Genomic DNA, 105561 nt, shown 5'->3' with positions numbered 1-105561 from the left:
GCGCCGCGCCGGCCGCGCCGCGGGTCAGGCCACCGCCGAGAACGGTCCGCCGAACCACAGCGCGATCGGCGCGAGCCCCGACAGCACAGCGCTCGCGACGACCACGGCGGTCGACCCGCGAGCCTCCGCACGCCGGCGCGCGACGACACCGAGCACCAGCGCCACGACGACCCCGCCCCACGGGAGGAGCGACAACGCCAGCACGAGGGGCCACAGGAAGAGCGAAGCCCCCGTCCCCGTGACGAGCACCGGCACCCACATGACCGACCAGAGCAACGCCAACGCCGTCCCGGACATGGACAGGATCGCCCCGGCGACGACGAGCGTGGGGGTGGAGTGGGGGCGGACGGCGGGTTCGTGCACGTCCGGATCGTACCGAGCGCGGCGGCTCAGGGGTGCCGGGTGCCGACGCCGGCGAGCACGGCGCGGTAGCCCTCGCGGAACGTCGGGTACCGCGGTGCCCAGCCCGTCGAGCGGAGCAGGGCGTTCGACAGGCGCTTGTCACCGGCACCCTGCCGGCCGGCAGTGCCGGCGCCGGCCTCGGCCCTCGGCGGCACCGCGACCCCGAGCTCGGCGGCGAGGAACGCGTACACGTCGTCGAGCCGAGCCGGTTCGTCGTCGGTCACGAGGTACGTCGGTGCGGGGTCGTCCAGCGTCGCGAGGTGCACCAGGGCCGCAGCCGCATCGTCCCGGTGGATCCGGTTCGTGTGCGGGGACGACCCGTCGGCCGGAGCCGACCGAGCCCCTCCGCCCCGGACCTGGTCGATGAGGCGCTCCCGCCCGGGACCGTACACACCGGACAGTCGAGCGAGCACCGCCCCCGGGGCTCGCTCGCGGAGCAGCGCCTCGGCCTCCAGCAGGACGTCCGCGGTGGGGGAACCGCCGTCCGCGGGGGTGTCCTCGGTGACCGTGCCGCCGTCGTCGACGTCGTAGACCGCGGTCGAGGACACGACGACCAGGCGCGGGCTCGCTCCGGACGCGTCGATGCCGTCCAGGACGTTCCGCAGCCCGTCGACGTACGTCGCGCGGTACTCGTCCACGTCGCGGCTCCCCGCGGCGACGGCCACGACCACCACCGCCGTGCTCGCCGGGATCTCCGGGACCGACCGGCGCAGGTCGACGCTCCGCCCGGTGAGCGGGGCCGGGACCAGCTCGCCCCGCCGCCGGAGTCCGACCACGCGGTGCCCGCCGGCGGCGAAGCGCAGGCCGGTCTCGATCCCGAGGTCGCCGCAGCCGGCGATGACGATGTCCACCGCCCCATCATGCCGAACGCCGGTGGACGATCCGCCGCTCATGCCGAACGCCGGTGGACGATCCGCCGACCATGCCGAACGCCGGTGAACGATCCGGCCCGCTGTCTCGTCGTCAGGGCATGGGACTCCGCACACGAACCAAGGTCATCATCGGCATCGCCTCCGGCGTCGTGGTCGTCGGCGCGGCCGCAGCCATCGCCGGACCGGTCATCTACGCGAACACCGTCAACGGGCAGGCCGCCGCGGCCCCCTCCGTCAGCGCCGCGCCGTCCGGCGGCTCCGGCACCCTCACCGCCGCCGAGGCCGACGGCAGCTGGACCAGCACCGGCGACTCGTTCGCGGGCTACCGCGTGCACGAGAAGCTCCAGGGGCAGGATGTGAACGTGGTCGGACGCACGAAGGACGTCGAGGGCAGCGCCGAGGTCAGCGGCGGCTCCCTCACGAAGGCGACGGTCACGGTCGAGGTCGCGAAGATCAGCACGCCCGAGTCCGCCCGCGACGCCTACTTCCGCGACACCGCACTCCAGACGGACCAGCACCCCACGGCGACGTTCACGTTGACGAAGCCCGTCGACGTGTCCGGCGCGCTCGACGGCTCGACGCAGGACGTCACGCTCACCGGCACGATGGACCTGCACGGCGTCGAGCAGCCCGTCACCGCCGACGCCCAGGTCGCCGTCGCGAAGGACGGCACCGTGCAGGTCGCCGGCAGCATCCCGATCACCTTCGAGGACTACGGCGTCGAAGCACCGTCCCTCGGCTTCGTCACGGTGGACCCGAAGGGGTCCGTCGAGTTCTCCCTCGACCTGGCGAAGTGATGGCCACGGGCCGGTCCGCCGACGAGCTGCTCGCGACGCTCTACCGGGAGCACGGCGACGCGCTCACCCGGTACGTCCGGCACCTGACGCGGGACGGCCACACGGTCGAGGACGTCGTGCAGGAGACGATGGTGCGCGCGTGGCAGCGCCCGGCCGTGCTCGAACGCGCCCCGGACAGCGCTCGGGCGTGGCTCTTCACCGTCGCCCGGAACCTCGTCGTCGACGATGCCCGGTCCGCGCGGAACCGCCGTGAGCACGGCACCGAGTCCCCCGTCGACCGGGTCGAGGCGGACCGCACCGACGCCGTCCTCGACCGCATCGTCGTCGCCGACGCCCTCGCCTCGCTCAGCCCCGACCACCGTCGGGTGGTGGTGGACGCCTACTGGCTCGGACACACGGTCCCCGAGATCGCCCGACGACACGACATCCCCGAGGGCACCGCGAAGTCGCGGCTGCACTACGGGCTGCGGGCCCTCCGGCTCGCACTGCAGGAACGAGGAGTGACGCGATGAGCGACGACCGCTACGCCGAGTGGGACGCCGCCTACGTGCTCGGTTCCCTCCCGCCGGACGAGCGGCTCGAGTACGAGCGGCACCTCGAGACGTGCGACCGCTGTGCGGCCGCCGTCGCCGAGCTGGTCGGTCTCCCGGGCCTGCTGTCCAAGCTGCCGGCCGACCAGGCGGTCGAGATCGCAGACCCGGACGGGAGGCGCGACACCGGCTCCGAGAGCACCCTCGCCTCCGTCGCGCACCGCGTCCGACACCGTCGCCGTCGCCGCCGGCTCTGGGTCGCGGCCACGGCCGCCGCCGCGGTGGTCGCCGCGGTCCTCGGCGGACTCGCGGTCGGCACCGCACGGGTGGACCCGTCCGTCCAGGCCGGCCCGGCCGCGGCGTCGGCGGACCGGTACGCGCTCGTGGGGGAGCGCGGCCTCGACGTCGACCTGTCCGTCAGCGGCGAACCGTGGGGCACCCGCTTCGACTGGGGCTGCTCCTACGGCGGGAAGTCCTGGGCCGCCGACGGGTCCGTGATGTACGACCTCGTGGTCGTGCGCGACGACGGGTCCGTGCAGACCGTGGCGTCGTGGTCGGCCGCGGGCGAGGACGCCCGGGGACTGTCCGCCTCGACCGACGTGCAGCGCGACGACATCGCCAGCGTGCAGGTACGGCTCCGCGGCGACGACCGGGTGCTCGCGGACGTCGATCTCTGACGGATCCCGATCCGGACCAATCCGGCTGGGCGAGGGTGCCGAATCACTGACATCGACCGGGGAACACCCCGGAAGCGCTCACCAGCCGCACATCGCTGGTTCTCCACCCTGCACCAGGGTGTGTTCGGCGCGCACACAGCAGCCGCGCCGAGCGCGACAACAGCAAAGGACTGATCACCATGCGCAAGAGCCTCAAGACCTCCATCACCCTCGCCACCACCGGTGCGCTCGTGCTGGGTGGTGCCGCGTTCGGCATCACCTCGGCGCAGGCCTCGACCCCGTCGGTGCACACCGTGTCGTCGTCCTCGTCGAAGATCCCCGGCCCCGTCGCGTCGGTGCCCGAGGTCCTCGGTGGCGACACCGCCGTGAAGCTCGACTCCGGCTTCACCGACGCCCTGACCGCGCTGAAGCTGACCCCGGGTGTCTCCGGTGACGCCAAGCTCGCCGACGGGTCCGTGTCGTTCCCGATCACGTCCGGTTCGGTGACGTACTGGTCGCCGGACGGTGACTACCGTCCGTACGTGCAGGGTCTGCTGAACCACGACGACTCGGGCCTGACCCTCACCGCCGGTGAGACGACGGTCACGCTGGAGAACTTCGTCGTGAACCCGGGCTCGTCCAAGCTCTACGGTGACGTGCTGGTCAACGGCAAGGTCGCGGTGAACAACGCGTACCTGTTCTCGCTGCACGGTGGCACGCTCAAGCCGCTGCAGCTCGAGGGTGACAACGCGATCCTGACCGGCACCACGGTGCACGTCTCGGGTGACGCCGCAAAGCTGCTCAACAGCACCTTCAAGACCGACGCCGTGAAGTCCGGCCTCCTCGTCGGCACCGCCACCATCACCGCCAAGATCAAGTAACACCCCCGCACGTCGCACCCCCGTCCCGGCCGTCCCGGGGCGGGGGTGTCGTCGTCTCGGTGCTCGTCGTCTCAGTCGGCGCTGTCCGGATCCGATTCGTCGGGGCCGATCGCGGCGTCGACGCGAGCACTGACGGACCGCAGCGTGTCCGCGTCGGTCCCCACGGGCCTCCAGAACAGGTCCTCGAGCGCACCGGTGTGCGCACGGATGCCGGCGAGCACCGCGCGGCGACCGTCCGGGGTCATCTCCACCCAGCTGCCCCGTCCGTCGGTGGGGCAGTCCGCGCGCTCGACGAGGCCGCGCGCCACCATGCGCGTGACCTGGTGGCTGACGCGCGACTTCTCCCAGCCGATGCCGGCCGCGATGTCGCGGACCCGCAACCGGTGGTCTGGCTCGCGGTGCAGTCCGATGAGGATCTCGAACTCGGGGATCGAGATGCCTGCGCCGTGCTGCACGGCCTGGTCGAGCGCTCGGTCGAGGCGTCGCCAGACGTCGTGGTAGGCGTCCCACGTCGCCCAGTCGTGGCCCTCGGCGCCCTCGTTCGACATGGCGTCAGCGTATCGACCTCCGGACGCTTCGACGGCATGATCATCCGCTCGGATGACTCGCCGGTGGCGCACGGCTCGCTCCGAGGTGCGGTCGGTGGCGCAGCATACGATCGGTGCATGCCGAGCGCCCGACTGCAGGACTGCACCGACGACGCCGTCGCCCTCGTGCGGCGGTGGCTGGCGGCGTCCGCGGGGACGAAGCCCGACGCGGGGGCGGTCCGCCTGGCCGAGGCCCTGCGGGACGACCGGGGGCTGGACTTCACGCGCGGTCTCGTCGACAAGGTGATCCGCCCCGAGGACCCGAGCGTCGTGGCCCGCAACCTCGAGCAGGTCAGCCGCGACGTCCCGGACTTCCTGTCCTGGTCCCTGCGCGGCGCGGTGACGCTCGGCGGCGGGTTCGCGACCATGGCTCCGTGGGCCGTGGTGCCCACGGCGCGGAAGATCCTGCGGCGGATGACCGGGCACCTGGTGGTCGACGCCACCGACGCGAAGCTCGGGCCCGCCCTCGCGAAGGTCGGCGGCCCGGGTGTGGTCGTCGACGTGAACCTGCTCGGCGAAGCCGTGCTCGGCAGCGCGGAGAGCGACCGACGGCTGCAGGCGACGATGGACCTGCTGGCGCGTGACGACGTCGACCACGTGTCGATCGGTGTGCGTTCGGTCGTGCCGCAGATGTCCGCGTGGGCGTTCGACCAGACCGTCGAACGGGTGGTGGACCGGCTCGTCCCCCTGTACCGGCTCGCCGCGTCGTCCCCGACCGCGAAGTCCGTCACGCTCGACGCCGGGGACCACCGCGACCTCGACGTCACGCTCGCTGCGTTCCGGACGCTCCTCGACCGCGACGAGTTCCTCGGGCTGGACGCCGGTGTGGTGCTGCAGGCGTACCTGCCCGACGCCGCCGGCGCACTCGATTCCCTGACCGCCTGGGCGCAGCAGCGGCGTGCCCGTGGCGGTGCGCCGATCACGGTCCGACTCGTCAAGGGCGCCTCGCTCGCGACGGAACGGGTCGACGCGATCCTGCACGGGTGGCCCCTCGCCACGTGGGGGTCGAAGCAGGAGACCGACACCGCCCACCTCCGGCTGCTCGACGCCGCCCTCACGCCGGAGCGCATCGACGCGGTCCGGATCGGGGTCGCGAGCCACAACCTCTTCACCCTCGCGACCGCGTGGACCCTCGCCGAGCGCCGCGGCGTCACCGACGGCGTGCACGTCGCGGTGCTGCTCGGGATGGCGTCCGCGTCCGCCGACGCCGTCCGTGCCGACGTCGGACGGGTGGTCGTCTCCACCCCGGTCGTGCACCCCGACCAGTTCGACGCCGCGATCCCGTACCTCGCCCGGCGGCTGCAGGAGAGCGCCAGTCCGGACGGCTTCGTCGCCGCGGCGGGCGACATCGGTCAGGACGAGAGCGTCTTCGAGCGTGAACGCGGCCGGTGGCTCGCGGCGGTCGCAGCCCTCGACGCTCCCGGTCCGGTGCCGGCCACGAACCGGACGCAGGACCGCCGTGCCCCGATCGGCGACCCCGTGCACCGCGACGCCTTCACGAACGCACCCGACACCGACCCGTCGACCGCGGCGAACCGCGAATGGGCGATCGACGTGCTCCGGCGGGTGCCGCGCTCGCAGCTCGGTGCGCAGACGATCCGCGGGTCGAAGGTCGCCGACCGGTCGAAGCTCGAGCGCATCGTCGCCCGGACGGCGCAGGCCGGGGTGAACTGGGGACGGCAGGACCCGTCCGACCGTGCCGAGCTCCTCGACCTCATCGCGCACGAGCTCGAGACGCGGCGTGCCGACCTCATCGAGGTGTCGGCGGCGGAGACGGGCACGACCTTCAGCGAGGCCGACTCCGACGTGAGCGCCGCGATCGACTCCGCCCACCACGCCGCCGACAGCGCCCGGCGGCTGGCCGTGCTCGACGGCGACGGTGCCCGGTACGTGCCGCCGCGCCTCACGGTCGTGGCGCCGACGTGGACGTCGCCCGTCGCGAACCCGGCCGAGGGCGTTTTCGCCGCACTCGCCGCGGGCAGCGGGGTCGTCCTGAAGCCCGCGCCCCAGGCGAAGCGCTCCGGGGCGGTGCTCGCCGACGTGCTCTGGGACGCCGGGGTCCCGCACTCCCTGCTCCAGCTCGTCGACCTCGACGAGGACCAGCTCGGCCGCGACCTCATCGCGCATCCAGCGGTCGACCGGATCGTCCTCACGGGCTCGGCCGACACCGCACGCTCCTTCCGCTGGTGGCGGGCCGGTCTGCCCCTCACCGGTGCGACGAGCGGCAAGAACGCGATCGTCGTCACCCCCAGCGCGGACCTCGACCTCGCCGTGCAGGACATCGTCCGGTCGGCGTTCGGTCGCGCCGGGCAGCAGTGCTCCGCGGCCTCGCTGGTGATCCTCGTGGGGGCGGTCGGCGAGAGCGAGCGCTTCCGCCGACAGCTCGTCGACGCCACCCGCACCCTGCGTGTCGCCTGGCCGGACGACCCGACGGCGCAGGTGGGGCCGCTCATCGCCGAGCCCGAGGGCACGGTGCGCGCCGGGCTCACGGAGCTCGACCCGGGGGAGTCCTGGCTGGTGCAGCCGGTCCCGCTCGACGACTCCGGCCGGCTGTGGTCGCCGGGGATCCGCGACGGTGTCCGGCCCGGCAGCGACTTCCACCAGACCGAGTACCTCGCCCCGGTCCTCGGGATCATGCGTGCCGACACCCTCGACCAGGCGATCGCGATCCAGAACGGCACCGACCACGGGCTCGCCGCCGGCCTCCACTCCCTCGACACCGACGAGGTCGCGGACTGGATCGCCGGGGTCCGCGCGGGCAACCTGTCCGTCAACCGCGGCACCACGGGCGCGATCGTCCACCGGCAGCCGTTCGGCGGGTGGAAGCGCTCGTCGGTCGGCACCGGGACGAAGCCCGGCGGCTCGATGTCCGTCACGACGCTCGGCCGGTGGGAGCCCACGCCGCGGACCGTGCACAAGAGCATCCAGCTGCACGGCCTGCCGCCGCGGGTCACCGCCGTGATCGAGGCGGCCCGCAGCGGCCTGTCGTTCGAGGAGTTCGACCAGGTGCGCGCCGGTGCACTGAACGACGTCCGCGCACGCGAGTCCGAGTTCGGCGTGGCGCACGACCCGGCCGGGCTCGTCGTCGAGCGGAACGTGGTGCGCTGGCGACCGCAGTCCGTCATCGTCCGGCAGGCCGAGGGCGCCTCGTCCGGCGACCTCGTGCGCGTGCTCGCCGCCGCGACCGCCGCCCGGGCCGACCTGCTCGTGAGCACGGCTCGGCCGCTCCCCGGACCGCTCACGCAACTGCTCGCGTCGAGCCGATCGCCGCTGCACGTCGTCGACCACCTGGTCGAGTCGGACGACGAGTTCCTCCGCCGTGCCGCCTCCGGTGACCTGTTCCGGCCGGACTGGTCCTCCGGCGACGAGGTCGAGCAGGACGCGCTCGACGCCGTGCTCGCCCAGGGGCAGGACCGCCCGGCGTACACGGCGTTCGGCGGACCCGGCGCCCGGATCCGGCTCGTGGGCGGTGACCCGCTCGCGCTCGAGGAAGCACTGGGCGCCAGCGTCGACGTGGCCATCCACGACGCCCCCGTGGTCGAGGCCGGGATCATCGAGATGCTGCCCTTCCTGCGCGAACAGACGGTGTCGATCACGGCGCACCGCTTCGGTGACCTCGACCCCGACCTCGCGGAGCTGCATGTCTGACGTCGATCGCACCCTGCACGCCGAAGGGCTGTTCAACGCCCGCGACCTGGGCGGGCTCCCGCTGCGGGACGGCGGGACGACCCCGTCCGGGCACGTGTTCCGGTCCGAGAACGTCGACCGCGTGAGCCCCGTCGGCTGGCAGGCGCTGCGCGACGCGGGGGTCCGCACGGTCGTCGACCTGCGTGCGCCGTGGGAGACCGAGAAGGACACCGGTACCCGGCCGGACTGGGTGACGACCGTCGTCATCGACCACGACGGACTCGACGCGGCTCCCGCGTTCTGGCAGGCGTACTGGGAGACCGGGCTCGTCGGTACACCCCTGTACTACGGCCCGCACCTCGCCGAGCTGCCGGAACGCACCGGCTCCGTCCTGCGTGCGATCGCCCGAGCCGAACCGGGCGGTGTCCTCTTCCACTGCGCGGGCGGACGCGACCGCACCGGGATCATCGCGCTCGTCCTGCTGTCCCTCGCCGGTGTCGAACCCGAGGCGATCGTCGCCGACCACCTCGTCACGGTCGACAACGCCCCGGCGCTGCTCGCCTCGATCGGGGTCCCCTCGAACGAGGCGAAGATCGAGGCGCTGTGCGCCGAGCACGGCACCACGGTCGAGGGGGCGTTCCGCGCGGCCCTCGCCGCGTTCGACGTGGACCGGTTCGTCGAGCGTGCCGGTCTCGACGCGGACGACCTGGAGGCGCTGCGCACCTTCCGCGCGGACGTCGCCTGACCGACGGGGACCGTCCGCGGACGCGCGCGGTGGCGTCCGGCGGGGCTCAGTCCTCGGTGTCGCCGGCTTCCTCGTCCACGACGCCGGTCTCGTCCATCCGGTCACGGAGGTGGTCGGCCATCGCTCCGGCGCCCTCGCCGGCGTGGTCGTGGTCGACCTGCTCGATGAGGCCGTGCAGCTTCTCGTGGTTCGTCGCCTCGGTGGCGCCGTCCATGACGGGCTCGGTCTGTTCGTTGTCGCTCATGGCACGGACGCTACGCCGCGGCTGGTGGGCGTCAGGCGTCGGTGCGCGCATCCTGGCCGACGGAGTGCGGGTCCGTGTCACCGGCCGCCGGTGCCGACCGGTAGTGCAGTTCGACCGCGCCGCCCACGAACGGCGTCGTGCCGACCAGTTCGAACACCGGCGTGGGCGCGGCCACCGGCAGCAGGGGCGCACCGGCGCCGAGCGCGATCGGCATCACGGTGACCCGGAGCTCGTCGAGCAGCCCGGCCTGCTGGTACTGCGCCGCGAGGAGGCCGCCGCCGACGACCCACACGTCGCGTTCGCCCGCCGCTCGCTCGAGGACCGACTGGTGGTCCGCGACCGATCCCGAGACGAAGTGCACCTCGGCGCCGTCCGGCACGGGCAGCTCGCGCGTGGTGAACACCCAGGTCGGCAGGTCCGGGTACGCCCAGGTGTCGTCGTGGGCGAGCAGCCACTCGTACGTGGTCGACCCCATCACGATGGCGCCGACGCCCGCGAAGAAGCGGTCGTAGTGTTCCTGGAACGGCTCGAAGCCGAACTGCAGCAGCCAGTCGAGGTCGTCGCCGGGCGCGGCGACGAACCCGTCCAGCGAGGACGCGACGGAGTAGGTCGTGCTCATGCCCGGGACGCTACCGAGCACCTCCGACAGCACGTCGTCCGCTGCCGACGGCCGCGCACTCGGCGATCACCAGCACCAGGGAGATCCCGAGCTGTCCGAGGGCGAACCGGCGCCGCCGACGGTCCGCGACGGCCAGCGGCACCATCGTCAGGCCGTGGAGGGTGTCCACGACCGCGCTGAGCGTGTGTGCGTCGGGCGTCCCGGCGCGACCGACCAGCCCCGCCTGGGCGAGTTGCCGCGCCGCGAGCACGACGTCCAGCACCGGCTGCCCACCGCCCCGTGCGGCCCGGACCGCGTGCCCGATCCCCACGGCGGCCCGGACGGCCTCGACGCCGGATCCCGACGTCATCGTCGTCGTCCGGCCGCCACCGCCACGGCTCCCGCCGCACCGGCCAGCACCGCGCCGACGATCCCGTTCCCGAGCCGGCGGTGTTCCACCCACCAGGTCTGCGGCGACCAGGCGTGCGCGGTGTCGTCGAACACCCCGTGCGCCCCGTGGTCCCCTGGAACCGGTTCGTAGAGGTTCACGCCGATCGCCGAGCCATCCTTCTCGGGGTCCTGCTGCCCGGACACCAGCGTCTTCGCGGCGTACCAGTCGGCGAACCGCCCGCTGATGCGGTTGCCGAGGATGGTGTAGACCGTCGACTCCCCGACCCAGGTGCGGCGGCGGGGCCGCTCGGCCACGGCAGCGATCGCCCGTGCGCCGACCTCCGGCTGGTAGATCGGTGCGACCGGCTGGGGCTGGTGCGGCAGCTTCGACTTCACCCACTGGAACTGGATGGTGTTGAGCGCGGGCATGTCGACGCGGGAGACCTGCACCTTGCTGCCCTGCTCGAGGAGCTCGGAGACGACCGACTCGGTGAACCCGACGATCGCGTGCTTCGCCCCGCAGTACGCGGCCTGCAGCGGGATGCCCCGGAAGCCGAGGGCCGAACCGACCTGGACGACCTGCCCGCGGTCGCGCGGGACCATCCGGGACAGCGCTGCCCGGGTGCCGTTCACGAAGCCGAGGTAGGTCACGTGCAGTGCGCGCTCGAAGTCCTCGGGTGCGGTGTCCATGAACCGTCCGAACACGCCGACCATCACGCCGTTGACCCAGAGGTCGATCGGCCCGAGCTCCTGTTCGACGCGGTCCGCGGCTGCCTCGACGGCCTCCCGGTCGGACACGTCCGCGACCAGCGCCAGCCCTCGTCGTCCGGCCGCCTCGACCTCGGCGACCGCGGCCTCGACCCCGTCCCGCCCCCGCGCGAGCACGGCGACGTCCCATCCCCGTGCGGCGAGCTCCCGCACCGTCGCCCGTCCCAGTCCTGCGGAACCACCGGTCACCACTGCCACTCGAGTCATGGCTCCCTTGTACTTGCGGTCGACCGTGCACCACTCAGCCGCTGTCCCCCGGCGCGACGAGGGCCGCACCGACCGGCCATGATGGCGGTGTGGACCCAAGAGACGACTCCGTGCCGACCGGGCCGGACACGGATCCGGAGCCGCGCTGGGTCCGACGGACGCCGATCCTCCCTGAACAGTGGTGGGGGCCTCCGGGGGCACAGGTGGTCGGCGCGTTGGCCGTCCTGGCGATCGGCATCTGGCTGCAGCGCGCGGCGCTGCCCGTGGCGATCGTCGTCAGCGTGGTCGTGCTGGCCGGCGCGGTCGTGCTCGCAGCCGTCGGACGGCGGGCGTACTGGTACCCGAGTCGGGCAGCCGCGCGGCGCCTGCACCGCACGCGCGTCGCCGCGTGGGGCGCTGCCGGGGTCTGCCTGGCGGTGTTCGCGCTCGCGGTGGGGGCACAGGTCCTCCTGTTCGGGCTGGGGGCCGTCGAGATCGGCCTCCGGTCCGCGCGACGGTTCGAGCCGACGCGGTTCGAGCTGCGGGGCCGTTCCGTGGCGGTCGCCGGTGTCGCGGTGGCCTCGACCGTGTTCGCGGTCGTGGCGTTGACGGTCCCGGCCGTCGACCAGACGTACTCGTCGCGGTGGGTCGGGTGGAGCATCGTGATCGTCCCGCTCACCGTCATCCTCGCGGTGCTGCACTGGCGGGCTGCATCGAAGGCCACCGACATCGAGTGACTGCTTTGTCCGACTCTCCGGGCCCCAGTCACGATTGTGGATATACATAACAAAATGTAGAATATTGAGATGCACGCAACCCGCTTCGTCCAGCAGCACGAGCGATGGGCGCTCGCTGCCGCGTTCGTCCTCGTCCATGCCATCGTCATCATGCTCGGCATCAAGGAGGGACTCGCCTTCTACGATCTCGAGGTCTACCAACGATGGCTCGGCAGTGCTCACGATCTCGGATCGCTTCCCGCGATCGGTTCGGACTGGGTGTACCCGGTCGTGGCGCTCGTGCCCATGCTCCTGGCGTCGCTCGGCGGTGGTGGGGTGGGCTTCGTCGCGATGTGGCTCGTCGTGGTGGTCGCGCTCCACGCAGCGGTCCTCGTCGCGCTGTGGCGGTTCCGTGTCGTGGGCTACTCACTCGCGTGGGGGTGGCTGCTCGCCCTCGCCCTGCTCGGCCCGATCGCCCTCGGTCGGATCGACGCCGTGACCGCCGCCCTGGGTCTGGTGGGTGTCGCCGTCATCGGGCGGCATCCTGCGATCGCCTCGGCACTCTTCACCGTCGGCGTCTGGGTGAAGGTGTGGCCGGCGGCCCTCCTCGCCGCGCTCGTCATCGCGGACCGTCGGCGGAAGGCCATCGCGATCACTGCCGTGATCGTGTCCACCGTCATCGTGGTCCTCCAGACAGTCCTCGGCGGTGGCCGTCACGTCCTCGGTTTCGCCGGCGTCCAGGTGGAGCGCGGCCTGCAGATCGAGGCGCCGCTCGCCGTCTTCCACATGTGGCAGGGTGCATTCGGAGTGGGGGACGCGACGATCCACCACGACCGCGCAATCGGGACGTGGCAGGTCAGCGGCACCGGGGCCGACTCGCTCGCATCGGCCTCGACGCCGCTCATGCTCGTCATCGTGGTGGCCGCGGTCCTGCTGGCTGCGATCGCTGTGCGCCGACTCGGTTCGGACGCGAGGATCGCGCCCGTCCTCGCCACGGTGGTCGTGTCCGGCCTCCTGTTGACGAACAAGGTCGGGTCACCGCAGTTCACGATCTGGCTCTTCGTGCCGGCCGCGTGGCTCTGCATCACCTGGCTCGGCCGACACCTCGCGGTTCCGGTCGTGTCGATCCTGGTCTGTGCGTTCTCCACCCACGTGGTCGTCTGGGGCTACCGCTTCATCCTCGAGGTGTCACCGTGGATGGTCGGGGTCCTCACCGTCCGGGACGTGTCGATCGCGTGTGTCTGTGCGTGGGGGTTCCTCCAGCTCGGCCGCTTGGCCCGGCGATCGGCTGCGGCCGAGAAGGCCGGTTCCTCGGCGGACCGCAGGTTGACCGCTCACGTCTGAGCAGGGCGTTCCTCAGCGCCCCAGACCGAAGCGCGTCGTGACCCCGGGCGAGTAGAGCACCGAGTCCGGTTCGAGCGAGGCCAGGCCGAACGGGAGTCCGGCCGCACCGATCAGGTCGTCTCGCAGCGACACGACCGAGGCCCGGTGGAGCGGCCACGGCTCGTGCTCGTTCGGCCAGAACCGGGTCCGGCCGGCTCGGTGCACGTGCATGCCCCACCGTGCGGTCAGGAAGGTCTCGAGGGCCGTCGGCTCGGTCACCTCCGCACCGACCCGCACTTCGACGAGGGACCGCAGGTGCGTCCCGTGTCGTCGCATCGCGTACCCGACGCGGCCGTCGCCGTTCCGCGTCTCGGCATCGGCCCACCAGTACGGCAGACCGGTCGCGACGCGCGCGCCGATCGTCGGCAGGAGCTTGCCGGCGTCGAGCGACAGGAACACCACACCGTGCCGCCCTTCGTCGTCGATCGTGTAGACGCGGACGTTCACCTCGACGAAGTCCCCGATCCTCCCCGTCGAGATCGGCGGGAACCGGGTGTCCTCGAACCGGAACGCGATGAGGCCGACCCACGTGGTCGCCCCGTCGTCGGTGCCGTCCGCAGTGAGGGTGTCCGGCCGGGTCCCGGCGGGGAGCAGTGGCGCCACCGCCGAGACGTCGACGCGCCAGTGCACGAAGACGACGTCGAGCCAGTCCTGCGAGATCCAGGGGCGTCCGTTCAGTCCGGGGGCGACGGCCTGGAGGCGCGGTTCGCCCCCGGCGGGCACGGCCGCGGTCACGAGGTGGTCGCCTCCGGGGCGATGTGCCCCGCCACGGGCGCGTCGTCCCACCCCTGCTGCGGGGTGTCGCAGGTCCCGCGGAACACGTACTGCGACGGCCGCTTGCGCTCGCTCGACGTCCAGTCGATCGCGGGACGCCGGCGTTCGGGCGGCAGGTAGCCGATCCGGTAGACGGCCATCAGCTCGAGCGACTCGGGGACGTGGAGCAGTCCCTCGATCTCCTCCCACGCCCCGGGGGTCTCCATCGGGAAGGACACGAACTGGATGCCGAGGCCGAGCTCGGTGGTGGCGAGCCAGATGTTCTCCATCGCCGCACCCATGCTGAACACCGAGTAGAAGCCCGAGAGCTCCTCCTTCCGGTACTCGTGCCGGTCGAGCAGCACGCCGAGCAGCAGCGGCGACCCGGCGACGAGCTTCCGGTTCTCCTCACCGAGGGTGTGCGGCACCCGCAGTGTGTTCATGAGCAGCTGCCCGCGCTTCGTGAACACCTGCTTCGTGAAGGGCTTGAGCGGTCCGGGGAGCTTGTCGAACAGCATGCCGTCACGCCGCTCGTCCATCTCGGCCTGGGAGAACCGGAAGTACGGCTTGTACCGCTCGAAGAACGTCCCCTCGGCCATGGTCCGGGTCATCGACGAGCCGCTGATCTCGGCGACGCGGTCGATCGTGTCGCGCTCCTCGACGAGGACGAACCGCCACGGCTGGCTGTTGAGCTGCGACGGTGCCCGGCCGGCCAGCTCCATGAGCAGCCGTTGGTGCTCGGGCGACACGGGGTCGGGGAGGAACGGTCCGTTGGTGGTCCGCCGGCGTCTGATCGCCTCGAAGAGCTCCACTGCTCACCTCTCTGCTCGGCGGCCCGCGAGCAGCGCCCCCAGGTAGGACGGCGCCGCGGCGACCGCGACTTGCCAGTGTGCTCCGGAGCGCGGGTTCGTGCGTGGTGCGACCGCGAGCGGCACGAGCGCCGGGAGCAGGAAGAGCGCCGATCGGCTTCGCGTCCAGACCGGGGTGGTCGCCGCGACACCGGTCAGCGTGGCGGTCACGACGAACAGGCCGTGGTGGACGACGCGCAGCTTCCTCGTCCGGATGAGCCGCACGGCGACGGCGGTGCCCCAGGCGCAGTTCGCGACGTAGGCGACGCTCGCAGCGGTGACCAGACGGCGGGCCGTGCGCGAACCCGTGGGAGGCGATCCGCGCCTCCCGGCCCACATCCGTCGCATGTGCGGGACGTTACGCGGTCTCGCGACTGACCAGCTTGGAGAGCACGATCGCGGACCGCGTGTGGTCCACCTGGGGTGCCAGGCGGACCTTGTCGAGGGCTTCCTCGAGCGCGGAGAGGTCCTTCGAGCGCATGTGCACGACGGCGTCGGCGCTGCCCGTGACGGTGCCGGCGTCGATGACCTCCGGCACACTGTCGAGCAGGGTGCGGAGCTCGTCGGGGGAGACCGTGCCGCGGCAGTAGAGCTCCACCCAGGCCTCGGTGCCGCGGTCCTCGACGGCGGGGTCGACCTTGATCGTGAAGCCCTGGATCACGCCGTCGCCCACCAGCCGGTCGACGCGACGCTTCACGGCGGAGGCCGAGAGTCCGACCACCGACCCGATGTCGCCGTAGCCGGCGCGGGCGTTCTCCCGGAGTTGATCCAGGATGCGGTGGTCGAGCGAATCCATTGCACCCATGGTACGCGGACTTCTTGCACGCCCGGTGGGTTCTGCGCACGAAACGTGCGTCACCCGAACGGGTGCCACGGCGCTTCGCTCCCGGTACTGCACTTGCCGGACGGTCTGTGTCAGGATCGACGTGGCGTCGACCTGGTCCGCTACGGCGAGTGAGCCTGCATCTCGCCGGAGCACATCTCCTTCGTTCCGTTTCGGTTCCTGGCAGGCTCGGGCCCCGGTCCCTTCTCAGGAGGACTGATGTCGAACACCGCACCCTCGACCACCGATGCACCGGCCCGTACCGCCACCAAGCGGACGATCCTGATGTGCAAGCCGACGCACTACACGGTCAGCTACCGGATCAACCCGTGGATGCACCCCGAGGACCCGACCGACACGTCGAAGGCCGTCGAGCAGTGGCAGTCCCTCGTGGACGTCTACGAGCAGCTCGGCTTCGACATCTCGTACATCGAGCCGATCGAGGGCCTGCCGGACATGGTCTACGCGGCCAACGGCGGGTTCGTGCTCGACGGCGTCGCGTACGGCGCGAAGTTCCAGTACCCCGAGCGTCAGCCCGAGGGTCCGGCGTACATGGACTGGTTCCGCAGCGCGGGCCTGACCGTCGCCGAGCCCGAGGAGACGAACGAGGGCGAGGGCGACTTCCTGCTCATCGGGAACACCATCTTCGCCGGCACGGGCTTCCGCTCGGACAGCACCTCGCACGAGGAGCTCGCGCGGATCTACGGCCGCGAGGTCGTCACCCTGAAGCTCATCAACCCGAACTTCTACCACCTCGACACGGCGATCGCGGTCCTCGACCCGGAGCCCGCCGCGGACGGCACGTCGAACATCGCCTACCTCGAGAGCGCCTTCGACGAGCCGTCGCTGGCGATCCTGCGCGAGCGCTTCCCGGACGCGATCATCGCCACCGAGGAGGACGCCGCGATCCTCGGCCTGAACTCCTACTCCGACGGGTACAACGTCGTGATCGCCTCGCGCGCCACCACGTTCGCGTCGCAGCTCCGCGAGAAGGGCTACAACCCGATCGGCGTCGACCTGTCCGAGCTGCTGCTCGGCGGCGGCGGCGTGAAGTGCTGCACGCTCGACCTGCACCCCGTCGGCACCGGCACCTCGGTCGCGCGATGACGGCCTCGTCGCTCGGTTCGCGGACCGCTGCGGCGCTCGCCGTCGAGGAACGCTCCCTCGCCCACAACTACAGCCCGCTGCCCGTCGTCATCGCATCGGGCGACGGCGCGTGGGTCACGGACGTCGACGGCAAGCGCTACCTGGACGGCCTCGCCGCCTACTCCGCCGTGAACTTCGGTCACGGCAACCCGCGGCTGCTCGACGCCGCGCGGGCGCAGCTCGACCGGGTCACGCTGACCTCGCGCGCGTTCGTGAACGACCAGCTCGGGCCGTTCGCCTCGGCGCTCGCCGCGTTGACCGAGACCGACATGGTCCTGCCGATGAACACCGGTGCCGAGGCGGTGGAGTCCGCGATCAAGGTCTCCCGTGCCTGGGGCTACCGCGTCAAGGGCGTCCCCGCCGAGTGCGCCACGATCATCGTCGCCTCGGGGAACTTCCACGGTCGCACCACGACGATCATCTCGTTCTCGGACGACCCGTCGGCGCACGACGACTTCGGGCCGTTCACGCCCGGTTTCCGCACCGTGCCCTACGGCGATGCCGCTGCCCTGCGCGAGGCGATGGACGAGACCGTCGTCGCGGTGCTGCTCGAGCCGATCCAGGGCGAGGGCGGGGTCGTCATCCCGCCTCCGTCCTACCTGCCGGACGTCCGGGCGATCTGCGACGAGTTCGGCGCACTCCTCGTCGCTGACGAGATCCAGTCCGGGCTCGGTCGCACCGGCCACACCCTCGCCGTGCAGCGCGTCGGGGTCCGCCCGGACCTCATCACGCTCGGCAAGGCGCTCGGCGGCGGGATCGTCCCCGTGTCCGCCGTGGTCGGTCGGCGTGACGTGCTGGGCGTCCTGCGTCCGGGCGAGCACGGGTCGACCTTCGGCGGGAACCCGCTCGCGGCGGCCGTCGGCTCCGAGGTCGTGGCGATGCTCGACGAGGGCACGTTCCAGCAGCGGGCGCTCGAGGGTGAACCGCTGCTCCGCGGGCTGCTCGACGACCTGGTCGGCTCCGGGGTCGTCTCGCACCGGGTCGCCGGGCTCTGGGCGGGGATCGACATCGACCCCGCGCTCGGTACGGGCAAGCAGATCGCGCAGGACCTCGCCGACCGTGGGGTGCTCGTGAAGGACACGCACGGGTCGACGATCCGCTTCGCGCCGCCGCTCGTCGTGACCGACGACGAGGTGCGCCTGGCGATCGGCGCCCTCGCCGAGGTGTTGCGCGCGCGAGCCTGAGCTCCGCGCTCGCTTCTGAACTCCGCGCTCACTTCGTGAGCAGAAATGGTCGGGTGCCCTCGGGCGACCCGACCATTTCTGCTCACCCAACGCGGCGGCGCCGGGCGCAGCGCGCCGCAGCGCGCCGCGGCTCACACCGCCCAGCGCGCCGCCAGCTCGTCCATCAGGGCGTCGAGCCGCTCGTCGACGACCTGCGCGTCGGGGTTCGCCTCGTACCAGGCGATGACCTCGCGCACGCCCTGCCGGTAGGGCGTCCGCGGCCGGTACCACGGCACGAGCGACCGCACCTTGCTGTTGTCGAACACCGAACTGTTCGCCTTGTCGCCGAGGAGCGCCGCACCCCACTCGGGGTCAACGGCGTTGATCGCATCCGCCGGCACGTGCACGATCCGCAGGTCTTCGACGCCTGCTGCCGCGGCGATCTCGTGCGCGATCTGGTTCCAGGTCGGCGCCTCGTCGCTCGTGATCGTGAACGCCTCGCCGATCGCCTCGGCGCGGTCGAGCAGCCCCGTGAACCCGACCGCGAAGTCCCGGCTGTGGGTGATCGTCCACAGCGAGCTGCCGTCGCCCGTGATGATGATCGGCTTGCCGGCCCGCATCCGTGCGACCGCGGTCCAGCCGCCCGTCAGCGGGAGCTTCGTCTCGTCGTAGGTGTGCGACGGCCGGATGATCGTCACCGGGAAGTCCTGCTCCCGGTACGCCGTCATCAGCAGCTCCTCGCACGCGATCTTGTCCCGCGAGTACTGCCAGTACGGGTTCTTCAGTGGCGTCGACTCCGTGATCGGCAGGTGCGTCGCCGGGGTCTGGTACGCCGAGGCGGAACTGATGAACACGTACTGCCTGGTCCGCCCGGCGAAGAAGTCGACGTCGGCCTGCACCTGGTCCGGCGTGAAGGCGATCCAGTTCACGACGACGTCCCAGTGGCGGTCGCCGACCACCTCCGCCAGGGCGCTCCGGTCCGAGACGTCGGCCTGGAGGCGCGTCACACCCTCCGGGATCGGCCTGCCCCCGGTGGTCCCCCGGTTGAGCACGGTGACGTCGAACCCCTGCTCGACGGCTTCGCGGACACAGGAGGCGCTGATCACCCCGCTGCCGCCGATGAACAGCACGCTGGCTCCCGACATGGACGCTCCTTCGCTCCCGGCGGTGCACCACTGCACCGCAACCCTTCCGATCCTGCACCTACCCGTCGGGACGGGCGCGGAGCACGGCTCGGAGCGAGGTGGTGTCCGCCGCCCACACCGCCGCCTGCGCGGCCTGCGCGGCCTGCTACCGTTGTCCACGAAGACCCCGGAACGATCACTGGCCCAGGCCACATCGCCGGGGTTTCGTCTTTGCCCGTCGCTCCTGAAACATCAGCGTACAGTCACCGGCTTGCACGGAGGTCCCGAGGACTACCGTCGCCGACGGAGCCGCACCGACGCGGCCACGACAGGAGTGACACGCACATGGAGTACCGCTACCTCGGCAACTCGGGCCTCAAGGTCTCCGAGATCACCTACGGCAACTGGCTCACCCACGCCTCCCAGGTCGAGAACGACGCGGCGATCGCCTGCGTCCGGGCAGCGCTCGACGTCGGCATCTCGACGTTCGACACCGCCGACGTCTACGCCAACACCGGTGCCGAGACCGTCCTCGGCGAGGCGCTGAAGGGGGAGCGACGCCAGTCCCTCGAGATCGCCACGAAGGTGTTCGGGCCGACCGGACCCAAGGGGCACAACGACACCGGCCTGAGCCGCAAGCACATCCTCGAGTCGATCAACGGTTCGCTCGAGCGGCTGCAGACCGACTACGTCGACCTCTACCAGGCACACCGGTTCGACTACGAGACCCCGCTCGAGGAGACGATGATGGCGTTCGCCGACGTCGTCCGGCAGGGCAAGGCGCTCTACATCGGCGTGAGCGAGTGGACGGCGGAGCAGCTCCGCGCGGGACACGAGATCGCCGACGACCTCGGCGTCCAGCTCATCTCGAACCAGCCGCAGTACTCGGCGCTCTGGCGGGTCATCGAGGGCGAGGTCGTCCCGACGTCCGAGGAGCTCGGCATCTCGCAGATCGTCTGGTCCCCGATCGCGCAGGGTGTGCTGACGGGGAAGTACCAGCCCGGTCAGCCGCTGCCCGAGGGCTCCCGCGCCACCGACGACAAGGGCGGCGCGAAGATGATCGGGCGGTTCATGCGCGACGAGGTGCTGTCCGCCGTGCAGGACCTCAAGCCGATCGCCGACGAGCTGGACCTGTCGATGGCGCAGCTCGCGGTCGCCTGGGTGCTGCAGAACCGGAACGTGGCGTCCGCGATCATCGGCGCCTCGCGCCCGGAGCAGGTGCACGACAACGCCGGCGCTGCCGGGGTGACGATCCCCGCGGAGCTGCTGTCCCGCATCGACGATGCCCTCGGCTCGGTGGTCGAACGCGACCCGGCGAAGACCGAGGAGAGCAGCCCGAAGACGCGCGAGGCGTAGGTGCCCGTCCCAGGAGGCGCGGTGCGGGTCTGACCCGCACCGCGCCTCCTGGACGTGGTCGCGTCCCGACCAACGCAAAAAGGCCCCCTACCGGAGTAGGGGGCCTTTCACCGTGGCTGGACACGGCATCGATCCGTGGACCTTTCGATTTTCAGTCGAACGCTCTACCAACTGAGCTATCCAGCCGTGGCGACCCTGACGGGACTTGAACCCGCGACCTCCGCCGTGACAGGGCGGCACGCTAACCAACTGCGCTACAGGGCCATGTTGTGTTGTGTTGTTCGGTAGTGCTCTGCTTGCTTGCTCACTCTGCGAGGAGTGACCCCAACGGGATTCGAACCCGTGCTGCCGCCGTGAAAGGGCGGTGTCCTAGGCCACTAAACGATAGGGCCGCAAGCGGTGCTTCGCGCTACCGATGGACAAGCATACGGATGCCTCCTGGGATTCACAAATCGAGCCGCTCCACCGCGGAATCCCCGGCGTGTCGCGGTGTCGCCGCCCGGGCGCAGGGCTTCACTCACCGTGGGGCACCAGGCCCCGATTCGTGCTGTCGATGTTCCGATGCGACCATCGTCGTCGGTCCCGTGCCCCTCGTGCGAGGGGGTGTGCGGGTGCGACACCTGTTGTTACTGTTGCGCTTGTTAACAGTGTTACGTGCGTGAGCCTTGCCGCGCTGTTACGAAATCGAGATGTATGTCGACCTCACCATCGCTCTCACTCCGCCCCCGTCCCCGCCGCCGCTTCATCGCCGCCGCGGTCGCCGTCGCGCTGACCGCCGGCACCCTCGCGGCCCTCGCCCCGGTGACCTCGGCCAGTGCGGCGTCGTACCCGAGCTGGTCGGACGTCGAGAAGGCCAAGGCGTCGAAGTCGGCCCAGCAGGCGAAGGTGACGCAGATCAAGGGGCTCATCGCCGACCTCACGGCGAAGGCCTCCGCGGCGCAGAAGTCCGCCGAGGCCGCCGGGACGGCCTACCAGACCGCGCAGACGAAGTACGACGACGCGACGCTGACCCAGAAGAAGCTGCAGTCCCAGGCGGACGACGCCGAGAAGACCGCGACCGCGTCCGAGGCGCAGGCCGGTCAGCTCGCGGCGCAGCTCGGGCGGGCGAGCGCGAACGACGTGACGACCGACATCCTCACGCACCCCACGAAGTCGGGTGACCTGCTGTACGAGCTCGGTGCGATGTCGAAGCTCAGCGAACAGGCCGACGGCATCTACGCGCAGGCGTCCCAGGACCGCGGTGTGGCCCAGGGCCTCGCCGACAAGGCGGACCGCGCCAAGGAGGCCCTCGGCGACCTCGCCGACGAGGCACAGCAGAAGATGCAGGCCGCACAGACCGCGGCCGACCAGGCGCAGTCCTCCGTGGATGCCCAGGCGGACAACAAGGAGCGACTCGAGGCGCAGCTCACCCTGCTCACCACGAGCGAGCAGAACGTCGAGGCGCGCTACAACAAGGGCGTCCAGGTGGAGAAGGCCCGGCTGGCCCGCATCGCGGCAGCGGCAGCGAAGGCCGCGGCGACGAGCCAGGGCGGGACCGGTGGCGGTTCGCCGAACTCGTCCGGCTGGGTCCGCCCGACCGGCGGGTACCAGACGAGCCCGTTCGGCTACCGACTCGACCCGTACACGAAGAACTACGCCCTGCACGCCGGCGTCGACCTCGCTCCCGCCTGCTACGCCCCGATCTACGCGGCGGCGTCCGGCACGGTGACGTTCGCGGCGAACGGCGGCGGCTACGGCAACGAGGTCGTGCTCGACAACGGCGGCGGCATCTCGACCGCGTACGGGCACATCGTCGACGGCGGCACGCTCGTGTCGGTCGGCCAGCACGTCACCGCCGGGCAGCAGATCGCCAAGGTCGGTTCGACCGGGTGGTCGACGGGTTGCCACCTCCACTTCGAGACCCGGGTGAACGGTTCCGCCGTCGACCCGGTCCCCTTCATGGCAGCGCGGGGGATCTCGGTATGACCGTGTGCGCGCCCGAAAGGCCCTGAACGCCGTGAAGCACTCCGCTCGCACCCTGTCCTGTGGGATCGCGGTGGTGGCCGTCCTCGGGATCGGTCTCTCCGTCGTGGTCGCCGGCCCGGCCCAGGCGGCACCGTCCGCCCCGAGCTGGGACGACGTGCGAGCGGCGAAGGCGGACACCGCCGAGGCCCAGTCCACCGTCGACGAGCTGAGCACCCGGCTGCAGACCTTGCAGGACGCTGCCGACAGCGCACAGGTCGCCGAGCTCCAGGCCGGTCAGACGTACGCCCTCGCGTCGTCGCGGCAGCAGGACGCGCAGGCGACCTTGGACGACCTCACCGCGCAGTCGAAGCGGGCGGAGCGGACGGCGGACGCCTCCGCGCAGCAGGTCGCCGGCCTCGTGGTCGAGCTGTCGCGCACCGGCGGCGGGGACCTGTCCGCGGCGATGCTCATCGACTCGCGGGACTCGAAGGACCTGCTCTACCGGGTCGGCACGATGTCGCACCTGTCCGAGCGGTCCGCGACCGTCCTCGCCCAGGCCCAGGCGGACCAGAACACCGTCGACGCGATCGCCGCGCAGCAGTCCGCCGCGACGAAGGCCCTCGCGAAGGCGACGGACACGACGAAGGCCGCCCTCGCCGAGGCGAACGACACCGCGGCGTCGGCGCAGGCACGCGTGCAGCGGGAGCAGGACCAGCAGGACGAGGTGCTGCAGCAGCTCGCGTACCTCAAGGGCACGAGCGTCGCCACCGAGGCCGCCTACTGGACCGCGCAGCAGGCGAAGCGGGCGGAGGCGCAGCTCGCGTCGACCACCGGTGGCTCCGGGGCGACCGCGGCCGCGGGCACCGGCACCGGCTCCGGCTCGGGTGGGGGCGCCGCGAGCAGCACGCCGAGCACGGGCGGCGGCACGAGCACCCAGCCGAGCACCGGCGGCGGCGGCAGCAGCTCAGGCGGCACCAAGCCCAGCACCCCGACCACACCGTCGAAGCCGAGCACCCCGACCACTCCGTCGAAGCCGAGCACCCCGACCACTCCGACCACACCGTCGAAGCCGAGCACGCCCACCACCCCGACGACCCCGACCGCACCGAGCACCCCCTCGAAGGCAGCCGGCGCGATCGCCTACGCCCGCGCACAGATCGGCGACGCGTACCAGTTCGGCGGTGCGGGCCCGAACACGTGGGACTGCTCCGGCCTCGTGATGATGGCGTACAGCTCGCAGGGCATCGCCACCGGTGGGCACAACGTCGTCTGGCAGTACAACTACTTCAAGTCGATCGGGCGCCTCGTGCCGATGTCGCAGCGGCAGCCCGGCGACATCCTCTTCTACTCGTACAACGGCACCGTCAACGAGGCGTACCACGACTCGATCTACACCGGCAACGGCATGATGGTCGAGGCGGCGAACCCGCAGCGCGGCGTGCTCGAGCGCGCGATCTGGACCCCGGGCCAGCTGCTGCCCTACGTCGCACGGCCGAGCGGTTCGCTCTAGCCGCACGCAAGAACGACGAGTGCGCACGAGGGATCGTGCGCACTCGTCGTCAGGCGGTGCAGTCCCGGTCGAGCCGGAACGGGACCGGGAGCGTCAGTGACCGGCGGGCACGTACGCGGCCTGGCCGGCCGTGACGATCGCCTCGGCCTCGGCGGCGTCGCCCCAGCCCTCGGCCTTGACCCACTTGTTCGGCTCGAGGTCCTTGTAGCGCTCGAAGAAGTGCGCGATCTCGGCCTTCGTCTGCTCGTCGACGTCCGAGATGTCCTGGATGTGCGCCCAGCGCGGGTCCTTCGCGGGGACCACGAGGACCTTCGCGTCGTTGCCGGCCTCGTCGCTCATCTTGAAGACGCCGACCGGGCGGACCTTGACGCCCACACCGGGGAACGTCGGGTACTCGAGGAGCAGCAGCGCGTCCACGGGGTCACCGTCGTCGGCCAGGGTCTTCTCGAAGAACCCGTAGTCGGTCGGGTACACGAACGAGGTGAACAGCACGCGGTCGAGGTACACGCGACCGGTCTCGTGGTCCACCTCGTACTTGTTGCGGCTGCCCTTGGGGATCTCGACGACGACGTCGTACGCGGCCATGTTGCGCTCCTGGTCTGATGTGCGGGAAGAAAGCGCGGCTAACGTTACCGGGTGAACACTCCGCGTCCCCGGCTCGACCCTGCGGTCGCCGACACCCGTCGCGCGGTGCGCTCCCTGCTCGCGCAGGCGCTCGACGAGGGCACGGTGCGCCCCGGAGACCTCGTGCTCGTCGCGCTGAGCGGCGGACCGGACTCGCTCGCGCTCGCCGCGGCCACCGCGTTCGAGGCGCCCAAGCAGGACCTGCGAGCCGGGGCAGTGGTCGTCGACCACGCGCTCCAGGCGGGGTCCGAGGCGGTGGCGAGCCGCGCCTCCAGGCAGGCGTCCGAGCTGGGACTCGAACCGGTGACCGTCCGTCGTGTCGCCGTCGGTTCCACGGGCGGTCCCGAAGCGGCGGCTCGGGAGGCGCGGCACGCGTCGATCGCGCTCGTCGCGTCCGACGTCGGGTCACCCCTCGTGCTGTTCGGACACACGCTGGACGACCAGGCCGAGTCCGTGCTGCTCGGCCTCGCCCGCGGGAGCGGGCCGGACTCGCTGTCCGGCATGGCGCCGTTGACGCGGCGCGAGGCGGGGCCGGCCTACGGGCGGCCGCTCCTCGGCGTCCGTCGCCACACGACGCGGCAGGCGTGCGCCGCCGCCGGACTCGCCCCGTGGGACGACCCGCAGAACGCGGACCCGGCCTTCGCGCGCGTCCGCGTCCGGAACGTGCTCCTGCCCGCGCTCGAACGCGAACTCGGCGCCGGCGTGCCCGAGGCCCTCGCCCGCACCGCCGACCAGCTCCGCGAGGACTCGGCCGCGCTCGACCACTTCGCCGAGGAGATGGCCGAGGACCTCGCCGAGCACTCCGAGGCCGGCATCTCGCTGTCCGTGCGGGAGCTCGCGGCGAACCCGCCGGCCCTCCGGCAGCGGCTCGTGCGGCTGGCGGTGGAGAGCGAGTTCGGCGTGACGCTGTCCCGCGTGCAGACGCTCGAGGTGTGCCGCCTGGTCACCGACTGGAGCGGGCAGGGGCCGATCGACCTGCCGGGCGTGCAGGCGTCGCGATCGGGCGACCGTCTGGCCTTCACCGCCGGTTAGGCTGGGGTGGTGGAACTCTCCGACGTCCAGGCAGACCTGTCCGAAGTCCTCTTCACCCCCGAGCAGATCGACGACAAGCTCGCCGAGCTCGCCGCGGTGGTCGACGCCGACTACGCGGGGCGCGACCCACTGCTCGTCGGTGTCCTCAAGGGTGCCGTGATGGTGATGGCGGACTTCTCGCGCCACCTCAAGATGCAGGCGCGCATGGACTGGATGGCGGTGTCGTCGTACGGCTCCGGCACGAAGTCGTCCGGCGTGGTCCGCATCCTCAAGGACCTCGACACCGACCTGCACGGGCGGGACGTCCTCATCGTCGAGGACATCATCGACTCCGGTCTGACGCTGTCGTGGCTCAAGCAGAACCTCGAGTCCCGAGGGGCGGCGAGCGTCGAGATCGTCGCACTGCTGCGCAAGCCCGAGGCGGCCAAGGTCGAGGTCGACGTGAAGTACGTCGGTTTCGACATCCCGGACGCGTTCGTGGTCGGCTACGGGCTGGACTACGACGAGCGCTACCGCAACCTGCGCGGGGTCGGGGTGCTCGCACCGCACGTCTACAGCTGATCCTGGCGGCGGGTGGAGTTCGCCCGCAGAGGACACCCATTCTCGCCACAGAATCGCAGCCGTATGCTGATCAGCACGCAACTTCGGCAGAGAAAGGTGTCGGGCGCTCTGCCCGGATCACATGGACTTCAAGCGCATCCTTCGCGGGCCGTACATCTACGTGCTGATCGCGATCGTGGGGATCTGGATCGGATGGGCTGTCATCAGCCAGTCCGGCACGCAGCAGATCGACACGCAGAAGGGCCTCCAGCAGCTCTCCGACGGCAAGGTCTCCTCCGTGGTGGTGAACTCCACCGAGCAGCGCGTCGACCTCACCCTGAAGGACGGCAACGCGCACGAGCAGTTCTACTACTCGACGCCGCGCGGTGAAGAGGTCATCCAGGCCGTCAACGACGCGAACCTGCCGAAGGGCTACAACGACACCGTCCAGCAGTCGAACTGGTTCCTCTCGCTGCTCGGCATCCTCCTGCCGTTCCTCATCATCGGTGCCCTGTTCTGGTTCCTCCTCGCCAACGCCCAGGGCGGCGGCTCGAAGGTCATGCAGTTCGGCAAGTCCCGGGCGAAGATGAACAACAAGGAGAACCCGCAGGTCAGCTTCGCCGACGTCGCGGGCGCCGACGAGGCGATCGAGGAGCTCCAGGAGATCAAGGAGTTCCTCAAGGAGCCGGCGAAGTTCCAGGCCGTCGGCGCCAAGATCCCGAAGGGCGTGCTGCTGTACGGCCCTCCCGGTACCGGCAAGACGCTGCTCGCCCGAGCCGTCGCCGGTGAGGCGGGCGTCCCGTTCTACTCGATCTCCGGTTCGGACTTCGTCGAGATGTTCGTCGGTGTCGGCGCGAGCCGTGTCCGCGACCTCTTCGAGCAGGCGAAGCAGAACTCGCCCGCCATCGTCTTCATCGACGAGATCGACGCCGTGGGTCGTCACCGTGGCGCCGGCATCGGCGGCGGCAACGACGAGCGCGAGCAGACGCTGAACCAGCTCCTCGTCGAGATGGACGGCTTCGACGGCAAGACCAACGTGATCCTCATCGCGGCGACGAACCGTCCCGACGTCCTCGACCCGGCGCTCCTCCGCCCCGGTCGCTTCGACCGCCAGATCGGCGTCGACGCCCCGGGCCTCGCCGGCCGCCAGCAGATCCTCGAGGTGCACGCGAAGGGCAAGCCGCTCGCCGCGAGCGTCGACCTCGAGCTGCTCGCCCGCAAGACGCCGGGCTTCACCGGCGCCGACCTGGCGAACGTCCTGAACGAGGCCGCGCTCCTGACGGCCCGCTCGAACGCGCAGCTCATCGACAACCGCGCCCTCGACGAAGCCGTCGACCGCGTCATGGCCGGACCGCAGCGCCGCACGCGCATCATGTCCGACCAGGAACGCCTCATCACGGCCTACCACGAGGGCGGTCACGCCCTCGCGGCTGCTGCCATGCGCCACACCGACCCGGTGACGAAGATCACGATCCTCCCGCGCGGCCGCGCCCTCGGCTACACGATGGTGCTCCCGCTCGAGGACAAGTACTCCGTCACCCGCAACGAACTGCTCGACCAGCTCACCTACGCCATGGGTGGTCGCGTCGCCGAGGAGATCGTCTTCCACGACCCGACCACGGGTGCGTCGAACGACATCGAGAAGGCCACCGGCACCGCGCGCAAGATGGTCACCGAGTACGGCATGAGCCGTGCCGTCGGGTCCGTCAAGCTCGGCTCCGGGTCGAGCGAGCCGTTCGTCGGTCGCGACATGAGCGGCGGGACCAGCCGCGACTACTCGGAGAACATCGCCGAGACGGTCGACGCCGAGACCCGTGCCCTGCTCGAGGCCGCGCACGACGAGGCCTACCAGGTGCTCAACGACAACCGCGACATCCTCGACCGTCTGGCCGGCGAGCTCCTCGAGAAGGAGACGCTCGACGCCCCGGAGCTTGTCGAGATCTTCAAGGACGTCCGCAAGCTGCCGGAGCGGCCGCAGTGGCTGTCCAGCGACAAGCGTCCGGTGAGCAACCTGCCCGCCATCGAGGTGCCGGGCAAGGCCGCCTCGACCGCGTCCGAGCAGTCCGACCACGAGTCGTCGAAGCCCCGTCGCCGTCCCTTCGGCAACCCGGGTATCGCCCCCGCGTAGGCCGGCATGACGGACCTGCCGACGAGGCGCTCGCGTCGGCTCGCCGAGGTGAGCCAGGCGCGGGCCGCAGCAGCCGAGCCGCCGACGGTCGCGATCGACCTCCGGGCACCAGCACCGGTGCCGGAGATCGTGACCGGTCGGCGGCGCGACCGTGACCACGGTGCGCCGGCCGACGACCGGACCCGGGTGATGGGGATCCTCAACGTCACGCCGGACTCCTTCAGCGACGGCGGTCTGCACCAGGCGTACGACGCCGCGGTGCAGCACGCCCGGGAACTCGTCGCCGCCGGGGCCGACATCGTCGACGTCGGTGGGGAGTCGACCCGGCCGGGGTCGGAGCGCGTCCCCGTCGAGGTCGAGCAGCAGCGGGTGCTCCCGGTCGTGCAGCAGCTCGTGGCCGAGGGGATCACGGTGAGCGTCGACACGATGAACGCCTCGACCGCCGAGCGTTCGGTGGACCTCGGCGCCGCCATCGTGAACGACGTCTCCGGTGGGCTGGCCGACGACGACATGGCGCGAGTCGTCCGTGACACGGGTGCCGGGTTCGTCGTCATGCACTGGCGTGGGCACAGCGACCGGATGTACCGCAACGCCGAGTACGTGCACGCCGTCGACGAGGTCCGGCGCGAGGTCGAACTCCGCGTCGCCGAGCTCATCGTCGTCGGGGTGCGCCAGGAACAGGTCGTCATCGACCCGGGCCTCGGCTTCGCCAAGCAGGGCGTGCAGAACTGGGAGATCCTGGCGGGCTACGAACGGTTCGCATCGATCGGCCTGCCGGTGCTCGTCGCCGCCTCACGCAAGCGCTTCCTCGACGGGGTCGGCAGCGCTGCCGGCGCTGCCCCGAAGGAGCGCGACCTCGCCACCGCCGCCATCAGCCTGCTCTCCGCCGAGCGCGGGGCGTGGGGTGTGCGCGTGCACGACCCGGCACCGACCCGTGCCGTGCTCGACGTCTGGGACGCCTGGAGGGCAGCTCGATCGTGAGGGACACCATCCGACTGACCGGGGTCCGCGCACGCGGCCACCACGGGGTCTTCGACCACGAGCGCGCCGACGGCCAGGACTTCGTGGTCGACGTCGCCGTCGAGGTCGACGCCCGCGCCGCGTCCGGCTCCGACGACCTCGACGAGACCGTGCACTACGGCGTGCTCGCCGAGCAGGTCGTCGCCGAGATCGAGCGCGACCCGGTCGACCTCATCGAGACCCTCGCCGAGCGCATCGCCGCCGCCGTGCTGACGCACCGTGCGGCCCTGGCGACCGAGGTCACGGTGCACAAGCCGCAGGCGCCCATCACGGTGCCGTTCACCGACGTGTCGATCACGATCCGCCGGACCCGTGGCGGCGTCCGTGCCGCCGGGTCCGACGTCGAGGAAGAAGAGTGAGCCGGGCGGTCGTCGCCCTCGGCGCCAACCTCGGCGACCGGGGGAGCACCCTGCGCGCCGCCGCCGCCGCGATCGTCGCCCTCCCCGGGGTGCGTCCGGTGGCCTCCAGCCGCGAGGTCGAGTCGGTCGCCGTCACGCTCGACGGCCCGGACACGACGAAGCCCCGGTACCGGAACGCCGTCGTGGTCGTCGACACCGACCTCGAGCCGCAGGAACTCCTCGACGCCCTGCACGGCATCGAGGACACCCACGGCCGCACGCGCGAGGTCCGCTGGGGCGACCGGACGCTCGACCTCGACCTCGTGGCGTACGACGACCTGTCCCTCGACACCGTGACACTGACCGTGCCGCACCCGCGCGCCGGCGAGCGGGCGTTCGTGCTCGCGCCGTGGCACGACGCCGACCCGGACGCCGTCCTGCCGGGTGTCGGGCCCGTCGCCGACCTGCTCGAGCGGGTGGGGGACGACACGGAGCGCGTCGACGAGCCGCGCCTCTTCGACGAGCCGACCCGCGCCTCCAGGCCAGAGACGAGCGATTCGTGAAGCCCACCCGCGCCTCCACCCTGCTCAGCGTCGCCGTCGTCGCGGCGGTCGCCGGCTTCGCCCTCGACGCCGTCCTGGCGTCGCGGCAGGCACCGACGCTGTTCCTCGCGACACCCCTCGGCGTCACCCTCGCGTTCATCGGCATCGCCGTGGTCCTGATGGCCCGGCCGGTCCGTCGGCACGCTCGCGACGGCGCGTCCCGGTCGCACCCCGTCGACCCGCTCTACGCGATCCGCGTCGTGGTGCTCGCGAAGGCGTCGAGCATCGCGGGCTCGCTGTTCGGCGGGTTCGGCGCGGGCCTGCTCGTGTACCTCCTGACCCGCTCGGCCTTCCCTTCGCTAGGCTCGGTCCTGCCGAACGCCGTGGCGGTCGGGGGTGGACTCGTGTTGACGGTGTGCGCACTCGTCGCCGAACGCATGTGCATCGCTCCTCCTGGGGACGATGACGACGACGACCTCCCCCGGGGCGGCACGACGCAGGCGCACTGACACCGGGCGGCACGACCCGGCGCACCGCCCAGCACGACCCGACCGCAGGAGGCCCGCGATGCCGCGTGAACGACTCGACGAGCCCGGTCTGGGACTGACCGGCACCACCTGGACCCGGGTGTCGCCCAAGCTCGTCTGGACCGAGCTCGTCACGACGATCGTGATCGGGCTCGTGGTGACCGCCGGCTGCGTCATCATCGGCGTCGTCAGCGGCGGGTTCTCCGGCACTGCGGGCACCGTCTGGACGCTGATCGGGATCGCGGTCGCGATCGTCACCCTCGTGACGGCGATCCTGACGCCGCGACGCGTGCGGGCGATCGGGTACGCCCTCCGTGACGACGACCTCGTCCTCCGGCGCGGCCTGATGTGGCAGCGGTTCACCGCCGTCCCGTACGGCCGCATGCAGCTCGTCGACGTCAACCGCGGACCGCTCGACCGGGTGCTCGGCATGAGCGAGCTGAAGTTCGTCACGGCGGCCGCGTCGACCAACGTCCGGATCCCCGGCATCCCCTTCGCCGACGCCGACGAGCTGCGCGACCGGCTCGTCGAGCTCGCCGAGTCCCGCCGCGCCGGGCTCTAGGAGGGCCGCATGACCTTCCGACCCGGCCCGCCGCCGCCCGCTCCGCCGCACCGGGGCAACGCCGCCGCTGCCGCGCCGCTGACCGACGGCGAGTGGCACCGCATGCACCCGCTGACGCCGCTGCTCAAGGGTGGCATCTTCCTCATCGTGATCCTCGGCTACGTGCTGAACAGCCTGCGGGACCAGCTCGTCGAGTTCTTCATCCCCGGTGGTGGCCCGCAGGACGACGGCGACCCCGTGCGGTACGTCTACGAGCACGGCGTCGTCGGCTGGGTGCTGCTCGGCGTGGCTGTGCTGTTGCTGGTACTCCTTGCGTTGTTCACCCTGTCCTGGCGCATGCACGAGTTCCGGGTGACCGGCGAGATCGTCGAGGTCCGCTCGGGCGTGCTCTTCCGGACGAACCGCAAGGCCCGGCTGGACCGCATCCAGGGCATCAACATCTCGCGGCCGCTCATCCCGCGGATCTTCGGCACCGCCAAGCTCGAGATCGCCCAGGCCGGCAACGACGCGAACGTGCAGCTCGCCTACCTCGGGGTCAAGGCGGCGGACGACCTGCGGCAGCGCATCCTCGTGCTCGCCTCCGGGGCGAAGGACGACGAGCGGCAGCACGACCCGGCCCGGGCGTCGAACGGTGTGCTGCAGGACCGTGTCGACGAGATCTTCTCGCCGGAACTCGACCCCGCCGCGGTCCGCGCGACGCGCATCGTGAAGGTGCACCCCGGTCGGCTCATCGCGTCGATGCTGCTCTCCGGCACGACGGTGTTCATCCTCGCCGCGGTCGCCGCGATGATCGTCAGCGTGGCGCTCACCGGCGAGTACGGGATCCTCTTCGGCCTGTTCCCCGCGGTGATCGGCGCCGGCGGGTACTACGTCCGGAAGTTCTCCCGCTCGCTGCAGTACACGATCGCCGAGACCCGCGACGGCATCCGGATCGGCTTCGGGCTCGTGTCCACCTCGAACGAAACCCTGCCGCCCGGCCGCATCCACGCCGTGAGCGTGGCGCAGCCGCTGCTCTGGCGGCCGTTCGGCTGGTGGGACGTCCGGATCAACCGTGCGACGAACGCCGGCAACGGGGCCTCGAACAACCAGCAGGTCTCGTCGATCGTCCTGCCGGTCGGCACCGCGCGCGACGTCCGCGAGGTCCTCGACATCATCCTCCCCGGCCTCGTCGGCACCGCCGTCGCCGGTCCCGCCGCCTCGCAGGAGCAGCTCCGCGAGGGCTCGGCCGAGGCCGTCGACGTCGTCGACGACAGCCTCACCACCACGGGCGACCGCGGCGGGTTCGTGCACTCCCCGCGCCGGGGCGCCTGGCTCCGCCCGTTCGCGTTCCGCCGCAACGGCTACCGCTTCGTCCCGGGCGCCGTCCTGCTCCGGCTCGGTGCCGTCTGGCGCTCGCTGGTCATCGTGCCGCTGCCGCGCGTGCAGAGCGTCAAGGTCTCGCAGGGGCCGCTCGAGCGTGCACTGCGGCTCGCGTCGGTGCACGTGCAGACCGTGCAGGGCCCGGTCTCCGCGAGCATCGGTGCGCTGGACGCGCGGGACGCGCAGCAGCTGTGGTCGGACACCTCGTCCCGCGCGGTCGAGGCGGCTGCGGCCGACACCTCCCACCGGTGGCGCGAACGGGAGGCGCGGCTCGCCCCCGTCGCGCCGGCCGCGGCCCCGGAGTGGTCACCAGAGCGACGAGTGGACGCGGTGGACCGGGAGCAGTCGTCGCCAGCGCGCGCACCCGGCGGCGCCGAGCCGGTGCGGCCGACCGGCACCGTGCCTCCTGGATCGCCCTGGGGCGACACTCCTCCGCCGGGAGCCGCGCGGTGAGGGCGGGGCGGCTGGGAGTCGGCGTCCTCGGCGCCGGACGGGTCGGACCGGTCCTCGGAGCAGCGCTCGCGAACGCCGAGCACGCCGTCGTCGGCGTGACGGCAGTGTCCGAGGCCGGACGCGACCGCGCCGAGGCGATGCTCCCCGGCGCACCCGTCCTCGAGACGCCGGACCTCGTCGAGCGCAGCGAACTCGTGCTCCTCGCCGTGCCGGACGACCAGCTGGCCGACCTCGTGCAGGGGCTCGCGGACGCCGGGATCTGGCAGCCGGGGCAGCTCGTCGTGCACACCAGCCCGGACCGCGGCGTGGGCATCCTCGCACCGGCGATGGCCGCGGGGGCGATCCCGCTCGCGATCCACCCCGCGATGGCGTTCACGGGCACCAGCGTCGACCTCGTCCGGCTCCGCGACGCGTACTGCGCCGTGACCGCACCGTCGCCCGTGCTCCCCATCGCCCAGGCGCTCGTCGTCGAGATGGGTGCGGAGCCGTTCGTCGTCACCGAGCAGGACCGGCCCGCCTACGCTGACGCCGTCCGCGCCGCGGTGAGCTTCTCGACCGCGATCGTCGACCAGTCCGCCGGCACGCTGTCCGGCATCGGGGTCGAGTACCCGGGCCGGGTCCTCGGAGCGCTGGTCCGCACGGCCGTCGACAACGCGCTCGCGGCGGCCGACGGGCAGGCGACGCTCTAGTCCGGCCGCGCTGTACGATTTCCGGGACCCCCACGACCATCGGAGCCGCACCAGCATGACCGACGAGACCGCACCCGCCACCGAGCCCTCCGCCGCCGAGATCGCCGCGGCGGAGACCAGCGAGCAGCGACAGGTCCGGCTCGACAAGCGGGCGAAGCTCCTCGAGTCGGGGATCGAGGCGTACCCGGCGGGCCTGCCGGTCACCACCACCATCCCCGCGGTCCGTGCGCAGTACGCGCACCTCGACACCGGCGAGGAGACCCAGGACGTCGTCGGGATCGCCGGCCGCATCGTGTTCTCGCGCAACACCGGCAAGCTCTGCTTCGCGTCCCTGCAGTCCGGTGACGGCTCCCGCATCCAGGCGATGGTGTCCCTCGCCGAGGTGGGCGAGGAGTCGCTCGCGCGCTGGAAGGAGTTCGTCGACCTCGGGGACCACGTGTTCGTGCACGGCCGGGTGATCTCCTCGCGGCGGGGCGAGCTGTCGATCATGGTCGACGACTGGCAGATCGCGGCCAAGGCGATCCTGCCGCTGCCGAACCTGCACAACGAACTCAACGAGGAGACGCGGGTCCGCCAGCGCTACCTCGACCTCATCGTGCGCGAGGAGGCCCGGGCCACCGTCCGCGCCCGTGCCGCGGTGATGTCGTCGCTCCGGCAGACCTTCGCTGGTCACGACTACCTCGAGGTCGAGACCCCGATGCTGCAGACCCAGCACGGCGGTGCCTCGGCGCGGCCCTTCGTCACGCACTCGAACGCGTTCGACACCGAGCTGTACCTCCGCATCGCGCCGGAGCTCTTCCTCAAGCGCGCCGTGGTCGGCGGCATCGACCGGGTGTTCGAGGTGAACCGGAACTTCCGCAACGAGGGCGCCGACTCGACGCACTCGCCCGAGTTCGCGATGCTCGAGGCCTACCAGGCGTACGGCGACTACGAGCAGATGGCCGACCTGACGCAGGAGCTCGTGCAGAACGCCGCGCGGGCCGTGACAGGCGGCTCGCTCAAGGTCACCTGGGCGGACGGCACGACGTACGACCTCGGCGGCGAGTGGCCGCGCATCGACATGTACGGGTCGCTGTCCGAGGCCGCCGGTCGCGAGATCACCCCGGAGACGCCGCTGCCCGAGCTGCGGGCACTCGCCGATGCCGAGGGCGTCGAGGTCGCGCACGCCACGCACGGCAAGTACGTCGAAGAGCTCTGGGAGCACTTCGTCATCGACTCGCTCGACCGTCCGACGTTCGTGATGAACTTCCCGGTCGACACCTCGCCGCTGACCCGCGAGCACCGCAGCCGTCCGGGCATCGTCGAGAAGTGGGACCTCTACGTCCGTGGCTTCGAGCTGGCGACGGCGTACTCCGAGCTCGTCGACCCGGTCGTGCAGCGGGAGCGGTTCATCGAGCAGGCGAAGCTCGCCGCGGGCGGCGACCTCGAGGCCATGCGCGTCGACGAGGAGTTCCTGCGGGCACTCGAGCACGCGATGCCGCCGTCGGGCGGCATGGGCATGGGCATCGACCGGCTCCTCATGGCCATCACGGGCCTGGGCATCCGCGAGACGATCCTGTTCCCGTTGGTGAAGTAGGACCCAGCTGACGGCTCCGTTCCGGGGGTTAGGATGCTCGGGTGCCGCATGGAGTCGTGACCGGGATCATCTTCGCCCTGACGCCGACCGTCGTGGTCGGCCTCATCTTCTGGTTCGTGATGCGTGCCATCATGCGGGCCGACCGCACCGAGCGTGCCGCGTACGCCAAGGTCGAGGCCGAGGAGCGTGCCCGCTTCGAGCGTGAGCACGGCGTGCCGGCACCGGCGCCCGCCTCCGCGGAGTAACCCGCTCCCGATCAAGGGGCCGCCCGCGGTCGACGTCACCCGGTGTTCACCGCGCGGTGCGACCCTGGCGTGCATGCGCGCGACCCCGGACGGCAGGGAACCCGAACCCCAGCCCGACCCCGACCTCGCCGACCTCGATCCCGATGACGCCTTCGGGCACCCGGCGGTCGCGGATCCCGCTCGCGACGACACCGTGTGGCCCGACGGCGAGGGCGACGACGACGACATCGACGTCTGAGCGTCCGGACACCGTCACCGGCCGTTCACCCCGACGTCGTCTGCCGGCGTGAGCATCGTCCGCATGTCCATCACGCAGATCATCTCCGGTGGTGTCCTCGCGAACCGCGGGGGCGTCTTCACCGGCCGCAGCCTCGTCGGCGACATCGAGAGCGAGTACGACGAGTTCGACCGAGACGCCGACCTCGAGGTCTCGAAGCGTCGCGAGGGGTGGCTCGAGCCCTCCTGGTGACCCCCGCCCGTTCGGTTTTCGGGGTACGACGACCGGATCGCCACGATCCGGACCGCCGTACCCCTTTTTCGTGTCCACTGGGCGCGGCGGCCCGGGGTACAGGATCGGAAACGAGCAAGAAACACCGATGCAACGCCGGAAACACGGCGACATCCCCTTGATTCTCGACCATGCGGGGGACCAGACTGACGACAGGCTGTACCCCTCGGGGGACGGTATCCATGGTGAAGCACGGAGAAGCCTGAGAATCGATCCGATCGGTTTGTGGGGTACACCTCCGGAACGCTTTACTCGTGACACCCCCAACGAGGTCATCACCCGTCGAACGCAGGGAGTCATCATGACGATCGCAACCGCAGCACCCAAGACGACGACCACCGGCACCACCGCACGTCGCACCAAGAAGACCACCGCAGCGAAGGCTCCGGTCACCGCGGTCGAGACCACCACGCTCGACACCGAGGTCGAGGCCGACGAGCAACTCGCGGGTGTCCGCGGCGCCTCAGTCGACCAGGTGGGTGACTACCTCCGGCACATCGGACGGCTCTCGCTCCTCACCGCCGAGGAAGAAGCCGAGATCGCCCGCCGCATCGAGGTCGGCCTCTTCGCCGGGGAGAAGCTCGCCACCGAGAAGGGCCTCGCGAAGACCCTGCAGCGTGAACTGCGCTGGCTCGTCCGCGACGGTGAGCGCGCCAAGGAGCGCATGATCACCTCGAACCTCCGCCTCGTCGTGAGCATCGCCAAGCGCTACTCGCAGCGCGGCCTGCCCTTCATGGACGTCATCCAGGAAGGCAACCTCGGCCTGGTCCGCGCGGTCGAGAAGTTCGACTTCACGCAGGGCTACAAGTTCTCGACGTACGCCACCTGGTGGATCCGTCAGGCGATCTCCCGCGGTCTCGCCGACAAGGCCCGAACGATCCGCATCCCGGTCCACACGGTCGAGCTGATCAACAAGATCTCCCGAACCGAGCGCGACCTCACCGTCGACCTCGGCCGCGCGCCGATGCCGGACGAGGTCGCGGCCGAGCTGAGCATGAGCGTCGACGAGCTCGTCGACCTCAAGGGCCGCTCGCACGAGCCGGTGTCGATCCACACGGTCGTCGGCGACTCGGACGACAGCGAGCTCGGCGACTTCATCGAGGACGAGGACGCCGCGTCCCCGAACGAGCTGACCGAGACGACGCTGCTCCACCGCGACATCCGCTCGATCGTCGCCGAACTGCCGAGCGACGAGGCGAACGTGATCCGCATGCGCTACGGCCTCGACGACGACAAGCCGATGACGCTCGACGAGATCTCGAAGATCGTCCACACGACCCGCCAGGCGGTCAGCCGTGTGGAGTCCCGCGCCAAGCTGCGGCTCTTCGCCAAGGCGGTCTCGCAGGACATGCAGCTGTACCTGACCGACTAGGTCAGTGGACTTCGGCCGGCACGTGAGTGCCGGCACGGGGAACCGGGTCGTTCTGTGGGAAGACGATCCGGTGGGGTGATGGGACGGCCCGCTCGCGCTTCGGCGTGAGCGGGCCATTCACGTTCCCGGGGTCGGGCAGGGCGCGGTCCGCTACTCCTCGACCTCGCGCCCGAGCTTCTGGCGGAGGTCCTGGGGGATGAGCTCGATGAGCTGGTCCGGCCGCACGGGCAGGTCGAGCAGGCTGAGCTTCACGCGTCCGGTCCGCCCGTGGCGCTCGGCGTCGAGGCGGACCACGCTGCCGGCGTCCTTCCGCAGCCGCACGTCGATCTGCGCACCGGTGGCGACCTCGCCGACGACGAGTCCGTCGACCTCGAGCGCTGCGCTGCGGGTGCCCTCGGCGATGTCGAACCGGTAGCGCTCGCGAGCCGCGAGGACCACGGCACGGTCGATCCCGGCCATCGGTGCGACCGGGGTCACGACGGAGCCGGACAGTGCGGGGGAGAGGACGGGGCCACCGGCGGCGTAGTTGTACGCGGTGGACCCGGCAGGGGTCGCGGCGACGATGGCGTCCGCCCGGTAGTACCCGTACCCGAGCCCGCCGACGCTGAGGTCAGCGGACACCTGCCCGGCGCCGGGACGTCGCACGATCGTGAGGTCGTTGAACGCGAGGTAGTCGGTGCGGGCTCCGCTCCAGAACAGCCGGGCCTCGAGCGCGTGGTGCGGTTCGAGCTGGTAGTCGCCGGCGGACAGCCGCTCGAGCGCGACCTCGAGCTCGGGCGGCTCGATCTCGACGAGGAAGCCCACGTTGCCGTAGTTGACCCCGAGCACCGGCACCGGACGCTTCGCCACGAGCCGCATGGCCCCGAGCATCGTGCCGTCCCCGCCGAGTGCGACGACGAGGTCGACCTCCTCCGTGAAGTCCTCGTCCCCGATCACGTCGACCCCGCCGCCGATGCGCTGGACGTCGGCGCGGCGGGCGACGAGGCGTCCGCGGCCGGAGGCGTTCCAGCGCTGCAGGGTCGCGACGGACTCCTGCACGTTCTTGGTCGGGTGGACGACGAGTCCGACGACGGGCTGCTCCATGGTCGCGATCGTACCGATCGCGCCCGGGATCTCCTCTCGTGGACTGTTCACACATGAGATATTCTGCATGTATGCAGATCGCCACGCTCTCCGTCGCCCTGCCCACACTCCGGCACGGACGCGAGATCGTGCTCCTCGCGGAACAGGAGTCACTGGAGACCGGTTTCGGCTTCCTCGACGCCGAACACCTCCTCGTCGCCGCGGTCACGCTCTGCAGCGGGATGCCCCGCTTCCTCGACGTCCTCGACGCGCACGGCGTCACGCCCGACCGCGTCCGCACCGCGAGCAGTGCCTTCGTCGGTGCCGGGGCACCCGGACCGGTCTCGCCCGACCGGGTCACGTGTACACCGGCCGCGGCGCGGGTGCTGGCCCGTGCCGCACAGCTCGCCGGCCCGGCGGAACGCGTCCGACCGCACCACCTGCTGCTCGCGGTGCTCGACGGCATCGACGATCCGTTCACGGGGGCCGCGCACGACGTCCTCGACGGTCTCGGTGTCGACCCGCGCCGCTTCCGCCGCGCCCTGCGTCGGGCCGCACGACGCGCCTGACGCACCCCGCACCCCGCGCCGACCCGACACCCGGCGCGACCCGCCGCGCGACCCCCGTGAGCACCACCGGGCGCAGGCTCCGGGGCGGACCCGCACCGCGCCTCCCGACCGTCCCCTGTTCACCGGACGCAACGAGGTCACGCCCACGGCGAACAGGGGCAGACCACCCGGGGTGCGCTGGTTACTCTCGATGTACGTCACCGGACTTCCACGAGCCCGGCAAGGGAGAGCACATGTTCGAGAGATTCACCGACCGAGCCCGTCGTGTTGTCGTCCTCGCTCAAGAAGAAGCGAAGATGCTCAACCACAACTACATCGGCACCGAGCACATCCTCCTCGGCCTCATCCACGAGGGCGAGGGCGTCGCCGCCAAGGCGCTGGAGTCGCTCGGCATCTCGCTCGATGCCGTCCGCGAGCAGGTCCAGGACATCATCGGGCAGGGCCAGCAGCAGCCGACCGGGCACATCCCGTTCACGCCGCGCGCCAAGAAGGTGCTCGAGCTGTCCCTGCGCGAGGCGCTGCAGCTCGGCCACAACTACATCGGCACCGAGCACATCCTCCTCGGCCTCATCCGCGAGGGCGAGGGCGTCGCCGCCCAGGTGCTCGTCAAGCTCGGCGCGGACCTCAACCGCGTCCGTCAGCAGGTCATCCAGCTCCTGTCCGGCTACCAGGGCAAGGAAGCGGTCGCCGTCGGCGGCGAGCAGCAGCAGAACGCCCAGCAGGGTTCGCAGGTCCTCGACCAGTTCGGTCGGAACCTCACCCAGGCGGCGCGTGACGGCAAGCTCGACCCGGTCATCGGCCGCGAGAAGGAGATGGAGCGGGTCATGCAGATCCTCTCCCGCCGCTCCAAGAACAACCCCGTCCTGATCGGTGAGCCCGGCGTCGGCAAGACCGCCGTCGTCGAGGGCCTCGCCCAGGCGATCGTCAAGGGCGACGTGCCCGAGACGCTGAAGGACAAGCAGCTCTACTCGCTCGACCTCGGGTCGCTCATCGCCGGGTCCCGCTACCGCGGTGACTTCGAGGAGCGCCTCAAGAAGGTCACGAAGGAGATCCGCACCCGCGGCGACATCATCGTCTTCATCGACGAGATCCACACCCTCGTGGGTGCCGGTGCTGCCGAGGGCGCGATCGACGCCGCTTCCATCCTCAAGCCGCTGCTCGCGCGCGGTGAGCTCCAGACCATCGGTGCCACCACGCTCGACGAGTACCGCAAGCACTTCGAGAAGGACGCCGCACTCGAGCGTCGCTTCCAGCCGGTGCAGGTCAACGAGCCGTCGCTGCCCCACGCGATCAACATCCTCAAGGGTCTCCGCGACAAGTACGAGGCGTTCCACAAGGTGTCCATCACCGACGGCGCGATCGTCGCCGCGGCGAACCTCGCGGACCGCTACGTGCAGGACCGCTTCCTGCCGGACAAGGCGATCGACCTGATCGACGAGGCCGGTGCACGCCTCCGCCTGTCGATCCTGTCGGCGCCGCCGGAGCTCCGCGAGTTCGACGAGAAGATCTCGGCGGTCCGCGGGCAGAAGGAAGCCGCGATCGAGGAGCAGGACTTCGAGAAGGCCGCTTCGCTCCGTGACGAGGAGAAGAAGCTCCTCGGCGAGCGTCTCCGCCTCGAGAAGCAGTGGCGTGCGGGTGACGTCGCCGCGTCCGGCACCGTCGACGAGGGCATCATCGCCGAGGTCCTGGCGCAGGCCACGGGCATCCCGGTGTTCAAGCTCACCGAGGAAGAGACCTCGCGGCTCGTCTTCATGGAGAAGGCACTGCACGAGCGCGTCATCGGTCAGGAAGAGGCCATCTCGGCCCTCTCCAAGACCATCCGACGCACCCGCGCCGGCCTGAAGGACCCGAACCGTCCCTCCGGCTCGTTCATCTTCGCCGGCCCCACGGGCGTCGGGAAGACCGAGCTCGCCAAGGCCCTCGCCGAGTTCCTCTTCGACGACGAGGGTGCGCTGATCTCCCTCGACATGTCGGAGTTCGGCGAGAAGCACACCGTCTCGCGACTCTTCGGTGCCCCTCCCGGGTTCGTCGGGTTCGAGGAAGGCGGCCAGCTCACCGAGAAGGTGCGCCGCAAGCCGTTCTCCGTGGTCCTCTTCGACGAGATCGAGAAGGCCCACCCGGACATCTTCAACTCGCTGCTGCAGGTCCTCGAAGAGGGTCGTCTGACCGATGGTCAGGGCCGCGTGGTCGACTTCAAGAACACCGTCATCATCATGACCACGAACCTCGGTTCGCAGGGCATCGCCGGTGGCCCGGTGGGCTTCCAGGTCGAGGGTGACTCCGGTGTCGGCTACGACCGCATGCGCTCGAAGGTGAACGAGGAGCTCAAGAAGCACTTCAAGCCCGAGTTCCTCAACCGCGTCGACGACACGATCGTGTTCCCGCAGCTCTCGCAGCCCGAGCTGCTGCAGATCGTGGACCTCTTCGTGAAGCGCCTGGCCGACCGCCTGCTCGATCGCGACATGACGGTGGAGCTCACGCTCGCCGCCAAGGAGCAGCTCATCAAGGTCGGGTTCGACCCGGCACTCGGTGCCCGCCCGCTCCGCCGCGCGATGCAGCACGAGGTCGAGGACCAGCTGTCCGAGCACATCCTGCAGGGTGAGCTCACGGCCGGCGACCACGTGAAGGTCGACTTCACCGGTGGCGAGTTCCAGTTCGAGACCGGGCGTCAGCCGGGTCGCGAAGAGGTCCTCGCCGGCGCGGCCGCCGTCGAGGCGACGGACACGCCGCAGGGCGAGATCGAGTCCTAGGACCCGGTCACGGACGTGACGGGAGGCGCGGTGCCAGCTGGCACCGCGCCTCCCGTCACGTCGTGGGTGCGGTCATCCCTGGTGGTCGCGCCCGCGGTGCTTCTCGCGCTTCTCGTGTCGCTTGTGCACGCCGGGCTGCTCGCTCTCGGCCGTGCCGTCCGAGTCGCCGCTCAGTCCGTCCGCCAGGCCGTTGGTCTGGTCGAAGGGGCGTCCGAGTGATTCGTCGTTGAGGTCTGCCACGGAGCGGTGACGCTCGTGGGCTTCGGGTTCGGGTTGATCGTCCATGCGCCGGACGCTACGCGCGGCGCGATGTCGCCCGACCCAGACCCGGGACGGTTCGCGCGTCGCGGTACCACGGGCCCCCGTCCGGGGGTACGGTGGTGACTGCGCGCGAGGGGTTCCCCCCAACACCTCGCACGCAGCGCTCGACCGGTTCCCCCCAACAGGTCGAGACGCGCCGGCCCCGGTCTGTTCGCAGACCGGGGCCGTTGCACGTCGCCGGGGCGCGCGTCGCTCGGCGCGCGTCGCTCGGCGCGCGTCGTGCGTCGTGCGTCGTGCGTCGTGCGTCTCGCGTCTCGCGTCAGAGGGTAGCCGCGAAGTCTCGGATGGCCCGCTCCCAGCGCTCCGGGTCCTCGTTCCACTCGAGCGTGTGCGGCGCGGTCCGGAACGCGACCGCCCGGGTCCCCGGACGCGCGGTCTGCGCGGCGACGTCGGCCTCGGCGACGAGGGCGTCGGCCGCCGAGTGCACGAGCAGGGTCGGGGTCGCCGACGCCTGCCACGCGGTCGTCTGGACGGGAGCAGCGGCGCCGGCCAGCCGTGACAGCACGCCGGTGGTCGCGATCCGTGCCGCGACCGTGCCGACGAACGCGGGGAGGTGCGCGCCCGACACCGCACCGCGGAGCGCCGAGGACACGCTGAGCAGCGGCGAGATCCCGACGAGGCCGTCGACCTCGACCCGGGAGGCGGCGACCGAGCACGCGAGCGCCCCCGCCGACCAGCCCTGCAGCACGACCCGGGTGACCCCGCGGCCCCGGGCTGCCCGGACCGCCGTCACGATGCGGTCGACCGCGCCGGGGTCGAGCGAGCGGAGCGGGAGGTCGGTCGTGTCGACGACCTCGGACGTCGCGCCGAGGGCACGCCAGATCGGGATGCCCCGGAGGACCTGCCGCGGCCCGAGCGACTGCCCGTGCACGTGGACGACGTGCGTGGGCCCGTCGCCGGGGACGTCGGTCGGCTCGTCGCCGGGGACCTCGGTCGGCTCGTCGCCGGGGACGTCCGCGAGGTCGTCGTACAGCAGCGCGTCCCAGCCCCACTCGCCGCCGGCTGCCGGGCCGTCCGTGCGCCGCCGGACCGTGTCCCCGTCGATGTCGAGGACGTCCTGCACGCGGACGTCCTGGCCGTCGCGGGTGATCCGGTACGTCCCGGGCAGTCGGGTGTCGCGGGTGGCCACGAACTCGGCCTCGGTCGGGGTGGCGCTCCGCACGGTGGCGGTCGCCGAGTACGGCGTGGGGAAGAGCAGCCGGCGTGCGACGAACGCGCCCAGCCCGAGCGTCCCGACGGCACCCGCTGCGGTCCCGAGTGCGGCGATGCGTCCACCGGTCATGTGGTCTCCTCCAGTCGTGCGGTGGTGAGCGTCGCGGCGGCCGGGACGTCCTGCCCGGCCTCACGCGCGCGGTCCTCGATCTCGACGGACAGCCGGTGCAGTCGACTCCGCCACTGGCGACGCTGCCAGGCGATCGTGAAGTACAGCCCCCGGTTGCCGGACGCGCCCTCGAGTCGCCGCAGCTCGGGCTCCAGCGTCCGGAAGCGGACCCGGGCGGCCCGCCAGTCGCGGAACTCGCGGGCGGCGTCGGGCAGCACCCCGCCGGCGGCACCGACGGCGAGCAGGACCATCGAGGTGAGGAAGACCGGTGCGTAGACGGTGCCGAGCACCCGGACCGCAGCGTCCAGGCCGAGCACGTGCACGGCGTCGAGCGCGACGGCGATGGCCGCGAGCAGGACCATCACCGCGGCCCCGACGACGAACAGCCAGTACATGCGCCCGAGGCCGTCGCCCTCGCGGAAGCCGCGGAGGACCGCCAGTGCGGACCGGGTGATCACGACGGCGATGTACGTCATCTCGACCGCGGAGTAGAGCGCGGTGGGCAGCTGGTCGCCGTACTCGACCATGAACTGCGACGTGGGCACGGGGGCGTCGATCAGCACGAACAGCACGACCAGTGCGACGAGGACCAGTGCGACGCCGACGAGCCGGCTCGGTCGGAGCAGCCGCGCGGACCGGGCGGCCGCCTCGACCGACTGCGCGAGGGCGAACAGGCCGCACACCATCAGGCAGCGGCCGAGCAGGTCGGCGACGTTCGGCGTGCGGGTCAGCCCGCCGAGGAACGTCACGACGTCGGGCTGGTTGATGCTCAGCCCGACGGCGACGAACGCGCAGCAGACCATGAGCCAGGTGACGCTCGCCGACTGGGTCCGGACGAGGCAGAGCCGGACGACGAGGACGGCCAGGATCAGCCAGACCGGGAGGGATCCCCAGACGTGCAGCGTCACCGGAAGATCCCGCGCGGCGCGGTGTCGGGGTCGAGCAGCCCGATCCGCAGGGCGAGCTGGTCGGCCACGAGCTCGACCGCCTGCTCGTGCGGGGTGTCGAGCGACCGGGTGAACGCCGTCCGTCCGGTGAGCAGCCCCGTGTACGCCTCATGGTCGCAGCCGGGGTCGGCGAGGAACACGTGTGCGAGCTCGTGCAGCACGCAGGCCACCCGGGAGCGCTCGGACAGGTCGGGGCGCGTCTCGAGCAGAGCGTGGTCGGCGCGCTGGATGAGCCGGGCGGAGAGGTCACCGGGCAGTGCGGTCGTGCGGAGCCGGATCGGCTTGCCGAGGGCGGACTCGGCGCGGACGAGCAGCTCCGGCAGCGTCAGTCGCCGGGGGAGTCCGAGTCGCTGCACGCTGCGCCGGGCCTCGGCCTGCTGGCGGCGGGCACCGATCCGGTCGGCGAACGCGCTCACGGCGTCGACCCGGAGTCGTCGAGCCGCCGGACGTGCTCGGTGAAGTCGCGGATCTCGGCCGCGGAGGCGAACTCCCCGAGTCGCCGGGTGGCGAACGCCACGACCTCGCGCTTGCGGAGTTCGAGGACGAGTTCGAGCTGCGCCTGCACCCGCTCCGGGACGTCCGTGTTGCCCGCGGCGTCGGTGAGGTACTCGGACGGCACACCGAAGTAGCCGGCAAGCGCGACGAGCAGACGCTGGTCACGGACGGCCGGTCCGTTGCCCCCGAGCATGTAGCCCCACCGCGGTCGGCTCATCGAGGCGCCCTGCGCCTCGATCTCCGCCACGATCTCCTTGTAGGAGGGGCGCTGCCCGGAGTTGGCCTCGACGACGTCCATCAGGAGCTGCAGCTTGCGTGAGAGCTCGCGTCGGTGTGCGTCGTCGTCGGTGTACTCGATCATGTCTCCCCGCCCTGTACATCTGTCTCAGACATGGTAAAACTGAACCAGCGCGTCGGCCAGCGACACCCACTCTGCCAGGCGCGTGCCCGTTCGTCAGGTCGGCATTTCGTGGGGGGATGCCGAACAGGCGGGTTGCGCCGTGCGGTGGTCGCGAGCCGACGACGGACGGGAGGCGCGGTGCCAGCTGGCACCGCGCCTCCCGTCCCGACCGTGGTCGCGTTCTCGTGCGTCGGCCTGATCAGGCCGGCACGTCGCCCCGCCACCCGGTGTCGGTGGGTGCCGACTCGACGCGCTCCTTGTAGTTCTGCAGGTCCTTCTTGATGGCGTGACCGCCGACGCCGACCGCTGCGCCGAGCTTCTCGAGGAAGCCGGAGGGCTCCCAGTCGATCTGCGCGGTGACGCGGGTCTCGTCGTCGGACAGCTTGTGGAAGGTGACGACGCCGGCGTGATCGGTCTCGCCGTCCTTGACCGTCCACGCGACCCGCTCGTCGGGGTGCTGCTCGGTGATGAGGGCACGGAACTCGCGCTCCTGGCCGGCGACCTTCACGGTCCAGTCGGTGGTCTTGTCGTCGACCTGGACGATCTTCTCGACCTCGTCGAGAAACTCGGGGAACTCCTCGAAGCGGGTCCACTGGCCGTAGGCAGCTGCGACGGGGACGTTCACGTCGACGGTTTCGATGATCTGAGGCATGCCCCGGAAGGTAGGCGGCCACGGCTGGGCGCCGTACAGGGGCCTGTCCCCCGGGGCGCACTAGTGTGAGGGAGATGACTGAGCACGGGAAGCACGCGTTCCACGAACGGGACGAGCACGGCATCCTGGTGCGCCCGGCCCTGGCGTCGGACGTCCCGCACATCCAGCGGCTCATCTCGCCCTACGTCGAACGGCGGATCCTGCTCGGCAAGGAGAACGTCGCGCTCTACGGTTCGATCCAGCAGTTCCGGATCGCCGAAGGCCCCGACGGCGTCCCGATCGGGTGCGGTGCGCTCGCCGTGTTCTGGGACGACATCGCCGAGGTGCGCACGCTCGCCCTCGACGCCGACTGGATCCACAAGCGCGTCGGCCACCGCATGCTCGAAGCACTGGAGCACGACGCCCGAGAACTCGGCGTGGCCCGCATCTTCTGCCTGACGTTCGAGGTCGACTTCTTCACGAAGCACGGGTACCTCGAGATCGGCGAGAGCATCGTCTCACCCGAGGTGTACGCCGAGCTCGTCCGGTCGTCGGACGAAGGGGTCGCGGAGTTCCTCGACCTCGCACGGGTGAAGCCGAACACGCTCGGCAACACCCGCATGCTGAAGATCCTCTGACGCTTTCGCATGCCCTCCGGCGGGGTTCCCTCGTCGGGCTCGCGCCGTTGTCTACCCTGTGCGCATGTCGTCGTTCCGTCACCCCGTCGGGCCCGAGAAGCCGGGCGTCTACTGGCGCCGTCGTGCGATGGTCATCGGGGTGCTGCTGCTGATCGTGGTCGTCGTCGTGCTGATCGTGGTCGGGCGGGGTGGGGCGTCTGCTGACCCGGGTTCTTCTTCCACTTCCGCATCCGCATCGTCTGCCGGGCCGTCGTCGTCGCCGCGTGCCACGCCCTCTGCAGCCGCTTCGCCCTCAGGGTCGGCCGCGGCCTCGTCTTCGGCGCCGGCTTCGGCTTCGGCGTCGGCCAAGGACGGGTCGACGTGTGCCAAGGAGCAGATCGAGCTCACGCCCGTCGTCGACAAGACCTCCTACGGCCCCACCGAGGACCCGAAGATCGCCATGTCGATCAAGAACACCGGGTCGAACTCGTGCCACATGGACCTCGGGTCGTCCCAGCAGGTCCTCACGATCTCGTCCGGCGAGGAGCAGTACTGGTCGTCGAAGGACTGCCAGACCGGCGGGACCAACCAGGACGTCACGATCAAGGCCGGGCAGACCCTGACCACGCCGGCGATCGCCTGGGACCGGACGCGGTCGTCGACGTCGACGTGCGACTCGTCACGGCCGTCGGTCACCGGTGGGGGTGCGAGCTACCACCTGGAGGTGGCGGTGGGGAACATCGAGTCGAAGGCGTCGGTGCAGTTCATCCTCGGGTAGTCCGGTGGTGCTCACCGGCTACGATGAAGGCAAGTGGATTGGGAATGCCCGGTCGGCGTCAACCCCCGGATCTCCGGGGGTTTTCGCTTGTCGCGGGGGTTTTCGCTTGTCCGGGGAGACCTCGAGGCCACGGTCCTCGGTGCTGTAACCGTGTCGTGGAACGGGAACGGGCCCGTCGTCACGAGGACGACGGGCCCGTTCGGGCTGGAGGAGATCAGCCGATGACGGAGATGTTCTCCGCCTGCGGGCCCTTGCGACCCTCGGTGATGTCGAACTCCACCTTCTGGTTCTCCTCGAGCGACTTGTAGCCGTTGCCAGCGATCGCGGAGAAGTGAGCGAAGACGTCAGCGGAGCCGTCGTCCGGGGCGATGAAGCCGAAGCCCTTTTCGTTGTTGAACCACTTGACGGTGCCGGTCGATGCCATGATGGCGTTCCTTACTTTCTTGCCAGTCGACATCTGCAGTCGACTGCCTTGCGATGCGGTATTCGCTACCGCCGATCCACCGACGGATGTCGTCAGATCGATGCGTCCTGCGGGCATGGGGCCGGTAGAACGGGTTCGGGGCCAGGCGGCCGGGGAAGGCCAGTGACCGATGGCGCTCGAGGTGCTGTGCACCGGAAGAACGATGGACTCCCGCCGAAGCGGTTGGTACCAATCTACAGTCTTGTGGCCACAAGGGAAGAGCCGAAGTCGCCGAACGTCCATGAATCTGGTGGACTGGGTCTCGATGGCAGACAAGGAACAGCGTGCCCGGAGCGAACAGCTCGAGGCGGCGCTCGAGAAGCAGGACGTCGCGGCGGTGGCGTTCGCGCTCCGCAACGACATCGTGATCGTCCCCCGGCTGGTCACCGGCAAGAAGGACATGCAGGTGCGGGTGTTCGGGCGTGAGGGCTCGGACAAGCGCATCCTGCTGCTGTTCTCGTCGGCAGACGCGTACACGGCGATGGTGCCGGACGAGAAGGTCCGGCAGGTGATGGTCTACGACGGACCGCGGCTCGAGGAGTTCATCGCGGCGCACCTGGATTCGCTCGAGGGCGTCTTCTTCGACATCGCGGGCCCGCACACGATGCAGGCGACGCCTGAGGACCTGCTGGCGGCGCTCCGGGCCTGACTCGCGCTCGCGTGTGCGTCGTTCGGCGGCGTGTCGCACCGCCCGCTCTGCCGTGATCGGTGCTGCCGTGATCGGTCAGAACGCTCGGTCGAGTTCGCGCTCCCGCTCGTTCGCGGCCAGGGAGAACGCGACCCGCAGTGCTTCGCGGAGGTGCTGAGCGTCCGCGCCGAGCACGGTCGTGAAGCCAAGGCGTGCGGCTTCGCTCGCGCGCTGCTTCGTTCCGGTTGTCGGACGGATCTCGCCCGCGAGGCTGATCTCGCCGACGGCCGCCAACGTGTGCGGGTACGGGCGGTCGCGGGCGGCACTCGCCAGGGCCAGTGCGATGGCGAGGTCGGCGCCGGGCTCGGTGAGCTTCATGCCGCCCACCGTGGAGACGTAGACGTCGGCATCCGACAGCTTCAGACCGGCGCGACGTTCGAGCACCGCGAGCAGCATCGCCACGCGTGAGGAGTCGACGCCGTTCACAACCCGGCGCGGCTGGGGTGCCGAGCTCGGGACGACGAGCGCCTGCACCTCGACCGGGAGCGCCCGACGTCCCTCGAGCGCGACGGTCACGCACGTACCGGACACCGGCGCGCCGTTCTTCGACATGAACAGGCCGCTGGGGTCGGGGACCTCGTGGATGCCGTCGCCGGCCATGTCGAAGCAGCCGACCTCGTCCGTGGGGCCGAAGCGGTTCTTGAGCGCGCGGACGAACCGGAGTGCAGTCTGACGGTCGCCCTCGAAGTGGCACACGACGTCGACGAGGTGTTCGAGCAGGCGGGGTCCGGCGATCGTGCCGTCCTTCGTCACGTGCCCGACGATGAGGACCGGGAGCGCCCGGTCCTTCGCGACGCGGATCAGCGTGGAGGCGACCTCACGCACCTGGGACGTGCCACCGGCGATGCCGTCGATCGAGCTCGACGAGATGGTCTGCACCGAGTCGGCGATGAGGAGGTCCGGCTTGACCTGGTCGATCTGACCGAGGATGACGCCGAGGTCGACCTCGCTCGCCAGGTAGAGGTCGTCGTGCATCGCCCCGGTGCGCTCGGCGCGGAGCCGGACCTGGTCGACGGATTCCTCGGCGCTGACGTAGAGCACGCGCTTGCCGGTCGCCGCCGCTCGTGAAGCGACCTCGAGCAGGAGCGTGGACTTGCCGACGCCGGGCTCGCCGGACAACAGGACCGCCGCACCCGGGACCACTCCGCCGCCGAGGACGCGGTCGAACTCGCCGATGCCGGTCTGCCAGCGCTGGACCGTCGTTCCGCGGGATTCGGTGATGGGCCGTGCCACGCGGTTGCCGGTGACCGCCACCGAGGTGGTGCCCCGGACGCTGGCGGTGGCCGCGGTGGAGTCCTCGACCGTGCCCCAGGACTGGCACTCACCGCAGCGGCCGACCCACTTGATGCTGGTCCAGCCGCACTCGGTGCAGCGGTAGAGGGACTGAGCGCGCGCCATGATCGCCAGGCTAGGCGGTGCCGCCGACATCACCCGCGCGGTCGTCCGGACCGTCGGGGCGCGTGTCGGGTCCGGCGTCGGGCAAGGTGACCGATCCGGTCATGCGCTGCCGGAGGCGGTCGATGCGGCCGGGGCGCTCGGCGTGATCGAGAGCCTCGGCGCCCTCGGTGTCCTGCTCGGCCCGGGCGGTCGCCACCGCTCCGGCTCCGGCGCCGAGGTCCTCGGCTTCACGGGCGGACAGGTAGTGCCGGATCGCCGCGACGACGTCGACCCGAGCATCGACCGCGGGTTCGAACGCGCTCGCCCAGATCTCGTACCCACGGTCGTTCGGGTGGAACAGGTCGCCGTAGCTGTTGAAGAACGTCCGGCGCAGCCCGACCCGCTTCGTGATGGTGTGCAACGGCGCGACCGTGAGACCGAACTCCTCGGCCACCCGGTGCACGATCTCGTTCGCCACGGCGACCTTGCGCTCACGGTCGGGGACGAACATGCACGGCAGCTCGGCGACGATCGCGTGCGACGGGACCGCGCCGTAGATGTCGCGGATGTTCCGCTCGAACTTGTCGGGGTGGAAATCGGCGATGTCGTTCGCGCCGATCGACACCGTGCAGATGTCGGGTGTGTAGTTGCGGAGCTTCGGCAGTTGGTCCTTCCGTGCGCCCCACGTCGTCGAGCCGGACACGCTGAGGTTCACGACGCGGACCGACGACCGTGAGCGGTGTCGGATCCGGCGGGCGAGCAGTCCCACGTACCCGCGGTGGGGTTCGCTCGCACCGACGCCCTGCGCTGCCGAGTCACCGATCGCGAGGTACGTGATCTGCCCTTCGTGCTGCAAACGCTCGCGCCACCAGTCGGCGTGCACGGGCAGCAGTTCGCCGACGCGACGGGCGGCGGCGCGCTGGCCACGGACGCCTGCCCGGGCGCCGAAGGCAGCGCCCCCGAGGACGGTGAGGCCGCCGACGACCGACGACAGCAGTGCGATGAGCGTGCGAGATCTCATGCGGTGGACGTTACGCGGACATCTTCGGGACGCGATCCGTTCCGACCGGGCCGTGGCCGGGCGCTCGGGACCGGGCATCTGTGGAGGGGGAGCCGACGCGCGGTGGTGCGTGGCGCCTCCTGGATCGTGTAAACTCTTTCCCGGTACCGTGTCCGAGCGGCCGAAGGATCATGTCTCGAAAACATGTGTGGGGGCAACTCCACCGTGGGTTCAAATCCCACCGGTACCGCCAGCGGGCGATTCACGGAACTCAGTGAAGAGATTCACGGAACTGGTGAAGCCCATGACGAAGGCCCTCAGGGACTCCCTGGGGGCCTTCGTTGGTGTTGTGGGCTTGCACGCTCTGAGTTGATGCGGCGGTGACGTCGACTCTTCAACGCCGAGGGGGTGAATCGCGGACACGGGCGACGGCTCCGGAGGACCGCGTTACGGTCACGGGTCACAGTGCGCCGACCGCTGGACGACGAAAGCTATCAGCGGCGAAAGTGCGATTCGTACTGGTGGATCAGTGCGACGGATGCCCGACGGCACGGCGCTTACCGCCATCGGATGTTGCGAGGTGCGAACCCAGCCACCCCAGGAAACCCGTGCCCCATGCTCATCGGAGCGGCGATGGCCGTCGCAGTGGTCGGAATGTGGCCGTACGGGGAGGCGAACACGTTCGGTGAGCAGGGGCAGCCGGCCTGGGAACGAGTCCTGGCTGACTGCTGTGAGTCGTAGACGGCGGGTCCGATCGCGCCGGACCACTTATCCGCGACTGGGCCGGCACTTGTCATCTCGTTCAGGTCGTAGAAGCTTGCACGCCAGGACGCGACCGGCCCGGACTTGTACGGTCGCGCAACGACGAGGCGGGTCGCCCTCATCAGTGCGAGGCGTTTGCTGCTCATCCCTGGTGATCACGACGAACTTTCAGCCCGGCTCCTCATATCGTTGATGGTCACCGTAGACCAATTCGAACTGATCTCACCCGACGAGAAGCCCATGCCATTGGGATGACGGGGGAGTCGGCCGCTCGGGGGGACGCAGCGATCCGGCGTGGTCTGTCCTTCGCAGTCGCGTCGGACGGTCGGGCATCGGAGAGACGGTGCCGCCGTTGTGATTGTGCCGCCGAATCGTCGCCGCGCGCGACATTGTCGCGCCGCCCGCTTCACGAAAAACGGCGGGTGTCCGCTGTCGTGGACCGCACGCATCGCGGTCGGTCGTTGCTCGGCAGAGTATGTGTCTGATCACGCTCGGATCGCGTTCCACTGAGACCCGTTGCACCACCATCCGTTCCGGGTCTTGCGGTGCACTATCCACAGGTCCCCGACTGGATGGCTCAGTTGCGGTGGGCGACTTGGGACGTCGAAGCCGTCTGCTGAAGGTGCGTCACGTAGAGCTCGCGCGATCCTGAACGGTGAGTAGGAGTCGATCCACACGAAAAGGTGGGTACTGATTGCCCCAGAATTGGCGAGTTTCCGAGAGTTATCGAGCCGTTCGTTGAGGTCGTCTTCGATCGCAGCCAACGCGTCCTCGCTGGATCCGGCCGTGCCGCCACCGCCCGCGGCCCAAACGATTCGGTGTTCGTGCGGGTCCGTCTTGCAAAGTTCGGGCGGCGCGACAGCGTGGTCAATTCCGTTGCGCAGGAGCGATCTGACCGCTTCCTGCACCTCGGGCTGCGCATCGCTGAACATGTACCGGGACCGACGCCATACCGACGGCACGGAGTGCTCCGATAACGTCCGCAGCATTGGAACGACCCGGTCCGGGAGCCCATTCATTCGCGGGTGGCGATCATTCACCGTGACCAGCCAACACTGCAGGAGGGCCGCCGACGTCGACTGGTCTCCGAGCAGCCGCCCCGTCGGCCCTCGGGCGGCCTTTGCCGCCTCGTCGGTCACCGACGTCACCTCGACGGCAACAGTGCCGTCCTCCGAGATGTAGTCAGCTTCGCCGTTCATGTCGGCGTGAAGCAAGACGACACCGGTCACCGCAAGGAAGACCGCGCGTGCATCCAACTCGTCCGGACGTTCTGTATTGACCATGCCCTCTCTTCCTCGTGGCTTGCAGAGTCTAAGTGCGTCACCTCCGGGCAACTCAAGCGCCTTCGGAGATGTCGTCCCCATACCCTTCCCCGCTCGATTAGGGGTGCTTTTGCCAAGTCCGACGGCGAGCGGTCAGTGGCCACTTCTAGAATCTTTCCCGCAGGAGGGATGGTGTGATGAAGAAGACGTTGAACGGCGTTTGGCAAGGCTGGAAGGGCGACACTGTCGTTGAGCTCACGGATGGATCGAAGTGGGAGCAGGCGGAGTACTACTACGAATACCGGTACGCCTACCGCCCCGAAGTCACGCTCACAGGCGACCTGATGCTCGTCGAAGGCATGCAGCGGGCGGTCCGGGTTCGTCGCCTCAGGTGACGATATAGACCACCAACGAGCAGAGCCTGGGGTTGAGCCGCCGTCACCTCTAAGGTGAGCGCATGGGGTTCTCAGTACGGATGGCACCTGGTGTGCGAGTGCGGGTATCAAGCCGAGGCGTGCGAACCAGCATTGGCCCGCGTGCTGCACGCGTGCACGTCGGCGGCGGAGCGACCGGGTTCTCCTCCGGAGTCGGGCCCGTGACCTATTCGACCAGCCTCGGGGTCAGCCGGCGGAGCTCGTCCGGCTCGATGACCCGGTCGGTTGCCGCGTCGAGCCGTGCGGAAGCCGCTGACCAGCTCGTCGACGTGTATCGACGAATCGCGAGCTTGCACCATGAGCACTTCATGCCTGCGGACCCGCCCGTCGCTCCGGAATCGCCACTCATCGACACCGCCGAGGTGGAGCAGCGCCACCGGAAAGCGAGCCTCAAAGGGATCAGCATCTTCGCTCGCGGTCGCCGACGTGACGCCCTCGCACAAGCGGCCGCGGCTTCGCAATCAGAGGTTCACGCGCGGGAACTCGAGCGGACGCGAGGTCGCACCGCAGCCCAGGCTCAATTCGACGCTGAATGGGCGCAGCTTCAGGCGAACGAACCGGATGCGGTCATCGCTGCTCTCGCGGCTGCGTTCGAGGACAACGACGCGGCGGCCGCACCGCTCGGTGTCTCCGGAGACGAAGCGACTGTCGTTGTCATTGTGCCCACACTTGCCGGCATGCCGCAGAAGAAACCTGATGTCACCCCAACGGGCCGGCCGACCATCAAAGCGGTGCCGAAGAAGGAAGCAGCAGCGTGGCACGCCACCGCAGTCGCCGGCTGCATCCTCGTCACCGTCAAAGAAGCGTTCGCTGTCGCTCCCGGGCTGAAGTCGGTCCGCATCGTCGCCGCGACGACACCAGAAAGCGACGCATACGGCAACCGCCACCCCGACGTGCTCATCGCAGCACGGTTCGAACGGGAACGGTTGTACGGTGTGCAGTGGGAGACGACTGAGTCCGTCCGGATCCTCAACGATGTCAGCAGCGAACTGCAGCTGAAGCAGGTCGGCGTAGCCAAGACGCTCACCCCGCTACCGCTCGAAGACGAACCGGAGCTGCAAGCGCTGCTCAATGCGATCGACAACGAGGAGCTCGGGGCGTGACAGAACCAGACGCCGCGGCATCCGCTGATGCCGGAGTCAGTTCCTACGATGAGGACGACCATGAGTGGACCGACAGGGCCGGGGAAATCAGCGTTGTCGAAGATGGCGACGAGCTCGCTGTTCTGTGGCAGGCAGAGGGGGCCCTCGAAGCCTTCGAGATGTTGCGCTTCAACCCATCTACAAAGCTAGTTCGGATCTTCCCGCTGGCGCGCCAGAGCATGGGATTCGACCCTGAGTTTGACCGGATCAGGGAGCTGCAGCTCACCCTGAACTGGGACGAGACGCCACCGACGGAGGTCAGCGACTTCAGCGGCCTCCTTAGAGTTCTCGGCCTCCCTGCCGCCTTCAACCCAGTGTTCGCTTACGGAGTAGGCCTCACCCGTGCCTACCGCGGAATCGTCAGCGAGATCGAGAGGGCAACGGACTGCACTGTTATCAGGTTTGTGGAGGATGAAGCGGAAGGCGCGGATGGAGACGCTTTCACCGTCCGGCTCCAGCGGCTCGATGATTACCGCCGTACCGTTGACCGCACCTACCAACGAGCCGGTGCGGCGCGCAGCCGGGTCATCGAAGCGGAAGCTCACAACGCTGTCGCCGACCTCTTTGGCCGGGCGCCGGTTCCGCCGAAGTTCGGGACGAACCCAACGATTCGCATGCTGACGGAGGAAGTAGCTACCGGCCATCTGACGACGCAGGCGGACCGGGTACTCCTTGTGGAGGAGCTTGCACGTCAAGCTCCCCAAGTTGCTGCAGAGTCGCCGAAACAGTTCGGCCGGCTCCGCGAGGACCTGGAACTGGTTTCCCTCGAGACGCTGATCATTCAGTACGACGCTGGGCTCGAGGGTCCGCGGTCGCGGGACGAGGCGCATTGGCAGCAGTTTTTCACGGCAAATCCGTTCGCGTTACAACAAGTGTTCGCTGCGCCGATCCTTGTCGTCGGTGGCCAAGTGCACGTGAAGGGGACGACGGCTCTCGGTGGTGAATCTCGGATCACCGACTTCCTGTGTGTGAACGCGGTCACCCGCACCGCTATCGCCGTGGAAATCAAAACGCCGGCGACGTCGCTCATGGCGAAGAGCCCGTACCGGGGTGAGCGTGCGGCGAGGATCTTCCCGACCCATAAAGATCTCAGCGGCGCGGTCGCCCAGGTGCAGGCCCAGATGGAGTCAGTCTCGCGGCATCTCGAAGTGCACCCAGATTTCGGACACGTCGACAAGTGGCATGTTTCTGGCGCTGTGATCATCGGCCAAGCCGAAACTCTCGACTCCGAGCAGACGGAATCCTTCCTGCGCTACCGGGAAGGTCTCGGTACCGTCACCGTTCTCGGCTTCGATGAGATCGGCGCCCGGCTACGGCACTTGGAAAGGCTCCTATCGGGAGCTTCATCCAGCGAAAGCGTACCAAGGCAGTGACAGGCACTCTCGGCGCGGCCGACTGAAATGACTAGGACAGCGTGGCGCTCACGGTAGCGCACTGTTTCAGCACCTCCTGCTCGAGCGATAGGCGGGCCGTCAATCGCTGGGCGACGCCAGCGAACCGGAAGCCGAGTGGGATCATCAGTCGCTGCCGGGTGATGCGCAGGTCGCTGCCTGTGGTCACCGTCCCCCGCTGGTGAGCGTGTCCGTGCACAGGGTCGGCACGACTGCGCACCACATCATCAAATGCGGCGGAGCTCGCCCAGACCATCTTGTCAGAGCTTGTCGCCTACGCCGATGCGGCTCTGCCGTAGCCTGAGCTTGTGAGCCTAGATGCGTTGTTTCCCCCGCTGCCGAGTGAGCAACTGCGGAGACGGCAACTAGCACAGGATGAGGCGGGGGGTAATCCGGTCTGGGATGACACGGTGGGACCAACAGTCGCGCAACGCATCAAGGCAGCCCTCCACGAGATGACTAACGCTCCCGATCGAGTATTTGGAAACGCTGACCGTCACCGACGTATCAACGGGTATTCTGGAAGTGACGCCACGGGCACTGAAGAAGCCCTCGGTGGAAATGGATCGAATGCAGATAGACTCGACGCGGTCGGTGCCGCCGTGCATGCGATGTTCCGCCTTGAAGCAGCCGACAACGAGGAAGTCGACGTTAGCGGGTGGAATCGCGACTACGAGCAGCCGCGGTACCAAGCCGCAGAATTCGCGGCGATCGTCAACGATATCCTGCTAGGAAGCAGGGTCGACTGGGCATACGCAGAGGGGTACTTCCAACCCCGCGGCAACCACGTTCTGCACCAGCAGCTCATAAAGCCAGCTTCAGTGCTGCTCGACTCGGACCCGAAATTCACCCCGGCTTCTCAGGGGCTCCAGCTCGCCATCTCGCGGCTATCGAATGACTCAACGGACGCCGCGATCACGGACGCTGCTTCCGCAGTGCAAGAATTCTTCAGAGCCCTCGGGGTGGACGGGAACAGCATCAGTGATCAGCTGAACGTCGCTACTACTCAGGGGATCATCTCCGCGGTAGATCGAAAACTATTGATGCCGATCGTTACTTGGGTCAATGCGGACCGGTCCGAGCGGGGTAACGCTCATCATCATCGTGACGGAGACGTTTCAAGAGCAGACGCGTGGCTCATGATTCACGTGGCGTCTGCGCTCATTGTTCGACTCTCAGGGCAGGAGCCGCGGGACATCCTCGCTGCCCGGGAGAAGCGGGACGAACTCCGACTCGCCGCCGAGCAGCAACGACTTGAAGAGGAAGCTGCCGCCGCCCTCGCCGAACAGACACGCAACACGCAGCGATTGTGGGGGTCGCCCTACGATGATGAGACTCCGTTTTGAGCCATCACTCGGTCAGCGCGATCTGATCTGTCTGTCGCATTTCTTTCGACTGGCTGGCATCGCACCCGCCAACGTCGGCTTCATGCTGTCGTTCATGCCCCAGCGGTCCAGGAGGAACGGCGGAGCTACGCGAAACTGCCTCTGACCAGCCAGTTCGCTCGCCCGGAGGAAATTCTGCAAGCTGGCGGAGGCAAGAGGCGCGCGGCATGTAGCGAGAACTCCGCGCCGCTGCGCGGAAGTAGCGAGATCCGTGAAACGCCCGCCAAGGGGCGATTCACGGAACTTGGTGAAGAGATTCACGGAACTCGCGAAGCCTGGCGAAGGCCCTCAGGATGAGCTCCTGAGGGCCTTCGCCTTTTCCTGAGTCGGGGCAGCTTCTGCGTGGCGAGCCGGACCTCGGCTTGCCGCCAACGGCTCGGTGCGCAGGATTGTACGCATCGCGAACCTGCTGGCTGATGCGGCCCTGTGCAGCGACATCGAGACCGTTCGCGGCAGCGCACTCGCGGATCTTCGCGAGTTCGTCTGCGCTGCTTCGGTCCTTCGGCGCCGAGGAACTCGCGCCACGTCCGGCGCGGGCGCCCGCCGTCTTGTGGGCCTCGGCGCCCGCAGTGAACGCGACGCTGACCGCTGCGGAGAAGCGACACAAAGTGACGCGCGGTCGCTCGGCCCGTGGCTGCTCTGGGGTGAGGTCGGCAGCTGTCCTGTTGTTGTCATTTGCTTGATGCGCTTGGGGTTGCGACGTTCGCGAGAACGCGAGCGGTGACGAGCGCGTACCTGCGTTTCGACTCCGACAGTTCGTAAGGACGGACGTTGAAGCTGCCTGAAAGATCCGTTCGAGCATCGCGTCGGCCGTAGTCCACGACCGCGAGTAATCCGATCGGTGCGTTCGACACCTGATACTGAATCGCTTGACTGCCGTACTTTGTCGCAAGCTGGTCAAAGGTGTGTGGAGTGGTGACACGCTTCGACTCGATGACGAACTGTTGCCCTTCGCTTATGAGGATGATATCGGATCGCCCCCCAGCAATGTCGGGTACCTCACGCATTGCTTGGAGGCCGCTACTCCGCATCCAGTTACGCAATTCGTTAGAGAACGTGGCTTCGAGTTCGCTGCGCCCGCTGGGGCCGAGCCATTTCGCTCGGGTTTCGCCAGACTGATTCACGTTGAGAAAGTTCGAAACGAAGCGCACTAGGGTGGTCGCGATCGGATAGAGTGCCACACGCACGTCGGCTTTCAAGGGGACGATGGTATCTACCTCTTGCAAAATCACGTCGACGTATTCGGACTCGGTAACCGTGAGGTTCGCGTGTTTCTGCGCGAGCATTTCCAGCACTGGAACGACTGCCGGGTGATCGTTTGCGGCGGCATTCACCTGCTCGTAGGAAGCGCCTGTGAGGCCGAACACATCCTGCACCTTCTGGGGGACTAGCGAGAGGAGATTTGAGCTCGCAGTCCCCTCAGATTGTTTTGGGGGCGCATCACCTCGAAGAACGTCGCGAAAGCTGCGAAGCTCGGCCGCAAGTTCCGGGTCGGCGGTATCGGTGAGCCATTTGTCTAGCTGACGCGTGATGTCCGCGATCGCGGAGAACCCAGTCACGAGTCGCGGATGGACGAGTGCGAGGAGCCCCTCATTGTCTGCTGAATCTCCGCTAGGGGCCGCGCGTGCGATGACTCGGATCGTGCGGCTTGATACAAGTACGCGTCCGGCGGCGGCTATGACTGCGCCGGCGTTGAGCCAGGTGTCGTCGCCGAGTTCTCGCAATGATTCGAGGTCGGTGATGAGGATGAGCCAACGGCTCACGGTTTCAGCGCGGGGGCGACGCCAGGTCGGTATGGTGCCGATGAAGCCTGTCAGGTACTCGTATACCTCACCGTGCAGCTGAGCGACCGCCGCCTGAGTGATCCGCGCGCCGTTGGCGAACGACTGCAGGAGTTGAGCGGCGGTTCCGAAAGCTCGTGCGTCTGGCCGTTCTTCCCATGACAGTGCCGTGTTGAACCAGGCGATTGCTTCTGAGAGCGCAGTGGATGCAGCAGCTACGTTCGCAGCCGACACCGCGTCACGGAGGCTGCGGAAACCGAGTTCGACTGCAGCGTCTGCGTCATCGCGATTGGCGAGTCGCTGCAGTGACTGAAGAAGGTCACCGTCTTCCCAAGTGTCGATTGCCGCTCCAAGCGCTCGGAGAAGGAACGGGCTCACTTCGGCGTCATCGTCAAGCAGAGCCGTAACTCGTTCATCCAGGGCAGCTCTGATGGGCAGCCCGCGGGCCCACTCGCCGATCCCCAACCGCACCCAGCCCTCGAGAGCGATCTCGGCGCGGATTCCAGGTTGACGAGCGATGCCGGAGAAGCGAAGCGCAAGCTCCGAGTGCACAGCCGGCAAAACCTCCCTCGATTCGAGAATGACGTTTATCGCATCCACCATGAGGAATGGGTTCGGGGAAGCAGCTGCTCCGAGCATGAACCGCGCGGCGTCCTTGCGCTGGTCCACGTCGAGCCCGTCCCACTCGTCACAGAACGCGGCGACTACGAGCGCCCCGCGTTCGTCCTCGAGGAGTTCTTCGTCGCCGAGAATCAGCGTGGTACCGCCGAGGTCGTCGACCGTGAACGACGTGAGTGACTCGAAGCGATCCGTTACTGCGCCCATATCAACCTCCTGCCCATGTCAGATGCGGCGATCACCACATGAAGTCGTCGACCGCAGTGGACATACGGACGGCACCTTCGGGTAGTACGTCGCGGAGGAGCGCGCCGTTCGCCGAGGAAGTGATGACCTGGATGCCGAACTCTTGAGCAACCTCCTGGAGGGACTGGAGGACGGACACCGCGTTCTCGGCGCTCATCTCTTCGCGAGCGAACGAGTCGATGAAGAGGACGCCGGGGTGGCGGCTGACACCAGCGATGCCGCCGACCCGAAGCAGTGCGACAACTACCGCGATCTTGAAGCGAAGCTGCTCGCCAGCGTTGACCTTGGTGAAGGTCGTGGTTTCGCCGCCCTTGGTGATCGAGAGGTTCGCATTCGACTTCAGCGCTACTGACTCCAACTGAGACACACCGAGACGGCGTGCGACGTGAGTGATTTGGTCGCTCACCTCCCGGAGAAGTTCTGCTTGGTCGTCGAGCTTCCATCGGTTGACAACTGCTTGAGCCGCTTCCAGCACGCGCAGGTCCTCCCGCAGTGCTTCAACTTCCTGTGTCTCGGGCGTTTCCGTAAGGCGCTCTTCAAGGCGTCCCGTGACGGTGGCAATCTCCAGCTCGATCTCGCGCCGTCGACGGAGAGATCCTGACGACGTTGGTTCGGTTCTTGCCGCGTCCGTGTATTCGGCTTGAGCGTGGCCGCGTCGGGCCTCCGCGTCGCGCTGCGCCGCTGCCGCATGCTGGAGTTCCATCTGGAGTGTCTGGTGCCGAAGTTCGGTCGCCGTCAGGCTGTCTGGTTCTGCATCGTCGTCCTCTGAAGCGTCGTCAGCGTCGTCCGAGTCGTCCGCGTCGGAGGTCTCGGTCGGTCCTTCCTGGAGCTCGGAGTTACACAGAGAGCAGTTGCCTGCAGCTTCACGCCTCAACTGTTCCTGGCTGACCTGCGCGTCGCAGCGTGGGCAACAGGTCGGTGTGAGCGAGTGCCAAAAGCGGCTCGTCAGTGCGGCTTCGCGCAGTGCTGCGAGCTCGGCGTTGACGCGAGCCAACTGCTGGGCGAAATTGAGGTGCAGCGTCTCGGCCTTGGCAAGCTCTCGTTCGGCGGTCTCAAGCGCGGCGCCGAGCTGTCGAGTTCGATGCAGGTCGCGGTCGATCTGCGCGAATGAGTCGGAATCAGGCAGTTGCTCCAGCTCGGTGGACAGCGTCGCGAGTCGGCCGGTGAGTTCCGCGGAGTTGTCCTTCCGCGCTTCGTGATCGCGCGCTCTCCGTCGGTTCACTCCGGCGAGTCGTCCGCGGATCACCTTCACCTGCGCGGCTGCGGCCGATGCTGATGCACCCCACCCGGTGCCGAGGTACATCGACAGGACCGCAACGGTTGCGTGTGTCGTTTCGCCGAGGACGACCGCTTTCTCTGGGTCGCTGATCACCAGCCCTTGCGACCACAGAGGCCACCCTTGCGGAGCGAGGGTACCGTCGTCATCGTCGATCGACTTCGATGGCTTCTGCCACGCCGAATACTGTTCGAAGCCAATGCGGGGGCCCATGACGTCGCTCATGACGGCCTGGAACTCATCAGCCCTACTGAACAGACCGAGCGGCTCGGCCCCTTCTGCTGTGAGTTGTGCAACCACGTCATCGATGGTGGTTGCGGCTGCCGTCACTGCGGACAGTGCTCGAGAATCCGCGTTGTCCCAATCGAACTGGACTGCCGCCGGGAGGTGGAGCACGACACCGCTGGGCACGCCCTGTTCAACCGTCCACGCGACGAGCAGACGCTCCTCGGCGATAGTGAAGCCGACGATTGCTTGGCGAAGCCAACTCTGAATGTCTGCTTGCAGCCCGCCCGAGCTCCCTCGAAGCCCCCACTCGGTGACGTTGACGACAGACGTCTTCCCGGCGTCGTTGCGGCTGACGGTCGCGAACGCTGTGAGGAGGTGTTCGTAACGGTGGGTGAAGGAAAAAGGCACAGATTCACGATCCAACGAGCCGTCCGACACAGCGACGTTCTTGACGCCTGCGAAATGAACCCCTTCGAGACGCAAACGTCGCCGCGCAATGATCGGCCGGTGACCAGGGATGTTGTATCGCGAGAATGTTTGTAGGACCGTATTCGTGTCGAGGCCAGTTCTGCTCGCGACGTCCGCAGCCCAGCCAATGTCCGCTTCGGTCATGCCGTCACTCCTAGGTCTATACCGAGTCTGAGGGCGCGCGATCGGACCCGTTCACCGATTGATGGGATGAGCGCGCCGTGCGTTGCCGCCTCGTATTCGGGTTGTTCGTACTGTCGGCGCTTCGCTTCTGCGCCGGATGTGATGCCGCTGAGTAACGCGATAGCGTCGCATTGCAGGTCGTACCACGCAACACTCGGCACTGCGGTTCTCAACGCGTTCGCGGCGGTGATCCCGCTGGGGAGGAGGAAGTAGTCTCGCCTCGATTTGGGATTCGATGGGTCCACTCTTCGGTGGAGGATGTGCCCGTAGGACTTGAGAATCGACAGCGGGTTGTCTACAACTTCGTAGGCCCCGTAGAGGTAGCGAGTCATGGGGTACTTGTGGAAGTCCGGTGCGTCTTCGTTGAGCATGCGTACCACATGGTCGGCAATCTGGTCGAGAGTGCGCGTCCCTGATTCGAACTCTGATAGCAACTCGTCCGCCAAGTAGTCAGGGTTTCGGACCCAGAAGTCGAACTTTTCGAGCATGGTGAGCGAGGGTAGCCATCGAACCGCGTTCGTCGCGGCGGGATGGCCCTGCACTGGATGACCGAGGCGGGCGATGACGATCAACAGGCGCGCGGCCCCCTGTCCGGCGGAGCCACCATTCATCAGCGCGCGAGGCAGCGGAGCCTCCACTTAGTTGCTCCCATCGTTCCCGGAACTCATCACTAGCCTCTCATGAAGGGCGCTCACCTAACGCAAGCCTTCTCCCCCTCATCGGGGGGTGCTGTGTCTATCGGGGTGCCGAAGGCGCCGCGGCCACCGGTGCTCAGGGCCCGCCTGGACATGGATGGGACTGTGCGCGACCAACGCCGCGCGAAGGCGCGCCTGCTCGCACCGCTCGATGGGGCAGCACCAGTGCTCGATTGACCGGGAATTGCCATGCTCGACGCAGCCCTCGCAGCTCGCCTCGAAGGACTCACCGGCGTACCGCGCCGCTCGAGCGACGCTCAGCCCCGGCAAGCCGAGGTACCGCCGAGCCCGCGCCGCGGGATCGCTCGGCGGCTGAGCCCTAACGATGACACGCCCCGCAGCCGATCACGGCTGCGGGGCGGCTGCGTTCAGGGCTTCAGGCGGAGCGCCACCCGCACTTCTCCTCGTACTTCGGCAAGCAGACGGTCGAGGTGCGAGCGTGCGGCAAGTACCCGCTCAGAGCGCTCTTTCACGGGCGCAGATGCGATCTCATTGAGAGCGTTGGGGACCTGGTGGCGCTGCCACAAACTCGTCGCGGCGCTCGCAACCGCGGGAGGGGCGGTGAGGTCGAGCAGGTCGACCTGTTCTCTGACCCCCTCGGTGAACGTTGCGACGGTGTCTAGGACCGCTGCCTGGGTGCCCTGGCCGTCGCCGTACGCCGGCAGCGCCGCGCGAACCGAGTTCGTAAGTGATTGGAGGGCCAAGTAGCTCTTCTTGAGGTCCTCGTCCCACTGGCGCTGGTCGTCGGCCTTGCGCTTGCGGTGGTCGCTCCACCAGAGCGAGAGGACAGCGATGATCGCGGCCCCAAGGACGAACACGCCGGTGAGTAGCGGGGCCTGCCACACCGGCGCGGTGTTCGGGTCGACGAGCTGTACTAACACCGGCGACGGCGACGGCGACGGGGTCGGTGCCACCGAGGGCGTGGGATCGGAGTCAGGGTCGCGGGCACGTCAGACGATCGTGTGGGAGAGCTGCTGGTCGTACTTGAACCGGAGCTCGTCCGGAGCGTCCAGCTCGACCTGACCTCGGACCTCGATCGCGTCGACGTCGCTGTCCTTATCGTGCAGATCGGGCAGCTCGGGATGCGCTGCGGCGGACCTAATGAACTCGAGGAACCGATCCAGGTTGTCCTGCGTCGTCGCCCCGAGGACCACCTTCCGCCCCGTGTGCTTTTCGCGGAGTCGCAGGTTCTTCTGCTCTCCCACGCCGTCGTACACCTCGATGTAACAGCGAACGATCGTGATCTCAGCCATAGGTTTCCTCACCTTCGTTGGACTCTCAGAGCCTAGCGAAAAATGGCTCCTCCGTACTCGGAAAGCCCAGGTCAGGGCGCGGGAGAGGAACGCGGGAGGAAAATCGGGAGTCGGTCAGAGGAAACAGGCCGCACGTAACGTCCTTCTGATCCGCAGCGCCAAGCGGAAGCCGGCAGATACGTGAATTGCCCGCCAGCGAAAAGAGCCCCAGATCCCCGTCCTGACGGGCATCTGGGGTTCTTTCGTACTCGCCCCGCGGCTCTGCCCACCGATCGGCTACCGGACGGTTCGAGCGGCAGCCCACTCGCGATCGAGCATGGCGTACTGGTAGCCATCGACCCAGCCCAGGTCGGCGTGCCAGGATTCCTCGACGCCGTGCTGCTCACGTCGCATGCCGTTCTTCTCGAGGACGCGGGCTGAGGCGATGTTGTCGGCGTTGCAACTCGCTGTGACGCGTCGGAGCCGGAGCACGTCGAACGCTGCGGTCAGGAGACCGCGGACCAAGTCCGTTCCGAGTCCGCGTCCTGCGAGGTCGGGTTGCAGCATGTATCCGATGACCCCTTGTGTGCCTTGGGGCATCCCTGGTTGCCCCAAGCCGTCGACGACGTCGAGGAACCCCAAGCCGGCGACCCGGCCGTCCAAGTCAGCGATGCACGAGTAGGCGGTGTCGCTGTCGGGGATGCTCGCCCACTCTTGGGCGTAGACATCCGGGTCGACGGAGGTGCGGAGCATGAACCGATTGACAACCGGGTTGTTCCGAAGCGCGACGAGCTTGTCTGCGTCCTCGGGCCGAGGGTCGCGGAGGAGGAGGCCAGCGCTCCGAGCGGGCCAAGGAGAGCTGTTCACGCTGTCATCCTCCCAGGAGCCTGGCTCGGCGACCGATCGGCTACCGGACACTCCTAGACTTGGGCTATGGGGATGAACAGGGATCAGCGGCTGGCGGTGATCATCGGGAGCACGGTGGCGATCGTCCTGGGTCTCGGGATCGCCATTTCAGGAGCACTCGGCCTGTTCGGTGCGTGATCGAACAACCTCGCAAAACGATCCTCAACCGGACGCGTGAACGTCCTCGATGTACTCGAACACGTTCCCGTCAGCGTGGCGGGCGATCAAGCGCTGACCGTTCGGTCCGGGCATCGGCCCGTCAAGCAACACTCCGCCGCCGGCCCGCACGAGCGACACGACGAGCTGGACATCACGGACGATGATCGTCGCCGAGCGGAACGGGACGGCTCCGTCCGCGCTCGCCAAGAGGAGGAACGGACCGACCCAGGCCAGCCGTACACCTCCGAACGCGAACGCGCGAACCTCATCGGAGCCCGCCAACCGCTTGTACAACGGCAGAGCCGCCTCGATGCTCGATACCGGAACGCGCGCCAAGACAGCAACGACGTTCGACTGGGCCTCATCCACGACGAAGGCAACGTCCGCACTGAGGACGATGTTCCACGGAGCCCCTCGGTGTGCCGGTCGTGCAGACGGACCCCGTGGGCTAAGCCCGCCGGGTCGAGGCGGTCACGAACCGCGCCGTCGAGTGCGGGGCCGGCCCGCGCGCGTGGCAAGCTTGGACGTCCCCGACGCCCCCAACCAGGAAGGCCCCGGATGCTCGAGCTCCCGGCCGTGTTCGAAGTCGGCTCCCTGATCGCCATCGTCGCGATCCTGCTGGCCGACCTCCTCGTCGTCGCGCGGCGTCCGCACGTGCCGACGCTCAAGGAGTCCGGCCTGTGGGTGGGCCTCTACGTCGGCCTCGCGCTGCTGTTCGCCGTCGCGATGTTCGTCTTCGCCGGTGGGGAACCGGCCGGGCAGTTCCTCGCGGGCTGGCTGACCGAGTACAGCCTGAGCATCGACAACCTCTTCGTGTTCGTCATCCTCATGGCGCGGTTCTCCGTGCCGAAGGCGATCCAGCAGGAGGTGCTCATGCTCGGCATCATCATCGCGTTGGTCCTGCGCGGTGTGTTCATCCTGCTCGGCGCCCGCCTGATCGAGGACTTCTCGTGGATCTTCTACCTCTTCGGGGCGTGGCTGGTGTGGACGGCGATCCAGCAGCTCCGTGGCGAGGACGACGACGATGACAAGGACAGCCTCATCGTGCGGCTGCTCCGGCGTCGGATCCGCATCACCGACACCTACGACGGCATGAAGTTCCGCATCGTGCAGGACGGCGCACGGCACTTCACGCCGCTGCTGGTGGTCCTCATCGCGATCGGGACGACCGACCTGCTGTTCGCGCTCGACTCGATCCCGGCGATCTTCGGCATCACCGAGAGCGCGTTCATCGTGTTCACCGCGAACGTCTTCGCCCTGATGGGCCTGCGGCAGCTGTACTTCCTGCTCGGCGGGTTGCTCGAGCGGCTGGTCTACCTCAAGTACGGGATCGCGGCGATCCTCGCGTTCATCGGCGTGAAGCTCGTGCTGCACGCACTGCACGGCAACGAGCTGCCGTTCATCAACGGTGGGGAGCACGTCGAGTGGGCGCCGGAGATCGGCACCGGGGTGTCGTTGCTGGTCATCGTCGTGGCGATGGGCGTGGCGACCGGGGCGAGCCTGCTGCGGATGCGCCGCGAGGACGAGTCGCACGACGAGGTCTCCCGCGACGCCGGCACGGCGTAGCGATCCTGCACCGCGCCCGTCGCGCGCGTCCGGCGGTGGACGCACCACGAGACGGACTGGAGGCGCGGGTCGGGCCCGCACCGTCCCTCCAGGCACGGCCGTCACCCCGCTGGCGCGGTGCGCCGGAACCGGCTGGTGGGGCCCACCTCCCGTCCGTCACCGGGTCGCGTCCGCAGTCCGCTAGCGTCGACACCGGACCCCGCCACCCCCTCACGAACCGGATCGAGCAACGATGCCTGACGTCCACCGCCCCGCCGACGACCGCTACGAGCGACTCCCGTACCAGCGCGTCGGGAGGAGCGGCCTGCTCCTGCCCCGCATCTCCCTCGGGCTCTGGAACAACTTCGGCGCCGACCGAGCGCTCACCACGCAGCGCGACATCGTGCTGCACGCGTTCGACCGCGGGATCACCCACTTCGACCTCGCGAACAACTACGGCCCGCCGCCCGGAGCCGCCGAGGAGCAGTTCGGTCGCATCCTCGAGTCGGACCTCCGACCCTTCCGCGACGAGATCGTGGTGTCGACGAAGGCCGGCTACGACATGTGGCCCGGTCCGTACGGCAACTGGGGCTCGCGCAAGTCCATGCTCGCCTCGCTCGACCAGTCGCTCGGGCGCCTCGGGCTCGAGTACGTCGACGTCTTCTACTCGCACCGGCCGGACCCCGAGACCCCGATCGAGGAGACCGTCAGCGCCCTGGTGACCGCGGTCCGCTCGGGCAAGGCGCTCTACGCCGGCATCTCGAACTACGACCCGGCGCAGACGGCCGCCGCGGCCGAGGCGCTCGCCGCCGAGAACATCCACCTGCTCATCCACCAGCCGCGCTACAACATGTTCGACCGGGTCCCCGAGGACGGGCTCTTCGACGAGCTGCTCCGTCTGGGGACCGGCGCGATCGTGTTCTCCCCGCTGGCCGGTGGGCTGCTGACGGACCGCTACCTCGACGGCTCGGTGCCGGTCGGGTCGCGGGCGGCGGAGGGGCGCTGGTTCGGCGCGGACCGGATCGACGACGAGTACCTGACGACCGCGCGGGCCCTGAACGACATCGCCGTGTCCCGTGGGCAGACGCTCGCGCAGCTCGCCATCACGTGGGTGCTCCGGCAGCCGGCGGTCACGTCCGCGCTCGTCGGGGCGTCGAGCGTCCGGCAGCTCGACGGGACGCTCGACGCCCTCGAGGGTGCGCCGCTGACCGGCGAGGAGCTCGCGGCCATCGACGCGCTGGTGCCGCGCGGCTGAGTTCGGGCCGCGCGCTGGCCGCGGGGCCGTGTCCGAGCGGCGCGCTGGCCGCGGGGCTGTGTCCGGGCCAGGATGGTCCCATGACGGACCACGCCGAGATGATCCACCCCGACGTCGCACCGAGCGGACCCGGGTGCGTCGAGTGCGACGCCACCGGGTCCTGGTGGGTGCACCTGCGCCGGTGCGCCGCGTGCGGCCACGTCGGCTGCTGCGACGACTCGCTGGACACCCACGCCACCCGGCACTGGGAGGAGACCGGGCACGCGGTCATCCAGAGCTACGAGCCCGGCGAGACGTGGTCGTACGACTACCGCGACCACTCGACGTTCGAGGGCGTGGAGCTCGCGGCGCCGACGAGCCACCCCGTGGAACAGGCAGTCCCCGGGCCGGCGGATCGCCTGCCCGGGGACTGGTTGGAACTGCTCGGCGGGTCGCGCTGACCCGCCGGTGCCGATCAGGACGCGCTAGCTCGCGCTGACGGCCTCGTCGCGGCGCGGGAGCGTCCAGCCCGGGCGCACGAAGTGGCACGTGTAACCGTGCGGGTGCTTCTCGAGGTAATCCTGGTGCTCCTCCTCGGCCTCCCAGAAGTCGCCAGCGGGCTCGACCTCGGTGACGACCTTGCCCGGCCAGATGCCGGACGCGTCGACGTCGGCGATCGTGTCGAGGGCGACCTCGCGCTGCTCGTCGTTCGTGTAGAACACCGCGGAGCGGTAGCTGCGGCCGACGTCGTTGCCCTGCCGGTCCTTCGTCGACGGGTCGTGGATCTGGAAGAAGAACTCGAGCAGGTCGCGGTACGAGATCTGCGACGGGTCGAAGACGATCTCGACCGACTCGGCGTGGTCGCCGTGGTTCCGGTAGGTGGCGTTCGGGGTGTCGCCGCCGGAGTACCCGACGCGCGTGCTGATCACACCGGGACGGCGACGGAGGAGCTGCTGCGCTCCCCAGAAACACCCGCCGGCGAGGATGGCGGTTTCGGTGGTGGTCATGGTGGCCTCCTGGGTTCGGGAGTGCCGCTGGCTGCGGCACCGTGTGGTGCAACCGGCGGGGCCGGTCGTGTGTTCCCGCGCTGCGTCAGGCGGTGGTGTCCTCGAGCGCGTCGAGCGTGGCGACGTCCTCGGCCGACAGCACGAAGTCCACGTCGGCGTTCGCGGCGATGCGGGACGGCGTGGTCGACTTCGGCAGCGGCAGGACGTCCTTCTCGAGCAGGTAGCGGATCGCGACCTGGGCGACGCTCTTGTCGTACTTCGATGCGATCTCGGCGATCTGCTCGTTGTCGAGGAGCCCACCGGTGGCGAGCGGGGAGTACCCCTCGGTGAGGATGTCGTGCTCGCGGTCGAAGGCCGTCGTCTCGTCCTGCGTGTTGCCGATGAACCAGCGGATCTGATTGGCGTGCGGGACGACGTCGGTGCGGCCGAGCAGGTCCTCGAGGTCGGCGACGGCGAAGTTCGAGACGCCGATGCTCTTCGTCCGGCCGGCGTCGTAGACCTCCTCGAGGACCTTCCACACCTCGACGTTGCCGTCCCGGTGGTCCGACCCCATGTCGCTCCAGGGCCACGGGGCGTGCACGAGGTACAGGTCCACGTGTCCGAGGTCGAGGTTGCGGCTGGACTCGTCGAAGGCCTCGCGCGCGCCGGACGCGGTCTTGATCTCGGCCGGGAGCTTCGTGGTGATGAAGAGCTCGTCGCGCGGGATGCCGCTGTCGCGGATCGCCTCGCCGACGCTCGCCTCGTTGCCGTACGCCAGTGCGGTGTCGATGTGGCGGTAGCCGGCGTCGAGCGCGGCCTTGGTGGCGTCGTAGGCGTCGGCGCCGGACGGGATCTGCCAGGTGCCGAACCCGATCTTCGGGATGTGCAGGCCGTTGGACATGGTGAACGTGTCGATGAGAGCGGGCATGCACCGGACAGTACGCCGCGCGGACGTCGGTCGGGTCGTCTACCATTCGAACACACATTCGAACACACATTCGAACGAGGAGGGCGAGATGATGCTCACGCAGGAGGTCGCCACGCTGTGGTGGGACCGCGGTGTGCCGGTCCGGATGGTCTGGCGCGAACGGCGGTGGCGGGTCTCCGACGCCCCGACGCGGCTGACGGCGACGGCGGAGTACCTGCCGTCGGCGGTGACGCACGCGCCGGAGCACACGGTGGGCTGGCGGTTCCAGGTGAGTGCGGACGACGGCGCGGACGACGTGGTGGTCGTCGACGTCGCGCCGGACGGCACCGGGTGGGTCGTCGCCCGGACGTGGCGCTGACCGGCGCTGCGCGATCCGCGCGGGCGTGTCAGGCGCTGCCGCGCCAGACCACCTCGGTGGGCAGGACGAACCCGCGCGGGGTGTCGTCCGTCCCCGCGATCTGCTCGAGCACCTGCCGCGCCGCGTGCTCACCAAGGGTCCGGGCGGGCTGCCGGACGGTCGAGAGCGGCGGATCGCACCGGAGTGCCCACGCGCTGTCGTCGAAGCCCACCACGCCGACGTCCCCCGGGACCGACCGACCGGCACGCTGCAGGACGTCCATCGCGCCGGCGGCGACGGCGTCCGACGCCGCGAAGACCCCGTCGACGTCCGGCGCTCGGTCGAGCAGCTCGCGCATGCCCTCGACCCCGGCGGTGTAGCTGAAGAGCGGGTTCCGCGCGACGAGCCCGGGGTCGAAGCGGTCGCCGAGCGCCGCGGTGAACCCCGCCAAGCGATCCTGGCCGGAGTCGCGGTCGAGGCCGGACGCGAGCATCCCGATGCGTCGGCGGCCGGTGTCCACGAGCCGTCGGGTGATCTGCTCGGCCGCGGCGCGGTTGTCGATGCCGATCCACGACGTGTTCGGCGCGTCGGACGGGTGGCCGACGAAGCACGCCGGCAGCCCGATCTGCTCGATCGCCCGGGTGACGGGATCGCCGTCGCGGGCGGAGAGCACGATCGCGCCGTCGACGAAGCCGCCGCGCAGGTACTCCACGACGCGCTCGTTGTCGCGGGCGGAGTCGACCATGATCGTGACGAGCTGCTGGTCCGCCTCGGACAGGACGGCGTTCGTGCCGATGAGGATGTTGCCGATGTTCGGGTCGTCGAGCACCTGGACGCTCGGCTCGTGCACGATGAGCGCCACGGCGCCGGACCGCCGGGTGACGAGACTGCGTGCGGCGGCGCTCCGCACGTAGCCGACGCGGCGAACGGCGTCCTGCACGGCTTCGCGGGCCCTGGGTGACACGTACGGTTCGTCGTTGAGCACGCGGGAGACGGTCCCGCGGGAGAGTCCGGCCTCGTCGGCGACGTCCTGGATCGTGGCGCGGGAACGGGCGGACATGCGGCAACGATAGCGGCTGGACACCCGCGGATCGGCGGTCGGACGGCGTCGAACCACGATCGCGACGTCGAACCGGGCGTCGGTGCTGGTTCGACGTCGGATACCCGGTTCGGCACGGTCGTGTTGACACGGCAGGAATTGTGTCGTTTACTCTGGGAGCGCTCCCAGAACCCTCCGACTCCGTTCGGTCGGTGCGAACTGGGAGCGCTCCCAGAACCTGGGTGACCTTCGCCGTCGAAGGGGTCGTTCGCGACCGGACGGTGCAGCGCCGCCCCGATCAGCGAGGACCCGACGTGACCACCACCACCCTGCCGACGGCCGCCACCGGCGCGCTCGGGCTCGGCTCGACCGGCCTGGCGTTCGGGTGCGACTACAACCCCGAGCAGTGGGACCCCGAGGTCTGGGTCGAGGACGTCCGGCTCATGCGCGAGGCAGGCGTGAACCTCGTCGCGATCAACGTCTTCGGCTGGTCGCACGTCGAGCCGCGCCGGGGCGAGTACGACTTCGCCGCGCTCGACCGGGTCATCGAGCTCCTGCACGGCGCCGGCATCGGGGTCGACCTCGGCACAGGGACGGCCTCCACCCCGCCGTGGCTGACGACCGCCCACCCCGAGGTCCTGCCGGTCGTCGCCGACGGCACCACCCGCTGGCCGGGCGGACGCCAGGCGTTCTGCCCGAGCTCGCCGGTGTACCGCGAGCACGCCCTCGCCCTGGTCCGCGCCACCGCCGAGCGCTACGGCGACCACCCCGCGGTCAAGCTCTGGCACGTCTCGAACGAGCTCGGCTGCCACAACGCGCACTGCTACTGCGACGTCTCGGCCGAGGCGTTCCGCACGTGGCTCCGCGCCCGGTACGGCACCGTCGACGAGCTCAACGCCGCGTGGGGCACCGCGTTCTGGAGCCAGCGCTACTCCGCGTGGGAGCAGGTCCTGCCGCCCCGGGCGACCCTGTCCTTCACGAACCCCGGCCAGACGCTCGACTTCGACCGGTTCTCGTCCGACGAGCTGCTCGCGCACCACCGCGCCGAGGCCGAGGTGCTCCGCAATCTGAGCGACAAGCCGGTGACGACGAACTTCATGGTCGCGGCGCACATCACCGCGCTCGACTACTGGTCGTGGACGGCGGACATGGACGTCATCGCGAACGACCACTACCTCGACCACCGTCTGCCCCGACCGCACGTCGAGCTCTCCTTCGCCGCCGACACCACGCGAGGGCTCGCGGGCGGGGCGCCCTGGCTGCTCATGGAGCACTCGACGGGCGCGGTGAACTGGCAGCCGCACAACGTCGCCAAGGCACCGGGGGAGATGCTCCGGAACACCGTGGCGCACATCGCCCGCGGTGCCGACGGGGTCTGCTTCTTCCAGTGGCGCGCGTCCGTCCAGGGCAGCGAGAAGTTCCACTCCGCGCTGCTCCCGCACGCCGGGACCGACTCCCGCGGCTGGCGTGACGTCGTCGAGCTCGGCGACCTGGTCGAGCGGCTCGGCGAACTGCGCGGTTCCCGCGTCGTCGCGGACGTCGCGCTCGTCTTCAGCTGGGAGAACCAGTGGGCGGCCGACCTGGAGGCGCACCCCACCACCGCGCTCCGCTACCTGGAACAGGTCCACGCGTTCCACGGCGCGCTGTGGGACCTCGGCGTGACGGTGGACGTCGTGGCGCCGGGTGCGCCGCTCGACGGCTACGCCGTCGTGCTCGTCCCAGAGCTCTACCTGGTGCGCGACGAGCACGCCGCGGTCGTCGCCGACCACGTCGCCGCCGGGGGCCGGGCGGTCGTCACGTTCTTCAGCGGCATCGTCGACGAGCGTGACCGCGTGCGGACCGGCGGGTACCCCGGTGCCTTCCGCGACCTGCTCGGCGTGCGGGTCGACGAGTTCCTGCCGCTCGCCGCCGACGCGCACGTCGCCCTGTCCGACGGCTCCACCGGCACCGTCTGGAGCGAACCCGTCGAGCTCCGCGGCGCGACGAGCGTGCTCGACTACGCCGCCGGCCAGCTCGCCGGATCTCCCGCGGTCACCCGCAACGCGCACGGTGCCGGAGCCGCCTGGTACGTCTCCACCGTCCTCGGCGCCGACACGCTCCGCGGCCTGCTCGGTGACGTCCTCGCCGAGGTCGGCGTCGCACCGGACCCCGCCGCGCAGCCCGGCCTCGAGGTCGTCCGACGCCGCGACGACCAGCACGAGTGGGTGTTCCTGCTCAACCACACCGACCAGCCCGTCGAGCACCACGTGACGGGCCACGACCTCGTCGCCGACCGACCCCGGACCGGCACCACGACCATCGCCCCCGGTGGCACCCAGATCATCCGCACGGACAGGAAGCGCCCATGACCACCACAGCCCAGCGACCCCGGGTCGCCCGACGTCGACGCGGCGGGGGCTTCCGGTACCGCCGCGCGATCGCCGTCTTCGTCACGCCGTTCGCCGTGCTCTTCACCGCGTTCTACCTCGTCCCGATCCTCTACGCCGTGTGGCAGTCGCTGCAGAAGATCGAGCGCCAGGGGACCTTCGGTGCGCCGACGCAGGTGTTCGGCGGACTGAGCCAGTACGTGCTCGTGTTCCAGAACAGCGAGTTCTGGGGCTCGATCCTCCGCGTGCTGCTCTTCGGTGTCGTGCAGGTGCCGGTGATGCTCGCCCTCGCACTGGTGTTCGCGCTCCTGCTCGACTCGCCCCTGCTGCGCGGCAAGCGGTTCTTCCGCCTGGCGTTCTTCGCGCCGTACGCGGTGCCCGGCGTCATCGCCGCGATCATGTGGGGCTACCTCTACGCGCCGAACCTCTCGCCGTTCTCCGCCGTGACGTCGAAGGTCGACCTGCTCGGCTCCGGCACCGTCCTCTGGGCCGTCGCGAACGTCGTGACCTGGGTCTACGTCGGCTACAACATGCTCATCATCTACTCGTCGCTCCTGGCGATCCCGACCGAGATCTACGAGGCTGCGAAGCTCGACGGGGCGTCGCAGTTCCGGATCGCCTGGTCGATCAAGATCCCGATGGTGGTGCCGGCGATCGTGCTCACCGCGGTGTTCTCCGTCATCGGCACCCTGCAGCTCCTCACCGAACCGACCGTGTTCCGGCAGTTCACCTCGACGATCTCGTCGACCTTCACGCCGAACATGCTCGTCTACTCGACCTCGTCGGTGCCCAACTTCAACCTCGCCGCCGCGTTCTCCGTCGTCCTCGCGGTCGCGACCTTCGTCCTGTCGATCGGGTTCCTCCGACTGACCCAGCGGAAGGCTGACCAGTGACCGTCAACGCACCGAGCCGACGCGACGCCGTGCGGACCGCCGGCCGACCGCTCGAGCCGAACCGCGCCTCCAGGCCCCTGCAGCACGGTGCGCGCGGACCGCGCGAGAGCGTCATCTCGCGCAGCGCCGCGATGCTCGTGATGGGCGTCTTCACGATCTACTTCCTGCTGCCGATCTTCTGGCTGTTCGTGTCGTCGACCAAGACGACCGCGAACTTCAACACGACGTTCTCGCTGTGGTTCAGCGCCTCGTCGGTGCAGGACTTCGTCGCGAACCTGGGCGAGCTGTTCACCCGGCAGGACGGCGTGTACGTGCGCTGGATGCTCAACAGCATCGCCTACGCCGGTGTCGCCGGACTCATCGGCACCGTCCTGTCGGCGATGTGCGGCTACGCGCTGGCGAAGTACCGGTTCCGCGGACGCGAGGCGCTCTTCAACGTGTTCCTCGGCGGCGTCCTCGTGCCGGCGACCGCGCTGGCCCTGCCGCTGTTCCTCATCTTCAGCCAGGTCGACCTGACGGACACGTTCTGGTCGGTCTTCCTGCCGAGCATCGTCAGCCCGTTCGGCGTGTACCTGTCGCGGCTGTTCGCGGCGTCGAGCGTGCCGGACGAGATCATCGAGGCCGCCCGCATCGACGGCTCCGGCGAGGTCCGCACGTTCTTCACCGTGGCCGTCCGGCTCATGTCGCCGGCGCTCGTGACGATCTTCCTGTTCCAGTTCGTCGCCATCTGGAACAACTTCTTCCTGCCACTCGTGATGCTCCGCGACTCGTCGCTGTTCCCCGTCACCCTCGGCCTCTACACGTGGAACTCGAGCGTGAACCAGTACCCGGACCTCCGCACCCTGGTGCTCATCGGGTCGTTCGTCTCGATCATCCCGCTCCTCGTCGCCTTCCTCTCCCTGCAGCGCTTCTGGCGGTCCGGCCTCGGTGCCGGCGGCCTGAAGTAGCCCCCGACCAGCACCACCGACCCCACTCACATCCCGAACGGAAACAGCATGAAGACAACGAAGTTCCTCAGCGTCGCCGCCGTCGCGGTCGCCGCGACCGTCGCCCTCGCCGGCTGCAGCACCGGCGGCAGCGGCGCAGGCTCCGGATCCGACACGGCCGCCGCGAGCTGCAAGCCGTCCAGCGGCAAGGTCACCCTCGACTTCACGACCTGGGTGCCCAACATGGACAAGGTCGTGGACATCTGGAACGAGGAGCACCCGGACATCCAGGTCAAGGTCTCCATCGTCGCGAACGGCAACAGCGGCACGTACCAGAACTTCTTCAACCAGCTCAAGGCGAAGCAGGCGCCGGACATCGGTCAGGTCGAGTACGACACCCTGCCGGCCTTCCGCGTGCAGGGCGGCCTCGAGGACATCGGCGCGTGCTCCGGCATCAGCGCCGCGAAGAAGGACTTCTCCGACGGCCTCTGGAACCAGGTCACGTTCGGTGAGTCGAAGTCGGTCTACGCCGTGCCGCAGGACTCCGGTCCGATGGCCCTGTACTACCGCAAGGACCTGTTCGAGAAGGCCGGCCTCGACGTCCCGAAGACCTGGGAGGAGTACGCCCAGGACGCCGTGAAGATCAAGGCGCTCGGCGGCAACATCACCAACTTCGCCAAGGGCGACGTCAACCAGTTCGCCGGGCTCGTCTCGCAGGCCGGTGGCCAGTGGTTCTCGAACTCCGGTTCGGACTGGACGGTGGACCTGACCGACAGCGCGTCGAAGAAGGTCGCCGACTACTGGCAGGACCTCATCGACAAGAAGCTCGTGAACACCCTGCCGAGCTTCACCGACCAGTGGAACAGCGCCTACGACAAGGGGCAGGACTGGACCTGGGTCTCGGCCGTCTGGGGTGCGAGCACCATCTCGAGCGGTGCGCCCTCGACCTCCGGCAAGTGGGCCGTCGCGCCGATGCCGCAGTGGACCGCGGGTGAGTCGAAGTCCGCTGCCTGGGGCGGTTCGTCGAACGTCGTCTTCGCGGGGAGCAAGCACCCGGCCGAGGCGTCGGAGTTCCTGGTCTGGCTGAACACCTCGAAGGAAGCACTCGCGGCGCTGAACAAGGAGGCCAACCTCTACCCCGCCTCGTCGACCGGCGCCGAGCTGCCGGCACTGACCGAGGGGCTGCCGTTCTACGGGAACCAGAAGATCTACGAGGAGTTCGCGACCGCGGCGAAGGACATCCAGCCCTTCACCTGGGGTCCGACGATGACGCAGACCTACTCCGACGTGTCGGACGGCTTCGGGCAGGCGGCGTCCGGGCAGGGCACGCTCCTCGACGCGCTCGAGTCGGGGCAGTCGAAGACCGTGGCGGCGCTGAAGGCGCAGTCGATCCCGGTGAAGGGATGACGCGCGGGTCCTGACGCGCGCCCACGACGGACGGGAGGCACGGTGCCAGCTGGCACCGTGCCTCCCGTCGTGTGGTGGGTGGGGTCAGCGCATCGCTTCGCCGGCCGACCCGTACAGGCCCGTCGCGAGGTCGGTGAGCACCGCGAGCAGGCCGCCCGCGTGCGTCCGGTCGACCTCGGCGAGCACCTGCGCGTACCGCTCCCGGTGCTCGCGGACGACCCGCTCGCCCTCGGGCAGGAGCCGCAGCAGCGAACCGCGGCGGTCGTTCGGGTTCGGCGCGCGCTCGAGCAGGTCGGCGGCCGTCATGCGGTCGATCATGTTCGTCACGGCGCCGGAGGTCAGCCCGAGGTACCCGGCCACCTCGGTGGGGGTGGAGTAGCCGGTGTCGCTCACGAGCACCAGCGCGCGCAGGGCGTTCTCGTGCACGCCGGCCCGCGCGCTGAGCTGTCCGACGAGGCTCGCGTTCGCGCGCACGACCGCGTCGAACGCCGCGATGAGGTCGGCCGCGTCGGTCGGGTCGGTCGGCGGCGCAGGGGTCACGGGTTCCTCGCTTCGGGTCGGGTGCGGTGGCGTCCCTCGCACTGGGGTCAGTATACGAGTGGTCAATTTGATGAACAACTGACTATCTTGATGATCGAAGCAAACGAGCCCGAGCCGATTGCTCCTCCACTTCCCTGAACGCCCGACCGAAGAGGTTCCCGTGTCCGACAAGCTCCGCACCTCCGCCCTGAAGCGGATCCGATTCGCCCCCGTCGCACTCCTCGCGGGCATCTTCGCCGCCGTGCTGCTCTCCCTCTCGCTCACCGGCACCCTCTCCGGGTTCGCCGCGAGCATCACCAACAGCAGCAACACCGCAGCCAGCGGCACGCTCACGATGCAGGAGCAGAACGCCGGCGGCACCGTCACGTGCACGAGCACCGACGGCGGCTCGGTCTCGACGAACTCCGCCACGTGCTCGACGATCAACAAGTTCGGCGGCAGCACCACGATGACGCCCGGCAACACCGTCACGACCGCGATCTCGATCAAGAACACCGGCACCGCGAACGCCTCGACGTTCACCCTGACCCCGGGTGCCACGTGCACCCAGTCGGCGAACGGTTCGGTGAACGGCACCGCGACCGACCTCTGCGCGAAGATGAACCTCGTCATCTCCTCCGGCTCGACGACGGTGTTCAGCGGCACGCTCGCCAGCTTCAAGGGTGCGGCCGCCTCGGCGTTCACGATGCCCGCCGCACCGGCCGCCGGCGCCTCCGTGCCGTTCACCTTCGCCGTCACGCTCGACTCCTCGGCCGGCAACACCTACCAGGGCCTCGCCGCCTCCGTGCCGATGACCTGGACCTTCACGGCCTAGCCACCCCGACCGGCGACGCTCGACCGACCCCCCTCCGGTCGAGCGTCGCCACCCATCACCCCACCCCGTCCCACCCCCCCCACCGCCCAGCCGCACACGACCGGAGCAGCAGATGAGCCAGACCGCCGCCATCCCGCTCAGCGGCACGCTCGACCGTCCGCTCCTCGGCGGCCACACCGCCACTCGCTTCGAGACGGTCCTCGCCTGGACGGTCGCCGCGGTCGCCGCCGTCCTCCTCACCGCCGCCGTGCTGTTCCTGTCCGCCGGTGGGCGGTGGTTCGTCGTCGAGACGCCGTCGATGGGTGAGGCCGCGCCGGTCGGCACGCTCGTCCTCGACCTGCCCGTGGACGTCGCCACCCTGCGCGTCGGCGACGTCGTCTCCTTCGAGACCGCGGCGAACCCGGGCGTCGTCTACACCCACCGCATCATCGACGTCGACGCCGCCGGACTGCACACCCGCGGTGACATCAACGGCGCGACCGACCCGTGGACGCTCACGCAGGAGAACGTCATCGGTTCCCCGGTGCTCCTCGTCCCGAACCTCGGGTGGCTGTTCCGGGCGGCGCCGCTCCTGCTCATCGGCACGCTGGTGATCTGGACGCTCACGAGCGTGTTCACCGACCGGGTCACCCGCACCTGCCTCCGCATCGCCGGCGGTGCACTCACGCTGTCGTACGCGGCCTTCATCCTGAAGCCGTTCGTCAACGTCACGACCATCACGAACTCGGCCACCCACGGCGGCGTCGAGGCCACTATCGTGTCCTCCGGCATGTTCCCGGTCCGGGTCGAGGCCCGTGGTGCCGAGAGCGTCCACCTCGTCGACGGGCAGGTCGGGCACATGGTCATCCGCGAGCTCACGAGGAACGGGCACTACCAGCTCACCTCGAACATCGACCTCGGGCCGGTCGGGTGGGCACTCCTCGTCGTCGCCTGCCTCGTCCCGCTCGTGCTCTGCCTGGCCGTCGGTCGGGTCGAGGCGGTGCGCCCCTCGTGAGACTCCGCCGCCTCCGTGACGGCCGGGTCGTCGCCCTCGTCCTGGTCCTCGCCGTCGCCGTCGTCGGCCTCGCCAACGCGTTCGCGCCGACGCGGTCCGCCTTCAGCGCTGTGGTCGCGAACACCGGCAACAGCGCCGCGACCGCGCCCTACTTCACCTGCGCCGCAGCGGTCGGTGCCGACACCTCGACCGCCCTCTTCGCCTACCGCCTCGGCGAGGCCTCCGGTTCGACGACCGCCACGGACTGGTCGGGCAAGGGCCTGAACGGCACCTACCAGGGCTCGATGACGGCGACCACCCCGAGCCCGAACGCCTGCCCGCGTGACGCCGGGAGCTCGTACGCGCTGAACGGCTCGACGAGCTTCGTCTCGACGCCGCGGTCGTACGCCAACCCGACCACCTTCAGCGAGGAGGTCTGGTTCCGCACGACGGTCGCCGGCGGCATGCTCGTCGGGTTCGGCAGCAACCAGGTCGCCGCGTCCGGGCAGCACGACCGCCAGGTCTACCTCAACACTGCCGGGCAGCTCGTCTTCGGCACCTACAACGGGACGACCCAGGTGGTGACGTCACCGAAGGCGTACACGGACGGCGCGTGGCACCACGTGGTGGCGACGATGTCCGCCAGTACCGGGATGCGGCTCTACGCGGACGGTGCACTCGTCGCGTCGAACACCGCGTTCACCGTGCCCGAGAACTACACCGGCTACTTCCGCATCGGGTACGACACCGTGTCCGGGTGGCCCGGGCAGCCGTCGAACTTCGCCTTCACGGGGTCGATGCGGTACGCGGCGGTCTACGGCTCCGTCCTGTCGGCGACCCAGGTCGCGAACCACGCGGCGGCCGGTCGCTGAGATGACGACGGACGGGAGGCGCGGTGCCAGCCGGCGCCGCGCCTCCCGTCCGCCTGTCCGTTCGTCGGGTCCGCGTCGTTACGCGATCGCCATCTCGTTGGGCACGCCGGGCAGCACGTCGCTCGAGGCGATGGTCTCGCCGGTCGTGAGGTCGACCGCGTGGACCCGCCGCTCGGCAGGGTCGGTGACGTAGGCGACGTCGCCGGCGACCTTCAGTGCCGGGTGGGCGTCCTGCCACTCGGCCGGTCCCGCCCACGGGTCGATCACCGGGAAGGAGTCGAGCAGCTCGCCGGACGTCGTGTCGAAGGTGTGCAGCGCGCCGTCGTCCCCGAGCACGACGGCCTCGTCCTCGGGACCACGGGCGAGGTCCCGGAACGTGTAGCCGACGCCATCCGGCACGTCGGCGACCCGGTAGGACCCGGATGCCGCGTCGATCAGGGCGATCTGGTGGAGGAGGTACCCCTCGCTGTCCGGGTCGTCGTTGTAGTCGCCGAGCGCGATCGAGGACGTGTCGGTCGTGAACAGGTTGCCGGTCCGGCCGTACTCGGTCGGGGCGTCGAGCTTCGTGAACGCGCCGTCGTCGTACACGAGTGCCCCGTCGGTGCACCCGAAGACCGCGACGTCGCCCTGGACCGCGCCCTCGCCGTGCACGTTCGGGCACTCCTCGGCGCGGGTGGTCTCCTTCCCGTCCGCGTCGAGCGCACGGACCCCGCTGCGGGACTCCTCGTCGCCGATGGTGGTGAGCAGCGTGCCGTCCTCCAGCACGATCGCGACGCCGTGGTGCGCGGCCTCGGACTCGGTCGTCTCGGTGTCGGGCAGTTCGGCGCCGTCGAGTTCGGTGTTGTCGAACGTCGTCACCTGGCCGGTGCCGTCGGCGAAGAGCGCCGTCCGGTCGCCGTGGACGACCGCGTGGCCCCCGGTGTCGGCGGGGAAGACCGCGTCGGTGAGGGCCGGATCAGCCGCGGTGTCGAGCACCCGGAAGCCGCTCGGCACCGTGACGAGCACGTGCCGTCCGTCACCTGCCGGGTTGACGCGGGTGAACCCGTCGACGGCGTCGTCGGTCAGGACGCGCAGGTCGTCGTCGAGCACGAGGAGGCCGCCGTCGTACGTGAGCGTGATCCGGGTGCCGTCGGCGCGCTCGGTCGCGGTGCTCGTCGGCTCGGAGGGGGAGGGGTCGGCGGCGCAGCCGGTGAGGGCAAGGGCGGCCGCGCTGAGCAGGGCGGCCGGCAGGGCCGCGGTGCGCAGGGACTTGGTCGTCGTCATGCAGAACACTGTACTGATTCTCATTCTCAATTACGAACCGACAGTCCGTCGACGATCGCCTCGGTGTTCGACCGCATCATCCCGAGGTAGGTGGACGCGGGTCCGTCGGCCGTGAGCGACTCGGTGGCCAGCGGGCGGATCTCGACGTGCACGTCGACCTCGTCCGCGAGGACCTGGGCCAACCGGGCCGGCTGCGAGGCATCCGCGAAGACGGTCGGCACGCCGGCGTCCGCGATCGCGTCGGCAAGGTCCCGCAGGTCAGCCGCGCTGGGCGAGGCGAGCGTCGTCCCGCTCGGGATGACGGCTCCCACCACCCGGAAGTCGTACCGGTCGGCGAGGTACCCGAAGACGTGGTGGTTCGTCACGAGGGCCCGCTGCCCGGGGCTGAGCGCGCCGAAGGCCTGCTGCATCTCCCCGTCGAGCGCGTGCAGGGCGTCGAGGTAGTCCGCGGTGCCGGTCGCCTGGACGCCCACGTCGCGGAGGTCGTCGTCGAGCGCCTCGACGACGTCGACCATCCGTGCGGGGTCGGTCCAGAGGTGCGGGTCCGGGCCGCTGTCGTCCTCGGTCGTCCACTCCAGGGCGTCGACCGCGTCGCCGGCCGTGAAGACCGGGACGCCGTCGTCGGCCGCGGCCCGGACGTGCCGGGACACGCCCTCCTCGAGGCCCAGCCCGTTCTCCACCACGAGGTCGGCGGTGCGGAGTCGCGCGGCCTCCTGCGCGGAGACCTCGAACGAGTGCGGGTCCGCTCCGGCGGGCATGAGCACCATCACCTCGGCCGCGTCGCCGACGACCTCCGAGACGACGTCGCCGAGGATGTTCGTGGTGACGGCGACGAGTGGCCGGTCCTGCCCGGGAGCAGCGGTGCACCCGCTCGCGCCGAACGCGACACCCACCACGGCGAGGACCGTGACGACGACGGCCCGTGTGCGTGCCCGCGTCACAGTCCGACCTCCGCGAACGCGGCCGGGGCCACGCCGAGGTCGATGGTCCGGGCGACCCGCGCGCCGTCGGCGAAGTCGATCTCGTGCACGGTCCCCGTCCCGCGGTCGGCCAGGTAGGCGCGGTTCGCGTCGAGCTGCAGCAGGGGCGGGGCGTCGTCGGCGACCAGTGGGTCGGTCGCGACGATCGCTCCGGTGGCGAGCGTGTGCACCACCACCCGCCCAGTGTCGTCGACGCCGACCACGTGCTCGTCGGCGTCGTCGACCGCGGCGACGGCGCGGAGCGGGCGCTCGGTCGGCACCAGGCCCCACGAGTGCTCGCGGCTGTCGAGCAGCCAGAAGCCGGCGTCACCGACCAGGCCCGCCACGGTCGGTCGTCCGGCGCGGGCTGCGAACGAGGTCGGCCGTTCGGCGCCGCCGGGCAACGGCACCGCCGTCGCGCCGTCGTCGTCCACGACCACCGCGCCGTCGGAACAGCCGACGACCGAGCCGGCCCGGGTGACGATGCCTCCGGCCGGGTCGGTGCACGCCGCCTCGGTGCCGGTCGGCGAGCCGTCGGCGTCGAGCACCCGGACGACGTCGTCGGTCGCGGCGACGAGGCGGTCTCCGTCGGGGAGCAGGACCCGTGCGTCGATCCGGGTCCGTTCCTCGACGGTCCCCTGGCCGAGCGCGGCCCGGTCGAGCACGACCGCCTCGTCCCGCTCCGGCCAGGTGATCGTCGTGGTCGCCTCGGAGGAGTGCACCTCGACCGGACCGCCCTCCGCCATCGTGCCGACGACCCGCGGCTCCGCCGCGTAGTAGTGGGTGTGGTCGCCGTGGTCGACCGTCCAGGCGCCGCCGTCCACGATCGTGGTGCGGCTGTCGGAGCTCGTCACGAGGAACCGGCCGTCGGTGGCGGAGTGCGTGGGCACGTCGACGTCGTCGAGCGTGGTCGACTCGCTGCTGAGCAGGTCGTGCAGCGCGGTCTCGCCCGTTCCGGAGACGGCCAGGAGGCGCAGCTGCGGTTCCCGGGATTCGCTCGCCCCCTCGACGAAGCCGTGTGGCCGGGCGGTCGCGCTGGGGTCGCCGGGGGCCGTGCCCGACGAGCAGCCCGCCGTCGCGACGGCGAGCCCGACGACGAGGCTCGTGGTGAGCAGGGTGCGCGTGGGAGCGCGCCGGGTGGAGTGGGTCATGCTGCCTCTCGAGGTGCTGGTACTGCTGTCGGTGGTTCTGTCCCGGGGGTCCGGTCGCGGACCCGGGTGCTGAGCGACGCGGCCGTGCGCGAGAGGCCGACCCCGGCGACGGCGACGGCGGCGATGCTCGCTCCCGCGGCGGTGCCGAGGTGCCACGAGACGAGCAGCCCGACGAGGACGGCCGCGATGCCGATCCCGGCGGCGAGCACCATCGTCGAGCCGACGTGCCGGGTCCACGCACGGGCGGCGGCTGCCGGGGCGAGGAGCAGTCCGACGACGAGCAGCGTGCCCACCGCCCGGTACGAGGCGACGACCGCGAGCGTGACGAGCCCGACCAGCACGATCTCGGCGGCCCGTGGGCGGAGGCCGAGGGTCACGGCCTTCCGGACGTCGAACGCCGCTGCCGTGAACGGACGGTGGAAGAACACCGCGGTCCCGAGCGCCACCGCGACGGCGATCGTCAGGCCGGTGAGGTCCGCACGGGTGACGGCGAGGACGTCACCGAACAGGATCGCGGTGACGTCGGTCGCGAAGGACCTCGAGGAGGAGACGATGATCACCCCGAGCGCGAGCATGCCGACGAACAGGAGCCCGATCGACGTGTCGTACGAGAGCCGGGCCCGACGGCGGAGTGCGCCGACCCCGAGCACCATCACCGCGGCGCTGGCGGCGGCGCCCAGCGCGACGGGGAACCCGGTCAGCGAGGCGATCGCGACGCCGGGGAGCATGCCGTGCGACAGCGCTTCGCCGAGGAAGGCCATGCCGCGGACGAGGACCCACGTGCCGACGACCGCGCAGAGCACCGCCGCCAGTCCGCCGCCCACGAGGGCACGGACCATGAAGTCGACGGAGAGGGGATCGGTCAGCCAGGTCACGGTCGGAGACGCTACATGAAAATGACTATCGATACTGATAGTGTCCTCAGGTGCCCACGACGACCGACGCCGCCACCCTCCACGTCGCCGGACTCGTCGTCCGACGCGGCGACCGGACCGTCCTCGACGGGGTCGATGCGACCTTCCCCGCCGGTGCGGTCACCGCGCTGACGGGGCCGAACGGCTCCGGCAAGTCGACGCTGCTCGACGCGCTCGCCGGGGTCGTGACGTCGGATGCCGGGGCGGTGACGCGCCGCACCTCCGTCGGCGTCGCCTACGTGACCCAGTCGGTCCCGCCGAGCGCGCTCCCGCTCACCGTCCGTGCCACGGTCCGCATGGGCCGGTGGTCCGGCCGTCCGTGGTGGCGACCGCTCGTGCGTGCCGACCGCGACGTGGTCGACGAGCAGCTCGACCGGATGGGGATCGCGTCCCTGGCGGACCGGCCGCTCGACGAGCTGTCCGGTGGGCAGCGTCAGCGGACCCTCGTCGCGCTCGGACTCGCGCAGCGGGCGGGGGTGCTCCTCGTCGACGAGCCCACGGCCGGGGTGGACGCCGAGTCGGGTCGGCTCGTGGTCCGCGCGCTCGCCGACGAGGCAGCGTCCGGGGTCGTGGTCGTGCACGCCACGCACGACCCGACGGTCATCGCCGGAGCGGACCGGGTCGTCCGGCTCGGCTGACGGTGGCGCCGCCGTCCGTCAGGACCGTCAGGGGCAGGCGACGGCGACGGAACCGGTCGCGGTCGTCTCCGCCGGAGCGGTGGCACCTGCCGGATCGGGGACCGCGGGAGCGGTGACCTGCGCCGGGGCGGCGCTCGAGCGGCGCGCACCCAGCGTGACGAGCACGATCGCCCCGACGACCGCGACCCCGCCGGCGAGCCAGAAGTCGACGGCCAACCCGAACGACGACACCGCGGCGCCGCCGAGCACCGACCCGGCCGCGATCGCCAGCTGGATCGTCGTCACGAACAACGCGAGCCCGGTCTCCGACCCCGCGGGAGACGACGTGGACATCCAGGTCTGCATGCCGAGCGGCAGTGCTCCCCACACGAGGCCCCACACGACCAGCAGGACGAACACCCCGACGACCGAGTGTGCGAGCAGCGGGAGCAGGACGACCGCGCCGGCGAGGACGAACTTCGCGGAGCCGATCGTGCCGAGGACGCTCCGGCCGAGCGTGAACCCGGCGACGAAGTTCCCGACGATGCCCGCGATGCCGAAGACCAGCAGCGCGATCGTCACGGTGTCCGCGCCGACCCCGACGAGGTCCTGCAGGTACGGCGCGATGTAGGTGTAGGCGGCGAACTGCGCGGTGAAGAGGAACGCGGCACCGATGAGGCCGACCCGGGCCCTGCGCACACCGAGCAGCGACCCGAGCGTGCCGAACCGGACGCGCTGCTGGGCGGGGATCCGCGGGAGCATCGCGAGCTGCAGGCCGAGCGCGACGAGCCCGAGCACGCCGCCGATCACGAACGCCAGCCGCCACGTGGCGAGGGACGACACGAGTGCGCCGAGGGGCAGGCTGACGACGGTCGCGACCGAGACGCCCGCGGTGATGAGGGACGTGGCGCGGATCACGGACTCGGGGCGGACGAGGCGTCCGGCGATCCCGGCGCCGATCGCCCAGAAGCCGCCGATGCCGACGCCGAGGAGCATGCGGGCCACGAGCAGCACCCAGAACGAGGGTGCCACCGCTGCGAGCGCGTCCGCGACGACGAGCAGCACCGTCAGGCCGACCAGGACGACCCGGCGGTCGAGCGCGGACGTCCACACCGTGACGACCGGCGCGGCGACCGCTCCGACGAGGCCGGTCGCGACGACCATGAGCCCCGCGGTGCCGACACCGACGTCGAGGTCGGCGGCGATGGCCGGCAGCAGGCCGATCGGGAGGAACTCGGACAGGACGAGGACGAACGATCCGAGCGCGACGGATGCGACGCTGAGCCACCCACGGCGCGTTGCTGACGAAGTCATGCGGGCGTCAAGCACGCGCCCGCGTGGTCCATTCCCGCGTGACGGGTCGGGTCAGGCGTCGAGGGCCCGGCGCGCGGCGGCGACCACCTCGGCGTCGGTGACGAAGTGCGCCGAACCGTCGTCCGCGCCGCCCATCGGCACGCCCGCGTGGGCGCTGTCGGCGGCGGGTCGCTTCGCCGAGAGGTGCACGGCGGCGGCCCCCGTCGCGACCAGGGCGGGGACGTCGGCCGGGGTGACACCGGCGCCCGCCATGACCTGCACGGGCCCGGCGGCGTCGACCATGCGCGTGATGGTCGCCGCACCGGCCACCGCGGTGGGCGCTGCACCCGAGGTCAGCACCCGGGTGAACCCGAGGTCGGCGAGGGTGGCCGCGGCGGCGACGGGGTCGGCCGCGTGGTCGATCGCCCGGTGCAGGGTGACCTCGGCGGTCGCGCTGACCGAGCGTGCGGCGTCGACGAAGCGCCGGAGGGCGTCCTCGTCGAGCGTGCCGTCCGGACGCAGGGCACCGACCACGACGCCCGCTGCCCCGGAGCGCAGGACCGTGCGGACCTCGCGCACCATGAGCTCGACCTCGTCGGGGGTGTGCACGAAGCCGCCGGGACGGCAGCGGACGAGGGCGTGCGCGGGGATGCCGGTCTCGTGGGCCGTCTCGACGAGTGCCTGGGACGGCGTGAGGCCACCGAGCTCGAGCCCGACGCAGAGCTCGACACGGTCGGCGCCGCCGTCCCGTGCGACGATCGCGCCGGCGGGGGAGGTGACGGCGATCTCGAGGGCGACGGGGGCGGCGGTGGTCACGCGATGGCTCCGAGCGGTTCGTTCGACGGCGGGATGATCCGGGCGCCGAGGTCCGGCGCCGACGGGAACACTCGATCGTAGGGGAACATCGGCCGGACGATCCTGTGGTGTCCGAGCCGCTCGAGGTCCTGGTCGACCCCGCCCGGCGTCAGCGCGAGCATCCAGTCGGCAGCCATGTCGAAGAGTTCCGGCTCGAGGTACCCGATCTTCACGATCACCACGTCGGCGTCCCGCGGGGCGAGGTCGAGGTCGGTGAAGTCGTGCTCGTGGTGGTACGGCTTGCGGAGCTTCGTCAGGATCGCGAACACACTGCCGACCTGCAGCACCACCTCGGTCTCGGCGTCGCGGTCGCCGTGCTTGATCGCGTGCACGCGGCCGGTCATCGTGATCGGCCCGGCGTGGACGGCATCGACCGACGCCCCCGCCGTCACGGTGACCGTCGCACCGACGCCGGCCTCCACCGCCGCCGCGACGGCCGCGGGGCCGGGAACGCTCGCGTAGATCACCGTCGGGCCGTCGGGCTCCGCGAAGGCCGGGTTCGCCAGCACCTGCGTGAGCCCCCACGTCATGTCGCCCGAGCCGCCGGCGGTCGGGTTGTCGCCGGAGTCGGACACGAAGAACGGCCTCGCGGCGCCCGGTGTGAGCGCAGCGGCGAGACACTCGTCGAACGTGCCGGTCGGTGCGACGAACACGAAGTCCTCGCGCACGTTCCAGAAGGCCCGAGCGAGTCGTTCGGCACCCGCGGCGACGGCGTCGGCGTCCCAGCCCGTGACCGCGGTGACCGCGCGGTCGCGCGGCTGGTCCGCCCAGGCGTACCCGACCCAGATCGCGGCGTCGAGCACGCCCTCGGACTGCTCGACGAGCGGCACCTGCGCGTACAGGGACGCCGCGGGCTCGAGGCGCGTCGAGGTCTGCTCGCCGGGCAGGAGCACGGGGATCGGCACCCAGGCCTTCACCGGGCGCTGCTGCCCGACCGGTCGGGTGGTCAACACGTCGACCAGGTTCCGGACGGCGCGCTCCTTCGTCTCGAGGGCGTCCTCGTGCGGGGCCATCCGGTAGCAGGTGACGAGGTCCACCTGGTGCGCGAGCTCCGCCGTGACGTTGCCGTGCAGGTCCATCGACGCCGACACGATGACATCGGGACCGATCACCGCGCGGATGCGGCCGAGCAGGTCGGCCTCGGCGTCGTCCAGCCCCTCGACCACCATCGCGCCGTGGATGTCGTACCAGAGCCCGTCGACGTGCTCGGCCTCGACGATCGCTTCCAGCCGCGAGACGATCTCCGCCGCGAGCGACTCGTACGAGTCACGGTCCACGATCCCGCCCGGCAGCGCGTGCCCGATGAGCGCACCGCGGAACTCGGCGTGCGCCGACAGTGGCCCGAGGAAGTCGTAGCGGGCCACGACCTCGTCCCCGCGGTCCGGGTGGAACGCCGGTGCGTGGGTGCGCGTCGGCGTGAACGTCGAGGTCTCGATGGCGAGACCGGCGATCGCGATGACCGGGCGGTGGGTGGCGGGTGCGGTGGACACGGGCTCAGACACGGACGTTCCTGTTCCTGGTGGTGGACTGGGGGATGGGCGCGGACAGTTCCTCGAGCGACGCGGCGAGGCCCCGCTGCAGGGCGAACTGACCCGCCCCGACGAGCCCTGCGTCCGCGCCGAGCGAGACCGGCTCGATGACGAGGTGCTGCGTCATGAGCGGGTGGCAGCTCTCGTACAGCTGGCTCCGCACGGCGGCGATGAACGGGTCGAGGGTGGAGAGGATGCCGCCGAGGTACACGGCGTCCGGGTTGAAGAAGTTGACGTTCGCGGCGAGCACCTCGCCGAGGTACCGGCCAGCGAGCCGCACGGCCCGAGTCGCCTCGGGGTGGGCGTCCGAGGCCAGGCGGACGACGTCGGCGGTCGAGGAGACGTCGACCCCGGCGTCCGACAGGATCCGCACCAGGGCGGCTCCGGACGCGACGGTCTCGAGGCACCCGGTGTTCCCGCACGAGCACGGGGTGTCCCCGGCGGCGTCGATCCGGACGTGCGTGATGTCCCCGGCCGAGCCCGTCGCCCCGCGGTACAGCCGACCGTCGATGACGATCCCGGCCCCGATCGCCGAGCCGGCCTTGATCGTGATGGTCTGCCGCCGGCCCGGGTCCTGCACGGTCTGCTCGCCCGCCGCCATGCAGTTCGCGTCGTTGTCGACGACCGCCGGCAACCCGAACCGCTCGGTCAGCCACGACGCCACCGGGAACCCGTTCCACCCCGGCATCCGGCTCGGCAGGTCGACCACGCCGGCCTCGACGTCGACCGGCCCCGGCAGACTGAGGCCGACGCCCCGCAGCCCGTCGCGACCGCGCTCGTCAGCGAGCCGCTCGAGCAGGGCGGCCAGCCGCTGGAGTCCCGCGGTCGGGCCGTCGGAGAGCGCGAACGGGACGTTCGCGACGGACTCGAGCGCGCCTCCTGGCAGGACGATGCCGATGCGCGCGTGCCCGCCGCCGACGTCCGCGGCGACCGCGTACTCGTCGACGCCGCCGATGCGGAGCACCTTGCGGGGGCGGCCGCCGGTCGAGACGTCGGTGCCCTCCTCGGCGAGCAGCCCGTGCGACAGGAGCTGCGCGACCACGTGGGACACGGTCGAGGGGGCGGCGCCGAGCAGCGCGGCGATCTCCGTCCGACTGGAGGCCTGCCCGGACGCGACGAGCTCCAGGACGCGGGCGCTGAGGTCCGGCACGACTTTCTCCAATCCGGGCGGAACGCGGCGGATGACCACCGACTGCCGCGAGCCTAACCGGCAGATCGACCGGTCCACCCTTTCGCCCGAACGGCAGAAACGAACTATTTACACGGAGATGTTTGTTTTTCCAACGGCTTTGGACATTGACTGTCCCCGTGCCGCTCGGCACGCGTGCTCCACACCCCGAACCTCCCACGCACCAGGAGACACACATGACCAACCCCCGTCGCTGGGCGCTCCTCACCGGAGCCGCGATCGCCGTGAGCGCGTTGCTCGCCGGCTGCTCCGGGGGCGGCAACGCCTCGTCCGGCAGCAGCTCCGACACGATCGACTACGCACTGCCGGCCAACTTCACGCCGAACTGGATCCTCCCGATCGGCACCGCCGCGCACCTCAACACGAACAACGGCTCGATCGCGCAGTCGCTGTACGAGCCGCTCGTCGCCTACGACGGCTCCACCGGCAAGATCGCGTGGAACAAGGCCGGTTCGGTCGCGACGGACGCGACGTTCGCGAGCGACTCGAAGAGCGTCACGGTCACCCTCGGCGACCGGCACTGGTCCGACGGCAAGCCGATCACGAGCCGGGACGTCGAGTTCTGGTTCAACCTGATCAAGGCGAACAAGGACGAGTGGGGCTCCTACTCGAAGGGCAAGGCGCCGGACAACTGGACCTCCTTCACCGCCGACGACGACACGCACTTCACGATCACGTTCGACAAGGCGTACAACCCGGACTGGATGCTCGCCAACCAGCTGAGCCACATCATCCCGCTGCCGCAGCACGCCTGGGACAAGACGAGTGCGAGCGCGAAGGTCTCCGACGCCGACGAGACCACGTCCGGTGCGAAGCAGGTGTGGAAGTACCTCAACACCGCCGCCGGCAAGATCTCCGACTACGCCAGCGACGACCTGTGGAAGACCATCTCCGGGCCCTACGGCGTGAAGACGTTCACCACGGCGGGCAAGGTCACCCTGACGGCGAACACGAAGTACGACGGCGGCGAGAAGCCCTCGATCACGACGGTCAACCTGCTGCCGTTCACCACGACGGACGCCGAGGTGAACGCGGTCCGCTCGGGCGAGGTCGACTACGGCTACATCAACGCCACCGACATGGACCAGAAGTCGTCCTTCACGTCGAAGGGCTACGACGTGCAGCCCTGGACCGGCTGGGCGATCACGTACATGCCGTACAACTTCAACAACCCGGACATGGGCGCCGTCTTCAAGCAGCTGTACGCCCGCCAGGCCGTGCAGATGTCGATCGACCAGACCTCGCTCTCCAAGGTCGTCTTCAACGGCACCGCCACCTCGACCTACGGACCGATCCCGCAGGCGCAGGAGTCCGACTACGTGTCGAGCACGCAGAAGGACAACCCGTACCCGTTCAGCACGAAGAAGGCCAAGGCGCTGCTCGAGTCCCACGGGTGGGCGGAGCAGGGCGGCACGATGGTCTGCACCGACCCTGGTACGTCCGACAGTCAGTGCGGCGAGGGCGTCAAGCAGGGCACGAAGTTCACCATGAACGTGCTCTCGCAGTCCGGCTCGACGGTCACCGACAACATGATGAGCGCGATCCAGTCCTCGCTCGCGAAGACCGGCATCGGCTTCACGATCAAGACCGCGCCGGTGTCGAGCGTCCTGTCGCAGACCCCGACCTGCACGAGCGACGAGGCCAGCTGCGACTGGGACCTCTCCTTCTTCGGCACCGCGGGCAGCTGGTACTTCCCGGCCTACCCGACCGGTGAGTCGCTCTTCCAGACCGGCGGTTCGGCGAACTTCGGCTCGTACTCCAACGCCGACGTGGACAAGCTCATCGACGCGACGACCACGTCGCCCGACGCCACCGCCGTGCAGGACTACAGCGCCGCGGTCGCGAAGGACCTGCCGGTGATCTGGCTGCCGAGCCCGGACTACCAGATCTCGGTCGTCAAGCAGGGGCTGACCGGGTTCGACCAGGACTCGCTCGCCAACTTCCACCCGGCCCAGTGGAAGTGGTCGAAGTAACCACCTGACACCCTCTGGAGGCGCGGTGCGGGTCCGACCCGCACCGCGCCTCCCGGGGCCCACCGCACCAATCCAGACGACGGAAGCCGCATGACCACAGCTCTCTACCTCACCAGGCGCGTCCTGCAGGCGCTCGCGGTGATCCTCATCGTCACGATCGTCGTGTTCTGCCTGCTGCACGCCCTGCCGGGCGGGCCCGCCCGCGGCGTGCTCGGCGTCTCCGCGACGCCCGCGCAGATCGCCGCGTTCAACACGGCGCAGGGGCTCGACCAGCCACTGCCCGTGCAGTACCTCCGGTTCCTCGGCCGCCTCCTCACCGGCGACCTCGGCACGTCGTACACGCTCAACGAGCCGGTCTCGCAGCTCATCACGGAGCGGCTGCCGAAGACCCTCGTCCTCACCGGGATGTCCGCGGTGCTCGGCATCGTCCTCGCGATCCCGGTCGGCATGTGGCAGGCGGTCCGGCGCAACGGCGCGGTCGACTACGCGGCCACCGCGCTGGCGTTCGTCTTCTACTCGACGCCCGCGTTCTTCCTCGGGCTCGTCCTCATCATCGTCTTCAGCCAGCAGCTGCCCTGGCTGCCGTCCCAGGCACCGAGCGGGAACACCCTCGCCGAGGTCTTCCAGGACCCGGCCGGGCTCGTGCTCCCCGTCGTCACCGGTGCCCTCGCCATGATCGCCGTCTTCAGCCGGTACATGCGGGCCTCGACGCTCGAGAACCTGCAGGAGGACTACGTCCGCACCGCCCGCGCCGGCGGTGCCTCGACCGCGGCGATCCTGCGCCGACACGTGTTCCGGAACTCGCTCACCCCGGTGGTGGCGATGCTCGGGTACTACCTGCCGGTGCTGTTCGGCGGGGCGCTCGTCACGGAGCAGCTGTTCAACTACCCCGGCATGGGGCTCCTCTTCTGGAACGCCGCGCAGACCTCGGACTACCCGACGCTGCTCGGGTGCGTCCTCGTCATCTCGATCGCGACCGTGGTGGGCACGCTGCTCGCCGACGTCGCGCAGTCCTTGATCGACCCCCGAGTGAAGGCAGGCCGCGCATGACCGCACAGCTGGCACCCGAAGCCCCCGGAGCGGCGTCGCTCGTGCAGCCCGTCGCCGCCACCGGCTGGCGCCTCGCCGTCCGCCGCTTCCGCCACAACACCCTCGCGGTGATCGGCCTCGTCGTCATCGTCGTCATCGTGCTGTTCTGCTTCGTCGGTCCGTTCCTGTACCCGACCGACCAGACGCACACCCAGCTCTCCCAGGCGAACCTCGCCCCCGGCGCCGCGCACCTGCTCGGCACCGACGCCGTCGGGCACGACGTGCTCGGCCGGCTGATGTTCGGCGGCAAGGTGTCGCTCATGGTGGGCATCGCCGCCGGCGTCCTCGCCACCGTCGTCGGCACCCTCTGGGGCTCGATCGCCGGGTACGTCGGCGGCTGGGTCGACGCGGTGATGATGCGCGTGGTCGACGCCGGCATCGCGATCCCGGCGCTCTTCATCCTGCTCGTCATCTCGGCGATCACGACGCCCGGTGTGTGGGGACTCATCGTGATCCTCGGCTTCGTGTCGTGGCTCGTGCCCTCCCGGCTCATCCGCGCCGAGACGCTGACGCTGAAGAACCGCGACTACGTGCTGACCCTCCGCGCGATCGGCGGGTCGCACGCCCGCGCGATCGGGCGCCACCTGCTGCCGAACTCGGTGTCCACGATCGTCGTCGCCGCCACGTTCCAGGTCGCCGACGCGATCCTCCTCGTCGCCTACGTCTCGTACCTCGGGTTGGGCGTGCAGGCACCCGCGACGGACTGGGGTGGCATGCTCTCGGCAGGACTCACCGCCGCCTACTCGGGGCGGTGGTGGCTCATCGTGCCACCGGGTCTCGCCGTGATCCTGGTCGTCTGCGCGTTCAACGCCGTGGGCGACGGGCTCCGGGACGCCTTCGACGTGAGGGGCCGTTGATGTCCATCCTGACCACCACCGACCTCGGGGTCTCCTTCAGCACGGAGTCCGGCACGGTCGACGCCGTCCGCGGGGTCTCCCTGCACGTCGAACCCGGTGAGACGCTCGCGCTCGTCGGGGAGTCCGGTTCCGGCAAGTCCACCGTCGCCCTCGCCGCGATGGGGCTGCTGTCCGGCAACGCCGCCGCCACCGGCAGCGCGGTCGTCGACGGCCACGAGATCGTCGGCGCCGCCGAGCCCGCCCTGCGTTCGCTCCGCGGCAGCACCGTCTCGATGGTCTTCCAGGAGCCCGCGACCGCCCTCGACCCGCTCACCCGCGTCGGAGCGCAGATCGCCGAGGTCATCCGGAACCACGGCGACGTCTCGGCAGCGGACGCCGCGGCACGGGCCGTCGACCTGCTCGACCGCGTGGGCATCCCCTCGCCCGCGCAGCGCGCCAGGGCGTTCCCGTTCCAGCTGTCCGGCGGCCAGCGGCAGCGCGTGGTCATCGCGATGGCGATCGCGAACTCGCCGAAGCTCCTCATCGCCGACGAGCCGACGACGGCCCTCGACGTCACCGTGCAGGCGGAGATCCTCGAGCTGCTGCGTCGCCTGGCGGCCGACACCGGCACGGGAGTCCTGCTCGTCACCCACAACATGGGCGTCGTCGCGGACTTCGCGGACCGGGTCGCGGTCATGTTGCAGGGGTCGATCGTCGAGACGGGCTCCGTCGAGGACGTCCTGCTCCGGCCGGAGCACGAGTACACGAAGCGGTTGCTCGCGGCGGTGCCGCGACTGGCCGTGGCCGGGGCCGGTGCGGCCGTCACGTCCGGTGCGTCCGGCGTGGCCGTCGCGTCCGGCGCGGCCGTCGCGTCGGGTGCGTCCGGTGCGTCCGGCGTCGTCGTCGCGTCCGGTGCGTCCGTCGCGGACGGTTCGGACGGGAGGCGCGGCGCGGCCCCGGTGGTCGACCTGCGGGACGTCTCGGTGACGTTCGGGCGCGGGGCGCGCGCCGTCCACGCGCTGCAGGGCATCGACATCGCCGTGCACGCCGGCGAGACCGTCGGCCTGGTCGGGGAGTCCGGTTCCGGCAAGTCCACCGCGGCTCGGGTCGCGCTCGGCCTCGTCAAGCCGACGTCCGGCAGCGTGCACCTGTTCGGCTCCGACCTGCGCACGGCGCGTGGTCGCGACCGCCGAGCGCTCCGGTCGGGCATCGGCGTGGTGCTGCAGGACCCGGTGGCGTCGCTGGACGCCCGGATGTCCGTCGCCGAGTGCATCGCCGAACCGCTCGCCGTGCACCGTCGCGGCATGTCCTCCGCCGACCGTCGGAAGCGCATCGACGAGGTCCTCGACGCCGTCCGGCTGCCCCGGACCCTGGCGTCGCGTGCACCCCGGGAGCTCTCGGGCGGACAGCGGCAGCGCGTGTCCCTCGCCCGGGCGCTCGTGCTCTCGCCGCGGTTGCTCGTCGCCGACGAGCCGACCAGTGCGCTCGACGTCAGCGTGCAGGAGACGGTGCTCGAGGTCCTCCGCGAGCTGCAGGACGACCTCGGGTTCGCGTGCCTGTTCGTCTCGCACGACCTCGCCGTCGTGCAGCAGTTCGCCGAGCGGGTCGTCGTGATGCGCCAGGGTGTCGTCGAGGAGCAGGGCACGACCGGTGCCACCCTCATGCACCCGACCACCGACTACACCCGACGGCTGCTCGCCGCCGTGCCCGTCCCCGACCCCGTGGTGCAGCGGCAACGCCGGGTCGAGCGACTCGCGACCCTCGGGGCGGTGACCGCGTGAGCGAGGTCGTCGCCGGCGTCGACGTCGGCGGGACGAACACCAAGGTGGTCCTCGCGACCCCGGCGCTCGAGGTGATCGACCGCATCGACCTGCCGACGCCCGCCCACGCGGGTGGCGCCGCGATCGTGACGGCCGCCCTCGGTGCCGTGACGGACCTGCTCGACCGGCACCGCGCCTCCGTGACCGGTGTCGGGGTGGGCGCTGCCGGCGTCGTCGACGCGAGCACGGGGACGGTGCTCGTGACGGGCAACTCGTTCACCGGCTGGGCCGGTTACGGCGTGACGGACGCGGTCACGTCGGCCCTCGGCGTCCCCGCGACGCTCGACAACGACGTGAACGCGTTCCTGCTCGGCGAGGTCGCCGCCGGTGCCGTGGCGGGGGAGCCGGACGTGCTCGGCATGACGCTCGGGACCGGGGTCGGCGGCGCGCTCGTGCTCGGCGGCTCGCTGTTCGCCGGGCCCCGCGGCGCAGCGGGCGAGATCGGCCACGTCCCGGGCTTCGGCGACGCGGTGTGCACCTGCGGGCAGGTCGGCCACCTCGAGACCATCGCCGGAGCACGCGGCATCGCCGACCGCTACGCCGAACGGACCGGGCGCCGTGTCACCGTCCGCGAGGTCGCCGACGCCGCACGCGCCGGGGACCCCGACGCCGCCGCGGTGTTCGAGACCGCCGGCTGGGGGCTGGCGCGTGCTGCCCTGCTGACGGCGGGGATCCTCGACGTGACGACCATCGTCATCGGCGGCGGGATCGCGCGGTCCTGGGACCTGCTCGAGCCGGCCATCAGCGCTGCCATCGCCCTGGAGCCCCCGGTGAGCGGGGCGCCGATCCGGCTGGCCCTGTCGTCGCTGGGGTCCGATGCCGTGGCGCTCGGTGCCGCTGCGCAGGTGCGGGACCTGGTGCTCGGGAGCGCGCCCGCGCGCTGAGGCGACCGCTTCCCGGAACGACGAGGAGCCGGCCTGGACCACCTGATCGCGTGGCCCAGACCGGCTCCGGTCGTGGGTGCTGTGGGCGGGAGGACCGCCGACGGTCGGGTCAGACGCGGCGGGCGCCCACGCGGGGGAGCAGCAGGCCGAGCACGATCATCGCGACGGCGAGCACCAGGTGCAGCACGTTGTCGGCGCTGTTGAGCGGCACGAAGTTCGCCGGGTCGGCCATGCCGGCGGTGAACAGGCCGTAGACGAACAGGACCGCGTAGACGATCCCGCCGACGAGCAGGTAGAGCCGGGCGCCGCGAGCGCTGCGGGCCGCGAGGAGCCCGACGACGCCGAACAGCAGGTGGACGATGTTGTGGAGCACGGAGACCTGGAACGTGCCGAGCAGGAGTGCCATCGAGCCGTGGCCGGCGACCGACATCGTGCCCATGTCCATCGTGAGACCGGGGATGAACCCGGCGATGCCGACGATGAGGAAGACGATCCCGAAGACCAGGGCGCCCTTCTGCGTCCACGTGGATCCGCGCCCGATGCGGTTCGTTGCTGCGTTGCTGGTCATGATGCGACCTCTCTCTCAACGAGGGCCGGAGCGCCGGTGCGCCGGTCCGGGCGCTCATGACGCCCACAGTGCATTCGGAGCATGTGCCCGGTCGGTTTGCAGGTACTTCGCGACCCACACATCCGCGCGCTGACCGTGTCTGGGGCCTGAGCGGTCGCGGAGGGGACGCCGGGCATCGTGGAGCGCATGAGCCAGTACGACAAGCGCGATCCGAAGACCCTCTACCCCGCCCCGCCGTACCCGGAGCAGGAGCAGTCGCTCCCCGGGGCCGCGTGGAAGATGGACCCGAAGCCCGACCACGGCGAGGAGAGCTACGTCGGGCTCGGTCGCCTGAAGGGCTTCCGGGGCATCGTCACCGGCGCCGACTCGGGCATCGGCCGCGCCGCCGCCATCGCACTCTCCCGCGAGGGTGCCGACCTCGTCCTCTCCTACCTGCCCGACGAGCAGGAGGACGCCGAACAGGTGCGCGACCTGCTCGAGGGCGAAGGGCGTCGTGCGGTGCTCTTCCCCGGCGACATCTCCGACGAGCAGTACTGCACCGACCTCGTCCAGAAGGCCGTAGATGAGTTCGGTGGCCTCGACACCCTCGTCATGGTCGCCGGGCGGATGGACAGCAACGACGACATCCTCACCCTCACGACCGAGCACTTCGACTCGACCTTCAAGACGAACATCTACTCGCTCTTCTGGCTGACCAAGGCCGCCGTGCCGCACCTCGAGCCGGGATCCACGATCGTCACCACCGGGTCGATCCAGGCGAGCACGCCGTCGCCGGACAAGATCGACTACGCGGTGTCCAAGGGCGCGATCAAGCTCTTCACCGAGGCCGTCGCCCAGCAGCTCGCGCCGAAGGGCATCCGCGTGAACTCGGTCGCTCCGGGACCGGTGTGGACGCCCCTCCAGCCGGGGTCCGACGACGCCGAGACCGTGGCGCACTTCGGCGAGCAGTCGCCGTTCGGCCGCCCCGGTCAGCCCGCCGAACTCGCTGCCGCGTACGTGCACCTCGTCAGCCCCGAGTCCAGCTACCAGTCCGGGTCGACGATCACCGTCGCCGGTGGCACCCCGGCCTTCTAGGAGGACACGATGAGCGGGACGACACACGTGGTCCTCGTCGCCTGGGACGACGACGCAGCCGACCGGTCGGCGCAGGCCGATGCCATCGTGCGCGAGCACCTGCCGCGGATCGACGGCGTCGAGTCCGTGCGGTCAGGCGACAGCATCAGCACCGAGGGGCTCGAGGGCGGTTTCGACTGGATGCTCGTCGTCCGGTTCCGGGACCGCGCGGCGCTCGCCGGGTACCTGCCGCACGAGGAGCACCAGCCCGTCGCCGCGTACATCCAGGGCGCGAGCGAACGCGTCGTGGTCTTCGACGTCGAGGACTGACGTCGGGGTGGTCCTCGGGCGTGCCGATCAGCGCGACCCGACGACCGCCGTCCGCCGGGCCATGGCGTTGCCCGATGCGCGCACGAGCACGGCGATCACGAGGAAGCCGACGAGCAGCGCCGCGCAGTACAGCGCGACGCCGCCGTACCCGCCGACGCGGGCCGGGTTGAAGAACGGGTAGGGGTAGAACCCGACGACCGCGCCGCGCACCAGCGTGTACGCGGTGTAGACGGCGGGCACGATCGCGGCCGCCCAGACCATGGTGAACGGCTGCCGGTGCCGCGGGCGGTCCACGAACCAGCCGACCACGACGGCCGCCGGGATCACCATGTGGTGCACGACGTTCACCCACGGCAGGAGCTCGCCGAGGTCGGCACCGGCCAGCAGCGTGTTGAACACGATGCCGACGAACGCCAGGTAGACGACCGCGGCACCGCGCGCGACCTCCCACCCGCGCGACGACGGGACACCCCGCAGGAGCCGGACAGCGCCGATCACGAACACGGTGCTGGCGTAGAGGTTGCCGAGGATCGTGAAGTAGCTGAAGACGCTCACGAGGCTGAAGTCCACCCGCACGCTCAGCACGACCTGGGTGACGACCCCGGCGACGGACGCGGCCGCGAGCGCGAGGCGGACGGCAGCCAGGACGGTCGTCTTCATGGCGCCACCCTACCGATCGCCGGCACTCCCGGACGGATCGGTCACCCGACGAGCGACTGCGTCCCGAGCACGACCGCCAGCGCCAGCCGCTCGGCATCGGCACTGCCCGGCTCCGCGGTGTACGCGAGCACCGTCAGGTCATCGGTCGCGATCCTCAGGGTGTCGCAGTCGAGGGCGATCCGGCCCACCGCCGGGTGGTCCACCACCTTCCGCCGGCCGGAGCTCTGCGGCGGTGCGGTGTCGCCGGTGTCCCACAGCTCGACGAACCGTTCGCTCGCGGCACGGAGGTCCCGCACGAGCTGCCGCAGCCCGCGGTCGAGCGGGTACCGGGCGACCGTGAGCCGGAGCTCGGCGACGACCGAGGCCTCGAACGCCCGCTGCTCGGCGTCCGAGTGCACCGCCCGGCTGCCCGGTCCGACGAGGTGGCGCCACGCGGTGTTCCGCTCGTGCCCACGGAGCGCACCGACCGGCCCCATCAGCGCGTCGTACGGCCCGTTCGCGGTCAGGATCGTGCCAGCGGCGTCGAGCACCGCGACCGGGGTGTCCGACAGCCGGTCGAGCAGCCGCTGCACGCTCGGCGGGATGCGCGAGGGCACGACGTCGGCGCCCGGGGCGGCGTGCCCGGCGAGCCGGAACAGCAGCTCGCGCTCCGCGTCCGCGACCCGGAGCGAGCGGGCCAGCGCCTCGACCACCTGCGCGGACGGCGAGGTCGCCCGCCCCTGTTCGAGCCGGGTGAGGTAGTCGGCCGAGATCCCGGCGAGGGCGGCGAGCTCCTCGCGACGGAGGCCGGTCGCGCGCCGACGGCTCCCCGCGACGACGCCGACGGTGTCCGGCGCGACGTGGTCGCGCAGCCGACGGAGGGTGCGGCCGAACTCGGTGTGTTCCACGGCTCCAGTCTGCGACCCGTCGCGCCCGCTGTCCTGGGTCCAGCAGTCCTACGACAGCGGGACGGCTCCCCGAGGGCGCTCGCCGGAGCGACGCTGGGGCCATGACAACGACATTCGTCACCGGGGCCACACGCGGCCTCGGCAAGGAGACCGCCCGCCAGCTCGCCGCCGCCGGCCACACCGTGTGGATCGGCGCCCGCGACCTCGACACCGGCCACGCGGTGGCCGACGAGATCAGCAGGGGACCGAACGCGGTCCGAGCCGTGCAGCTCGACGTCACGGTCGACGCCTCGGTCGCCGCGGCGTTCGCGACCATCGGCGCTGCCGGCGGGCTCGACGTGCTGGTGAACAACGCCGGCATCGGCAAGCTCGGGCTGGACGGACCGGAGGCGCTCGAGGTGTTCGACACGAACGCCGTGAGCGTCGTCCGGACCACCGAGGCCGCGCTGCCGCTGCTGCGGTCCTCGGCCGCCCCGATCGTCGTGAACATCTCGAGCGCGCTCGGTTCGTTCGCGGCCAACCACGACCCGGAGAAGCCGGCGTCGCAGTACCAGGCGATCGTCTACGGCGCGAGCAAGGCGGCGGTGTCGATGCTCACCGTGCAGTACGCCCGTGCCGTGCCGGAGGTCCACTTCGTCGCGGTCGAGCCCGGGTACACCGCGACCGAGTTCGGGGGTGTGCCGAACCCGCACGGCCGTCCGGTCGAGGTCAGTGCGGCGACGGTCGCCGCGGCGGCCGCCGCGGGCCCCGACGGTCCGACGGGCGTCTTCCTGGAGGACGGTGCGCCGCTCGGATGGTGACCATCCGACGAACGGGAGGCGCAGGGCGGCTGCGCACCGCGCCTCCCGGCCCGCAGGTCCCTACGATGAGGACGTGGCTGACGCGACCGAACCGACCGTCCTGCTGACCGCCTTCGAACCGTTCGGCGGCGACGCCGTGAACCCCTCGTGGGAAGCCGCGCAGCGGCTCGCGGCCACGTGGGACGGACCGGCGACCCTCGTCGTCGAGCAGCTGCCGGTGGTCTTCGCCGAGGAGCGGTCGCGGCTCGCGGCGGTGATCACGAAGCACCGTCCCGCCGTCGTCATCGCGACCGGGCTCGCTGCCGGACGGGCCGCGGTGACACCGGAGCGCGTCGCGATCAACGTCATGGACGCCCGGATCCCGGACAACGCGGGCGCGCAACCGGTGGACGAGCCGATCGACCCGTTCGGCGCCCCGGCAGCGTTCAGCGGACTGCCGATCAAGCGGATCGTCCGGGACGTTCGGGCAGCCGGAGTCCCCGCTGCGGTGTCCAACACGGCGGGGACGTTCACCTGCAACCAGGTGTTCTACGAGCTCATGTCGTTCGCCGACCGCGAGAGCTTCCGAGCCGGCTTCGTGCACGTCCCGGCGACCCCGGACATCGCCGGGGAAGGCCCCTCGCTCGACCTCGACCGGATCGTCACCGCGCTCGACGCCGTGGTCCGCGCCTCGCTCGACCCGGCGCCGGACATCGTCGCCGAGGGCGGCGCGGAGTCCTGACCCGCGCCGCCCTCGTCGTCGGTCAGATGAACTGGCGGAAGTTCGTCGACGCGAGGTCGAGCAGCTCGTCGCCGCGGCCGGACAGCACGGTGCGGATCGCGTAGAGCGTGAAGCCCTTCGCCTGCTCGAGGGTCACCGCCGGCGGCATCGAGAGCTCCTGACGGTCGGCCTTGACCGACACGAGCGCGGGGCCGTCGTGTGCGAGGGCAGCGGCGAGCGCGTCCTCGAGCTGGTCGGACTCGTCGACGCGGAAGCCCGCGATGCCGATCGCCTCGGCGACCTTCGCGAAGTCGGGGTTCTGCAGCTCGGTGCCGTAGGTGACGAACCCGGCCGCCTTCATCTCGAGCTCGACGAAGTTCAGGGACGAGTTGTCGAACACGACGATCTTCACGGGCAGCTTGTTCTGCACGATCGTGATGAGCTCGCCGAGCAGCATCGCGAGGCCGCCGTCGCCGGCCATGGCGATGACCTGCCGGTCGGGGAACGCCGCCTGCGCACCGATCGCCTGCGGGACCGCGTTCGCCATCGTGCCGTGCACGAACGACCCGATCAGTCGTCGGTCGCCGTTCATGGTGAGGTACCGCGACGCCCACACGACGGGGGAGCCGACGTCGGGGATGAACACGGCGTCCTGGTCGGCGAGCCGGTCGAGCGCGCGCGCGACGTACTGCGGGTGCAGCGGCTTGTGCTTGCCGGCCGGCACGGCCAGGTCGTCGAGCTTCGCGCGGGTCTTCGCGTAGTGCTTGCGCGCGTCCTCGAGGTGCTTCGTGGGGTGCGACCCGGTGAGCAACGGGATGAGGGCGAGCGCCGTGTCCTTGACGGTGCCGACCAGGCCGATGTCGACCGGGTGCCGCTTGCCGAGCTGTTCGCCGCGGATGTCGACCTGCACGTGCTTCGCCTTCGCGGGGAAGAACTGCTGGTAGGGGAAGTCCGTGCCGAGCATGAGGACCACGTCGGCGTCCTCCATCGCGCGGTACCCGGAGGCGAAGCCGAGGAGCCCGGTCATGCCGACGTCGTAGGGGTTGTCCCACTCGATGTGCTCCTTGCCGCGCAGGGCGTGCACGATCGGAGCCTGCAGGCGTTCGGCGAGGGCGATGACCTCGTCGTGGGCGCCCGCGACGCCGGCGCCGGCGAGGATGGTGACCTTGTCGGCGCCGTTGAGCAGCTGCGCGGTGCGCTCCAGCTCGGCCTGTGCGGGGATGATCCGCGGCTCGGCGCGCTCGATGGTCGTGACGCGGGGCGCGACGGCCTCGGCGAGGAGCACGTCGCCCGGGATGACGAGCACGGCGACACCGCGCTTCTCGACCGCGGCGCGCATCGCGATCTCGAGCAGGCGCGGCATCTGGGACGGGTCGGCGACGTACTCGACGTAGACCGAGCACTCGCGGAAGAGCTCCTGCGGATGGGTCTCCTGGAAGTAGCCGGAACCGATCTCCGCCGTGGGGATGTGCGCAGCGATCGCGAGGACCGGCACGCGGGAGCGGTTCGCGTCGTAGAGGCCGTTGATCAGGTGCAGGTTGCCGGGACCGCAGCTGCCCGCACACACGGCGAGGTTCCCGGTCAGCTCGGCCTCGGCGGAGGCGGCGAACGCGGCCGCCTCCTCGTGGCGGACGTGCTCCCACCGGATCGTGCCGTCCTTGCGCAGCGCGTCGGTGAAGCCGTTGAGGGAGTCCCCGGGGAGACCGTAGACCCGTTCGACGTCGTTCTGACGGAGGGTGGCGACGATGTTCTCGGCAACGGTTGTCATGCCTTCGTGTCTAGTCCTGGCGGCTGATCCTCGCCGTTCACTGAGCGACCTCTGATCGTCCGACACCGAACTCGGGGCCGCCCGGACGCCGCACCTGCGACGATGGGCGGATGTCCGACCACGATCTCCGCCCCCGCCGACGAGCGTCCGACGAGTACGGGATCCTCGACCGGAGCCGTTACCCGCTCGCGTCGGTGGCGATCGCCGTCGTCGCCGTCGTCCTCATCACGATCGTCGGGTTCACCCTCGGCACGGTCGACCTCGGGCTCTCGAAGGCGCTCAACGGGCTGCACACCGGCGCCCTCGGGGCGTTCACGACGGCGGTCTACCACGTCATCAGTCCCGCCCCGGCGATCGGGATCACGGTCGTGGTCGTCGCGGTGATCTGGTGGCGGACCCGCGACCTCCGCCCGGCGCTGGCGTTCGGGGGCACGATCGCGATCACGTGGGTGCCGTCCGCCGTCGTCAAGGAGATCGTGCACCGGGCACGTCCGGACGTCGCCGTGCTGCCGCACCCGTTCCCGGTACAGCCGGACCCCGGCTACCCGAGCGGGCACACGGTCTACATCACCGCGTTCGTCATCGCGCTCATCTGGCTGCTCCGCGACACCCGGTGGCACCGCCTCGCGCTGGGGCTCGGGGTCGTGGCGATCGTCGTCGTGTTCTTCGCGGTGTCGATCGACGCCGTGCACTACCCGACGGACGCCGCCGCGTCGATCCTGTGGGCGCTCGCCGTCGCGCCGGGCGTGCGGGTGGTGTGGGTCGACTGGCTCATGCCGAAGATCCCGTTCCTGCGACCCCGGGGTCCTGCGGCGCAGCGCGAGGTCACGCGCTGACGCCGCGCCGACCGCGCGCCGCCAGCAGCGCCACCACGGCGACCACCGCGGCCGCGAGCATCACGACCGCGAGCGGCGCCGCCGTCCCCTCGCCGCCGATGCTCACGAGCGGCGACACGAGCGCCGCGAGCCCGAACTGCAGGGCACCCAGCACCGCCGAGGCGCTCCCGGCAGCCTGCGGCACCGCCCCGAGTGCGAGTGCGGTCGCGTTGCCGAGCACGAGGCCGAGCGACCCCACGGCGGTGAACAGCGGGACGGCGAGCCAGAACACCGGTGCGGACGTGACGACGAGCAGCGCGAACGCGACGGTCGAGGCCAGCACGAGGACGATGCCGAGCGCGAGCACCCCGGTGACCGATCGGGTCGCCGTGAGCTTCGCCGAGAGGATGCTCACGCCCATCAGTGCGAGGGCGTTGCAGCCGAACGCGAGACCGTAGCCCACCGTGCCGAGCCCGAGCATGTCCTGGTAAAGGAACGGCGACGCCGAGATGTACGCCATCATCACGGCGAACGCGAAGCCGAACACCGCGGTGTACCCGACGAACGTCCGGGAGCGGAGTGCCCGCAGCGGCGAGCCCGTCGCGCCGGACGCCCGTCGCTCGGCGCGCAGGGCATCGCGGCGCGAACGCAGGTGCGTCTCGCGGACCACGGCGAGCACCGCCACGAGCATGAGGACCGACAGGCCGAGCACGATGGTGAGGAGCCCGCGCCAGCCGATCGGTCCCGTCAGGAGCCCTCCGAGCAGCGGCGCGACCACCGGGGCGACCCCGCCGACGATCATCATGAGCGAGAACGCCCGCGCCGCCGGCTTGCCCGTCGCGAGGTCGGAGATCACCGCGCGACCGATCACCATGCCGGCCGCGCCGCCGAGGCCCTGCAGCAGGCGGGCGACGACGAGCACGCCGACGTTCGGTGCGAGCACGGCCGCGGCGCTCGCGAGCACGCACAGTGCGGCGCCGGCGAGGAGCGGCGGCACCCGGCCGAACCGGTCGGACAGCGGTCCGAAGACGAGCTGTCCCGCGGTCACGCCGACGAGGAACGCGGTGAGGGTGAGCTGCACGGTCGTCGCCGACGCCTGCAGTTCGGTGGTCATCTGCGGGAAGGCCGGCAGGTAGAGGTCGGTCGCGAAGGGCGCGACGGCGCTCAGCAGGCCGAGCACGAGCAGCAGGCCGGTGGTGATGCCCTGCTGCCGGGTCGTGTGTGTCGCGGCGTGCGCGCGGATGGAGCCGGTGTCCGTGGTCATGATTATGAAAGCATAACTGATGCAGGACGTCGGTAGGGTGACGGCATGGGATCCGCGCCGTCCGACGACCTCCTCGCCGAGCTCGCCGACGTCGTGCTCCGGATCTCGCGCGAGATCGACCCGCACGGTGCGAGGTCGCTCGACATCGTGCCGCTCACCGGCACCGAGGCCCTCGTGATGCGCTGGATCGACCGGAACCCCGGGTCGACGCCGAGCGCGGTGGCCGAGGCGACGGCCCTCAAGCGCAGCAACCTCAGCGTCGCGGTCGGGTCGCTCGTGGCGAAGGGGATGGTCGAGCGTCGGCCCGACCCGGACGACGCCCGGACCGTGCAG

General features: G+C 70.3%; 109 protein-coding genes and 4 tRNA genes (1 of these 113 only partly in view). 61 read left to right on the top strand and 52 right to left on the bottom strand.

What is annotated here, in order from left to right:
- Positions 1-24: 24 nt before the first annotated feature.
- Entirely contained in the window at positions 25-363 is a 339-nt protein-coding gene (locus HWD93_RS04015) for a hypothetical protein (RefSeq protein WP_071294334.1), read from the bottom strand.
- 26 nt (positions 364-389) lie between these two features.
- Complete coding sequence (locus tag HWD93_RS04010; RefSeq protein ID WP_261646104.1) at positions 390-1253, bottom strand: NAD-dependent epimerase/dehydratase family protein; 864 nt, start codon at positions 1251-1253, stop codon at positions 390-392.
- A 71-nt stretch (positions 1254-1324) separates the two neighbouring features.
- On the opposite strand from HWD93_RS04010, the gene HWD93_RS04005 reads away from it, so the two are divergent.
- The 4 genes from HWD93_RS04005 to HWD93_RS03990 all read left to right on the top strand — a co-directional run bounded on the left by HWD93_RS04005 (position 1325) and on the right by HWD93_RS03990 (position 4138).
- The gene (locus HWD93_RS04005) at positions 1325-2071 is read left to right on the top strand and encodes a YceI family protein (protein ID WP_229084570.1); all 747 of its coding nucleotides are present in this window, start codon (positions 1325-1327) and stop codon (positions 2069-2071) included.
- Positions 2071-2583 (top strand): sigma-70 family RNA polymerase sigma factor, encoded by a 513-nt coding sequence (locus HWD93_RS04000; RefSeq protein ID WP_071294337.1) that lies wholly within the window; start codon positions 2071-2073, stop codon positions 2581-2583. Before HWD93_RS04005 ends, HWD93_RS04000 begins: the two co-directional genes overlap by 1 nt.
- On the top strand, positions 2580-3278 hold the full coding sequence (locus HWD93_RS03995) for an anti-sigma factor (RefSeq protein WP_261646103.1): 699 nt from the start codon (positions 2580-2582) through the stop codon (positions 3276-3278). Before HWD93_RS04000 ends, HWD93_RS03995 begins: the two co-directional genes overlap by 4 nt.
- A gap of 179 nt (positions 3279-3457) precedes the next feature.
- Positions 3458-4138, top strand: coding sequence for a hypothetical protein (locus HWD93_RS03990; RefSeq protein ID WP_070417182.1), 681 nt, complete (start codon positions 3458-3460; stop codon positions 4136-4138).
- Positions 4139-4209: 71 nt separating this feature from the next.
- Here the strand turns inward: HWD93_RS03990 and HWD93_RS03985 are convergent, their stop codons facing one another.
- Positions 4210-4686 (bottom strand): MarR family winged helix-turn-helix transcriptional regulator, encoded by a 477-nt coding sequence (locus tag HWD93_RS03985; RefSeq protein WP_070417344.1) that lies wholly within the window; start codon positions 4684-4686, stop codon positions 4210-4212.
- 117 nt (positions 4687-4803) lie between these two features.
- Here HWD93_RS03985 and HWD93_RS03980 point away from each other — a divergent pair, with 117 nt between their 5' ends.
- Positions 4804-8373 carry a bifunctional proline dehydrogenase/L-glutamate gamma-semialdehyde dehydrogenase gene (locus tag HWD93_RS03980; protein WP_261646102.1) on the top strand — a complete coding sequence of 1190 codons (3570 nt, stop codon included), beginning with the start codon at positions 4804-4806 and terminating at the stop codon, positions 8371-8373.
- The gene (locus HWD93_RS03975; protein ID WP_261646101.1) at positions 8366-9097 is read left to right on the top strand and encodes a tyrosine-protein phosphatase; all 732 of its coding nucleotides are present in this window, start codon (positions 8366-8368) and stop codon (positions 9095-9097) included. The genes HWD93_RS03980 and HWD93_RS03975 overlap by 8 nt, the downstream gene beginning before the upstream one ends.
- A 46-nt stretch (positions 9098-9143) precedes the next feature.
- On the opposite strand, the gene HWD93_RS03970 is transcribed toward HWD93_RS03975, so the two are convergent.
- Genes HWD93_RS03970 through HWD93_RS03955 form a run of 4 tightly spaced genes read right to left on the bottom strand, consistent with a single transcriptional unit; the run spans position 9144 to position 11304 of the window.
- A complete protein-coding gene (locus HWD93_RS03970) occupies positions 9144-9341 on the bottom strand; it encodes a hypothetical protein (RefSeq protein WP_070417343.1) in 198 nt (65 codons plus the stop codon).
- Between the two features lie 31 nt (positions 9342-9372).
- Positions 9373-9960: a dihydrofolate reductase family protein gene (locus HWD93_RS03965; protein ID WP_261646100.1), complete on the bottom strand. Its 588-nt coding sequence runs from the start codon at positions 9958-9960 to the stop codon at positions 9373-9375.
- Positions 9961-9970: 10 nt separating this feature from the next.
- The gene (locus HWD93_RS03960) at positions 9971-10309 is read right to left on the bottom strand and encodes a hypothetical protein (RefSeq protein WP_261646099.1); all 339 of its coding nucleotides are present in this window, start codon (positions 10307-10309) and stop codon (positions 9971-9973) included.
- Positions 10306-11304, bottom strand: coding sequence for an SDR family oxidoreductase (locus HWD93_RS03955; RefSeq protein ID WP_261646098.1), 999 nt, complete (start codon positions 11302-11304; stop codon positions 10306-10308). The genes HWD93_RS03960 and HWD93_RS03955 overlap by 4 nt, the downstream gene beginning before the upstream one ends.
- 89 nt (positions 11305-11393) lie before the next feature.
- Between HWD93_RS03955 and HWD93_RS03950 the strand changes: the two genes are divergently transcribed.
- Together HWD93_RS03950 and HWD93_RS03945 are read left to right on the top strand one after the other, a co-directional pair.
- Entirely contained in the window at positions 11394-12020 is a 627-nt protein-coding gene (locus tag HWD93_RS03950; protein WP_261646097.1) for a hypothetical protein, read from the top strand.
- A gap of 69 nt (positions 12021-12089) precedes the next feature.
- Positions 12090-13343: a glycosyltransferase 87 family protein gene (locus tag HWD93_RS03945; RefSeq protein ID WP_261646096.1), complete on the top strand. Its 1254-nt coding sequence runs from the start codon at positions 12090-12092 to the stop codon at positions 13341-13343.
- A 12-nt stretch (positions 13344-13355) separates the two neighbouring features.
- Here HWD93_RS03945 and HWD93_RS03940 read toward each other — a convergent pair whose 3' ends face one another.
- Genes HWD93_RS03940 through HWD93_RS03925 form a run of 4 tightly spaced genes read right to left on the bottom strand, consistent with a single transcriptional unit; the run spans position 13356 to position 15779 of the window.
- Positions 13356-14117 carry a DUF2071 domain-containing protein gene (locus HWD93_RS03940; RefSeq protein WP_261646095.1) on the bottom strand — a complete coding sequence of 254 codons (762 nt, stop codon included), beginning with the start codon at positions 14115-14117 and terminating at the stop codon, positions 13356-13358.
- Positions 14114-14947, bottom strand: a complete 834-nt coding sequence (locus HWD93_RS03935; protein WP_071296505.1) for a nitroreductase family protein — start codon at positions 14945-14947, stop codon at positions 14114-14116. The genes HWD93_RS03940 and HWD93_RS03935 overlap by 4 nt, the downstream gene beginning before the upstream one ends.
- A gap of 3 nt (positions 14948-14950) precedes the next feature.
- Positions 14951-15331 (bottom strand): hypothetical protein, encoded by a 381-nt coding sequence (locus HWD93_RS03930; protein WP_261646094.1) that lies wholly within the window; start codon positions 15329-15331, stop codon positions 14951-14953.
- A 10-nt stretch (positions 15332-15341) separates the two neighbouring features.
- Positions 15342-15779, bottom strand: a complete 438-nt coding sequence (locus HWD93_RS03925; protein WP_070417337.1) for an Lrp/AsnC family transcriptional regulator — start codon at positions 15777-15779, stop codon at positions 15342-15344.
- A gap of 246 nt (positions 15780-16025) precedes the next feature.
- Between HWD93_RS03925 and ddaH the strand changes: the two genes are divergently transcribed.
- Positions 16026-16913: a dimethylargininase gene (gene ddaH / locus HWD93_RS03920; protein ID WP_261646093.1), complete on the top strand. Its 888-nt coding sequence runs from the start codon at positions 16026-16028 to the stop codon at positions 16911-16913.
- Positions 16910-18136: an ornithine--oxo-acid transaminase gene (gene rocD, locus HWD93_RS03915; protein ID WP_261646092.1), complete on the top strand. Its 1227-nt coding sequence runs from the start codon at positions 16910-16912 to the stop codon at positions 18134-18136. Before ddaH ends, rocD begins: the two co-directional genes overlap by 4 nt.
- A 131-nt stretch (positions 18137-18267) precedes the next feature.
- Here rocD and HWD93_RS03910 read toward each other — a convergent pair whose 3' ends face one another.
- Positions 18268-19260 carry an SDR family oxidoreductase gene (locus HWD93_RS03910; protein WP_261646091.1) on the bottom strand — a complete coding sequence of 331 codons (993 nt, stop codon included), beginning with the start codon at positions 19258-19260 and terminating at the stop codon, positions 18268-18270.
- Between the two features lie 324 nt (positions 19261-19584).
- Between HWD93_RS03910 and HWD93_RS03905 the strand changes: the two genes are divergently transcribed.
- Positions 19585-20595, top strand: coding sequence for an aldo/keto reductase family protein (locus HWD93_RS03905; RefSeq protein ID WP_261646090.1), 1011 nt, complete (start codon positions 19585-19587; stop codon positions 20593-20595).
- Positions 20596-20708: 113 nt separating this feature from the next.
- On the opposite strand, the gene HWD93_RS03900 is transcribed toward HWD93_RS03905, so the two are convergent.
- From HWD93_RS03900 to HWD93_RS03890, 3 genes are all read right to left on the bottom strand, one after another.
- Positions 20709-20781, bottom strand: a tRNA-Phe gene (locus tag HWD93_RS03900).
- Position 20782: 1 nt separating this feature from the next.
- Positions 20783-20859 (bottom strand) — tRNA-Asp (locus tag HWD93_RS03895).
- Positions 20860-20914: 55 nt separating this feature from the next.
- Positions 20915-20987, bottom strand: a tRNA-Glu gene (locus HWD93_RS03890).
- A 301-nt stretch (positions 20988-21288) separates the two neighbouring features.
- Here HWD93_RS03890 and HWD93_RS03885 point away from each other — a divergent pair.
- Together HWD93_RS03885 and HWD93_RS03880 are read left to right on the top strand one after the other, a co-directional pair.
- The gene (locus HWD93_RS03885; RefSeq protein ID WP_261646089.1) at positions 21289-22560 is read left to right on the top strand and encodes a M23 family metallopeptidase; all 1272 of its coding nucleotides are present in this window, start codon (positions 21289-21291) and stop codon (positions 22558-22560) included.
- A 73-nt stretch (positions 22561-22633) separates the two neighbouring features.
- Positions 22634-24049: an NlpC/P60 family protein gene (locus tag HWD93_RS03880; RefSeq protein WP_261646088.1), complete on the top strand. Its 1416-nt coding sequence runs from the start codon at positions 22634-22636 to the stop codon at positions 24047-24049.
- 93 nt (positions 24050-24142) lie between these two features.
- Here the strand turns inward: HWD93_RS03880 and HWD93_RS03875 are convergent, their stop codons facing one another.
- Positions 24143-24634 (bottom strand): inorganic diphosphatase, encoded by a 492-nt coding sequence (locus HWD93_RS03875; protein WP_070417329.1) that lies wholly within the window; start codon positions 24632-24634, stop codon positions 24143-24145.
- Between the two features lie 51 nt (positions 24635-24685).
- Between HWD93_RS03875 and tilS the strand changes: the two genes are divergently transcribed.
- From tilS to HWD93_RS03800, 15 genes are all read left to right on the top strand, one after another.
- Complete coding sequence (gene tilS, locus HWD93_RS03870) at positions 24686-25705, top strand: tRNA lysidine(34) synthetase TilS (protein WP_070417328.1); 1020 nt, start codon at positions 24686-24688, stop codon at positions 25703-25705.
- A gap of 9 nt (positions 25706-25714) precedes the next feature.
- Complete coding sequence (gene hpt / locus HWD93_RS03865; RefSeq protein ID WP_070417327.1) at positions 25715-26266, top strand: hypoxanthine phosphoribosyltransferase; 552 nt, start codon at positions 25715-25717, stop codon at positions 26264-26266.
- A gap of 121 nt (positions 26267-26387) precedes the next feature.
- Positions 26388-28373 (top strand): ATP-dependent zinc metalloprotease FtsH, encoded by a 1986-nt coding sequence (gene ftsH, locus HWD93_RS03860; protein WP_070417326.1) that lies wholly within the window; start codon positions 26388-26390, stop codon positions 28371-28373.
- A gap of 6 nt (positions 28374-28379) precedes the next feature.
- Positions 28380-29354: a dihydropteroate synthase gene (gene folP, locus HWD93_RS03855; protein WP_261646087.1), complete on the top strand. Its 975-nt coding sequence runs from the start codon at positions 28380-28382 to the stop codon at positions 29352-29354.
- Complete coding sequence (folB, locus tag HWD93_RS03850; RefSeq protein WP_261646086.1) at positions 29351-29752, top strand: dihydroneopterin aldolase; 402 nt, start codon at positions 29351-29353, stop codon at positions 29750-29752. Before folP ends, folB begins: the two co-directional genes overlap by 4 nt.
- Positions 29749-30294: a 2-amino-4-hydroxy-6-hydroxymethyldihydropteridine diphosphokinase gene (gene folK / locus HWD93_RS03845; protein WP_229085861.1), complete on the top strand. Its 546-nt coding sequence runs from the start codon at positions 29749-29751 to the stop codon at positions 30292-30294. The genes folB and folK overlap by 4 nt, the downstream gene beginning before the upstream one ends.
- Positions 30291-30782 (top strand): DUF3180 domain-containing protein, encoded by a 492-nt coding sequence (locus tag HWD93_RS03840; RefSeq protein WP_070417323.1) that lies wholly within the window; start codon positions 30291-30293, stop codon positions 30780-30782. The genes folK and HWD93_RS03840 overlap by 4 nt, the downstream gene beginning before the upstream one ends.
- 58 nt (positions 30783-30840) lie before the next feature.
- Positions 30841-31362, top strand: coding sequence for a PH domain-containing protein (locus HWD93_RS03835; RefSeq protein ID WP_070417322.1), 522 nt, complete (start codon positions 30841-30843; stop codon positions 31360-31362).
- 9 nt (positions 31363-31371) lie between these two features.
- Positions 31372-33174 carry a PH domain-containing protein gene (locus HWD93_RS03830; protein WP_261646085.1) on the top strand — a complete coding sequence of 601 codons (1803 nt, stop codon included), beginning with the start codon at positions 31372-31374 and terminating at the stop codon, positions 33172-33174.
- Positions 33171-33863: a Rossmann-like and DUF2520 domain-containing protein gene (locus HWD93_RS03825; RefSeq protein WP_261646084.1), complete on the top strand. Its 693-nt coding sequence runs from the start codon at positions 33171-33173 to the stop codon at positions 33861-33863. Before HWD93_RS03830 ends, HWD93_RS03825 begins: the two co-directional genes overlap by 4 nt.
- Positions 33864-33918: 55 nt before the next feature.
- Complete coding sequence (lysS, locus tag HWD93_RS03820) at positions 33919-35439, top strand: lysine--tRNA ligase (RefSeq protein WP_261646083.1); 1521 nt, start codon at positions 33919-33921, stop codon at positions 35437-35439.
- A 41-nt stretch (positions 35440-35480) separates the two neighbouring features.
- Entirely contained in the window at positions 35481-35684 is a 204-nt protein-coding gene (locus tag HWD93_RS03815) for a hypothetical protein (protein ID WP_031262806.1), read from the top strand.
- Positions 35685-35757: 73 nt separating this feature from the next.
- Positions 35758-35922: a hypothetical protein gene (locus tag HWD93_RS03810; RefSeq protein ID WP_261646082.1), complete on the top strand. Its 165-nt coding sequence runs from the start codon at positions 35758-35760 to the stop codon at positions 35920-35922.
- Positions 35923-35985: 63 nt separating this feature from the next.
- On the top strand, positions 35986-36153 hold the full coding sequence (locus tag HWD93_RS03805; RefSeq protein ID WP_156794796.1) for a hypothetical protein: 168 nt from the start codon (positions 35986-35988) through the stop codon (positions 36151-36153).
- A 340-nt stretch (positions 36154-36493) separates the two neighbouring features.
- Positions 36494-37564 (top strand): sigma-70 family RNA polymerase sigma factor, encoded by a 1071-nt coding sequence (locus HWD93_RS03800; RefSeq protein ID WP_070417318.1) that lies wholly within the window; start codon positions 36494-36496, stop codon positions 37562-37564.
- A 150-nt stretch (positions 37565-37714) separates the two neighbouring features.
- On the opposite strand, the gene HWD93_RS03795 is transcribed toward HWD93_RS03800, so the two are convergent.
- Entirely contained in the window at positions 37715-38647 is a 933-nt protein-coding gene (locus HWD93_RS03795; RefSeq protein WP_070417317.1) for an NAD(+)/NADH kinase, read from the bottom strand.
- A 71-nt stretch (positions 38648-38718) separates the two neighbouring features.
- Here HWD93_RS03795 and HWD93_RS03790 point away from each other — a divergent pair, with 71 nt between their 5' ends.
- Both HWD93_RS03790 and HWD93_RS03785 read left to right on the top strand, forming a co-directional pair.
- Positions 38719-39195 carry a Clp protease N-terminal domain-containing protein gene (locus HWD93_RS03790; RefSeq protein WP_261646081.1) on the top strand — a complete coding sequence of 159 codons (477 nt, stop codon included), beginning with the start codon at positions 38719-38721 and terminating at the stop codon, positions 39193-39195.
- A 233-nt stretch (positions 39196-39428) separates the two neighbouring features.
- On the top strand, positions 39429-41945 hold the full coding sequence (locus tag HWD93_RS03785; RefSeq protein ID WP_070417315.1) for an ATP-dependent Clp protease ATP-binding subunit: 2517 nt from the start codon (positions 39429-39431) through the stop codon (positions 41943-41945).
- Between the two features lie 72 nt (positions 41946-42017).
- On the opposite strand, the gene HWD93_RS03780 is transcribed toward HWD93_RS03785, so the two are convergent.
- From HWD93_RS03780 to HWD93_RS03755, 6 genes are all read right to left on the bottom strand, one after another.
- A complete protein-coding gene (locus tag HWD93_RS03780; RefSeq protein ID WP_139199319.1) occupies positions 42018-42230 on the bottom strand; it encodes a hypothetical protein in 213 nt (70 codons plus the stop codon).
- 295 nt (positions 42231-42525) lie between these two features.
- Positions 42526-43548, bottom strand: coding sequence for an alpha/beta fold hydrolase (locus tag HWD93_RS03775; protein ID WP_261646080.1), 1023 nt, complete (start codon positions 43546-43548; stop codon positions 42526-42528).
- The gene (locus HWD93_RS03770; protein ID WP_261646079.1) at positions 43545-44495 is read right to left on the bottom strand and encodes a hypothetical protein; all 951 of its coding nucleotides are present in this window, start codon (positions 44493-44495) and stop codon (positions 43545-43547) included. The genes HWD93_RS03775 and HWD93_RS03770 overlap by 4 nt, the downstream gene beginning before the upstream one ends.
- Positions 44492-44950 carry a hypothetical protein gene (locus tag HWD93_RS03765; RefSeq protein ID WP_070417312.1) on the bottom strand — a complete coding sequence of 153 codons (459 nt, stop codon included), beginning with the start codon at positions 44948-44950 and terminating at the stop codon, positions 44492-44494. Before HWD93_RS03765 ends, HWD93_RS03770 begins: the two co-directional genes overlap by 4 nt.
- Complete coding sequence (locus HWD93_RS03760; protein ID WP_070417311.1) at positions 44947-45390, bottom strand: hypothetical protein; 444 nt, start codon at positions 45388-45390, stop codon at positions 44947-44949. Before HWD93_RS03760 ends, HWD93_RS03765 begins: the two co-directional genes overlap by 4 nt.
- 238 nt (positions 45391-45628) lie before the next feature.
- Positions 45629-46081, bottom strand: a complete 453-nt coding sequence (locus tag HWD93_RS03755; protein WP_261646078.1) for an SRPBCC family protein — start codon at positions 46079-46081, stop codon at positions 45629-45631.
- A 74-nt stretch (positions 46082-46155) separates the two neighbouring features.
- Between HWD93_RS03755 and HWD93_RS03750 the strand changes: the two genes are divergently transcribed.
- A complete protein-coding gene (locus HWD93_RS03750; RefSeq protein WP_261646077.1) occupies positions 46156-46698 on the top strand; it encodes an amino-acid N-acetyltransferase in 543 nt (180 codons plus the stop codon).
- A gap of 64 nt (positions 46699-46762) precedes the next feature.
- A complete protein-coding gene (locus tag HWD93_RS03745) occupies positions 46763-47455 on the top strand; it encodes a hypothetical protein (RefSeq protein WP_261646076.1) in 693 nt (230 codons plus the stop codon).
- Positions 47456-47669: 214 nt separating this feature from the next.
- Here HWD93_RS03745 and HWD93_RS03740 read toward each other — a convergent pair whose 3' ends face one another.
- The gene (locus tag HWD93_RS03740; protein ID WP_022907629.1) at positions 47670-47879 is read right to left on the bottom strand and encodes a cold-shock protein; all 210 of its coding nucleotides are present in this window, start codon (positions 47877-47879) and stop codon (positions 47670-47672) included.
- 304 nt (positions 47880-48183) lie between these two features.
- Here HWD93_RS03740 and HWD93_RS03735 point away from each other — a divergent pair, with 304 nt between their 5' ends.
- Positions 48184-48567 (top strand): SseB family protein, encoded by a 384-nt coding sequence (locus HWD93_RS03735; RefSeq protein WP_261646075.1) that lies wholly within the window; start codon positions 48184-48186, stop codon positions 48565-48567.
- A 75-nt stretch (positions 48568-48642) separates the two neighbouring features.
- On the opposite strand, the gene radA is transcribed toward HWD93_RS03735, so the two are convergent.
- On the bottom strand, positions 48643-50004 hold the full coding sequence (gene radA / locus HWD93_RS03730; protein ID WP_070419292.1) for a DNA repair protein RadA: 1362 nt from the start codon (positions 50002-50004) through the stop codon (positions 48643-48645).
- 10 nt (positions 50005-50014) lie between these two features.
- Entirely contained in the window at positions 50015-51004 is a 990-nt protein-coding gene (locus HWD93_RS03725) for an SGNH/GDSL hydrolase family protein (RefSeq protein WP_092387910.1), read from the bottom strand.
- A 142-nt stretch (positions 51005-51146) separates the two neighbouring features.
- On the opposite strand from HWD93_RS03725, the gene HWD93_RS03720 reads away from it, so the two are divergent.
- A tRNA-Ser gene (locus tag HWD93_RS03720) sits at positions 51147-51236 on the top strand.
- A 994-nt stretch (positions 51237-52230) separates the two neighbouring features.
- Here HWD93_RS03720 and HWD93_RS03715 read toward each other — a convergent pair.
- The gene (locus HWD93_RS03715; RefSeq protein ID WP_261646074.1) at positions 52231-53028 is read right to left on the bottom strand and encodes a hypothetical protein; all 798 of its coding nucleotides are present in this window, start codon (positions 53026-53028) and stop codon (positions 52231-52233) included.
- Positions 53029-53204: 176 nt separating this feature from the next.
- Here HWD93_RS03715 and HWD93_RS03710 point away from each other — a divergent pair, with 176 nt between their 5' ends.
- The 4 genes from HWD93_RS03710 to HWD93_RS03695 all read left to right on the top strand — a co-directional run bounded on the left by HWD93_RS03710 (position 53205) and on the right by HWD93_RS03695 (position 57320).
- A complete protein-coding gene (locus tag HWD93_RS03710; protein WP_261646073.1) occupies positions 53205-53402 on the top strand; it encodes a hypothetical protein in 198 nt (65 codons plus the stop codon).
- 200 nt (positions 53403-53602) lie between these two features.
- Positions 53603-54544: a hypothetical protein gene (locus tag HWD93_RS03705; protein WP_261646072.1), complete on the top strand. Its 942-nt coding sequence runs from the start codon at positions 53603-53605 to the stop codon at positions 54542-54544.
- Positions 54541-55956, top strand: a complete 1416-nt coding sequence (locus HWD93_RS03700; RefSeq protein WP_261646071.1) for a DUF4263 domain-containing protein — start codon at positions 54541-54543, stop codon at positions 55954-55956. The genes HWD93_RS03705 and HWD93_RS03700 overlap by 4 nt, the downstream gene beginning before the upstream one ends.
- A 428-nt stretch (positions 55957-56384) precedes the next feature.
- Positions 56385-57320 (top strand): hypothetical protein, encoded by a 936-nt coding sequence (locus HWD93_RS03695; protein ID WP_261646070.1) that lies wholly within the window; start codon positions 56385-56387, stop codon positions 57318-57320.
- A 274-nt stretch (positions 57321-57594) separates the two neighbouring features.
- Here HWD93_RS03695 and HWD93_RS03690 read toward each other — a convergent pair whose 3' ends face one another.
- The 8 genes from HWD93_RS03690 to HWD93_RS03655 all read right to left on the bottom strand — a co-directional run bounded on the left by HWD93_RS03690 (position 57595) and on the right by HWD93_RS03655 (position 65520).
- The gene (locus HWD93_RS03690; protein WP_261646069.1) at positions 57595-57966 is read right to left on the bottom strand and encodes an Lsr2 family protein; all 372 of its coding nucleotides are present in this window, start codon (positions 57964-57966) and stop codon (positions 57595-57597) included.
- A gap of 64 nt (positions 57967-58030) precedes the next feature.
- Positions 58031-59965 (bottom strand): hypothetical protein, encoded by a 1935-nt coding sequence (locus HWD93_RS03685; protein ID WP_261646068.1) that lies wholly within the window; start codon positions 59963-59965, stop codon positions 58031-58033.
- 31 nt (positions 59966-59996) lie between these two features.
- Positions 59997-62120: a hypothetical protein gene (locus HWD93_RS03680; protein WP_261646067.1), complete on the bottom strand. Its 2124-nt coding sequence runs from the start codon at positions 62118-62120 to the stop codon at positions 59997-59999.
- Positions 62117-62647 carry a hypothetical protein gene (locus tag HWD93_RS03675; protein ID WP_261646066.1) on the bottom strand — a complete coding sequence of 177 codons (531 nt, stop codon included), beginning with the start codon at positions 62645-62647 and terminating at the stop codon, positions 62117-62119. The genes HWD93_RS03680 and HWD93_RS03675 overlap by 4 nt, the downstream gene beginning before the upstream one ends.
- 575 nt (positions 62648-63222) lie before the next feature.
- Positions 63223-63768 (bottom strand): hypothetical protein, encoded by a 546-nt coding sequence (locus HWD93_RS03670; protein WP_261646065.1) that lies wholly within the window; start codon positions 63766-63768, stop codon positions 63223-63225.
- A gap of 36 nt (positions 63769-63804) precedes the next feature.
- Positions 63805-64107: a hypothetical protein gene (locus HWD93_RS03665; protein WP_261646064.1), complete on the bottom strand. Its 303-nt coding sequence runs from the start codon at positions 64105-64107 to the stop codon at positions 63805-63807.
- 276 nt (positions 64108-64383) lie between these two features.
- A complete protein-coding gene (locus tag HWD93_RS03660) occupies positions 64384-64953 on the bottom strand; it encodes a GNAT family N-acetyltransferase (protein WP_261646063.1) in 570 nt (189 codons plus the stop codon).
- 201 nt (positions 64954-65154) lie between these two features.
- On the bottom strand, positions 65155-65520 hold the full coding sequence (locus HWD93_RS03655) for a VOC family protein (protein ID WP_261646062.1): 366 nt from the start codon (positions 65518-65520) through the stop codon (positions 65155-65157).
- Positions 65521-65709: 189 nt separating this feature from the next.
- Here HWD93_RS03655 and HWD93_RS03650 point away from each other — a divergent pair, with 189 nt between their 5' ends.
- From HWD93_RS03650 to HWD93_RS03640, 3 genes are all read left to right on the top strand, one after another.
- The gene (locus HWD93_RS03650) at positions 65710-66717 is read left to right on the top strand and encodes a TerC/Alx family metal homeostasis membrane protein (RefSeq protein WP_071296470.1); all 1008 of its coding nucleotides are present in this window, start codon (positions 65710-65712) and stop codon (positions 66715-66717) included.
- 232 nt (positions 66718-66949) lie between these two features.
- Positions 66950-67951, top strand: a complete 1002-nt coding sequence (locus HWD93_RS03645) for an aldo/keto reductase (protein ID WP_261646061.1) — start codon at positions 66950-66952, stop codon at positions 67949-67951.
- Between the two features lie 80 nt (positions 67952-68031).
- Positions 68032-68391 (top strand): UBP-type zinc finger domain-containing protein, encoded by a 360-nt coding sequence (locus HWD93_RS03640; RefSeq protein WP_071303276.1) that lies wholly within the window; start codon positions 68032-68034, stop codon positions 68389-68391.
- A gap of 24 nt (positions 68392-68415) precedes the next feature.
- On the opposite strand, the gene msrA is transcribed toward HWD93_RS03640, so the two are convergent.
- Positions 68416-68937, bottom strand: coding sequence for a peptide-methionine (S)-S-oxide reductase MsrA (gene msrA, locus HWD93_RS03635; RefSeq protein ID WP_092387936.1), 522 nt, complete (start codon positions 68935-68937; stop codon positions 68416-68418).
- Between the two features lie 85 nt (positions 68938-69022).
- Positions 69023-69844: an aldo/keto reductase gene (locus HWD93_RS03630; protein ID WP_261646060.1), complete on the bottom strand. Its 822-nt coding sequence runs from the start codon at positions 69842-69844 to the stop codon at positions 69023-69025.
- An 88-nt stretch (positions 69845-69932) separates the two neighbouring features.
- Between HWD93_RS03630 and HWD93_RS03625 the strand changes: the two genes are divergently transcribed.
- Positions 69933-70202, top strand: a complete 270-nt coding sequence (locus tag HWD93_RS03625) for a hypothetical protein (protein WP_261646059.1) — start codon at positions 69933-69935, stop codon at positions 70200-70202.
- Positions 70203-70230: 28 nt separating this feature from the next.
- Here HWD93_RS03625 and HWD93_RS03620 read toward each other — a convergent pair whose 3' ends face one another.
- A complete protein-coding gene (locus HWD93_RS03620; protein ID WP_175473741.1) occupies positions 70231-71241 on the bottom strand; it encodes a LacI family DNA-binding transcriptional regulator in 1011 nt (336 codons plus the stop codon).
- A gap of 293 nt (positions 71242-71534) precedes the next feature.
- On the opposite strand from HWD93_RS03620, the gene HWD93_RS03615 reads away from it, so the two are divergent.
- From HWD93_RS03615 to HWD93_RS03600, 4 genes are read left to right on the top strand one after another with little or no spacing between them, the layout of a single operon-like run.
- A complete protein-coding gene (locus tag HWD93_RS03615; protein WP_261646058.1) occupies positions 71535-73568 on the top strand; it encodes a beta-galactosidase in 2034 nt (677 codons plus the stop codon).
- Positions 73565-74479: a carbohydrate ABC transporter permease gene (locus tag HWD93_RS03610; protein ID WP_070417295.1), complete on the top strand. Its 915-nt coding sequence runs from the start codon at positions 73565-73567 to the stop codon at positions 74477-74479. Before HWD93_RS03615 ends, HWD93_RS03610 begins: the two co-directional genes overlap by 4 nt.
- Complete coding sequence (locus HWD93_RS03605) at positions 74476-75426, top strand: carbohydrate ABC transporter permease (protein ID WP_229085845.1); 951 nt, start codon at positions 74476-74478, stop codon at positions 75424-75426. Before HWD93_RS03610 ends, HWD93_RS03605 begins: the two co-directional genes overlap by 4 nt.
- Positions 75427-75474: 48 nt before the next feature.
- Positions 75475-76812: an ABC transporter substrate-binding protein gene (locus HWD93_RS03600; RefSeq protein WP_261646057.1), complete on the top strand. Its 1338-nt coding sequence runs from the start codon at positions 75475-75477 to the stop codon at positions 76810-76812.
- Between the two features lie 84 nt (positions 76813-76896).
- On the opposite strand, the gene HWD93_RS03595 is transcribed toward HWD93_RS03600, so the two are convergent.
- Positions 76897-77352, bottom strand: a complete 456-nt coding sequence (locus HWD93_RS03595; protein WP_070417293.1) for a MarR family winged helix-turn-helix transcriptional regulator — start codon at positions 77350-77352, stop codon at positions 76897-76899.
- Between the two features lie 160 nt (positions 77353-77512).
- On the opposite strand from HWD93_RS03595, the gene HWD93_RS03590 reads away from it, so the two are divergent.
- From HWD93_RS03590 to HWD93_RS03580, 3 genes are all read left to right on the top strand, one after another.
- Entirely contained in the window at positions 77513-78166 is a 654-nt protein-coding gene (locus tag HWD93_RS03590) for a hypothetical protein (protein WP_071296464.1), read from the top strand.
- A gap of 112 nt (positions 78167-78278) precedes the next feature.
- Positions 78279-79160, top strand: coding sequence for a S26 family signal peptidase (locus HWD93_RS03585; protein WP_261646056.1), 882 nt, complete (start codon positions 78279-78281; stop codon positions 79158-79160).
- Positions 79157-80011: a LamG domain-containing protein gene (locus HWD93_RS03580; protein WP_261646055.1), complete on the top strand. Its 855-nt coding sequence runs from the start codon at positions 79157-79159 to the stop codon at positions 80009-80011. The genes HWD93_RS03585 and HWD93_RS03580 overlap by 4 nt, the downstream gene beginning before the upstream one ends.
- Before the next feature lie 78 nt (positions 80012-80089).
- Here HWD93_RS03580 and HWD93_RS03575 read toward each other — a convergent pair whose 3' ends face one another.
- Genes HWD93_RS03575 through aztB form a run of 4 tightly spaced genes read right to left on the bottom strand, consistent with a single transcriptional unit; the run spans position 80090 to position 84259 of the window.
- On the bottom strand, positions 80090-81274 hold the full coding sequence (locus tag HWD93_RS03575) for a hypothetical protein (protein ID WP_261646054.1): 1185 nt from the start codon (positions 81272-81274) through the stop codon (positions 80090-80092).
- 26 nt (positions 81275-81300) lie between these two features.
- Entirely contained in the window at positions 81301-82215 is a 915-nt protein-coding gene (locus HWD93_RS03570; RefSeq protein ID WP_083414059.1) for a metal ABC transporter substrate-binding protein, read from the bottom strand.
- The gene (locus tag HWD93_RS03565; RefSeq protein ID WP_261646053.1) at positions 82212-83384 is read right to left on the bottom strand and encodes an ABC transporter; all 1173 of its coding nucleotides are present in this window, start codon (positions 83382-83384) and stop codon (positions 82212-82214) included. The genes HWD93_RS03570 and HWD93_RS03565 overlap by 4 nt, the downstream gene beginning before the upstream one ends.
- On the bottom strand, positions 83381-84259 hold the full coding sequence (gene aztB, locus HWD93_RS03560; protein ID WP_261646052.1) for a zinc ABC transporter permease AztB: 879 nt from the start codon (positions 84257-84259) through the stop codon (positions 83381-83383). Before aztB ends, HWD93_RS03565 begins: the two co-directional genes overlap by 4 nt.
- Before the next feature lie 50 nt (positions 84260-84309).
- On the opposite strand from aztB, the gene aztA reads away from it, so the two are divergent.
- Positions 84310-84936: a zinc ABC transporter ATP-binding protein AztA gene (gene aztA, locus HWD93_RS03555; RefSeq protein ID WP_261646051.1), complete on the top strand. Its 627-nt coding sequence runs from the start codon at positions 84310-84312 to the stop codon at positions 84934-84936.
- 27 nt (positions 84937-84963) lie between these two features.
- Here the strand turns inward: aztA and HWD93_RS03550 are convergent, their stop codons facing one another.
- Genes HWD93_RS03550 through HWD93_RS03535 form a run of 4 tightly spaced genes read right to left on the bottom strand, consistent with a single transcriptional unit; the run spans position 84964 to position 89742 of the window.
- Entirely contained in the window at positions 84964-86229 is a 1266-nt protein-coding gene (locus HWD93_RS03550; protein ID WP_261646050.1) for an MFS transporter, read from the bottom strand.
- A 51-nt stretch (positions 86230-86280) separates the two neighbouring features.
- Complete coding sequence (locus HWD93_RS03545; RefSeq protein ID WP_261646049.1) at positions 86281-87024, bottom strand: copper homeostasis protein CutC; 744 nt, start codon at positions 87022-87024, stop codon at positions 86281-86283.
- Positions 87021-88565 (bottom strand): M81 family metallopeptidase, encoded by a 1545-nt coding sequence (locus HWD93_RS03540; protein WP_261646048.1) that lies wholly within the window; start codon positions 88563-88565, stop codon positions 87021-87023. The genes HWD93_RS03545 and HWD93_RS03540 overlap by 4 nt, the downstream gene beginning before the upstream one ends.
- On the bottom strand, positions 88558-89742 hold the full coding sequence (locus tag HWD93_RS03535; RefSeq protein WP_083295119.1) for an ROK family protein: 1185 nt from the start codon (positions 89740-89742) through the stop codon (positions 88558-88560). Before HWD93_RS03535 ends, HWD93_RS03540 begins: the two co-directional genes overlap by 8 nt.
- 215 nt (positions 89743-89957) lie before the next feature.
- Between HWD93_RS03535 and HWD93_RS03530 the strand changes: the two genes are divergently transcribed.
- From HWD93_RS03530 to HWD93_RS03510, 5 genes are all read left to right on the top strand, one after another.
- Entirely contained in the window at positions 89958-91754 is a 1797-nt protein-coding gene (locus HWD93_RS03530) for a peptide ABC transporter substrate-binding protein (RefSeq protein ID WP_261646047.1), read from the top strand.
- Positions 91755-91844: 90 nt separating this feature from the next.
- Positions 91845-92804 (top strand): ABC transporter permease, encoded by a 960-nt coding sequence (locus tag HWD93_RS03525; RefSeq protein WP_071296453.1) that lies wholly within the window; start codon positions 91845-91847, stop codon positions 92802-92804.
- Positions 92801-93700 carry an ABC transporter permease gene (locus tag HWD93_RS03520; protein ID WP_071296452.1) on the top strand — a complete coding sequence of 300 codons (900 nt, stop codon included), beginning with the start codon at positions 92801-92803 and terminating at the stop codon, positions 93698-93700. Before HWD93_RS03525 ends, HWD93_RS03520 begins: the two co-directional genes overlap by 4 nt.
- On the top strand, positions 93700-95460 hold the full coding sequence (locus HWD93_RS03515; RefSeq protein ID WP_071303290.1) for an ABC transporter ATP-binding protein: 1761 nt from the start codon (positions 93700-93702) through the stop codon (positions 95458-95460). The genes HWD93_RS03520 and HWD93_RS03515 overlap by 1 nt, the downstream gene beginning before the upstream one ends.
- The gene (locus HWD93_RS03510; protein WP_070417277.1) at positions 95457-96383 is read left to right on the top strand and encodes an ROK family protein; all 927 of its coding nucleotides are present in this window, start codon (positions 95457-95459) and stop codon (positions 96381-96383) included. The genes HWD93_RS03515 and HWD93_RS03510 overlap by 4 nt, the downstream gene beginning before the upstream one ends.
- Positions 96384-96492: 109 nt before the next feature.
- Here the strand turns inward: HWD93_RS03510 and HWD93_RS03505 are convergent, their stop codons facing one another.
- Positions 96493-96951 carry a DUF4383 domain-containing protein gene (locus tag HWD93_RS03505; protein WP_229085833.1) on the bottom strand — a complete coding sequence of 153 codons (459 nt, stop codon included), beginning with the start codon at positions 96949-96951 and terminating at the stop codon, positions 96493-96495.
- A 186-nt stretch (positions 96952-97137) separates the two neighbouring features.
- On the opposite strand from HWD93_RS03505, the gene HWD93_RS03500 reads away from it, so the two are divergent.
- Both HWD93_RS03500 and HWD93_RS03495 read left to right on the top strand, forming a co-directional pair.
- Positions 97138-98025, top strand: a complete 888-nt coding sequence (locus HWD93_RS03500) for an SDR family oxidoreductase (protein ID WP_261646046.1) — start codon at positions 97138-97140, stop codon at positions 98023-98025.
- 9 nt (positions 98026-98034) lie between these two features.
- Positions 98035-98334 (top strand): Dabb family protein, encoded by a 300-nt coding sequence (locus HWD93_RS03495; protein WP_261646045.1) that lies wholly within the window; start codon positions 98035-98037, stop codon positions 98332-98334.
- Between the two features lie 27 nt (positions 98335-98361).
- On the opposite strand, the gene HWD93_RS03490 is transcribed toward HWD93_RS03495, so the two are convergent.
- Positions 98362-98994, bottom strand: a complete 633-nt coding sequence (locus HWD93_RS03490; RefSeq protein WP_261646044.1) for a Pr6Pr family membrane protein — start codon at positions 98992-98994, stop codon at positions 98362-98364.
- A 41-nt stretch (positions 98995-99035) separates the two neighbouring features.
- Positions 99036-99881, bottom strand: a complete 846-nt coding sequence (locus HWD93_RS03485; RefSeq protein ID WP_071296445.1) for a helix-turn-helix transcriptional regulator — start codon at positions 99879-99881, stop codon at positions 99036-99038.
- 101 nt (positions 99882-99982) lie between these two features.
- Between HWD93_RS03485 and HWD93_RS03480 the strand changes: the two genes are divergently transcribed.
- On the top strand, positions 99983-100681 hold the full coding sequence (locus HWD93_RS03480) for an SDR family NAD(P)-dependent oxidoreductase (RefSeq protein ID WP_071296444.1): 699 nt from the start codon (positions 99983-99985) through the stop codon (positions 100679-100681).
- 73 nt (positions 100682-100754) lie between these two features.
- Positions 100755-101402 (top strand): pyroglutamyl-peptidase I, encoded by a 648-nt coding sequence (pcp, locus tag HWD93_RS03475; protein ID WP_261646043.1) that lies wholly within the window; start codon positions 100755-100757, stop codon positions 101400-101402.
- 22 nt (positions 101403-101424) lie between these two features.
- On the opposite strand, the gene poxB is transcribed toward pcp, so the two are convergent.
- Positions 101425-103149, bottom strand: coding sequence for a ubiquinone-dependent pyruvate dehydrogenase (gene poxB, locus HWD93_RS03470; protein ID WP_071296442.1), 1725 nt, complete (start codon positions 103147-103149; stop codon positions 101425-101427).
- 110 nt (positions 103150-103259) lie between these two features.
- Here poxB and HWD93_RS03465 point away from each other — a divergent pair, with 110 nt between their 5' ends.
- Positions 103260-103985: a phosphatase PAP2 family protein gene (locus tag HWD93_RS03465; protein WP_071296441.1), complete on the top strand. Its 726-nt coding sequence runs from the start codon at positions 103260-103262 to the stop codon at positions 103983-103985.
- Here HWD93_RS03465 and HWD93_RS03460 read toward each other — a convergent pair.
- A complete protein-coding gene (locus HWD93_RS03460; protein ID WP_261646042.1) occupies positions 103975-105228 on the bottom strand; it encodes a multidrug effflux MFS transporter in 1254 nt (417 codons plus the stop codon). The two genes, HWD93_RS03465 and HWD93_RS03460, sit on opposite strands and share 11 nt — an antisense overlap.
- A gap of 45 nt (positions 105229-105273) precedes the next feature.
- Between HWD93_RS03460 and HWD93_RS03455 the strand changes: the two genes are divergently transcribed.
- Positions 105274-105561: the 5' portion of a MarR family winged helix-turn-helix transcriptional regulator gene (locus tag HWD93_RS03455; RefSeq protein WP_261646041.1), read on the top strand. Its footprint extends 159 nt past the window's final position; only the first 288 of its 447 coding nucleotides appear in the window; its start codon is at positions 105274-105276; its stop codon lies off the right edge, out of view.

It is taken from the genome of Curtobacterium sp. C2H10, from assembly GCF_025407985.1.
In the GTDB taxonomy this organism is placed as follows: domain Bacteria; phylum Actinomycetota; class Actinomycetes; order Actinomycetales; family Microbacteriaceae; genus Curtobacterium.
Note: the sequence above shows the minus strand (reverse complement) of the source record. Positions and strands in the feature narration are given on the sequence as shown.

Excerpts from the sequence above, each read along its gene's own strand:
- HWD93_RS04005 (WP_229084570.1), top strand. The coding sequence starts at position 1,325 with ATGCCGAACGCCGGTGAACGATCCGGCCCGCTGTCTCGTCGTCAGGGC.
- HWD93_RS04000 (WP_071294337.1), top strand. The coding sequence starts at position 2,071 with ATGGCCACGGGCCGGTCCGCCGACGAGCTGCTCGCGACGCTCTACCGG.
- HWD93_RS03995 (WP_261646103.1), top strand. The coding sequence starts at position 2,580 with ATGAGCGACGACCGCTACGCCGAGTGGGACGCCGCCTACGTGCTCGGT.
- HWD93_RS03990 (WP_070417182.1), top strand. The coding sequence starts at position 3,458 with ATGCGCAAGAGCCTCAAGACCTCCATCACCCTCGCCACCACCGGTGCG.
- HWD93_RS03985 (WP_070417344.1), bottom strand. The coding sequence starts at position 4,686 with ATGTCGAACGAGGGCGCCGAGGGCCACGACTGGGCGACGTGGGACGCC.
- HWD93_RS03980 (WP_261646102.1), top strand. The coding sequence starts at position 4,804 with ATGCCGAGCGCCCGACTGCAGGACTGCACCGACGACGCCGTCGCCCTC.
- HWD93_RS03975 (WP_261646101.1), top strand. The coding sequence starts at position 8,366 with ATGTCTGACGTCGATCGCACCCTGCACGCCGAAGGGCTGTTCAACGCC.
- HWD93_RS03970 (WP_070417343.1), bottom strand. The coding sequence starts at position 9,341 with ATGAGCGACAACGAACAGACCGAGCCCGTCATGGACGGCGCCACCGAG.
- HWD93_RS03965 (WP_261646100.1), bottom strand. The coding sequence starts at position 9,960 with ATGAGCACGACCTACTCCGTCGCGTCCTCGCTGGACGGGTTCGTCGCC.
- HWD93_RS03960 (WP_261646099.1), bottom strand. The coding sequence starts at position 10,309 with ATGACGTCGGGATCCGGCGTCGAGGCCGTCCGGGCCGCCGTGGGGATC.
- HWD93_RS03955 (WP_261646098.1), bottom strand. The coding sequence starts at position 11,304 with ATGACTCGAGTGGCAGTGGTGACCGGTGGTTCCGCAGGACTGGGACGG.
- HWD93_RS03945 (WP_261646096.1), top strand. The coding sequence starts at position 12,090 with ATGCACGCAACCCGCTTCGTCCAGCAGCACGAGCGATGGGCGCTCGCT.
- HWD93_RS03930 (WP_261646094.1), bottom strand. The coding sequence starts at position 15,331 with ATGCGACGGATGTGGGCCGGGAGGCGCGGATCGCCTCCCACGGGTTCG.
- HWD93_RS03925 (WP_070417337.1), bottom strand. The coding sequence starts at position 15,779 with ATGGATTCGCTCGACCACCGCATCCTGGATCAACTCCGGGAGAACGCC.
- ddaH (WP_261646093.1), top strand. The coding sequence starts at position 16,026 with ATGTCGAACACCGCACCCTCGACCACCGATGCACCGGCCCGTACCGCC.
- rocD (WP_261646092.1), top strand. The coding sequence starts at position 16,910 with ATGACGGCCTCGTCGCTCGGTTCGCGGACCGCTGCGGCGCTCGCCGTC.
- HWD93_RS03910 (WP_261646091.1), bottom strand. The coding sequence starts at position 19,260 with ATGTCGGGAGCCAGCGTGCTGTTCATCGGCGGCAGCGGGGTGATCAGC.
- HWD93_RS03905 (WP_261646090.1), top strand. The coding sequence starts at position 19,585 with ATGGAGTACCGCTACCTCGGCAACTCGGGCCTCAAGGTCTCCGAGATC.
- HWD93_RS03885 (WP_261646089.1), top strand. The coding sequence starts at position 21,289 with ATGTCGACCTCACCATCGCTCTCACTCCGCCCCCGTCCCCGCCGCCGC.
- HWD93_RS03875 (WP_070417329.1), bottom strand. The coding sequence starts at position 24,634 with ATGGCCGCGTACGACGTCGTCGTCGAGATCCCCAAGGGCAGCCGCAAC.
- ftsH (WP_070417326.1), top strand. The coding sequence starts at position 26,388 with ATGGACTTCAAGCGCATCCTTCGCGGGCCGTACATCTACGTGCTGATC.
- folP (WP_261646087.1), top strand. The coding sequence starts at position 28,380 with ATGACGGACCTGCCGACGAGGCGCTCGCGTCGGCTCGCCGAGGTGAGC.
- HWD93_RS03835 (WP_070417322.1), top strand. The coding sequence starts at position 30,841 with ATGCCGCGTGAACGACTCGACGAGCCCGGTCTGGGACTGACCGGCACC.
- HWD93_RS03830 (WP_261646085.1), top strand. The coding sequence starts at position 31,372 with ATGACCTTCCGACCCGGCCCGCCGCCGCCCGCTCCGCCGCACCGGGGC.
- lysS (WP_261646083.1), top strand. The coding sequence starts at position 33,919 with ATGACCGACGAGACCGCACCCGCCACCGAGCCCTCCGCCGCCGAGATC.
- HWD93_RS03810 (WP_261646082.1), top strand. The coding sequence starts at position 35,758 with ATGCGCGCGACCCCGGACGGCAGGGAACCCGAACCCCAGCCCGACCCC.
- HWD93_RS03805 (WP_156794796.1), top strand. The coding sequence starts at position 35,986 with ATGTCCATCACGCAGATCATCTCCGGTGGTGTCCTCGCGAACCGCGGG.
- HWD93_RS03800 (WP_070417318.1), top strand. The coding sequence starts at position 36,494 with ATGACGATCGCAACCGCAGCACCCAAGACGACGACCACCGGCACCACC.
- HWD93_RS03795 (WP_070417317.1), bottom strand. The coding sequence starts at position 38,647 with ATGGAGCAGCCCGTCGTCGGACTCGTCGTCCACCCGACCAAGAACGTG.
- HWD93_RS03790 (WP_261646081.1), top strand. The coding sequence starts at position 38,719 with ATGCAGATCGCCACGCTCTCCGTCGCCCTGCCCACACTCCGGCACGGA.
- HWD93_RS03785 (WP_070417315.1), top strand. The coding sequence starts at position 39,429 with ATGTTCGAGAGATTCACCGACCGAGCCCGTCGTGTTGTCGTCCTCGCT.
- HWD93_RS03780 (WP_139199319.1), bottom strand. The coding sequence starts at position 42,230 with ATGGACGATCAACCCGAACCCGAAGCCCACGAGCGTCACCGCTCCGTG.
- HWD93_RS03775 (WP_261646080.1), bottom strand. The coding sequence starts at position 43,548 with ATGACCGGTGGACGCATCGCCGCACTCGGGACCGCAGCGGGTGCCGTC.
- HWD93_RS03760 (WP_070417311.1), bottom strand. The coding sequence starts at position 45,390 with ATGATCGAGTACACCGACGACGACGCACACCGACGCGAGCTCTCACGC.
- HWD93_RS03755 (WP_261646078.1), bottom strand. The coding sequence starts at position 46,081 with ATGCCTCAGATCATCGAAACCGTCGACGTGAACGTCCCCGTCGCAGCT.
- HWD93_RS03750 (WP_261646077.1), top strand. The coding sequence starts at position 46,156 with ATGACTGAGCACGGGAAGCACGCGTTCCACGAACGGGACGAGCACGGC.
- HWD93_RS03745 (WP_261646076.1), top strand. The coding sequence starts at position 46,763 with ATGTCGTCGTTCCGTCACCCCGTCGGGCCCGAGAAGCCGGGCGTCTAC.
- HWD93_RS03740 (WP_022907629.1), bottom strand. The coding sequence starts at position 47,879 with ATGGCATCGACCGGCACCGTCAAGTGGTTCAACAACGAAAAGGGCTTC.
- HWD93_RS03735 (WP_261646075.1), top strand. The coding sequence starts at position 48,184 with ATGGCAGACAAGGAACAGCGTGCCCGGAGCGAACAGCTCGAGGCGGCG.
- radA (WP_070419292.1), bottom strand. The coding sequence starts at position 50,004 with ATGGCGCGCGCTCAGTCCCTCTACCGCTGCACCGAGTGCGGCTGGACC.
- HWD93_RS03725 (WP_092387910.1), bottom strand. The coding sequence starts at position 51,004 with ATGAGATCTCGCACGCTCATCGCACTGCTGTCGTCGGTCGTCGGCGGC.
- HWD93_RS03715 (WP_261646074.1), bottom strand. The coding sequence starts at position 53,028 with ATGGTCAATACAGAACGTCCGGACGAGTTGGATGCACGCGCGGTCTTC.
- HWD93_RS03710 (WP_261646073.1), top strand. The coding sequence starts at position 53,205 with ATGAAGAAGACGTTGAACGGCGTTTGGCAAGGCTGGAAGGGCGACACT.
- HWD93_RS03685 (WP_261646068.1), bottom strand. The coding sequence starts at position 59,965 with ATGGGCGCAGTAACGGATCGCTTCGAGTCACTCACGTCGTTCACGGTC.
- HWD93_RS03680 (WP_261646067.1), bottom strand. The coding sequence starts at position 62,120 with ATGACCGAAGCGGACATTGGCTGGGCTGCGGACGTCGCGAGCAGAACT.
- HWD93_RS03675 (WP_261646066.1), bottom strand. The coding sequence starts at position 62,647 with ATGCTCGAAAAGTTCGACTTCTGGGTCCGAAACCCTGACTACTTGGCG.
- HWD93_RS03665 (WP_261646064.1), bottom strand. The coding sequence starts at position 64,107 with ATGGCTGAGATCACGATCGTTCGCTGTTACATCGAGGTGTACGACGGC.
- HWD93_RS03650 (WP_071296470.1), top strand. The coding sequence starts at position 65,710 with ATGCTCGAGCTCCCGGCCGTGTTCGAAGTCGGCTCCCTGATCGCCATC.
- HWD93_RS03645 (WP_261646061.1), top strand. The coding sequence starts at position 66,950 with ATGCCTGACGTCCACCGCCCCGCCGACGACCGCTACGAGCGACTCCCG.
- HWD93_RS03640 (WP_071303276.1), top strand. The coding sequence starts at position 68,032 with ATGACGGACCACGCCGAGATGATCCACCCCGACGTCGCACCGAGCGGA.
- msrA (WP_092387936.1), bottom strand. The coding sequence starts at position 68,937 with ATGACCACCACCGAAACCGCCATCCTCGCCGGCGGGTGTTTCTGGGGA.
- HWD93_RS03630 (WP_261646060.1), bottom strand. The coding sequence starts at position 69,844 with ATGCCCGCTCTCATCGACACGTTCACCATGTCCAACGGCCTGCACATC.
- HWD93_RS03625 (WP_261646059.1), top strand. The coding sequence starts at position 69,933 with ATGATGCTCACGCAGGAGGTCGCCACGCTGTGGTGGGACCGCGGTGTG.
- HWD93_RS03620 (WP_175473741.1), bottom strand. The coding sequence starts at position 71,241 with ATGTCCGCCCGTTCCCGCGCCACGATCCAGGACGTCGCCGACGAGGCC.
- HWD93_RS03610 (WP_070417295.1), top strand. The coding sequence starts at position 73,565 with ATGACCACCACAGCCCAGCGACCCCGGGTCGCCCGACGTCGACGCGGC.
- HWD93_RS03600 (WP_261646057.1), top strand. The coding sequence starts at position 75,475 with ATGAAGACAACGAAGTTCCTCAGCGTCGCCGCCGTCGCGGTCGCCGCG.
- HWD93_RS03585 (WP_261646056.1), top strand. The coding sequence starts at position 78,279 with ATGAGCCAGACCGCCGCCATCCCGCTCAGCGGCACGCTCGACCGTCCG.
- HWD93_RS03575 (WP_261646054.1), bottom strand. The coding sequence starts at position 81,274 with ATGACGACGACCAAGTCCCTGCGCACCGCGGCCCTGCCGGCCGCCCTG.
- HWD93_RS03565 (WP_261646053.1), bottom strand. The coding sequence starts at position 83,384 with ATGACCCACTCCACCCGGCGCGCTCCCACGCGCACCCTGCTCACCACG.
- HWD93_RS03550 (WP_261646050.1), bottom strand. The coding sequence starts at position 86,229 with ATGACTTCGTCAGCAACGCGCCGTGGGTGGCTCAGCGTCGCATCCGTC.
- HWD93_RS03530 (WP_261646047.1), top strand. The coding sequence starts at position 89,958 with ATGACCAACCCCCGTCGCTGGGCGCTCCTCACCGGAGCCGCGATCGCC.
- HWD93_RS03525 (WP_071296453.1), top strand. The coding sequence starts at position 91,845 with ATGACCACAGCTCTCTACCTCACCAGGCGCGTCCTGCAGGCGCTCGCG.
- HWD93_RS03520 (WP_071296452.1), top strand. The coding sequence starts at position 92,801 with ATGACCGCACAGCTGGCACCCGAAGCCCCCGGAGCGGCGTCGCTCGTG.
- HWD93_RS03515 (WP_071303290.1), top strand. The coding sequence starts at position 93,700 with ATGTCCATCCTGACCACCACCGACCTCGGGGTCTCCTTCAGCACGGAG.
- HWD93_RS03505 (WP_229085833.1), bottom strand. The coding sequence starts at position 96,951 with ATGACCAGCAACGCAGCAACGAACCGCATCGGGCGCGGATCCACGTGG.
- HWD93_RS03500 (WP_261646046.1), top strand. The coding sequence starts at position 97,138 with ATGAGCCAGTACGACAAGCGCGATCCGAAGACCCTCTACCCCGCCCCG.
- HWD93_RS03495 (WP_261646045.1), top strand. The coding sequence starts at position 98,035 with ATGAGCGGGACGACACACGTGGTCCTCGTCGCCTGGGACGACGACGCA.
- HWD93_RS03490 (WP_261646044.1), bottom strand. The coding sequence starts at position 98,994 with ATGAAGACGACCGTCCTGGCTGCCGTCCGCCTCGCGCTCGCGGCCGCG.
- HWD93_RS03480 (WP_071296444.1), top strand. The coding sequence starts at position 99,983 with ATGACAACGACATTCGTCACCGGGGCCACACGCGGCCTCGGCAAGGAG.
- poxB (WP_071296442.1), bottom strand. The coding sequence starts at position 103,149 with ATGACAACCGTTGCCGAGAACATCGTCGCCACCCTCCGTCAGAACGAC.
- HWD93_RS03465 (WP_071296441.1), top strand. The coding sequence starts at position 103,260 with ATGTCCGACCACGATCTCCGCCCCCGCCGACGAGCGTCCGACGAGTAC.
- HWD93_RS03460 (WP_261646042.1), bottom strand. The coding sequence starts at position 105,228 with ATGACCACGGACACCGGCTCCATCCGCGCGCACGCCGCGACACACACG.